This window comes from Crenobacter cavernae (assembly GCF_003355495.1).
Taxonomy (GTDB): Bacteria; Pseudomonadota; Gammaproteobacteria; order Burkholderiales; family Chromobacteriaceae; genus Crenobacter; species Crenobacter cavernae.
Window position 1 is genome coordinate 1,123,659 of sequence record NZ_CP031337.1, and the last position, 112,608, is coordinate 1,236,266.

The 112,608-nt window shown below is 63.7% G+C and carries 106 protein-coding genes, 1 pseudogene and 1 riboswitch (2 of these 108 running past the window's edge); of the genes and pseudogenes, 72 read left to right on the top strand and 35 right to left on the bottom strand.

Translation table 11 applies throughout. The annotated features are described in order from the left end of the window. The 5 genes from DWG20_RS05510 to DWG20_RS05530 form a co-directional block, all read right to left on the bottom strand. On the bottom strand, positions 1-307 hold the 5' end (the start) of the coding sequence (locus tag DWG20_RS05510; protein WP_115432868.1) for a chorismate transformation FkbO/Hyg5 family protein. 695 nt of this gene lie to the left of the window's left edge; the window shows 307 of its 1,002 coding nt (coding positions 1-307); it begins with the start codon at positions 305-307; the stop codon falls past the left edge of the window. Between the two features lie 300 nt (positions 308-607). Then, positions 608-871, bottom strand: coding sequence for a CBU_0592 family membrane protein (locus tag DWG20_RS05515; RefSeq protein WP_115434739.1), 264 nt, complete (start codon positions 869-871; stop codon positions 608-610). A gap of 71 nt (positions 872-942) precedes the next feature. Further along, positions 943-2,682 (bottom strand): choline dehydrogenase, encoded by a 1,740-nt coding sequence (betA, locus tag DWG20_RS05520; RefSeq protein ID WP_115432869.1) that lies wholly within the window; start codon positions 2,680-2,682, stop codon positions 943-945. A gap of 81 nt (positions 2,683-2,763) precedes the next feature. After that, a complete protein-coding gene (locus DWG20_RS05525) occupies positions 2,764-4,233 on the bottom strand; it encodes an aldehyde dehydrogenase family protein (RefSeq protein ID WP_115432870.1) in 1,470 nt (489 codons plus the stop codon). A gap of 31 nt (positions 4,234-4,264) precedes the next feature. Continuing rightward, a complete protein-coding gene (locus DWG20_RS05530; RefSeq protein WP_115432871.1) occupies positions 4,265-5,386 on the bottom strand; it encodes an aromatic ring-hydroxylating oxygenase subunit alpha in 1,122 nt (373 codons plus the stop codon). 249 nt (positions 5,387-5,635) lie between these two features. On the opposite strand from DWG20_RS05530, the gene DWG20_RS05535 reads away from it, so the two are divergent. The 4 genes from DWG20_RS05535 to DWG20_RS05550 all read left to right on the top strand — a co-directional run bounded on the left by DWG20_RS05535 (position 5,636) and on the right by DWG20_RS05550 (position 10,447). After that, entirely contained in the window at positions 5,636-7,042 is a 1,407-nt protein-coding gene (locus DWG20_RS05535) for a helix-turn-helix domain-containing protein (protein WP_181880978.1), read from the top strand. A gap of 213 nt (positions 7,043-7,255) precedes the next feature. Then, on the top strand, positions 7,256-8,284 hold the full coding sequence (locus DWG20_RS05540; RefSeq protein WP_115432872.1) for an adenine-specific methyltransferase EcoRI family protein: 1,029 nt from the start codon (positions 7,256-7,258) through the stop codon (positions 8,282-8,284). Next, complete coding sequence (locus DWG20_RS05545; RefSeq protein ID WP_115432873.1) at positions 8,281-9,363, top strand: GmrSD restriction endonuclease domain-containing protein; 1,083 nt, start codon at positions 8,281-8,283, stop codon at positions 9,361-9,363. Before DWG20_RS05540 ends, DWG20_RS05545 begins: the two co-directional genes overlap by 4 nt. Positions 9,364-9,517: 154 nt before the next feature. Beyond that, positions 9,518-10,447 carry an IS5 family transposase gene (locus DWG20_RS05550; RefSeq protein WP_115432874.1) on the top strand — a complete coding sequence of 310 codons (930 nt, stop codon included), beginning with the start codon at positions 9,518-9,520 and terminating at the stop codon, positions 10,445-10,447. Between the two features lie 146 nt (positions 10,448-10,593). Here the strand turns inward: DWG20_RS05550 and DWG20_RS05555 are convergent, their stop codons facing one another. Then, complete coding sequence (locus DWG20_RS05555; RefSeq protein WP_115432875.1) at positions 10,594-11,982, bottom strand: MFS transporter; 1,389 nt, start codon at positions 11,980-11,982, stop codon at positions 10,594-10,596. A 138-nt stretch (positions 11,983-12,120) separates the two neighbouring features. On the opposite strand from DWG20_RS05555, the gene DWG20_RS05560 reads away from it, so the two are divergent. The 3 genes from DWG20_RS05560 to DWG20_RS05570 all read left to right on the top strand — a co-directional run bounded on the left by DWG20_RS05560 (position 12,121) and on the right by DWG20_RS05570 (position 16,223). Then, the gene (locus DWG20_RS05560; RefSeq protein ID WP_115432876.1) at positions 12,121-13,014 is read left to right on the top strand and encodes a LysR family transcriptional regulator; all 894 of its coding nucleotides are present in this window, start codon (positions 12,121-12,123) and stop codon (positions 13,012-13,014) included. Positions 13,015-13,549: 535 nt separating this feature from the next. Then, a complete protein-coding gene (locus tag DWG20_RS05565; protein ID WP_115432877.1) occupies positions 13,550-15,181 on the top strand; it encodes a trimethylamine N-oxide permease in 1,632 nt (543 codons plus the stop codon). An 88-nt stretch (positions 15,182-15,269) separates the two neighbouring features. Next, positions 15,270-16,223: a PDR/VanB family oxidoreductase gene (locus DWG20_RS05570; protein WP_115432878.1), complete on the top strand. Its 954-nt coding sequence runs from the start codon at positions 15,270-15,272 to the stop codon at positions 16,221-16,223. 185 nt (positions 16,224-16,408) lie between these two features. Here the strand turns inward: DWG20_RS05570 and hemL are convergent, their stop codons facing one another. The 5 genes from hemL to DWG20_RS05595 form a co-directional block, all read right to left on the bottom strand. Next, complete coding sequence (gene hemL, locus DWG20_RS05575; protein ID WP_115432879.1) at positions 16,409-17,686, bottom strand: glutamate-1-semialdehyde 2,1-aminomutase; 1,278 nt, start codon at positions 17,684-17,686, stop codon at positions 16,409-16,411. Positions 17,687-17,724: 38 nt separating this feature from the next. Then, positions 17,725-18,192, bottom strand: a complete 468-nt coding sequence (locus DWG20_RS05580; RefSeq protein WP_115432880.1) for a CYTH domain-containing protein — start codon at positions 18,190-18,192, stop codon at positions 17,725-17,727. A gap of 18 nt (positions 18,193-18,210) precedes the next feature. After that, entirely contained in the window at positions 18,211-18,627 is a 417-nt protein-coding gene (locus DWG20_RS05585; protein WP_115432881.1) for a CopD family protein, read from the bottom strand. Positions 18,628-18,691: 64 nt separating this feature from the next. Then, positions 18,692-19,507: a M48 family metallopeptidase gene (locus tag DWG20_RS05590; protein WP_115434740.1), complete on the bottom strand. Its 816-nt coding sequence runs from the start codon at positions 19,505-19,507 to the stop codon at positions 18,692-18,694. A gap of 76 nt (positions 19,508-19,583) precedes the next feature. Then, positions 19,584-19,748, bottom strand: a complete 165-nt coding sequence (locus tag DWG20_RS05595) for a rubredoxin (RefSeq protein WP_115432882.1) — start codon at positions 19,746-19,748, stop codon at positions 19,584-19,586. Positions 19,749-19,814: 66 nt separating this feature from the next. On the opposite strand from DWG20_RS05595, the gene thiD reads away from it, so the two are divergent. The 3 genes from thiD to DWG20_RS05610 all read left to right on the top strand — a co-directional run bounded on the left by thiD (position 19,815) and on the right by DWG20_RS05610 (position 22,368). Continuing rightward, entirely contained in the window at positions 19,815-20,645 is an 831-nt protein-coding gene (thiD, locus tag DWG20_RS05600) for a bifunctional hydroxymethylpyrimidine kinase/phosphomethylpyrimidine kinase (protein ID WP_115432883.1), read from the top strand. Continuing rightward, positions 20,638-21,255 carry a thiamine phosphate synthase gene (gene thiE, locus DWG20_RS05605; protein WP_115432884.1) on the top strand — a complete coding sequence of 206 codons (618 nt, stop codon included), beginning with the start codon at positions 20,638-20,640 and terminating at the stop codon, positions 21,253-21,255. Before thiD ends, thiE begins: the two co-directional genes overlap by 8 nt. 153 nt (positions 21,256-21,408) lie before the next feature. Then, complete coding sequence (locus DWG20_RS05610; RefSeq protein ID WP_115432885.1) at positions 21,409-22,368, top strand: homocysteine S-methyltransferase family protein; 960 nt, start codon at positions 21,409-21,411, stop codon at positions 22,366-22,368. Here the strand turns inward: DWG20_RS05610 and waaA are convergent. Together waaA and waaC are read right to left on the bottom strand one after the other, a co-directional pair. After that, complete coding sequence (waaA, locus tag DWG20_RS05615) at positions 22,340-23,599, bottom strand: lipid IV(A) 3-deoxy-D-manno-octulosonic acid transferase (RefSeq protein ID WP_115432886.1); 1,260 nt, start codon at positions 23,597-23,599, stop codon at positions 22,340-22,342. The genes DWG20_RS05610 and waaA overlap by 29 nt on opposite strands. Next, positions 23,596-24,555 carry a lipopolysaccharide heptosyltransferase I gene (waaC, locus tag DWG20_RS05620; protein ID WP_115432887.1) on the bottom strand — a complete coding sequence of 320 codons (960 nt, stop codon included), beginning with the start codon at positions 24,553-24,555 and terminating at the stop codon, positions 23,596-23,598. The genes waaA and waaC overlap by 4 nt, the downstream gene beginning before the upstream one ends. A 566-nt stretch (positions 24,556-25,121) precedes the next feature. Between waaC and DWG20_RS05625 the strand changes: the two genes are divergently transcribed. The 3 genes from DWG20_RS05625 to DWG20_RS05635 are packed head-to-tail and all read left to right on the top strand — an operon-like array spanning position 25,122 to position 27,354. Continuing rightward, on the top strand, positions 25,122-25,880 hold the full coding sequence (locus DWG20_RS05625) for a glycosyltransferase family 2 protein (protein ID WP_115432888.1): 759 nt from the start codon (positions 25,122-25,124) through the stop codon (positions 25,878-25,880). Beyond that, positions 25,877-26,848, top strand: a complete 972-nt coding sequence (locus DWG20_RS05630) for an NAD-dependent epimerase/dehydratase family protein (RefSeq protein ID WP_115432889.1) — start codon at positions 25,877-25,879, stop codon at positions 26,846-26,848. The genes DWG20_RS05625 and DWG20_RS05630 overlap by 4 nt, the downstream gene beginning before the upstream one ends. Next, positions 26,845-27,354 carry a GNAT family N-acetyltransferase gene (locus DWG20_RS05635; RefSeq protein ID WP_245944779.1) on the top strand — a complete coding sequence of 170 codons (510 nt, stop codon included), beginning with the start codon at positions 26,845-26,847 and terminating at the stop codon, positions 27,352-27,354. The genes DWG20_RS05630 and DWG20_RS05635 overlap by 4 nt, the downstream gene beginning before the upstream one ends. Before the next feature lie 116 nt (positions 27,355-27,470). On the opposite strand, the gene DWG20_RS05640 is transcribed toward DWG20_RS05635, so the two are convergent. From DWG20_RS05640 to DWG20_RS05655, 4 genes are all read right to left on the bottom strand, one after another. Continuing rightward, positions 27,471-28,790: a hemolysin family protein gene (locus DWG20_RS05640; protein WP_115432891.1), complete on the bottom strand. Its 1,320-nt coding sequence runs from the start codon at positions 28,788-28,790 to the stop codon at positions 27,471-27,473. Positions 28,791-28,941: 151 nt separating this feature from the next. Beyond that, a complete protein-coding gene (gene ung / locus DWG20_RS05645; RefSeq protein WP_115432892.1) occupies positions 28,942-29,649 on the bottom strand; it encodes a uracil-DNA glycosylase in 708 nt (235 codons plus the stop codon). A gap of 58 nt (positions 29,650-29,707) precedes the next feature. Then, the gene (locus tag DWG20_RS05650; protein ID WP_115432893.1) at positions 29,708-30,034 is read right to left on the bottom strand and encodes a rhodanese-like domain-containing protein; all 327 of its coding nucleotides are present in this window, start codon (positions 30,032-30,034) and stop codon (positions 29,708-29,710) included. Positions 30,035-30,048: 14 nt separating this feature from the next. Continuing rightward, positions 30,049-30,708 (bottom strand): protein-L-isoaspartate O-methyltransferase family protein, encoded by a 660-nt coding sequence (locus tag DWG20_RS05655; RefSeq protein WP_115432894.1) that lies wholly within the window; start codon positions 30,706-30,708, stop codon positions 30,049-30,051. Positions 30,709-30,811: 103 nt separating this feature from the next. Continuing rightward, a riboswitch (TPP riboswitch) is annotated at positions 30,812-30,915 on the top strand. 78 nt (positions 30,916-30,993) lie between these two features. Here DWG20_RS05655 and thiC point away from each other — a divergent pair. After that, on the top strand, positions 30,994-32,904 hold the full coding sequence (gene thiC / locus DWG20_RS05660) for a phosphomethylpyrimidine synthase ThiC (RefSeq protein ID WP_115432895.1): 1,911 nt from the start codon (positions 30,994-30,996) through the stop codon (positions 32,902-32,904). A 158-nt stretch (positions 32,905-33,062) separates the two neighbouring features. After that, entirely contained in the window at positions 33,063-33,734 is a 672-nt protein-coding gene (locus tag DWG20_RS05665) for a dioxygenase family protein (RefSeq protein ID WP_115432896.1), read from the top strand. Between the two features lie 74 nt (positions 33,735-33,808). On the opposite strand, the gene DWG20_RS05670 is transcribed toward DWG20_RS05665, so the two are convergent. Continuing rightward, positions 33,809-34,792: an integron integrase gene (locus DWG20_RS05670; protein ID WP_115432897.1), complete on the bottom strand. Its 984-nt coding sequence runs from the start codon at positions 34,790-34,792 to the stop codon at positions 33,809-33,811. Between the two features lie 1,604 nt (positions 34,793-36,396). On the opposite strand from DWG20_RS05670, the gene DWG20_RS15910 reads away from it, so the two are divergent. From DWG20_RS15910 to DWG20_RS05700, 7 genes are all read left to right on the top strand, one after another. Beyond that, positions 36,397-37,005 carry a hypothetical protein gene (locus DWG20_RS15910; protein ID WP_147289919.1) on the top strand — a complete coding sequence of 203 codons (609 nt, stop codon included), beginning with the start codon at positions 36,397-36,399 and terminating at the stop codon, positions 37,003-37,005. 91 nt (positions 37,006-37,096) lie between these two features. Beyond that, complete coding sequence (locus DWG20_RS15915; protein ID WP_147289920.1) at positions 37,097-37,414, top strand: hypothetical protein; 318 nt, start codon at positions 37,097-37,099, stop codon at positions 37,412-37,414. A 500-nt stretch (positions 37,415-37,914) separates the two neighbouring features. Beyond that, on the top strand, positions 37,915-38,292 hold the full coding sequence (locus DWG20_RS05680) for a heavy metal-binding domain-containing protein (protein WP_115432899.1): 378 nt from the start codon (positions 37,915-37,917) through the stop codon (positions 38,290-38,292). An 880-nt stretch (positions 38,293-39,172) separates the two neighbouring features. Continuing rightward, positions 39,173-39,715 carry a hypothetical protein gene (locus tag DWG20_RS05685; protein ID WP_115432900.1) on the top strand — a complete coding sequence of 181 codons (543 nt, stop codon included), beginning with the start codon at positions 39,173-39,175 and terminating at the stop codon, positions 39,713-39,715. Positions 39,716-40,492: 777 nt separating this feature from the next. After that, complete coding sequence (locus DWG20_RS05690; RefSeq protein ID WP_115432901.1) at positions 40,493-40,756, top strand: hypothetical protein; 264 nt, start codon at positions 40,493-40,495, stop codon at positions 40,754-40,756. Positions 40,757-40,842: 86 nt separating this feature from the next. Further along, a complete protein-coding gene (locus tag DWG20_RS05695; protein ID WP_220272020.1) occupies positions 40,843-41,481 on the top strand; it encodes a LysE family translocator in 639 nt (212 codons plus the stop codon). A gap of 150 nt (positions 41,482-41,631) precedes the next feature. Beyond that, the gene (locus DWG20_RS05700) at positions 41,632-41,898 is read left to right on the top strand and encodes a nickel-binding protein (protein WP_115432903.1); all 267 of its coding nucleotides are present in this window, start codon (positions 41,632-41,634) and stop codon (positions 41,896-41,898) included. 812 nt (positions 41,899-42,710) lie between these two features. Here the strand turns inward: DWG20_RS05700 and DWG20_RS05705 are convergent. Continuing rightward, a pseudogene (locus DWG20_RS05705) lies at positions 42,711-43,731 on the bottom strand (IS110 family RNA-guided transposase). Positions 43,732-43,983: 252 nt separating this feature from the next. Here DWG20_RS05705 and DWG20_RS05710 point away from each other — a divergent pair. The 8 genes from DWG20_RS05710 to DWG20_RS05745 all read left to right on the top strand — a co-directional run bounded on the left by DWG20_RS05710 (position 43,984) and on the right by DWG20_RS05745 (position 51,621). Next, complete coding sequence (locus tag DWG20_RS05710; RefSeq protein ID WP_115432905.1) at positions 43,984-44,742, top strand: intradiol ring-cleavage dioxygenase; 759 nt, start codon at positions 43,984-43,986, stop codon at positions 44,740-44,742. A gap of 44 nt (positions 44,743-44,786) precedes the next feature. After that, positions 44,787-45,179, top strand: coding sequence for a VOC family protein (locus DWG20_RS05715; protein ID WP_115432906.1), 393 nt, complete (start codon positions 44,787-44,789; stop codon positions 45,177-45,179). A 69-nt stretch (positions 45,180-45,248) separates the two neighbouring features. Then, entirely contained in the window at positions 45,249-47,297 is a 2,049-nt protein-coding gene (gene fusA / locus DWG20_RS05720) for an elongation factor G (protein WP_115432907.1), read from the top strand. Between the two features lie 229 nt (positions 47,298-47,526). Then, entirely contained in the window at positions 47,527-47,976 is a 450-nt protein-coding gene (locus DWG20_RS05725) for a GNAT family N-acetyltransferase (RefSeq protein WP_115432908.1), read from the top strand. A 113-nt stretch (positions 47,977-48,089) separates the two neighbouring features. Next, positions 48,090-48,620 (top strand): REP-associated tyrosine transposase, encoded by a 531-nt coding sequence (locus DWG20_RS05730; protein ID WP_115432909.1) that lies wholly within the window; start codon positions 48,090-48,092, stop codon positions 48,618-48,620. 167 nt (positions 48,621-48,787) lie between these two features. Beyond that, positions 48,788-50,764: a peptidase U32 family protein gene (locus DWG20_RS05735; protein WP_115432910.1), complete on the top strand. Its 1,977-nt coding sequence runs from the start codon at positions 48,788-48,790 to the stop codon at positions 50,762-50,764. A 97-nt stretch (positions 50,765-50,861) separates the two neighbouring features. After that, positions 50,862-51,248, top strand: coding sequence for a YkgJ family cysteine cluster protein (locus tag DWG20_RS05740; RefSeq protein ID WP_245944780.1), 387 nt, complete (start codon positions 50,862-50,864; stop codon positions 51,246-51,248). A 97-nt stretch (positions 51,249-51,345) separates the two neighbouring features. After that, on the top strand, positions 51,346-51,621 hold the full coding sequence (locus tag DWG20_RS05745) for a VF530 family protein (RefSeq protein WP_115432911.1): 276 nt from the start codon (positions 51,346-51,348) through the stop codon (positions 51,619-51,621). A gap of 23 nt (positions 51,622-51,644) precedes the next feature. Here DWG20_RS05745 and DWG20_RS05750 read toward each other — a convergent pair whose 3' ends face one another. Beyond that, the gene (locus DWG20_RS05750) at positions 51,645-52,517 is read right to left on the bottom strand and encodes a LysR family transcriptional regulator (protein WP_115432912.1); all 873 of its coding nucleotides are present in this window, start codon (positions 52,515-52,517) and stop codon (positions 51,645-51,647) included. A 124-nt stretch (positions 52,518-52,641) separates the two neighbouring features. Between DWG20_RS05750 and DWG20_RS05755 the strand changes: the two genes are divergently transcribed. Together DWG20_RS05755 and DWG20_RS05760 are read left to right on the top strand one after the other, a co-directional pair. Then, positions 52,642-53,106, top strand: a complete 465-nt coding sequence (locus DWG20_RS05755; RefSeq protein ID WP_115432913.1) for a nucleoside deaminase — start codon at positions 52,642-52,644, stop codon at positions 53,104-53,106. Continuing rightward, positions 53,099-54,322: a cyanate transporter gene (locus tag DWG20_RS05760; protein ID WP_115432914.1), complete on the top strand. Its 1,224-nt coding sequence runs from the start codon at positions 53,099-53,101 to the stop codon at positions 54,320-54,322. The genes DWG20_RS05755 and DWG20_RS05760 overlap by 8 nt, the downstream gene beginning before the upstream one ends. Before the next feature lie 74 nt (positions 54,323-54,396). Here the strand turns inward: DWG20_RS05760 and DWG20_RS05765 are convergent, their stop codons facing one another. Continuing rightward, entirely contained in the window at positions 54,397-54,804 is a 408-nt protein-coding gene (locus DWG20_RS05765; protein ID WP_115432915.1) for a 5'/3'-nucleotidase SurE, read from the bottom strand. A gap of 203 nt (positions 54,805-55,007) precedes the next feature. On the opposite strand from DWG20_RS05765, the gene DWG20_RS05770 reads away from it, so the two are divergent. The 3 genes from DWG20_RS05770 (at position 55,008) to DWG20_RS16105 (ending at position 58,479) form a co-directional block, all read left to right on the top strand. Beyond that, a complete protein-coding gene (locus tag DWG20_RS05770) occupies positions 55,008-55,817 on the top strand; it encodes a mechanosensitive ion channel family protein (protein WP_115432916.1) in 810 nt (269 codons plus the stop codon). A 121-nt stretch (positions 55,818-55,938) separates the two neighbouring features. Next, positions 55,939-56,547 (top strand): glutathione transferase GstA, encoded by a 609-nt coding sequence (gstA, locus tag DWG20_RS05775; RefSeq protein ID WP_115432917.1) that lies wholly within the window; start codon positions 55,939-55,941, stop codon positions 56,545-56,547. Positions 56,548-56,739: 192 nt separating this feature from the next. Then, positions 56,740-58,479 carry a methyl-accepting chemotaxis protein gene (locus DWG20_RS16105; RefSeq protein WP_181880979.1) on the top strand — a complete coding sequence of 580 codons (1,740 nt, stop codon included), beginning with the start codon at positions 56,740-56,742 and terminating at the stop codon, positions 58,477-58,479. A 53-nt stretch (positions 58,480-58,532) separates the two neighbouring features. Here DWG20_RS16105 and DWG20_RS05785 read toward each other — a convergent pair whose 3' ends face one another. After that, a complete protein-coding gene (locus tag DWG20_RS05785; protein WP_115432919.1) occupies positions 58,533-59,108 on the bottom strand; it encodes a BPSL1445 family SYLF domain-containing lipoprotein in 576 nt (191 codons plus the stop codon). A gap of 296 nt (positions 59,109-59,404) precedes the next feature. On the opposite strand from DWG20_RS05785, the gene DWG20_RS05790 reads away from it, so the two are divergent. Further along, positions 59,405-61,483 carry a methyl-accepting chemotaxis protein gene (locus DWG20_RS05790; protein ID WP_115432920.1) on the top strand — a complete coding sequence of 693 codons (2,079 nt, stop codon included), beginning with the start codon at positions 59,405-59,407 and terminating at the stop codon, positions 61,481-61,483. Positions 61,484-61,551: 68 nt separating this feature from the next. On the opposite strand, the gene DWG20_RS05795 is transcribed toward DWG20_RS05790, so the two are convergent. Continuing rightward, positions 61,552-62,421 (bottom strand): DMT family transporter, encoded by an 870-nt coding sequence (locus tag DWG20_RS05795; protein WP_115432921.1) that lies wholly within the window; start codon positions 62,419-62,421, stop codon positions 61,552-61,554. Positions 62,422-62,556: 135 nt separating this feature from the next. On the opposite strand from DWG20_RS05795, the gene DWG20_RS05800 reads away from it, so the two are divergent. The 3 genes from DWG20_RS05800 to pyrI all read left to right on the top strand — a co-directional run bounded on the left by DWG20_RS05800 (position 62,557) and on the right by pyrI (position 65,039). Next, positions 62,557-63,495, top strand: a complete 939-nt coding sequence (locus DWG20_RS05800) for a LysR substrate-binding domain-containing protein (protein ID WP_115432922.1) — start codon at positions 62,557-62,559, stop codon at positions 63,493-63,495. Between the two features lie 152 nt (positions 63,496-63,647). Beyond that, the gene (gene pyrB / locus DWG20_RS05805) at positions 63,648-64,568 is read left to right on the top strand and encodes an aspartate carbamoyltransferase (protein WP_115432923.1); all 921 of its coding nucleotides are present in this window, start codon (positions 63,648-63,650) and stop codon (positions 64,566-64,568) included. 12 nt (positions 64,569-64,580) lie between these two features. Next, entirely contained in the window at positions 64,581-65,039 is a 459-nt protein-coding gene (pyrI, locus tag DWG20_RS05810) for an aspartate carbamoyltransferase regulatory subunit (protein WP_115432924.1), read from the top strand. Positions 65,040-65,188: 149 nt separating this feature from the next. On the opposite strand, the gene DWG20_RS05815 is transcribed toward pyrI, so the two are convergent. Next, complete coding sequence (locus tag DWG20_RS05815) at positions 65,189-66,622, bottom strand: sensor histidine kinase (RefSeq protein ID WP_115432925.1); 1,434 nt, start codon at positions 66,620-66,622, stop codon at positions 65,189-65,191. Next, positions 66,619-67,284 (bottom strand): response regulator, encoded by a 666-nt coding sequence (locus tag DWG20_RS05820; RefSeq protein WP_115432926.1) that lies wholly within the window; start codon positions 67,282-67,284, stop codon positions 66,619-66,621. The genes DWG20_RS05815 and DWG20_RS05820 overlap by 4 nt, the downstream gene beginning before the upstream one ends. 212 nt (positions 67,285-67,496) lie before the next feature. On the opposite strand from DWG20_RS05820, the gene DWG20_RS05825 reads away from it, so the two are divergent. The 11 genes from DWG20_RS05825 to rarD all read left to right on the top strand — a co-directional run bounded on the left by DWG20_RS05825 (position 67,497) and on the right by rarD (position 78,431). Continuing rightward, entirely contained in the window at positions 67,497-68,591 is a 1,095-nt protein-coding gene (locus DWG20_RS05825) for an ABC transporter substrate-binding protein (RefSeq protein WP_115432927.1), read from the top strand. A gap of 215 nt (positions 68,592-68,806) precedes the next feature. Further along, positions 68,807-69,907: a porin gene (locus tag DWG20_RS05830; protein WP_115432928.1), complete on the top strand. Its 1,101-nt coding sequence runs from the start codon at positions 68,807-68,809 to the stop codon at positions 69,905-69,907. A gap of 339 nt (positions 69,908-70,246) precedes the next feature. Beyond that, positions 70,247-71,197: a Bug family tripartite tricarboxylate transporter substrate binding protein gene (locus tag DWG20_RS05835; RefSeq protein ID WP_115432929.1), complete on the top strand. Its 951-nt coding sequence runs from the start codon at positions 70,247-70,249 to the stop codon at positions 71,195-71,197. Between the two features lie 2 nt (positions 71,198-71,199). Next, on the top strand, positions 71,200-71,709 hold the full coding sequence (locus tag DWG20_RS05840) for a tripartite tricarboxylate transporter TctB family protein (protein WP_115432930.1): 510 nt from the start codon (positions 71,200-71,202) through the stop codon (positions 71,707-71,709). Then, a complete protein-coding gene (locus DWG20_RS05845; RefSeq protein ID WP_115432931.1) occupies positions 71,710-73,215 on the top strand; it encodes a tripartite tricarboxylate transporter permease in 1,506 nt (501 codons plus the stop codon). A 112-nt stretch (positions 73,216-73,327) separates the two neighbouring features. Beyond that, positions 73,328-74,065, top strand: coding sequence for a TerC family protein (locus tag DWG20_RS05850; RefSeq protein ID WP_115432932.1), 738 nt, complete (start codon positions 73,328-73,330; stop codon positions 74,063-74,065). A gap of 21 nt (positions 74,066-74,086) precedes the next feature. Further along, positions 74,087-74,509, top strand: a complete 423-nt coding sequence (locus DWG20_RS05855) for a universal stress protein (protein ID WP_245944781.1) — start codon at positions 74,087-74,089, stop codon at positions 74,507-74,509. 145 nt (positions 74,510-74,654) lie between these two features. Next, a complete protein-coding gene (locus tag DWG20_RS05860) occupies positions 74,655-76,286 on the top strand; it encodes a methyl-accepting chemotaxis protein (RefSeq protein WP_115432934.1) in 1,632 nt (543 codons plus the stop codon). Between the two features lie 523 nt (positions 76,287-76,809). Further along, positions 76,810-77,055, top strand: a complete 246-nt coding sequence (locus tag DWG20_RS16385; protein WP_245944782.1) for a hypothetical protein — start codon at positions 76,810-76,812, stop codon at positions 77,053-77,055. Continuing rightward, the gene (locus DWG20_RS16390; protein WP_245944809.1) at positions 77,031-77,357 is read left to right on the top strand and encodes a sodium:calcium antiporter; all 327 of its coding nucleotides are present in this window, start codon (positions 77,031-77,033) and stop codon (positions 77,355-77,357) included. Before DWG20_RS16385 ends, DWG20_RS16390 begins: the two co-directional genes overlap by 25 nt. 147 nt (positions 77,358-77,504) lie before the next feature. Continuing rightward, the gene (rarD, locus tag DWG20_RS05875) at positions 77,505-78,431 is read left to right on the top strand and encodes an EamA family transporter RarD (protein ID WP_115432936.1); all 927 of its coding nucleotides are present in this window, start codon (positions 77,505-77,507) and stop codon (positions 78,429-78,431) included. 80 nt (positions 78,432-78,511) lie between these two features. Here rarD and DWG20_RS05880 read toward each other — a convergent pair whose 3' ends face one another. Together DWG20_RS05880 and DWG20_RS05885 are read right to left on the bottom strand one after the other, a co-directional pair. Next, complete coding sequence (locus tag DWG20_RS05880) at positions 78,512-78,913, bottom strand: YkvA family protein (RefSeq protein ID WP_115434742.1); 402 nt, start codon at positions 78,911-78,913, stop codon at positions 78,512-78,514. 25 nt (positions 78,914-78,938) lie between these two features. Next, entirely contained in the window at positions 78,939-79,730 is a 792-nt protein-coding gene (locus tag DWG20_RS05885; protein WP_115432937.1) for an inositol monophosphatase family protein, read from the bottom strand. Positions 79,731-79,854: 124 nt separating this feature from the next. Here DWG20_RS05885 and DWG20_RS05890 point away from each other — a divergent pair, with 124 nt between their 5' ends. Then, complete coding sequence (locus DWG20_RS05890) at positions 79,855-80,580, top strand: 16S rRNA (uracil(1498)-N(3))-methyltransferase (protein WP_115432938.1); 726 nt, start codon at positions 79,855-79,857, stop codon at positions 80,578-80,580. Between the two features lie 77 nt (positions 80,581-80,657). On the opposite strand, the gene DWG20_RS05895 is transcribed toward DWG20_RS05890, so the two are convergent. Both DWG20_RS05895 and DWG20_RS05900 read right to left on the bottom strand, forming a co-directional pair. After that, entirely contained in the window at positions 80,658-81,224 is a 567-nt protein-coding gene (locus DWG20_RS05895; protein ID WP_115432939.1) for a CpXC domain-containing protein, read from the bottom strand. A gap of 111 nt (positions 81,225-81,335) precedes the next feature. Next, on the bottom strand, positions 81,336-81,902 hold the full coding sequence (locus DWG20_RS05900) for an RBBP9/YdeN family alpha/beta hydrolase (protein ID WP_115432940.1): 567 nt from the start codon (positions 81,900-81,902) through the stop codon (positions 81,336-81,338). 207 nt (positions 81,903-82,109) lie between these two features. Here DWG20_RS05900 and DWG20_RS05905 point away from each other — a divergent pair, with 207 nt between their 5' ends. Further along, the gene (locus DWG20_RS05905) at positions 82,110-83,114 is read left to right on the top strand and encodes a sulfate ABC transporter substrate-binding protein (RefSeq protein ID WP_115432941.1); all 1,005 of its coding nucleotides are present in this window, start codon (positions 82,110-82,112) and stop codon (positions 83,112-83,114) included. A gap of 105 nt (positions 83,115-83,219) precedes the next feature. Here DWG20_RS05905 and ggt read toward each other — a convergent pair whose 3' ends face one another. Next, positions 83,220-84,980: a gamma-glutamyltransferase gene (gene ggt / locus DWG20_RS05910; RefSeq protein ID WP_115432942.1), complete on the bottom strand. Its 1,761-nt coding sequence runs from the start codon at positions 84,978-84,980 to the stop codon at positions 83,220-83,222. Positions 84,981-85,191: 211 nt separating this feature from the next. Here ggt and hutC point away from each other — a divergent pair, with 211 nt between their 5' ends. The 6 genes from hutC (at position 85,192) to DWG20_RS05940 (ending at position 93,280) form a co-directional block, all read left to right on the top strand. Continuing rightward, complete coding sequence (gene hutC / locus DWG20_RS05915) at positions 85,192-85,899, top strand: histidine utilization transcriptional repressor HutC (RefSeq protein ID WP_115432943.1); 708 nt, start codon at positions 85,192-85,194, stop codon at positions 85,897-85,899. Positions 85,900-86,282: 383 nt separating this feature from the next. Further along, positions 86,283-87,527: an imidazolonepropionase gene (hutI, locus tag DWG20_RS05920; protein WP_115432944.1), complete on the top strand. Its 1,245-nt coding sequence runs from the start codon at positions 86,283-86,285 to the stop codon at positions 87,525-87,527. 1 nt (position 87,528) lies between these two features. Further along, entirely contained in the window at positions 87,529-88,464 is a 936-nt protein-coding gene (gene hutG / locus DWG20_RS05925) for a formimidoylglutamase (protein ID WP_115432945.1), read from the top strand. A 21-nt stretch (positions 88,465-88,485) separates the two neighbouring features. Beyond that, on the top strand, positions 88,486-90,156 hold the full coding sequence (gene hutU / locus DWG20_RS05930) for a urocanate hydratase (protein WP_115432946.1): 1,671 nt from the start codon (positions 88,486-88,488) through the stop codon (positions 90,154-90,156). A gap of 129 nt (positions 90,157-90,285) precedes the next feature. After that, positions 90,286-91,827: a histidine ammonia-lyase gene (hutH, locus tag DWG20_RS05935; protein ID WP_115432947.1), complete on the top strand. Its 1,542-nt coding sequence runs from the start codon at positions 90,286-90,288 to the stop codon at positions 91,825-91,827. A gap of 136 nt (positions 91,828-91,963) precedes the next feature. Continuing rightward, entirely contained in the window at positions 91,964-93,280 is a 1,317-nt protein-coding gene (locus DWG20_RS05940; RefSeq protein ID WP_115432948.1) for a glycosyltransferase family A protein, read from the top strand. Positions 93,281-93,356: 76 nt separating this feature from the next. Here DWG20_RS05940 and DWG20_RS05945 read toward each other — a convergent pair whose 3' ends face one another. From DWG20_RS05945 to DWG20_RS05965, 5 genes are all read right to left on the bottom strand, one after another. Next, complete coding sequence (locus DWG20_RS05945; protein ID WP_181880980.1) at positions 93,357-94,010, bottom strand: META and DUF4377 domain-containing protein; 654 nt, start codon at positions 94,008-94,010, stop codon at positions 93,357-93,359. Positions 94,011-94,081: 71 nt separating this feature from the next. Beyond that, positions 94,082-94,849 (bottom strand): sulfite exporter TauE/SafE family protein, encoded by a 768-nt coding sequence (locus tag DWG20_RS05950; protein ID WP_115432950.1) that lies wholly within the window; start codon positions 94,847-94,849, stop codon positions 94,082-94,084. 186 nt (positions 94,850-95,035) lie between these two features. Continuing rightward, positions 95,036-96,406, bottom strand: a complete 1,371-nt coding sequence (locus tag DWG20_RS05955; protein WP_115432951.1) for an NAD(P)(+) transhydrogenase (Re/Si-specific) subunit beta — start codon at positions 96,404-96,406, stop codon at positions 95,036-95,038. A 9-nt stretch (positions 96,407-96,415) separates the two neighbouring features. Beyond that, complete coding sequence (locus DWG20_RS05960; RefSeq protein WP_115432952.1) at positions 96,416-96,709, bottom strand: proton-translocating transhydrogenase family protein; 294 nt, start codon at positions 96,707-96,709, stop codon at positions 96,416-96,418. Between the two features lie 16 nt (positions 96,710-96,725). After that, positions 96,726-97,886 carry a Re/Si-specific NAD(P)(+) transhydrogenase subunit alpha gene (locus tag DWG20_RS05965; RefSeq protein ID WP_115432953.1) on the bottom strand — a complete coding sequence of 387 codons (1,161 nt, stop codon included), beginning with the start codon at positions 97,884-97,886 and terminating at the stop codon, positions 96,726-96,728. A 325-nt stretch (positions 97,887-98,211) separates the two neighbouring features. Between DWG20_RS05965 and galE the strand changes: the two genes are divergently transcribed. The 14 genes in view from galE to DWG20_RS06035 are tightly spaced (at most 38 nt apart) and all read left to right on the top strand, a layout consistent with a single transcriptional unit that may run on beyond the window. Continuing rightward, positions 98,212-99,210, top strand: coding sequence for a UDP-glucose 4-epimerase GalE (gene galE, locus DWG20_RS05970; protein ID WP_115432954.1), 999 nt, complete (start codon positions 98,212-98,214; stop codon positions 99,208-99,210). A 33-nt stretch (positions 99,211-99,243) separates the two neighbouring features. Next, positions 99,244-100,548, top strand: coding sequence for a nucleotide sugar dehydrogenase (locus DWG20_RS05975; RefSeq protein ID WP_115432955.1), 1,305 nt, complete (start codon positions 99,244-99,246; stop codon positions 100,546-100,548). A 25-nt stretch (positions 100,549-100,573) separates the two neighbouring features. Next, the gene (gene rfbB / locus DWG20_RS05980) at positions 100,574-101,638 is read left to right on the top strand and encodes a dTDP-glucose 4,6-dehydratase (protein WP_115432956.1); all 1,065 of its coding nucleotides are present in this window, start codon (positions 100,574-100,576) and stop codon (positions 101,636-101,638) included. Next, a complete protein-coding gene (rfbD, locus tag DWG20_RS05985; RefSeq protein ID WP_115432957.1) occupies positions 101,635-102,525 on the top strand; it encodes a dTDP-4-dehydrorhamnose reductase in 891 nt (296 codons plus the stop codon). Before rfbB ends, rfbD begins: the two co-directional genes overlap by 4 nt. Before the next feature lie 20 nt (positions 102,526-102,545). Then, on the top strand, positions 102,546-103,427 hold the full coding sequence (rfbA, locus tag DWG20_RS05990; RefSeq protein ID WP_115432958.1) for a glucose-1-phosphate thymidylyltransferase RfbA: 882 nt from the start codon (positions 102,546-102,548) through the stop codon (positions 103,425-103,427). Further along, positions 103,427-103,975 carry a dTDP-4-dehydrorhamnose 3,5-epimerase gene (gene rfbC, locus DWG20_RS05995; protein ID WP_147289921.1) on the top strand — a complete coding sequence of 183 codons (549 nt, stop codon included), beginning with the start codon at positions 103,427-103,429 and terminating at the stop codon, positions 103,973-103,975. Before rfbA ends, rfbC begins: the two co-directional genes overlap by 1 nt. A 14-nt stretch (positions 103,976-103,989) precedes the next feature. Further along, a complete protein-coding gene (rfbF, locus tag DWG20_RS06000; protein WP_115432960.1) occupies positions 103,990-104,763 on the top strand; it encodes a glucose-1-phosphate cytidylyltransferase in 774 nt (257 codons plus the stop codon). Continuing rightward, positions 104,760-105,845, top strand: a complete 1,086-nt coding sequence (gene rfbG / locus DWG20_RS06005; RefSeq protein WP_181880981.1) for a CDP-glucose 4,6-dehydratase — start codon at positions 104,760-104,762, stop codon at positions 105,843-105,845. The genes rfbF and rfbG overlap by 4 nt, the downstream gene beginning before the upstream one ends. Before the next feature lie 5 nt (positions 105,846-105,850). After that, positions 105,851-107,176, top strand: a complete 1,326-nt coding sequence (gene rfbH / locus DWG20_RS06010; RefSeq protein WP_115432962.1) for a lipopolysaccharide biosynthesis protein RfbH — start codon at positions 105,851-105,853, stop codon at positions 107,174-107,176. A gap of 10 nt (positions 107,177-107,186) precedes the next feature. Then, positions 107,187-108,965 (top strand): bifunctional GNAT family N-acetyltransferase/PLP-dependent aspartate aminotransferase family protein, encoded by a 1,779-nt coding sequence (locus DWG20_RS06015; protein ID WP_115432963.1) that lies wholly within the window; start codon positions 107,187-107,189, stop codon positions 108,963-108,965. Between the two features lie 5 nt (positions 108,966-108,970). Then, positions 108,971-109,783 carry a transketolase gene (locus DWG20_RS06020; RefSeq protein WP_115432964.1) on the top strand — a complete coding sequence of 271 codons (813 nt, stop codon included), beginning with the start codon at positions 108,971-108,973 and terminating at the stop codon, positions 109,781-109,783. Next, positions 109,776-110,651 carry a transketolase family protein gene (locus tag DWG20_RS06025; RefSeq protein ID WP_115432965.1) on the top strand — a complete coding sequence of 292 codons (876 nt, stop codon included), beginning with the start codon at positions 109,776-109,778 and terminating at the stop codon, positions 110,649-110,651. The genes DWG20_RS06020 and DWG20_RS06025 overlap by 8 nt, the downstream gene beginning before the upstream one ends. Next, positions 110,648-112,009, top strand: coding sequence for a lipopolysaccharide biosynthesis protein (locus tag DWG20_RS06030; RefSeq protein WP_147289922.1), 1,362 nt, complete (start codon positions 110,648-110,650; stop codon positions 112,007-112,009). The genes DWG20_RS06025 and DWG20_RS06030 overlap by 4 nt, the downstream gene beginning before the upstream one ends. A gap of 38 nt (positions 112,010-112,047) precedes the next feature. Next, positions 112,048-112,608, top strand: the 5' portion of a protein-coding gene (locus DWG20_RS06035) for a glycosyltransferase family 2 protein (RefSeq protein WP_115432967.1). Its footprint extends 471 nt past the window's final position; 561 of the gene's 1,032 nt are visible here — the first part of the coding sequence; its start codon is at positions 112,048-112,050; its stop codon lies off the right edge, out of view.

The window sequence follows — 112,608 nt, forward strand, 5'->3', positions numbered from 1 at the left end:
CACGGCTGGCCTCGCGCAGCGACGACAAGGCCCCACCGTAGGCGTCTTCTTCGACGCTCAGCGCGGCGAACAGGCAGTCGGGATGGCGCCATACGCGCAGCGCGCCGAATCGGGCGTGCTCCACGGGCTGGCGGCTGGCGAACAGGCTGAACAGCGGGAGATCGGGTCGGGAGGCGCCGAGCCGGGCCATCGCCACTTCGGGCAGGCCGGTCTCGCCGGCCGGGCCATAGCACAGCCCGCCGAGCAGCGCGGCAGGCGAGTCGGGCGGGCAGGCAGTCCAGACGAGTTCGAGGTGTTCGTTCGGCATAGTGGGTTAGCAGTCTGCAAAAGAAAATCCGCCGATCAATGTGCAATTGAATCAGCGGATTATCGAATGGCTTGCGGGGGCAGGGCTTGAACCTAGGGCTTCGAGTGTCTGCGAGACCTTGCGGACCTCCCGGACCCTACCGCCGCGCGTGGGGCGTATTCTCTTGGCGCGACGTCCAGCTGTCAAGTCCCCGGCTGCGCAACCTTAGCGAAATCAGTCGCTTAGCCATTTCCCGGATAGAGGCGTGCGCCGTTCCACGTGAAACGGCATCGCCAGAAACGCCTCGTCAGCCGGGCGTTTTCAGGGGCGGCTCGCGGCCAATGCGCGCGCCTGCTGGCGGCGCCAGAGGCGCACCCCGCCGATCAAGGTGACCAGCAGCCACGTGCACTGCGTGACGAAGGACGCGAGGTTGAAGCTGTGCGACAGCGACACCAGGATGCACGCCGGCCCCAGCACGTTGAGCGCGAAGTAGCGCGGACTCTCGGGGCTCCAGCCCATGAGCTGGACGCCGAAATAGGCGGCGAGGTAGGCGACCACGCCGATCAGACCGATCAGGTCATACATGATGAAAACCACAGCAAGGATGCGATAGACCGGGGGCGCGCGCGGCGTCCCCGGAGACAGGCCGGCCAGGCCTAGCGGGCGATGGTGGACTCCGCCTGGCGCCGGCCCTGGGAGCTTGCCCCGCCCGACACCGGGCTCACGCGCAACGGCGCGCCGCCCGCCTTGTAATAGGGTGCGCTCGAGCGCGCCAGAGGCTCGCGGCCGCGGATCTTGTCGGCGATCTTCTCGGCCATCATGATCGTCGGCGCGTTGAGATTGCCGGTGATGATGCGCGGCATGATCGACGCGTCCACCACGCGCAGCCCGGAAAGTCCGTGCACGCGACCCTCGTTGTCGACCACCGCCTCCGGATCGCTCTCGTCGCCCATCTTGCAGGTGCACGATGGGTGCAGCGCGGTCTCGGCGTGTTCCTTCACGAAGGCGTCGATCTCGGCGTCGGTCTGGATCATCGCGCCCGGCTTGATCTCGCGGCCGCGGAACTGATCGAACGCCTGCTGTGCGACGATCTCGCGCGTGATGCGCACGCCGGCGCGGAATTCGCGCCAGTCTACGTCGTGCGCCATGTAGTTGAACAGGAGGCGCGGATGCTGGCGCGGGTCGCGGCTCGCGAGCTTGACGAAGCCGGTGCTCGGCGAGCGCATCGAGCCGACGTGGCACTGGAAGCCGTGGCTTTTTACCGGGTTGCTGCCGTCGTAGTTCATCGCCAGCGGGATGAAGTGGTACTGCAGGTTCGGCCACGCGAACTCGTCGCTGCTGCGGATGAAGCCGCCGGCCTCGAAGTGGTTCGAGGCGGCGATGCCGGTGCCGTTCAGGTACCACTCGATGCCGATCGCCGGCTTGTTCCACCATTGCAGCGCCGGGTAGAGCGACACCGGCTTGGTGCACTCGTACTGCAGGTACATCTCGAGATGGTCCTGCAGGTTCTCGCCGACGCCCTTGAGGTCCACGACCGGCGCGATGCCCAGCGCGGAGAGCTCGTCGGCGTTGCCGACGCCCGAACGCAGCAGCAATTGCGGCGACGCGATCGCGCCGTTGGAGACGATCACCTCGCGGCTGGCCCGCGCTTCGCGCGGCTCGTCCCCCTGCAGATAACTGATCCCTATAGCGCGCTTGCCCTGGAACAGCACCCGATCGGCGAGCGCGCGGGTGTGCACGGTAAGGTTAGGTCTATCCTTCGCCTGGTCCAGATACGCGAGCGACGTGCTGCAGCGACGCCCCTTGGCGGTCGTGGTGCGGTCCATCGGGCCGAAGCCTTCCTGACGGTAACCGTTGAGATCGTCGGTGGCCGGGTAGCCGGCCTGATCGCCGGCCTCGATGAAGGCGTCGAACAGCGGGCTGATATTTGCCTTGGGAGTAGTGACGTGCAAGGGGCCGTCGCCGCCGTGGTAGTCGTTCGCGCCCTTGTCGTAGGTTTCGGCCTTCCTGAAGTAGGGCAGACAGTCGGCGTAGCTCCAGTCCTCCAGCGACTTGTTCTCGGCCCAGCCGTCGTAGTCCATCGCGTTACCGCGGATGTAGACCATGCCGTTGATCAGCGACGAGCCGCCGAGGCCCTTGCCACGGCCCTGCGTCATCTTGCGGCCGCCCATGTGCGGCTCCGGCTCGGTGACGTAGGCCCAATTGTACGTGGTGCCCTGCAACGGGTAGGCGAGCGCCGCCGGCATCTGCGTGCGCCAGTCTAGCCGCCAGTCCGGTCCGCCGGCTTCCAAGAGCAGCACGCTGACGTCGGCGTCTTCGGTCAGCCGCGCCGCCAGCACGCAGCCGGCCGAGCCGGCGCCGACGATGATGTAGTCGTATTCCTTGATTGCGCTCATCGCAATCTCCTCTTCGGTGAGGGAACGCGCGGTCAGGCCGTGCCTGCCCGCGCGCTCTTACGAGGGAAAGGTTGGCCGAGCCTAGGCGCCGAACCAGCCCATCGGTTTGGGCGCGAGGTTGATGTAGCTGTGCTTGAGCTCGGTGTATTCGTCGAGCCCGATGCGCGCGAGCTCGCGGCCGATGCCGCTCGCCTTGTAACCGCCCCACGGCGCTTCCGGGAAGTACGGGTGGTAGTCGTTGACCCACACCGTACCGAAGCGCAGCGCGCGCGACATCCGGTTCGCCTTGTTAAGGTCCGTCGTCCACACAGCGGCGGCGAGACCGTACGGCGTGTCGTTAGCCAGGCGCAGCACTTCTTCTTCGCTGCTAAAACGCTCGGCGGTGATCACCGGGCCGAAGATCTCTTCCTTCGCGATCTTCATGTCGGCGCTCACGTCGGCGAGCAGCGTCGGCTCGAGCCAGAAGCCCTTCTCGTAGACCGCGCCTTCCGGGCGCTTGCCGCCGTGCACCAGGCGCGCGCCCTCGCTCAAGCCCAGCTCGACCAGGCCGAGGATCTTCGCGTGCTGCTGCGCCGACTGCACCGGGCCCATCTGCGTCTCGCCGTAAAAGCCGTTGCCGATCACGATGCGCGGCAGGCGCTCGGCTAACCTTGCGATAAATTCATCGTAGATGCTGTCTTGCACCATCAGGCGCGAACCGGCCGAGCACACCTGTCCGGCGTGGAAGAACGCCGCGTTCAGCGCGTAGTCGACCGCGGTGTCGAGATCGGCGTCGGCGAAGACGATGTTCGGGTTCTTGCCGCCGAGCTCGAGGCCGATGCGTTTGAAGTTGCCGGTCGCCGCCTTCATGATGCTCTCGCCGGCGAACGCGCCGCCGGTGAACGACACGAGGTCGACGTCGTGGTTTTCGGCCAACTCGGCACCCACTTCGGCGCCGCCGGTCACCAGGTTGAACACGCCTTCCGGCAGATTCAGCTCGGCCAACAGTTCGGTGAAGCGGTGCGTCGTCAGCGGCGTCAGGTTGCTCGGCTTGATGATGACGGTGTTGCCGGCGCCGAGCGCCGGCGCGATCTTCCACGCCGCCTGCAGCAGCGGGTAGTTCCACGGCGTGATCAGCCCGCACACGCCGACCGGCTCGCGCAGCGTGCGGCTGATCACGTGGTGCGGCGCCTCGTTGACCGCGCCCGATTCGGACGCGACGAGGCCGGCGAAGTAGCGGAAGGTCGCCGCGATGTCGCCCATGTCGGTGCGGCTCTCGGTGATCGTCTTGCCGGTGTTCAGCGACTCGAGCCTCGCGAGGTTCTCGGCGTCTTTATCGATGAGTTCGGCGATCTTGTTCAACAGCTTCGCGCGTTCGCGGATATTGCTGTTGCGCCACGGGCCGTGGTCGAAGGCCTTGCGGGCGGCGGCGATCGCGCGGCGCGCGTCTTCGCGGGTGCCCTCGGCTGCCTCGGCGATCACGGTCTCGTCGGCCGGGCTGACGATGGCGCGGGTGCCGTTTGAAAGCGGCATCTGCCACTGGCCGTCGATATAGAGCTGGGTCTGGATCATTTTTAAGTATTCCTGTTTGCTGTGCCGCGGCTTAGGAGAGCGCGTCGAGCACCATTTGCTGGAAGTGTTGCACGCCGTGTTCGCCGATCGCCGAGGTCTTGTCGTCGGTGATCAACAGCGGGCCCTGGCCGTTGCGGTAGCCGCGCGACTTGAGGCCGCGCTGGACCGATTCGACGATGCTGAGGTCCTCGGGCTTGAGTACGTTCTTGTAGTACTCGATCAGCTGTTGCTGTTCGGCGGTCGGCGTCGAATCGCGGAAATAGAATTCGAAGTGCTGGATGGTGGTGTCGGCGTCTATAGGGAACATGTAAAAGACGCCGTAGTTGCCGTCGCCCGGCAGCACGTTGATCGTCACGTTCGGCCACAGCCAGAAAGCGGCGAACTCGGTGTGCGCGGCCTCGTCGCCGTAGTTGAACGCGTCGCTGTCCGAACGCGTCTGGCCGACCTGGCTGGTGTAGATGCCGCGCACCTCGTGCTTGTAGGTTTCCATCCTGATCGACTCGACGAGAGCGGGGTGCGCGGTCTGGCAGTGCAGGCACTCGAGGTAGTTGTCGACGACGACCTTCCAGTTCGCCTTCATTTCATAAGTGAGCTTATGCGCCGGCACCAGCGCATCGACGTCCGGGCAGCGCGAGCGGATCTCTTCGTCAAGCTCCTTGGCCTGCTCGGCCAACGGCACAGCGTCCATGTCGAGGTTGACGAACACCAGGCCGCAGAATTCCTCGACGCGCACCGGCGTGAGCCCCGCGTTTTCTTTGCAGAAGCCCGGCACGCTCTCGCTGTTGCGCACGTGGATCACCTTGCCGTCGAGGCCGAACGCCCACGCGTGGTAGGGACAGGTGATCACATTCTTCGCCTTGCCCGAACCCTCGGCGAACAGTTCGTGCGCGCGGTGCGGGCACACGTTGTAGAAGCCGCGCAAAACGCCGTCGCGGCCGCGCACGACGAACACGTTCTCGCCGGCGACCTTGGCGGTCGCGTACGCGTTCAGCTCGGCGACCTGGCTCTTGTGCATCACGCAGACCCAGCTCTTGCTGAAGAGGGTCTTTTTCTCGAGTTCGAACACGTCGGCCGAGGTGTAGTAGTGCGCGGGCAGCGTGTAGGCGAGCGAGGCGGAGGTATCGCAGACCGGCGCGGTTTGAGCGTTTTGCATGTTGGCTCCTCTGTAGACTCTGGTCTAATTTACTTTTGGTTAATTAAATCACCGTTAGTGATTTGAACGCAGTCTAGTCAGCCCTGCCCCGGCAGATCAATTTCAAAAAAAATATCGATATCCGTCAGACGATGTTCGTTCGCTATCGCTAGCCGCGCGGATCGCCGCCTGACGGCGCGAAGTCGCGCTCCCAAGGCCGCTGGTGTAAGGTGCGGGTCAATCAATTCACTGTCAGTTAAAGGGCGAGCGATGACCGAAGAAACCTTTGCCACGCGTCTGAAGGGCGTGCTCGATTCGAAACGCATCATGCTCAAGCAGGTGGCCGAGGCGCTGTCGGTGTCGCCGTCGGCGGTGCACAAGTGGACGCGCGGCGGCGAGATCGAATACGAGCGGCTGCTGTCGCTCGCGCGCTACATCGGCGTGAACTGGCTGTGGCTGCGCTACGGCGAAGAGGCGATCGCCGACCTCGAGGCGAGCAGCGCGGCCGACCCGCACATCCGCGAGCTGCGCCAGAAGCACCTGACCGAGATCATGGAAAACGAGGCGCGGATGAAGTTCGCGCAGGAGGTGTCGGGCATCGTCACCTGGGAGTGGAGCGTGCTGACCGACGCGCTGAACTACTCGTCGAACGACGAGACGCTGTTCGGCCGCCACATCCGGACCATGGACGACTTCTGGGCGTGCGTGCACAAGGACGACATCGCGCACCTGAAGGAGGTGCTGCAGAAGAGCCTGTCGGCGCAGGAGATGCACGAGTGGGAGTTCCGCATCGTCGTAGCCGGCGACACGCGCTGGATCTCGTCGCGCGCGACGCTGGTGCGCGACGCCGGGCAGCGGCCGGTAAAGATGATAGGCGTCAGCCTCGACATCACCGAGCGGCGGCGCGCCGAGGCGGCGTTGCGCCAGAACGAGGCCTTGCTCGCCAAGGCGCAGCAGATCGCGCATCTGGGCGGCTGGTACTGGAACATCCAGACCGACGACTGCTCGTGGACCGACGAGGCGTACCGCATCTTCGGCTGGGCGCCGCAGGCGTTCAAGGTGACGATAGAGCGCTACCTCGAATCGATCGTCGAGGAGGACCGCGCGCGCATCGACGACGCGATCCGCGCGGCGGTGGACGACAGGCTGCCTTACCGCGTCGAATACGCGATAAGGCTGCCCGACGGCAGCCGGCGCGAGATCCGCGAGGAGGGCGAGGTGACGTTCGACGAGAACGGGCGCGCGCTGACGATGGTCGGCGCGTCGCAGGACATCACCGAGCAGAAGTTGGCCGAGCTCGAATATAGGGAAAGCGAGGAGCGCTTCCGCGCGATCTTCGAGCAGGCGGCGGTCGGCATCGCCCACGTCGGCCTCGACGGCCGCTGGCTGCGCGCCAACAAGAAGCTGTGCGACATCCTCGGCTACGACAACGAGGCGCTGGCCCTCCACACCTTCCAGGAGCTCACGTCGCCCGACGACCTCGACCAGAACCTCGCGCTGCTCGACAAGCTGCTGGCCGGCCGGATCGACACCTACACGCTCGAGAAACGCTTCATCAAGAAGAACGGCGACACGGTGTGGGCGAAGGTGACGACGTCGCTGAGCCGCCACCCGGTCAGCGGCGAGCCGGCGCACCTGATCACCATCGTCGAGGACCTGGGCGACACGCACGGCTGACGCCCGACGGTGGCCGAGCCCCAATAAAAAAACCGCCCCGTGGGCAAGCCGTTAACCCAACGAGTGAAGTTTTTCGGCTAACGCCGTAGCGGCAAGAGCTGGCACAGGAAAGGGAACCCGTAAAACGGTTCCCTTTTTTATTGGTTGGATGGTAACCACTCAAAGACAGTGGCATCATACAAGCTTACTAGAAACACGCCCATCCAGTGCCTTATGACTCAAAAATCGAAGAACAGTAACCTGCATTCGGCAAAAAAATCAAAGCAAGACGAGTTCTACACGCAGCTATCTGACATCGAGAAAGAACTCAAACACTACAAGAAGCACTTCAATGGAAAAGTTGTCTATTGCAACTGTGATGACCCAAGAGTGAGCAACTTCTTTCATTACTTCTCATACAACTTCGAGAAGCTGGGCTTGAAGAAGCTCATCACCACTTGCTACAAAAATCAGAACCTTGATCTATTCAGCCAGAATCGATCTGAGAAGGCTGTTTATCTAGAATATTTTGGTGACAAGAACAACAACAATCTTCCAGACCTTGAAGAGATTGGAATTAAAGAGCTAAAAGGGGATGGGGATTTCCGTAGCGAAGAGAGCATTGAGCTATTGAAGCAAGCGGATATTGTCGTCACAAATCCACCGTTTTCCTTATTTCGTGAATACGTAGCTCAACTAATCGAATACGAAAAATCTTTCGTTATCGTTGGCAACCAGAATGCCATTAGCTACAAGGAAATCTTTAATCTCATCAAAGAAAACAAGCTTTGGCAAGGTTATAAGTGTGGAGATATGGCTTTCAGGGTTCCAGACTACTATGAGGCAAAAGAAACAAGGTATTGGGAAGATGAACAAGGCCAGAAGTGGCGTAGCTTAGGTAATGCTTGTTGGTATACAAATCTTGATATTTCGAAGCGCCACGAAGAAATCATTCTTTACAAGAAATACACCCCAGAAGAGTATCCAACCTACGAAAACCACAATGCTATTGAAGTAGGTCAAACCAAAGAAATCCCTATGGATTACTTCGGAGAGATGGGGGTTCCGGTAACCTTCCTAGACAAGTTCAATCCAGAGCAGTTTGAGATTGTTGGTTCAAGTAGAACTCTTGGAAAACCAATGTCTGAAATTGCAGAAAAAGGAAGCTACGCACAAGGCGGTCCGCGCTTTTATCTTAAAAACGCCGATGGCACCTATCGTCGTCTATATGACCATATTGTTATTAAAAGGCGTCAAAAATGAAGATTGAACTTAAAGAAATCTCTGTTCGTGAATTAACTAACGGATATGAGTACAACGAAGAATCTGGCGTTTTTGGCTATGATGGAAAGTTGGATATCAGACCACCTTACCAGCGAGAGTTCATCTACAAAGATAAGCAACGGGATGCTGTGATCAACACGATCACGAAGGATTTCCCACTAAATGTCATGTATTGGGCTGTTCGTGATGATGGCAACTTTGAAGTCATCGATGGACAGCAACGCACGATTTCAATCTGCCAGTATGTAGATGGAGATTTTGCCTTCAACAATCGTTACTTCCACAACTTGAAGAGCGATGAGCAAGAGCAGCTGTTGAATTACAAACTGATGGTCTATCTTTGCAGTGGCACCGATAGCGAAAAACTGGAATGGTTCAAGACCATCAACATTTCTGGTGAAAAGCTCACTGAACAAGAACTAAGAAATGCTGTGTATTCGGGTTCATGGGTTACTGATGCGAAACGCTATTTCAGCAAAAATGGTTGTGCTGCCTACAACATTGGTGGTGACTATCTAACTGGAACAGCTATCAGGCAGGACCACCTAGAAACGACCATCAAATGGATTAGCGAGGATGATATCGAAGGCTACATGGCTACTAATCAGCATAAGCCTAACGCTACCCCCTTGTGGCTCTATTTCCAAAGTGTAATCGCTTGGGTTCAATCAACCTTCCCTGTCTATCGAAATGAAATGAAGGGAGTTGCTTGGGGTAGTCTTTACAACTCTTTCAAAGATAAAGAGCTTGACTCCAAGAAGCTTGAAGTTGAAGTTTCAAAGCTGATGGAAGATGAAGATGTTACGAATAAAAAAGGTATCTATCCCTATGTTTTAGACCGTAAGGAAAAGCACCTAAATATTCGTGCATTCACCAACAATCAGAAGCGAGAAGCTTACGAGCGGCAAAAAGGAATTTGCCCAGTTTGCAAAGACAAGTTTGACATTGAAAAAATGGAAGGCGATCACATCACTCCTTGGCACGAAGGAGGAAAGACTTCTGCCGAAAATTGCCAAATGCTTTGCAAAGAAGACAACAGAAGAAAGTCTGGAATTTAACTTCGCCCCAAGCTTAAAATGAAAGCTCTATCTGCAATGGATAGGGCTTTTTCTTGGAGGGATGGAAAGTTCATAAATGAACTTTCCCCAAGATAGGGCGTTGTTACAGAAGTCCTGCCGAAGCTGCCAGGTGAGTGCGAGGTAGACTCGCGCCATGAACCCGCACAAACCCCGCTACCGCACCACCAACTGGCCCGAATACAACCGTAGCCTGCAGCGCCGGGGCAATCTGACGGTGTGGCTGTCACCAGAGATGCCTTGGCTGGGTGGACATACTGGGGCCAACGGGCGCCCGCCGGTCTACACCGACGTCGCCATTCAAACGGTGCTGACGCTGAAAGTGTTGTTCAAGCTTGCCTTGCGGCAAGCACGCGGCTTGGTCTGCAGCGTGTTGAGGCTGCTCGGACTCAACTGGCCGGTACCCTGTTTCAGCACGGTCAGTCGGCGGCAAGCCACCCTGACCGTCAACATTCCGGTGCGACGTCAGGCCGAGCCCTTGCACCTGCTGGTCGACAGCACCGGCCTCAAGATTTGCGGCGAAGGCGAATGGAAGGTCAAAAAGCATGGCACCGAGTACCGCCGTTCCTGGCGCAAGGTCCATCTGGCCATTGATGCTGCCACGCTGGATGTCCGGGCGGTGGAAATGACCGACCACCGTCAGGGCGATGCCGCGCAAGCGGAAGAACTGCTGTCGCAACTAGGCCCGGCTGAGCCGTTGGCGAGTGTCAGCGGCGACGGGGCTTACGATACCCGAGGCTTCTATCGGGCGGTTCGCTCGCGGGGTGCAGAGGTCATCGTGTCGCCGAGGCGCAATGGCAAGCCTTGGCAAGACCGCACTGATTTCGCTCAAGCCCGGAATGCCACCTTGGCCGCCGCCAGGCATCTGGGGTGGCGCTTATGGAAGAAGTGGAGCGGCTACCATCGGCGCAGCCTGGTTGAAACGACCATGGGGCGCTTGAAATTGCTGGGGGAGCGACTGGCGGCTCGCCAGCCGGAGCGGCAGGTCGCCGAGGTGCCTGTGCGCTGCGCCATTCTGAATACGTTCAACCGGCTCGGCATGCCGGTGACGGTCACTCACGCCTGAAATCCGACAGGGGTAGGGGTAACTTAGCCCAAGCCCGACTTATGCAACAGCGCCGCATAGTTCTCTCGGAAACTTCACTCTTTTGGTTAACGGCTGGCCCCGTGGGGCAGTTTTTTTTATTGGGACGCCAGCGAGCGAGGGCGGGTTCAGCGCACGATCGCGTGCACGCCGGTGTTGGCGATCCTCAGGCAGCTGACCACGGAAGCCAGCGCCGCGGCGACGGCGGCGACCAGCAAGGTCACGTGGCTGCCGTTGGCGGGAAACCAGTTGAACAAGAGCGCGACCAGCGCCGCGCCGCCGGTCTGGCCGACGAGGCGCGCGGTGCCGAGCATGCCGCTCGCGCCGCCGCTGCGCTGGGGCGGCGCCGACGACAACAGCGCGAAGTTGTTCGGCGACTGGAACAGGCCGAAGCCGGCGCCGCACAGCGCCATCCGCCATGCGATGTCGACGTTGTCGGGCGACGGCGGCAACGTCGCGAGCAGCGCCAGTCCCGCCGACAGCATCGCGAGCCCCAGGCCGCCGAGCAAGCCCGGCGAATACTTCTCGAGCAGCCGGCCGGCGAAGGGCGCGACGCACATGATCGCCAGCGGCCACGGCGTCATCAAGAGGCCGGTCTCGACCTGGCTGCGGCCGAGCATGCCCTGCAAAAAGAACGGCAGCGACACCAGCGCCAGCGCCTGCGCGGTGAACGAGCAGATCGACGTGCAGATCGACAGGCCGAACAGCGGGATGCGCAACAGGTCTATAGGCAGCAGCGGCACCGCCAGCCCGAGCTGGCGGCGCACGAAGATCGTCCCGACCACCAGCAAGGCGACGAGCAGGCCGCCGACGACGAGCGGGCTCTGGCCGTGGCCGAAACCGTCGACCGCGAAGATCAACAGGCCGAAGGTCGCCGCGTTCAGGAGCGCGCTCGGCATGTCGAAGCGCACCCGCGCGCGGTGCGTATTGTCCGGCAGCGCCCTGAGCGCGATGAAGCTCGCGACGAGGCCGATCGGCAGGTTGACCGCGAACAGCCATTGCCACGACGCGAGCGACAGGATCGCCGACGCGATCGTCGGCCCGGCCGCCGACGAGAACGCGACGAGGAAGGAATTGATCGCGAGGCCGCGGCCGAGGAAGGCCTTCGGGTAGATGGTGCGGATCAGCGCGGTGTTGACGCTCATCACGCCGGCGGCGCCCAGGCCCTGCAGCACGCGCGCGCAGGTCAAGGTCGCGAGCGAATCGGACAGCGCGCACAGCCCCGACGTGACGGTGAACACGACGAGGCCGGCCTGGTAGATGCGACGGTAGCCGACGATGTCGCCGAGCGCGGCGAAGGCCAGCAGCGACACGGTGATCGACAGCTGGTAGGCGTTGACCACCCAGATCGACGAAGCCGGACTCGCGTCGAGGTCGCGCGCGATCGCCGGCAGCGCGACGTTGGCGATCGCGCCGTCGAGCACCGCCATCGTCACGCCGAGCGCGATGGTCAGGATCGCCCAGTAGCGCTGCGGCAGCGGGACGCCGTCCCGGTGATCATCTGATTGAGGCTGCATGAAGAGACTTTCTGAAACCCGCCGGGGAGGACCGTCGGCGCCGACGAGGCGGGGAGGATTCGGATGCCCCCAGTCTAGGAGCACGTTTGATTCAGATCGATAATATGATTCGACATCTTCGATAGGGATTTCGACCCAATGGACCTGCGCCAGCTTCGCTATTTCGTCGCGGTCGCCGAGACCTTGCACTTCGGCCGCGCCGCCGAGCGGCTCGGCATCACGCAGCCGCCGTTGAGCCAGCAGATCCGCGCGCTCGAGGCGTCGATCGGCGCGCGCCTCTTCAACCGCACCAACCGCCGCGTCGAGCTGACCGACGCCGGCCGGCTGTTTCTCGGCGACGCGCGCGAGGTGCTCGCCCGGCTCGACGCCGCCGCCGAGCAGGCGGCGCGCACGCACCGCGGCGACGTCGGCGAGCTCAAGATCGGTTTCACCGTGTCGGCGCCGTTCACGCCGGTGTTTTCGCGCACGCTCTACGCTTACCGGCAAAGCCACCCCGGCGTCGCGCTCGCGCTGTCGGAGATGAGGACGTTCGAGCAGATCGACGCGCTGATCGAGCGGCGGCTGCACGTCGGCGTGATCCGGCCGGCCGCGCTGCCCGAGCCGCTCGAGTGCATTGAGCTGATGCGCGAGCCGATGGTGATCGCGCTGCACGCCGACCACCCGCTCGCGCACGGCGACGGCCCGGTGTCGCTGTCGGCCTTCGCCGGCGACGACTTCGTGCTGTTCCCGCGCAGCATCGGCCTCTACGACCAGGTCGTCGCACTGTGCCGCGGCGCGGGCTTCGCGCCGCGCATCGCGCAGGAGGCGCGCGAGGCGTCGACGCAGGTCGCGCTGGTCGCCGCCGGCTTCGGCGTCGCGATCATGCCGGCGCTGCAGCAGCGCATCCAGGTCGAACACGTCGTCTACCGGACGCTCGCCGACGAGAACGCGCGCTCCGCGGTGTGGCTGGTGTACCGCAGCGACGCGCAGACCGCGCCGCTGCGCGCCTTCGTCGAACTGGTGCGCGCCGAGCTTGCGCGCGCCGCGCCCTGATCCCCGTCCTTACCTCCCGCCCTTCTTCCCCTTCGCCGGGCTCGGCCAACGTCGGCCGAGCCCCCGTCCAGCCGGGCCACGCCCTCCCCAAAGCCACGACCCGCCGCGCCCTGTACGCCCGGAAGAAGCCGGGCCAGCGCGCGTGCGGGCCGCTCGTCGCGACTAACGATCACGTCGCTTCGATATAAATCTTTTATTGTTTTTTCCAAACCGCTGTTCCTATACTCGGCCTCATCACCACCGGTGAATTAATTTACCAATAGTTAATTCACGACAAGGACAGGTGATGCGAACGGTGCTTAGGCACCCGACATGACAGCAGCCGCATCTGACGGCCAGCGACGCAACAGCCAGCCAAAGAGCGGCAGCCAAACCGAGTCACAAAGGAGACATGCAATGAAGGAAGCGATCACAATCGAAGCGACTCACCGGCCTGGCATCCGGCAATCGGGCATCCACTAGACCTGACACGGCAGACCGTAGGGCGCGTCAAGCGACCCAAAACGGCGACCAGGCAATGCAAAGGAGAGCAATAGTGAGTTCGCAAGAAGACGTGCTGCCCGTCGGCACGCTAAACCCATCCGCGCAGCAAGCGGCGCAAAGCCACGACCTGCATCGCAACCTCACGTGGAAAGACGCGTTCTGGGTCACCAGCGGCGTTCCGGCCGGCGTGCTGTTCACCATCGGCGGCGTGTCCGCCACCGTCGGCCAGCCGGCGTGGTTCATCTGGATCCTCGCCATCCTGGTCGGCTTCGCGCAGTGCTTCACCTACGCCGAGATCTCCGGGCTCTACCCGCACAAATCGGGCGGCGCTTCCATTTACGGCGCGCTCGGCTGGGTGCGCTACAGCAAGTTCGTCGCGCCCGTTTCTGTGTGGTGTAACTGGATCGCGTGGTCGCCGATGCTGGCGCTGGGCACCAGTCTCGCCGCCGGCTATATGCTGAGTTGCCTGTTCCCGGCCGACTCGGTCATCAACAGCTGGCAGCTGACGCTGCTCGATATGGGCTTCATCAGCAAGGGGCTGACGCTGAGGATCAACTCGACCTTCATCCTCGCGACGATCTTCCTGTTGATCACCTTCAAGCTGCAGCACAGCGGCGCCGCCGCGGCCGCGAAGACGCAGCGCATCCTCGGCATCGCGTCGCTGACGCCGCTGGTCGTCGTCGCGCTGGTGCCCTTGATCACCGGCGACATGCCGTCGACGAACTTCCTGCCCTTGTTGCCGCTGACGCACGACGCCTCCGGCGCGTCGGTGATGGGCAGCTGGAACGCCGCCGGCATCAGCACCGCGATGGGCGCGATGTTCCTCGCGTGCTGGTCGACCTTCGGCTTCGAGACCGCGGTCTGCTATACGCGGGAATTCAAGAATCCGCAGAAGGACACCTTCAAGGCGATCTTCTCGTCCGGCCTGTTGTGCCTGTTCATGTTCATCGCGGTGCCGATCGCGTTCCAGGGCGAACTGGGCCTCACCGGCATGCTCGCGCCGAGCATCGTCGACGGCTCCGGCGTCGGCGCGACGATGGCCAAGTTCGTCGGCGGCGGCGCGGTGGTGTTCAACGTGATCGTCGTGATGCTGGTGCTGTCGATCCTGTTGATCGTGATGACGTCGATGATGGGTTCGTCGCGCACGCTGTACCAGGCGTCGGTCGACGGCTGGCTGCCGAAATACCTGTCGCACGTGAACGAGCACGGCGCGCCGACGCGCGCGATGTGGACCGACCTGATCTTCAACCTGTTCCTGCTGTTGATGTCGAGCTACATGGCGATCCTGTCGATCTCCAACGTCTGCTACATGATCTTCGTCTTCCTCAACCTGCAGTCGGGCTGGATCCACCGCCTCGACCGCGCCGACTGGCCGCGTCCGTACAAGTGCAAGAACTGGCTGTTGGCGCTCGGCGCGCTGTGCGGCTTCTTCGACCTCGCGATGGTCGGCGCCGGCGCCAACTTCCTCGGGGAAAACACGCTGCGCAACGGCCTGATCGCCACCTTCCTGATCGTGCCGGTGTTCGTCTACCGCCACTACGTGCAGGACAAGGGCCGCTTCCCCGAGTCGATGCGCCAGGACATGGAACTGCCGCACGCGCGCGCCGGGATACTGCCTTACCTCGCGCTCGCCGCCGGCGTCGCCGTGGTGTGGATCGCCGCCGAGCTGACCGTCATCGGCTGATCCCCTGATCCAGCAAGCCCAAACGGGGCGGCGCACGCCGCCGCCCCGCCTGCCCGAATCCGTACCGCTCATTCCCGAGGACGCGAAGATGAACGACGCGCTCAAAGTCCGGGTCGCCCGCATCGAACAGCTGGCCGCCGGCATCAAACGTTTCACCCTCGAAGCCCGCGACGGCTCGCCTTTGCCCGCCTTCGACAGCGGCAGCCACGTCGTCGTTCACATGGACGGCGGCAGGATCAGCAACGCCTACTCGCTGACCGGATCACTCGACGGCACCAGCTGCTACCGCATCAGCGTGCGCCTCGAGGAAGCATCGCGTGGCGGTTCGCGCCATATGCACGAGAACGTCGCCGAGGGCGACGAACTCGAGATCGACCCGCCCGGCAACCTGTTCGGCCTGGCCGACGCGGCCGGCAAGCACCTGTTGATCGCCGGCGGCATCGGCATCACACCGTTCATGACGCATATCCAGGCGCTAGCCAAGCAGAACGCCGGCTTCGAGCTGCACTACTGTTTCCGCAACCGCCAGAGCGCCGCCTACCTGGACAGCCTGCCGCTCCTGCTGACCGACGCGCAGCTCAGCCTCTACGAGAGCGACCTCGGCGGGCGGCTCGAGCTCGCCGCCCTGTTGGCCGAGCAGCCGCAAGACACCCACGTCTACGTCTGCGGCCCGGCGTCGCTCAACGACGCGGTGATCGACACGGCGCGTGCGGCCGGCTGGAGCGAAGAACGCATCCACTACGAACAATTCCGCAACGACGTCGACAAGACCGGCGGCGCGTTCGAGGTCGAGCTCGCGAAGAGCGGCGTGACGCTCAGCGTCGGCGCCGACGACACGCTACTGCGCGCGATCGAGAAGGCCGGGATCAAGGTCGACTGCATGTGCCGCGAAGGCATCTGCGGCTCGTGCGAGACCGCGATCCTCGAGGGCGAGGCCGACCATCGCGACGCCTACCTGTCCGACGACGAGAAGGCCGCGCAGAAGACGATGATGCTGTGCGTGTCGCGCGCGCGCGGCCAGCGGCTGGTGCTCGACCTCTAGCCGGTGGGCGGCACCGGTTCCACGTGAAACGCCCCGCGATGCGGGGCGTTTGCTTTTATGCACGACAAGCTCGGCATAAGGCACGCAAAAATCGCTCCTGTCCGCGCTGACGGGCTGAGCACTTTCGGAAAACAAAAAAGGTTGGCCGAGCTCGGCCAACCTTTTGCTTTGAAACGATTGGCTGCTTACACGCGAGCCAGCGCCCGGCGTGCCGCGGCGATGGTCAAGGCGATGTCATCTTCGCTATGTGCAATCGACACGAAACCCGCCTCGTAAGCCGACGGTGCGAGGTACACGCCTTCGGCTAGCATCGCGTGGAAGAAGCGGTTGAAGCGCTCGCGGTCGGACGCGGTGACGGCGGCGTAGCCGGTCGGCACCGTTTCGCTGAAGTAGACGCCGAACATGCCGCCGACCGAGTCGGTGCACATCGGCACGCCGGCCTCTTTCGCAGCGGCGGCCAGGCCCTCGGCCAAGCTTGCGGTGCGCGCGGAAAGCGTCTCGTAGAAGCCCGGCTCCTGCACCAGCTTCAAGGTCGCCAGACCGGCGGCGACCGCCAGCGGGTTGCCCGACAGCGTGCCGGCCTGGTAGACCGGGCCGAGCGGCGCGATCTTGCCCATCACGTCGGCGCGGCCGCCGAAGGCCGCCAGCGGCATGCCGCCGCCGACCACCTTGCCCAGCGTCGTCAGGTCCGGCTTGATGCCGTGCAGGCCCTGAGCGCAGCCCAAACCGACGCGAAAACCGGTCATCACCTCGTCGTAGATCAGCAGCGCGCCGTGCTTTTCAGTGAGCGTTCGCAGCGCGGCGATGAACTCGGCCGACGGCTTGATCAGGTTCATGTTGCCGGCGATCGGCTCGAGGATCACGCAAGCGATGGTGTCGCCGATCTCGGCGAAGGTGCGCTCGAGCTGCTCGACGTTGTTGTACTCGAGCACCAGCGTGTGCTTGGTGAAGTCGGCCGGCACGCCGGCGGAGCTCGGGTTGCCGAAGGTCAACAGGCCCGAGCCGGCCTTCACCAAGAGCGAGTCGGAATGGCCGTGGTAGCAGCCCTCGAACTTGACGATGGCGTCGCGGCCGGTGAAGCCGCGCGCGAGGCGGATCGCGCTCATCGTCGCCTCGGTGCCGGACGACACCAGCCGCACCTGCTCGATGCTCGGCACCAGCTTGCAGATTTCCTCGGCGATGGTGATCTCGCCCTCGGTCGGCGCGCCGAACGACAGGCCGAAGTCGGCGGCCTGTTTGACGGCGTCGATGACTTCCTTACGCGCGTGGCCGAGGATGGCCGGGCCCCAGGAGCCGATGTAGTCGATGTAGCGCTTGTCGTCGGCGTCCCAGAAGTAGGCGCCTTCTGCGCGCGAGACGAAGCGCGGCGTGCCGCCGACCGAGCCGAAGGCGCGCACCGGCGAATTCACGCCGCCGGGGATGTGCGCCTTGGCGCGGTCGAACAGGGTTTCGTTGCGGTTCATGGATTCGGGCCTTGAATGCGGTGAAAGGTTGGCCGAGCCTATTTCGGCCAGCGGCGGTAGGGGTTCTGGCTGAGGTAGGCGTTGGTGTAGCGGCCGTCCAGCGTCACTTCCTCGCCCAGCCAGTCGGGGCGGACGAACTCGGTCGCTTCGTCGGGCAGCTCGATCTCGGCCATCACGAGACCGCCGTTCTCGCCGAAGAACTCGTCGACCTCCCACAGGTGGCCGGCGTGGGTGATCCGGTAGCGGATCTTCTCGACCACCATCGGGCAGGCGGCGTCCATCAGTTGCTCGGCGTCCGCGCGCGGGATCGCGTATTCGAACTCGTGGCGGCTCATCGCGCTGACCTGGCTCTTGATCGTCAGCCATGCATCGTCGCCGACCACGCGCACGCGCACGGTGCGCGCCGGGTCGACCGACAGATAACCCTGACGGTAGCGCAGCCCTTCGGCCAGGTCGCGCCAGCTCTCGTCCTTCACCAGGAAGCGGCGTTCGATTTCCATCGCCATTGCATTACATCCTCAGATTCAAAACGGTTTGGCGACCACCAGATAGATCACCACGAACATCACCAGCACCGGGATCTCGTTGAACACGCGGTACCAGCGGTGGCCGTGACGGTTGCGGCCGGCGTCGAACGCGGCCAGCAGCCGTCCACACCCTGCATGGTAACCGATCAGTACCGCGACGAGCGCGAGCTTGGCGTGCAGCCAGCCTCCCGAAAAGCCCGTGGAGAACATCAGCCACACGCCGAACAGCGCCGCCAGCACCGCCAGCGGCGTCATGAAGCGGAACAGCTTGTGCGCCATCAGCAAGAGGCGCGTGCGCTCGGCGTCGGTCTCGGCCATCGCCAGGTTGACGAAGAGGCGCGGCAGGTAGAACAGGCCGGCGAACCACGACACGACGAAGCCGATGTGCAGCGTTTTCAGCAGGGCATAGGACATGCAGGGTTCCCAATGGCAAGCGGCCACCGAGGTGGCCGCGTAGCGGGTTTCACGTGAAACGGACTCAGCGTCCGGCGCGCGCTCGCTGATAGAGCGGCATCACCGCCGGCAGGTTCTTTTTCAGCGTCTCGATGCGGTTGGAACCGCTCGGGTGGGTGCTGAAGAAGTCGGACCGGTTGCCGGCACCCGACAGCTGGTTCATCTTTTCCCAGACGCTGACCGCGGCCTGCGGGTTGTAGCCGGCGCGCGCCATCAGCTCCATGCCGATCACGTCGGCCTCGGTCTCCATCGAGCGCGAGAACGGCAGCGACACGCCGACCTGGCTGACGAAATCGACGACGCTGGCGGTGCCGCCGCTGATCTTGCCCATCGACAGCGCGAGCGACAGACCCTGCTGCTTCACGAACTCCTGCGACATCTGCTCGCGGCTGTGTTCGCGCAGCGCGTGCGAGATTTCGTGGCCGATCACCGCCGCCAGCTCGTCGTCGGTGAGCTTCAGCTTGTCGATGAGGCCGGTGTAGACGCCGATCTTGCCGCCCGGCATGCAGTAGGCGTTGACGTCGGGGCTGGTGAACACGTTCACCTCCCACGGCCAGGAACGCGCGTCGGGCCGGAAGTGGCCGACCTGGGCGATCAGCCGGTTCGAAATGTCCTTCGCGCGGCGCGTGTAGGCGGCGTTGCTGTTCAGCGCGCCGGCGCTCCTCGCCTTGGAGAGTTCCTGGCCGTAGGCGAGCGCCGCCCCCTGGTTGACCTCGGCGGCCGACACGATCATCAGTTGCGAGCGGTTGCTGCCCGTCGCCCCGCCGGCGGTGCTGCTGGCGCAGCCGGTGGCGAGCGCCGCCACGCCGAGCGCGGCCAGTATCGTAGAACGCAGTGTCATGACGTTTTGCCTCATTTAGAGTTCCGGTCGATCAACTTGTCATTATGAACGCGGGCCCCGCTGCGCACGATCGCGATCAGATCTCGATCATCTCGAAGTCTTCCTTGCGCGCGCCGCAGTCCGGGCAGGTCCAGTTCATCGGCACGTCTTCCCAGCGCGTTCCCGGCGCAATGTCGTCTTCCGGACGACCGGCTTCCTCGTCGTAGATAAAGCCGCAAATCAGGCACATCCAGGTACGCATCCATCCCTCCACGGGTCGGTTAATATAGGGACAATTGTACCCACGAAAAACGAGCGAGGATAAGCCTTGAGCACGCCCCCTGTCACGCCCCCGATTGTGATGACCCTGGCCGGCTCCGACCCGACCGGCGGCGCCGGTCTGCAGGCCGATATCCTGACCCTGGCCAGCCTCGGCTGCCACCCGCTGTCGGTGGTGACCGCCGTCACCGTGCAAGACACCGCCGGCGTCACCGACTTCCTGGTGATGGACGCCGAGTGGCTGGTCGACCAGGCGCGCGCGCTGCTGGAAGACATGAAGGTGTCGGCGTTCAAGCTCGGCATGATAGGCAGCGTCGAGAACGTCGCCGCGATCGCCGAGGTGGTGTCCGACTACCCCGAAGTGCCGCTGATCGTCGACCCGGTGCTCGCCTCCGGCGGCGGCCACGCGTTCGCCGACGAGGACCTGATCGCCGCGATCCGCGACATGATCCTGCCGCAGACGACCATCGTCACGCCGAACAGTATCGAGGCACGGCGCCTCGCCGCCCACGACCCGGACGAGGAAGACGCGCTCGAACTCGCGCTCGCGGCCGAAAGGCTGACGCAGCTCGGTTGCGAATACGTGCTCATCACCGGCACGCACGAGAACACCCGCGTCGTCACCAACACGCTGTACGACGGCCAGGGCCAGGTGCGCGCCGACAGCTGGGAGCGGCTGCCCGGCAGCTACCACGGCTCGGGCTGCACGCTCGCGTCGGCGATCGCCGGCATCCTCGCCTCGGGCAGCAGCATCGCCGACGCGGTGCGCGAGGCGCAGGACTATACGTATCAGACCCTGAAAAACGCGTTCCGCCCGGGCATGGGCCAGTTCATCCCCGACCGGCTGTACTGGGCGCGCAAAGAGAAAAGCGATGACTAAAAATTTCCGCGGCCTGTACGCGATCACCCCGGACACCGCCGACACCGACGGCCTGCTCGCCAAGACGCGCGCCATCCTCGAAGGCGGCGCGGCCATCGTGCAGTACCGCAACAAGAGCAGCGACGCCGCGCTGCGCCGCACGCAGGCAGAAGGCTTATTGGCGCTGTGCCGCGAACAGGGCGCGCTCCTGCTGATCAACGACGACGTCGAGCTGGCGCGCGAGATCGGCGCCGACGGCGTCCACGTCGGAAGGGACGACGCCGGCATCGCCGACGCACGCCGCGTACTCGGCGCCGACGCCATCGTCGGCGTCTCGTGCTACGACCAGATCACGCTGGCCGAAACGGCGGTCGCCGCCGGCGCGAGCTACGTCGCGTTCGGCGCGGTGTTTGCGTCCAGCGTGAAACCCGAGGCGATCCGCGCGCCGCTGACGCTGTTCCATGAAGCGAAGCGCCTCAAGGTGCCGAGCGTCGCGATCGGCGGCATCGGCCCGGCCAACGCGCAGCAGGTCGTCGACGCCGGCGCCGACGCGATCTCGCTGATCTCGGCGCTGTACGACGCGGCCGACCCCAAGGCCGTCGCGCGCGAACTGGCCGCGCTGTACCGCTGAACCGTCTCTTCCGGCGAAAAGGTTGGCCGAGCTCCATGCTCGGCCAACCTTTCTGCGCGCCCGGCGTATAGTGAAATCCGGTGGAGCGTTCCCCTCGCGCAGACGGCCGGAAACGCCCCGCCGGCTTGTTCCTTTCCTGTCGCAGGCCTGGCCATGGCACGCTACCGCTCCCGTCTGCCGCAACTGTCCGGCGAGCCCTTCCTCACCGACGGCGGCATCGAAACCACGCTGATCTTCCATCAGGGCTTCACGCTGCCCGAGTTCGCATCCTTCGTCCTCTTCGCCGACCCCGACGGCCGCGCCGCGCTCGACGCCTATTTCCGCGGCTACGCGGCGCTCGCGCGCGAACACGGCGCGGGCTTCATCCTCGAGAGCGCCACCTGGCGCGCCAACCGCGACTGGGGCGACAAGCTCGGCTACGACGCGGCATCGCTCGCCGACGTCAACCGCCGCGCGATCGGGCAACTATTGGAAATTCGCGACGAATTCGGCGACGGCCCGCCGATGGTGGTCAGCGGCTGCGTCGGCCCGCGCGGCGACGGCTACCGGCTCGGCACGATGATGGGCGCCGACGAGGCGGCCGACTACCACGCCGCGCAGATCGACGTGTTCGCCGGTACCGACGCCGACATGGTGGCCGCAATGACAATGAACTATGCCGCCGAGGCGGTCGGCATCGCGCGCGCCGCGCAAGGCGCCGCCATTCCGGCGGCGATCTCATTCACCGTCGAGACCGACGGCAGCTTGCCGAGCGGCCAGGGGCTCGCCGCCGCGATCGCCGAGGTCGACGCCGCGACCGACGGCTACCCCGCCTACTACATGATCAACTGCGCTCACCCGGCGCACTTCGCCGCTTTGCTCGACGGCGACGCGCCTTCGCTTGCGAGGCTGCGTGGGCTGCGCGCCAACGCGTCGCAGAAGAGCCACGCCGAACTCGACGAGTCCGACACGCTCGACGCCGGCGACCCCGACGATCTCGGCCGGCGCTATCAGGCGCTGCGCCTGCGTCACCCCGGGATCAACATCCTCGGCGGCTGCTGCGGCACCGACCTCAGGCACCTCGAAGCGATCTGCCGCGCCTGCCTCAGCGTTCCGAAAGCCGCTCGGCGATAAACGCCGCCATCCGCTCGCTCGCGCCGCGGTGCAGGGCGGTGAACGCGCGCGCCGCGTCCGCCATGTCTTCCCGCGCCTTCCCGTTTCCGATCAGCTCGTCGAACGCCGCGATCACGCCCGCGGCGTCTTCGCACTGCCTCGCCGCGCCGGCCGCCAGCGCCAGCGCGCTCGCTTCCTTGAAATTGAACATCGACGGGCCGAACAGCACCGGCCGGCCGACGCTCGCCGGTTCGATCAGGTTCTGGCCGCCGAGCGGCTTCAGGCTGCCGCCGACGAAGGCGACGTCGCCCGCCGCGTAGTAGGCGAACAGCTCGCCCATGCTGTCGCCGAGCCAGACGTCGGTGTCTTCATTCAACGCTTCTAGCCCGGCGCTGCGGCGCGCGAGTGCGAGGCCGCGTTGCTCGACCATGTCGGCGACCGCGTCGAAGCGCTCGGGATGGCGCGGCACCAACACCAGCAAGGCGTCACGCGTCTTGCGCGCCGCCCACGCGTCGAGCAAGAGCGCCTCCTCGTCGTCGCGCGTGCTGGCGGCGACCAGCACCGGCCTCTCGCCGATGGCGGCGCGGAAGGTCTCGGCCAACGTCAGCTTGTCGGCCGGCGGCGCGATGTCGTACTTGCTGTTGCCGCACACCAGCACCGGGTCGGCGGACAGCTCGGCCAACCTCGCCGCGTCGTCGCGCGTCTGCGCCAGCGTGCCGGACAGCGTCGCGACCGCCGGGCGGATCAGCGCGCCGATTTTCCGGTAGCCGTTCAGCGATTTTTCCGACAGCCGCGCGTTGGCGAGAAACATCGGCACGCCAGCGTCCTTCGCCGCGAACAGCAGGTTCGGCCAGATCTCGGTCTCCATCAGCACGCCGAACCTCGGTTTGTAGACCCTCAGGAAGCCCGCCACGGCGTCGGGAAGGTCGTAGGGCAGGTAGCGTACCTCGGCACCCGTGTAGAGCGCCTCGGCGGTCGCACGGCCGGTCGGCGTCATTTGCGTGACCAGCAGCGGCGCGTCGGGAAAGCGCGCGCGCAGCGCGGCGACCACCGGCTGCGCGGCGCGCGTCTCGCCTACCGACACCGCGTGGATCCAGATCGCGCCTACAGCCTTCGGCGAAAAGCCGTCGCCGAAGCGCTCGTCCCAGTGTTCCAGGTAGGCCGGCGCCTTGCGGCCGCGGCGTCGAAGATAGCGGCGCACCCAGGGTTGGCCGAGCCGCCACGCGAGGCCGTAGACGCCGCGCCAGCTCATGCCGTGCCTTCCAGCGCGATGAGCGCGTCCCAGACTTCATCGGGAGTCGGTCGTGCGCCCGGGCCGCCGAGGTTCTTCGCGCGCGGGCTCTCGATGACGCCGGTCAGCGACGGATCGGTATCGGTGTAGAGGCCGACCAGCGGCACGTCGAGCGCGTTCGCCAGGTGGGTGAGGCCGGTGTCGACGCCGATCACCGCGCTCGCATGGCCGAGCAAGGCCGCCGCCTCGGTCAGGTTCAGCTTAGGCGCGGCGATCGCGCCCGGAATTTGCGCGGCCAGGCGTTCGGCGCGCGCCTTTTCCGCATCGTTGCCCCAAGGCAGCACCGAGATCCAGCCTTTCTGCTCGGCCAGGCGTTTGGCCAGCGCCACCCAGTTTTCCTCCGCCCATTCCTTGCTGTCGCGGCTGGTCGCGTGCAGCAGCACCGCGTAATCGGTTTTCGGCAGCCAGGCAAGTCGATCGCCTGCCTCGATGCCGAAGGCCGGCGCGCCCTGAGGCGTGTAGCCGAACACGCGCCCCAGCAGTTGCCGGTTGCGCTCGACCGCCGACAGTTGCCGGCTGACCGGGTAGCGCTTGTCGTAGAAACGGCTCGCCAGCGGTTCGCGGATGCTGTCGCGGTCGTAACCGGCCAGCGGCGACTTCGCCCAGCGCGCCGGAATCGCGCTCTTCACCAGCCCCTGCATGTCGACGACCAGGTCGAAGCGCGGATCACTCAGCGCCCGCTTGCACGCGCCGATCTCGCGCCAGGTCGCGGCAGACAGCAGCGACTTGCGCCAGCGCCGCCACGCGATCGGGATCACCGCATCGACGACGGGATGCAGCGCGGCGATGCGCGCGAAGCCTTCCTCGGCCAACCAGCTGACGCGGGCGTCCGGAAAGTGGCGGGCGAAGTCGGTCAGCGCGGGGTAGGTATGGATCAGGTCTCCCATCGAGGAAGTGCGCACGATCAGGATATTCATCGGGGTAGTGAAGGCGGGGGCCGGGGCGGCTGTGGATAAAGGGAACGCACGGCGCGTGGCCGTGCGCTTCGGAGCTGGCGCGATTGTACGAGTCGCCCTGTGGTTAACCAAGTAGAATCGCGCCGCGTCTGCTGTGGATAAGCCGCTGTGGATAAAGAGGCGCCGTTTCATCCACAGCTTGTCAGAACACCGCGAGCAGGTTTAATCCAAGGTTAATCAACAGCCCAAGCGCTTGAGTTTGCATAGCTTTTTTGCACTTATCCACAGAACTTGTGCTGCTATATCAGTTTCTTCAGAATAATAAAAAGAAAATAGAGAAAAACAGGGTGAGCGCAAAAATCGCTGTTCACAGGCCTTCTCGCAAAAGTCGCCCAGACCCTGTGGATAAACCCAGTCCTTTGACGACAGGACAAATTACCCACAAGCGTTCAACCGCCGTGGAACCGGGTTGACACCAGCTTTCAATACGTCACAACAGATTGATTCGTATACATAAAAGACACTTGCCCACAGGCGTTGACCGCCTTCTACTATCTTTATCTTATTAAACAAGAGTAACTAGAATAATGGGCGTATCGATCAGCGCAGTGCTTATCACCAAAAACGCGGCACATAGCTTGAAAGCGTGTCTCGAGAGTTGTCGCTTCGCCGACGAGGTCATACTTGTGGATTCAGGCAGCTCTGACGACACCCTGGCCATAGCCAACGCCTATGGCGCCAAAGTTATCCACCAGGACTGGCTGGGATTCGGTCCGCAGAAGCAGTTCGCCGTCTCTCAAGCGCGCAACGACTGGGTGCTCTGCCTCGACGCCGACGAGTGGCTTTCCGATGCATTAATCAAAGAAATCAAGGATTTGCCTGACAATCCACAGACATCGGCCTACCGTTTTCCCCGTTGCAACAAGTTTATGGGTCGTTTCCTGCGCCACGGCGAGGGCTATCCGGACATGAGCCTGCGTCTCTTCGACCGGCGCCGTGCACGCTGGTCCGACCATCAGGTTCACGAGTACGTGATCGCTGACGGCCCGGTCGGCACGCTCGCGGGCGATCTGATGCACGAGTCGGGCGAAGACGTCAGCGTGTATCTGGCCAAGCAGAACCGTTACACCGACCTGCAGGCCGAAGCGCTGTTCGCGGCGGGCAAGCAGGTCGGCGCGATGAAGCTCATCGCGAGCCCCTTGCTGCGCTTCTTCAAGTTTTACATTGTGCGTCAGGGCTTTAGGGACGGCCTGCCCGGCCTCGTCCACATCGCGATCGGCTGCTTCAACAGCTTCGTCAAATACGCCAAACTGCTGGAAAGACAGCGACTGGAGAAAAAAGCATGAAAGTGATGGTGACCGGCGCCGCCGGATTCATCGGCCGCGCGGTGTGCGAAAAGCTGCTCGAACGCGGGAACGGGTCGGTAATCGGTGTGGATAACCTCAACGACTACTACGCCGTCGAGCTCAAACACGCGCGCCTTGCCACGTTAACGGGCCGTAGCGGCTTTGTTTTCCACAAGCTGGACATCGCCGACAACGACGCGCTCGATGCGCTGTTCGCCGCCGAGAAGCCCGATTACGTCGTGAACCTGGCCGCGCAGGCCGGCGTGCGCTACTCGATCCAGAACCCGCACGCGTACACGCAGAGCAACCTCGTCGGTTTCGCCAACCTGCTCGAAGCCTGTCGCCGCCATGCGGTGAAGCATCTGGTGTTCGCCAGCTCGTCGAGCGTGTACGGCAAGAACGCCAAGGTGCCGTTCTCCGAGGACGACCGCACCGACGCGCCGGTCAGCTACTACGCGGCGACCAAGAAGGCCAACGAGGCGATGGCGGCCAGCTACGCCGAGCTCTACGGCATGACGCTGACCGGCCTGCGCTTCTTCACCGTGTACGGACCCTGGGGTCGGCCCGACATGGCGCCGTGGCTGTTCACCGAGGCGATCAGCGAGGGTCGGCCTATCAAGGTTTTCAACCACGGTTTGTTGCAGCGCGACTTCACCTATATCGACGACATCGTCGAAGGTGTGCTTCGTGTCATGGAATACGTAACAAAAGAACGTAGCAATTTCGAGATTTTCAACATCGGCAACCACCAGCCGGTCGAATTGATGGAATTCATCCGCTGCGTCGAAACGGCGTGCGGCCGCGAGGCGGTGAAGGAATACCTGCCGATGCAGGACGGCGACGTGCCGATCACCTACGCTGACACCGCGCGCTTGCGTGCGGCGGTCGGCTTCTCGCCGGCGACGCCGCTGGCCGACGGCATCGAAGCGTTCGTCAAGTGGTACCGCGGATGGAAGTCGCGCACGTGAGCGTGGCCCTGCGTCGGGCCTGCGGCCAGGCCGACGCCGACGCGGTCGGCGTGTTGCTGCGCGAGCACGGGCCGAATCAGTGGAACTGGCTGCCGGAAGACGGCGTCGCCGCCACGTTGGCCGAGCTCGCGTCGGGCTCGGCCAACGCCGAACTCGCCTTCGACGACAAGCAGCGCCTAGTAGGTGCGCTGGTGTGGCGTTTCGAAGACCGCTATCCGGCGCTGCGCCCGGCAGGGCTTCCGTCCGACCAGGCGGTCTTCGTCGTCGAGGCGGTCGTGCATCGCGACGCGGCCGGCCAGGGCCTGGGCGTGAAGCTGCTTGACGCCGCGATCGACGCCGCTCGCCGGGCCGGCGCGACGTGGCTGGTCGCCGACCGGCACGACGAGAACGCCGCATCGGCCGGCATGATGAGGAAGGCCGGCATGGTCGAAGTCGACAACTACGCCGACCCGGCGCGCCGCCCGGCCGGCAACCGGCGCAGCGCGGTGTGCGCGATCCGCCTGTAGGCCAAGGTTGGCCGAGCGCCTGGGCATCGCATCAGCAAGGGCCAAGAAATGCCGCCATGAAAAAACCCCGCCAGCGCTGGCGGGGTTTTTTGTTTCCGGCGATAAAGCCGCTGCGCTTACAGCGAGCTGCCGGTGTCCGGGCCGTCGCCGTCGGCCAACCTTTTCACCATCATCTTGTCGACGCGCGTCTTGTCCATGTCGAGCACCTCGAAGGCGATCTCTTCCCACTCGAAACGGTCGGCCACCGCCGGCACGCGGCCGAGCTGGAACATCACGAAACCGCCGAGCGTGTGAATGTTGCCGCTGTCCTCGCCCGGCAGGCGGTCCTCGATGTCGAACAGGTCGCGGAACTTGTCGAGCGACATCATGCCGTCGATCAGCCAGCTGCCGTCCTCGCGCTCGACCGCCTCGTTGTCTTCGGTCAGCGCATCGGTCGGCAGGTCGCCGACGATGGTCTCGAGCACGTCGTTCATGGTGACGATGCCCTCGAGCTCGCCGTATTCGTCGACCACCAGCGCGATATGGTTGCGCGTGATCTTGAACTGCTCCATCAGCTGCATCGGCGAGATCGTCGCCGGCACGTAGAGCGCCGGTTTCAACAGGCTGCTCAGCTCGACCGGCCGGCCGCTCAGCGTCTGGTTGAGGATGTCCTTGGCGTGCACCATGCCGAGGATCTGGTCGAGACCGCCCTTGACCACCGGGAAGCGCGTGAACAGGTTGCCCTGCAGCTTGTCGAGGTTGTCCTGCAGCGGGTCTTCGACGTCGAGCGGCACGATGTCCTTGCGCGGCGTCATGATCGAGCCGACCTTGCGCGTGTCGAGGCGGAAGATATTGGCGACCAGCTCCTGCTCGGCGCGCTCGAACACGCCCTCGTCGGCGCCCTGTTCCATCAGCACCTGGATCTCTTCCTCGGTGATCGACGGCTCCTTGCCGCGGCGCGCGCCGATCAGCCGCAGCACGGTGTCGGTCGACACGCTGAGGAGTCTCACCAGCGGCGAAGTCAGCCGCGACAACAGCTGCATCGGGCGCGCCATCGCCGACGCGAGCCGCTCCGGGTTGTGCATCGCGAGCCGCTTGGGCACGAGTTCGCCGAAGATCAGCGAGAAATAGGTGATGGTGACCACCATCACCGCCAGCGACACCGGCTCGGCGTAGGGGGCGGTCAGCGGGAACTGCATCAGCCAGACGGCCAGCTCGCTGGCGATCGCCTCTTGGCCGAACACGCCGGACAGGATGCCGATCGAGGTGATGCCGATCTGGACGGTGGACAGGAAGCGGGTCGGTTCTTCCGACAGTAAGAGCGCGGTTTCGGCGCCGCGGTGGCCGTCTTCGGCCCATTGTTGCAGGCGCACCTTGCGCGCCGAGACGATGGCGAGCTCCGACATGGCGAATACGCCGTTGAGCAGAATCAGGAACAGCAGTATCAGAACGTCCATTGGGGGTGTAGTGATGAAGGGGAAATTCAAGCTTACTGGCAAAGGCCGGATCGCACCACCGCGGGCGGGGTGGGAGGAAAACCGGACGCAAAAAAAGCCGCCTCGATGGCGGCTAGTCAGATACCGAGCTTGGCCGAGCTTTCGCGGCCGTTCAGGCGAAAAGATCGGCCGGCGCTTCGTGCGCCCACTCGATCCCGCCCTTGCCGTGCGCGGCGAGCCATGCGTTGGCCTGCGAGAAATGACGAGCCCCGAAGAAGCCGCGCCGCGCCGACAGCGGCGACGGGTGGGCGCTCGCGAGGATCAGGTGGCGCGCCTCGTCGATGCGCTCGGCCTTGGTCTGCGCCCAGTTGCCCCACAACAGGAACACGCAGCCGGGGTTGGCGTGGTTGACGGTGTCGATCAGCGCGTCGGTCACCGCCTGCCAGCCGAGCTTGCCGTGGCTGCCGGCGGCGTCGGCGCGCACCGTCAGCACGCTGTTGAGCAAGAGCACGCCCTGGCGCGACAAGTAGCTGAGGTCGCCGTGGCCGGGGAAGGCGGCGTCGACGTCGGTCGCGAGTTCCTTGTAGATGTTGCGTAAGCTGGGCGGCACGCGCGTTTCGCGCGTGACCGAGAACGACAGCCCCATCGCCTCGCCTTCGCCGTGGTACGGATCCTGGCCGAGGATGACGACCTTCACGTCCTCGGGCGCGCAGTCCTCGAGCGCGCGGAAGATCGCGCGCCGCGGCGGGTAGATGATCTCGCCGGCGTCGTGGCGGCGCGCGAGTTCGGCGTCGAGCCGCGCCAGCGGCTCGGCCAAGGTCGGCGACGCCAGCACGGCACGCCAGCCGGGGTGGACGCGGTCCAGATCGAAGTAATTCATTGAGATGCGCTCGCAAAAAACGGCCCGTTCGGGCCGTTGGCGTCAAAACCCGACGGGATCAGTAGTGCGCCATCGTCGGGTCGACGTCCGAGGCCCACGCCTCGACGCCGCCCTTGAGGCTGATCACCTCGTCGAAGCCGGCGTTCTTCAGATACAGGCCGACCTGATAGCTGCGCACGCCATGGTGGCAGATGGTGACGATGGGGGCATCGTCCGGCAGCTCGGCCATGCGGCCCGGGATCAGGTTCATCGGGATGTGGACGATGCCCGGCAGGCTCGCGCGGGCCACTTCCCAGCCTTCGCGCACGTCGAGCAGCACCGGCTGCACGCGCGTGTCGTCCGCCAGCCAGGCGGCGAGTTCTTTGGCGCCGATTTCGCGGATCATGATCTTCGCCTAGTTCAGAAGCGGAACGCCGACGGCGCCAGCGCACAGGCCTTGGCCAAGCGCGGCACGACGGTGTCGAACGACACGGTCTCGCCGAACGCGGTTTCGCTGTCTCGGGTGACGACGATCGCGCGCATCACCGGCTCGTCGCCGACGACCACCGCCAAGCGACCGCCGATGGCGAGCTGCTGTTTCAGCGCCTCGGGCACCACCGGCAGCGAACCGCCGACCAGGATCGCGTCGAACGGCGCCTTGCCCGGCACCCCTTCGATGCCGTTGCCGTCCAGCACGGTCGCGTTGTCGACGCCGGCCTTACGCAGGTTGGCCTCGGCGCGCGCCTTCTGCGCCGGGTCGATCTCGACGCTGACGACTTCGCGGCCGAGCGTGGCCAACAGCGCAGTCACGTAGCCCGAGCCGGTGCCGACTTCGAGGATGCGGTCGGTCGGTCTGATGTCGAGGTCCTGCACCAGGCGGGCTTCCACCTTGGGTTCGAGCATCAGCGTGCCGTTCGGCAGCGGCAGCTGCACGTCGACGAAGGCGATGTCGCGCTGTTCCGGCTGCACGAAGTCTTCGCGCTTCACGGCAAACAGCAGGTCAAGAATCTTGATGTCGAGCACGTCCCAAGGGCGGATCTGCTGCTCGACCATATTGAAGCGGGCTTTTTCGAAATCCATCGAATCGGACTCCACGAGGCTTTTAAAGACAATAACTTGCGATTATTGCACATTTGGCTTACCTTCACAGCACTCTGAGGCAAGGTGCGGACCCGCGCCGCCTTAAGAGCGCTAGGGGTCCTGCCGGCAATCGTGCCGCGCGGGTGAGAAACACCCTCCGAACCTGACCCGGATAATACCGGCGTAGGGAAGCGAACCTGCCGCCACCCCGAGCGGCACCCGTCCCGCCAGCGGACGCGGCCGAAGTTCCTCCTTGCGCCCTGTGAAGCCCAAGGAGACACGCCAATGAACGCGCCGACCAATCTGAATACCGAAATGGTGGTGGACAGCGCCGCCATCCAGCCGCTGCCCAATTCCCGCAAGATCTACGTACAAGGCTCGCGCCCCGACCTCCGCGTGCCGATGCGCGAAATCTCGCAGGCCGACACCCCGACCCAGTTCGGCGGCGAGCAGAACCCGCCGATCTACGTCTACGACTGCAGCGGCCCGTATACCGACCCGGCCGCCAAGATCGACGTGCGCGACGGCCTGCCGGCGATCCGCGCCGCGTGGATCGAGGAGCGCAACGACACCGAACTGCTCGACGGCCTTTCCTCCGAGTACGGCCGCGCGCGCGAAGCCGACGAAAAGCTCGACCACCTGCGCTTCAACCTGACGCGCAAGCCGCGCCGCGCCAAGCCGGGCTGTAACGTCTCGCAGATGCACTACGCACGTCAGGGCATCATCACGCCGGAGATGGAATACATCGCCATCCGCGAGAACATGAACCGCGCGGCCTACATCGAGAGCGTGAAGGCGGCCGGCGGCAAGAACGAGCGCCTGCTCGAGCTGATGATCCGCCAGCACCCGGGCGAGAACTACGGCGCCGGCATGGTCGACACCATCACCGCGGAATTCGTGCGCCAGGAAGTCGCCAGCGGCCGCGCCATCATCCCGAACAACATCAACCACCCGGAATCGGAGCCGATGATCATCGGCCGCAACTTCCTGGTGAAGATCAACGGCAACATCGGCAACTCGGCGGTGACCTCGTCGATCAGCGAAGAAGTCGACAAGATGACCTGGGGCATCCGCTGGGGCGCCGACACCATCATGGACCTGTCGACCGGCAAGAACATCCACGAGACGCGTGAATGGATCCTGCGCAACTCGCCGGTGCCGATCGGCACCGTGCCGATCTACCAGGCGCTCGAGAAGGTCAACGGCAAGGCCGAAGACCTGACCTGGGAGATCTTCAAGGACACGCTGATCGAACAGGCCGAACAGGGCGTCGACTACTTCACCATCCACGCCGGCGTCTTGCTGCGCTACGTGCCGATGACCGCCAACCGGATGACCGGCATCGTCAGCCGCGGCGGCTCGATCATGGCCAAGTGGTGCCTGGCGCATCACCAGGAAAACTTCCTCTACACCCACTTCGAAGACATCTGCGAAATCATGAAGGCGTACGACGTGGCGTTCTCGCTCGGCGACGGCCTGCGCCCGGGTTCGGTGTGGGACGCCAACGACGCCGCGCAGCTCGGCGAACTGAAGACGCTGGGCGAGCTGACGCAGATCGCCTGGAAGCACGACGTGCAGGTGATGATCGAAGGCCCGGGCCACGTGCCGATGCAGCTGATCAAGGAGAACATGGACAAGGAACTGGAGTGGTGCCACGAGGCGCCGTTCTACACCCTCGGCCCGCTGACCACCGACATCGCCCCCGGCTACGACCACATCACCAGCGCGATCGGCGCCGCGCAGATCGGCTGGTACGGCACCGCGATGCTGTGCTACGTGACCCCGAAGGAGCACCTCGGCCTGCCGAACAAGGACGACGTGAAGGAAGGCATCATCACCTACAAGCTGGCCGCGCACGCCGCCGACCTCGCCAAGGGCCACCCGGGCGCGCAGATCCGCGACAACGCGCTCAGTAAGGCCCGCTTCGAGTTCCGCTGGGAAGACCAGTTCAACCTCGGCCTCGACCCGGACCGCGCGCGCTCGTTCCACGACGAGACGCTGCCGAAGGACTCGGCCAAGGTGGCGCACTTCTGCTCGATGTGCGGCCCGCACTTCTGCTCGATGAAGATCACCCAGGACGTGCGCGAATTCGCCGCCGCGCAGGGCGTGTCCGAGCAGGACGCGCTCGCGAAGGGCATGGAAGTGAAGTCGATCGAGTTCGTCAAGGGCGGCGCCAAGCTGTACGACAAGATCTGATTCGGTTTTGCTTTGAACCGAGAAACGGCAGCCTGCGGGCTGCCGTTTTTTATGCGTTTATGCCGGGTAACGGAGGCTATAGTGCTTGAAGTACATACTGGCCGGCAGTTTTAGGCAGGCATTGGTGAGGCAGCGACACCAGAGGAGAGGAGGCAAACATGGGCAAGTATCGAACCCCGAAGGCCAGCCTGGACATCTCTCGGCGAATCTTCCTGCACAGGAGTGCAGTGATGCTCGGCGGCGTGCTTCTGGCCGGCCCTGCTCTTGCCGCCAAGCTAGGCTGCCGGCCCACGGCGTCCGACATCCTCGGTCCGTTCTATCGCTTCGGCGCGCCATTTCGCGCCCGGCTGGCAGGCCCCGACGAGCTCGGCGACAGGCTTGTTCTGACCGGCACGGTGTTCGGTTCGGACTGCCGTACCCCGCTGCCGGGGGCATTGATCGAGGTGTGGCAAGCGAATCACGCCGGCCTCTATGACACCAACAAGCCCGGCAACTTCACCGAGGTGACTAGCTTCCACTTGCGGGGGATGCTGTATACCAATGAAAAGGGGCAATACGAGGTCGAGACAATCATGCCGGGCCGATACCCGGTCCCGCCCAATCTCCCGGGGCTCGAGAAATACGCGGGGCTGACGCGGCCCGCGCATATTCACATGCGGGTCATGGAGTCGCTGCACATTCCGCTTACGATGCAGCTCTATTTCAAGGGCGACCCCTTCATCGCCAACGATCCCTGGGCCGGTAAAAAGCCATCGTTGGCTATCGATTTAAAACAGGATGGCAAGCTACGCCGCGGTGTTTTCGACGTCGTGCTCGCCAGGGGCTTATAGACGATTGCGGCGTTAGCCTCGAGCAAGCCTCGGGATGAAAAACGGCAGCCGCGCGGCTGCCTTTTTCATGGCCGTCAGAGCCCGGCCCGGTCCAGCGGGCTCAACACGCCCAGCCCGCCGCGATTGAGCACATGGGTGTAGATCATCGTGGTGCTCACGTCCTTGTGCCCCAGCAGCGCCTGCACCGTACGGATGTCCTGCCCGCCCTCCAACAGGTGCGTCGCGAAGCTGTGGCGCAGCGTGTGGGGCGTCGCCGGCTTGCTCAGGCCGACCGCCCTGACCGCCCGCTTCATCGCGCGCTGCACCTGCTGGTCCTCGATATGATGACGGCGCACCACGCCGCTGCGCGGGTCGCGCGACAGGCCTGGGGCCGGAAACACGTACTGCCACATCCAGCTGCATGCCGCCGCCGGGTATTTGCGCGCCAGCGCATCCGGCAGCCAGACTTCGCCGCCACCCACCGCCAGGTCCGACTCGTGCAGCGCGTGCGCCCTCTCCAGTTGCGCGCGTAGCGGTGTGACCAGGCTGCGCGGCAGCACCGTGACCCTATCCTTCGCCCCCTTGCCGTCGCGCACCAGGATCTCGCCGCGCTCCAGGTCGATATCCTTGACGCGCAGCCGGCACCCCTCCAGCAGCCGCATCCCCGAGCCGTACAGCAGCCGCAACACCAGTCCAGGCACCCCGTCCGCCACCCGCAGCAGCGCCTGCACCTCGGTCATGCTCAGCACCACCGGCAGACGCTTGGGCTTTTTCGCCCGCGTCACGTCGGTGAGCCAAGGCAACTCGACCCCCAGCACCTCGCGATACAGGAACAACAGCGCCGACAGCGCCACGTTCTGCGTCGACGCCGACACCTGACCGTCGACCGCCAGATGGGTCAGGAAGCGCTCGACCTCCGGTCCACCCATGTCAATGGGATGCCGCTTGTCATGAAAATGGATAAAGCGTTTAATCCAGTGAACGTAAGCCTCCTCGGTGCGCAGGCTGTAGTGCTTCACCCGCAGTCGGCCACGCACCCGATCGAGCAGGCGAGGAGGCTGGGCGGAGGGATTTGTCATCGTGGGCTGCCGGGCTGGACATGACAAAATCAATATAGAACAGATAGATAGCACCATCACCCCCGGTTTAGGCCTCACTTTGTTACCGGTTTAGGGATCACATCGTTACGGGCTTAGGCCTCGGTGGTGAAGGTTAATTAATAGTTAGGGTTCAAAAGCATTGGAACGTAAAGGTTGGCCGAGCCTTTTCCATCGTCTTGTATTTGTCGATTCGTGGCTCGGCCAACGTTTGGGTTTCAGCGGTTTGGGGTGTTGTGCTTCGGCCAACCTTTTTGGGTTGCCGCAAGGTTCGGCGGTTTCAGCTAGCGGTTGCGGTGCCCGGCGGCCTGGGCCGTTCAGTGAGTTCGGCCACTTCAGCGGTCGGCGGCAAGGTTTCCGGCCGGGGCTTCGGCCAAAGCGGGCTGGGCCAGTGCCAGGTTTGCACTGGTTTTTCCCTAACAGTTCATTCAACCGGACCGGCTTACCTGCGGCTTCGCCACAGGTAAGCCGTCCGGTTACTTCAGGCGTTAGGGGTCAAAGGCACTAAAGCGTAAAGGTTGGCCGAGCTTTTTCCATCGTCTGGAATTTGCGGGTTTCCGGCCTCGGCCAACGTTTGGGTCGCAGTGGCTTGGGCTTTAGCTCTTCGGCCAACGTTTTTGGGTTTCCGCCAGCTTCGGCGGTTTCAGCGGGCTGTTGCGGTGCTCGGCGGCTCGGGCCGTTCGGCGGGATCGGCCACTTCAGGGGGCGGCGGCAAGGTTTCCGGCCGAGGCGGGTTGGGTCAGCGCGAAGTTTGCACTGGTTTTGCCCTAACAGTTCATTCAACCGGACCGGCTTACCTGCGGCTTCGCCACAGCTAAGCCGTCCGGTTACTTCAGGCGTTAGGGTTCAAAAGCATTGGAACGTAAAGGTTGGCCGAGGCTTTTACATCGTCTGGCGTTTGGCGGTTCGTGGCTCGGCCAACGTTTGGATTTCAGCGGTTTGGGGTGCGGTGCTTCGGCCAACGTTTTTTGGTTTCCGCCAGCTTCGGCGGTTTCAGCGGGCTGTTGCGGTGCCCGGCGGCGCGGGCCGTTCGGCGGGTTCGGCCACTTCAGCGGCCGGCAGTTTGGTTTCCGGCCGGGAGTTCGGCCAAGGCGGGGCGGGCTAGCGTAATTTTACCGGTTTGGCCCTAACAGTTCATTCAACCGGACCGGCTTACCTGCGGCTTCGCCACAGCTAAGCCGTCCGGTTACTTCAGGCGTTAGGGTTCAAAAGCATTGGGACGTAAAGGTTGGCCGAGCCTTTTACATCGTCTGGCGTTTGGCGGTTTGTGGCACGGCCAACGTTTGGGTTTCGGCGGTTCGGGCTTTGGCTCTTCGGCCAACCTTTTTGGGTTTTCGCCAGGTTCGGCGGCTTCAGCGTACTGTTGCGGTGCTCAGTGGATCGGGCCGTTTGGCGGGTTCGGCCACTTCAGCGGTCGGCTGTTTGGTTTCCGGCCGGGAGTTCGGCCAAAGCGGGTTGGGCCAGCGCAAGGTTTACCGGTTTGGCCCTAACAGTTTACTCAACCCGGACCGGCTTACCTGCGGCTTCGCCACAGGTAAGCCGTCCGGTTAGTTCAGGCGTTATATGCAAGATAATAGGAGAGTGTGGTGAAAAAAGTTTTGTCTGTAGTGTTATTTACAGCCGCTCTGACAGGTTGTGCAACTTCCCCTCCTGCAAGCCCAATAACTTCATTAAAAATAAATCTACCAGACACCAATAAATGGTCTCAAATCACCAGTAAATCGACAACTAATCAATATATTCGCGAATGGGTTCCGGAAGGACTCAATGGCGATGATACTAAATGGATAATTGTAGAGCAAAAATTTGCTCTCGGTTCTTCTGTTTCAGCAGAGAAATACATTAAAGGCTCATTTGCGTTGGCCAAGAGTGCATGTTCTGATGTTGCTTATAATGGGCCAGAGAAAATTGATGTGAAGGGGCATGAGACTTATGTAGGTAGGTTTATGTGCGCACAACAAAACGGAAAGAGTTATGGGGCATTTACAGATCAGCGTGTTGTGACACAGGAAAACGAAGTGTACGTTATTACGAGTGAGCTACGCATCCCAAGCGCCCCAAAGGCTGGCATTTTATCTTTTAAAAAAGATCAACTTAATGAAATGCTTGCATTTATGAGGAGGCAGGGAGTGTCCGCGAAGTTCGTGCGGAATTCTGTGGAGATTTGCACTGCTGGCTCTACTGATTGTAAGTAACCGCATATAACAACTCACTCAACCGGACCAGCCTACCAGCGGCTTCGCCACCGGCAGGCCGTCCGGTTAGTTAAGACGTTAGGCGCCACAAATGATGCCCTGCCGATTCATCAACAAGAGCGGCACCGTCGGTCAGGTGGATCTCGACGCTGTCGTGGACGTAGCGCGTGGTCCGAGCGGCCGAAAGCCAGCTTGGGAGGCGCTCGTCATCTATGACCCGAAGACCGACCTACTTATCGAGCTTCGTGACAGCCCAGTAGATTGCGCGCACGGCACGCCTGACGAAGCTGAGGAAGTTGAGCGTGAGTACGTTCAAAAGCATTTTGGGCTGTCTGAGGCCGATCTGAATGAGCTCAGGCAGCACCCGAAGCGTTGGAGGCTCGATGTCAATCGAAAAAGTGGTGCCTAACAAACGGTTCAAGCCGATGCTCACGCCTCCGCTGCGCTCCGGCGTGAGCGCGGCTTAACCTGGGCGTTAGGGGTCAAAGGCACTAAAGCGTAAAGGTTGGCCGAGCTTTTTCCATCGTCTGGAATTTGCGGGTTTCCGGCCTCGGCCAACGTTTGGGTTTCGGCGGCTCGGGTTTTCGCTCTTCGGCCAACCTTTTTGGTTTCAGCCGTTCGGGTTTGGGCGCTTCGGCCAACCTGTTTGGGTTTCCGCCGGGTTCGGCGGTTTCAGCTGGCTGTTGCAGTGCCCGGCGGCTCGGGCCGTTCGGCGGGTTCGGCCACTTCAGCGGCCGGCGGTTCGGTTTCCGGCCGGGACTTCGGCCAAGGCGGGCTGGGCCAGTGCCAGGTTTGCACTGGTTTTTCCCTAACAGTTCATTCAACCGGACCGGCTTACCTGCGGCTTCGCCACAGCTAAGCCGTCCGGTTACTTCAGGCGTTAGACGTACTCACAAAAGGGATAAATGTATGAATTTTAAAAAAGTTAGCTTGGTGGCTGTAATTGCGGCTGCAGCTTTTTCGTCTGGTTGTGCATCTTATCGTACAAGCTCAAATGTTGATTCTAAATCTATTGTTGCTAATAAATCGGATGAAAAAGTCATCATTTCAGAAGGTCAGCTGCCTGATAAAAAATACAAGGAAATTGGACCAATTGAAGTTAGTATTAAAAAATTGACTGTTTTTCATAAAGACCCAACAAAAGAGCAAGCCAATGAAGCTCTATCCGAAAAAGCAAAAGAAGTCGGTGCAAATGCTGTAATTAATGTTACCTACAAAAGTGGCATTGGCTTCACAACGTGGGGATATATGGATGCCAAGGGTACTGGGGTAAAATTTACTAATTAAAGTGAAAGTCTAACATTTCACTCAACCGGACCGGCTTACCTGCGGCTTCGCCACAGGTAAGCCGTCCGGTTAGTTCAGGCGTTAGGGTTCAAAAGCATTGGAACGTAAAGGTTGGCCGAGCCTTTTACATCGTCTGGTGTTTGGCGGGCCGCTGGCTCGGCCAACGTTTGGGTTTCAGCGGTTCGGGTTTTTGCTCTTCGGCCAACGTTTTTAGGCTTCCGCAACGTGGGGCGTTTTAGCCTTTCTGTTGCGGTGTTTCGCGGCTCGGGCCGTTCGGCGGGTTCGGCCACTTCAGTGGTTTTAGGCTTTGTTGTGGGCTGGAGCGTCGGTGAAGGCGGGCAACTGCTCGGGTTTCACCGGTTTAGCCCTAACAACGCATTCAAGTCGCCGCTTCGCGGCTGGGACGGGCAAAAGCGTACCGCTTTCGCCCGCCCCTTAATTAAGGCGTTAGGGTTCAAAAGCACTGGAACGTAAAGGTTGGCCGAGCCTTTTCCATCGTCTGGGATTGGGCGGTTTCCGGCCTCGGCCAACGTTTGGGTTTCGGCGGCTCGGGTTTTCGCTCTTCGGCCAACCTTTTTGGTTTCAGCCGTTCGGGTTTGGGCGCTTCGGCCAACCTGTTTGGGTTTCCGCCGGGTTCGGCGGTTTCAGCGGGCTGTTGCAGTGCCCGGCGGCGCAGGCCGTTCGGCGGGTTCGGCCACTTCAGGGGGCGGCGGCAAGGTTTCCGGCCGAGGCTCCGGCCAAGGCGGGTTGGGTCAGCGCCAGGTTTGCACTGGTTTTGCCCTAACAGTTCATTCAACCGGACCGGCTTACCTGCGGCTTCGCCGCCGGCAAGCCGTCCGGTTACATCAGGCATTAGGCATTACATCCACGGAATACGCAGATGCCAGATCTCAATAAAAAACAGTCTCATGGCCGAATTGGGGAGGCCGCCGTTACTGCCAAGTGTTGGATGAATGGTGTTCCGGCACACAATACAAATGGTCTGAGAGCAAACTTCGCTGGCAGTGACATTATCATCGATACCGAAGATCCACGTAAAAAACTTCTGATTCAAGTTAAGACTGGATATTCCCCGGCAAAGGGCCAAATCTACTTAACACAAGCCTCCGGTGATAAGGACCTCACGGAAGATAAGTTTAAGGCTGACTTTGTTGTATTCGTAAACATCGACAAAAAAATAGGCGAGTCACACAACCATCGTGGCACACTCGATTTCGAACATTTTTCATACTATGTAGTGCCCGAGAATGAGGCAAACCGAGTCTTCCGAGATGCAGTAAAACGGGACTATGACCGCCCTCTGGTCAAACGAGAGGGACGGCGCAGCCTTTCAAATATGGCTGTAAATGTTGCGCCAGAGATACTCAGTAAATATCGAGACGCATGGCATCTACTACGGGGCGAACCGCTCGAGAACGCCTAAAAACATTAAGCGGAAAATTGGCTTATTGAGCCTAACATTTCCATCAACAGGGACTGGTCAACCAGTGGCTCTGCCACTGGCTGTCCAGCCCGTTATGTCAGGCGTTAGGGTTCAAAAGCATTGGAACGTAAAGGTTGGCCGAGCCTTTTCCATCGTCTTGTATTTGTCGATTCGTGGCTCGGCCAACGTTTTGGTTTCAGCGGTTCGGGTTTTTGCTCTTCGGCCAACCTTTTTGGGTTTCCGCCAGGTTCGGCGGTTTCCCCTGGCTGTTGCGGTGCCCGGCGGCTCGGGCCATTCGGTAAGTTCGGCCACTTCAGCGGCTGGCTGTTTGGTTTCAGGCTAGGGCTTCGGTCAAAGCGGGGCGGGTCAGCGCGAAGTTTGCACTGGTTTTGCCCTAACAGTTCATTCAACCGGACCGGCTTACCTGCGGCTTCGCCACAGCTAAGCCGTCCGGTTACTTCAGGCGTTAGGTGTGTCATGGATATTGTGGAAGTCCGTAAACAGTTGGCTCAACAGGAGGCTATCGTTAGCGGTGTGCTGAACCGTTACGTGGACAAACACGGGTGCCCGTGTGATTGGCTGCAATTCGAGTACTGGGTGAGCAAACCTCAAGGCCCTGGGTGGCAAGACAACATCCAGAACGATCTTGTTAAGAGTGCGATTAAGCTGCCTTGCTTTTATCGGCCACCATCCAGACCTCCTGAATATGGCCCAGATTCAAGCATGACTTGCTCTAAATGCGCTAGAGAGTGGCGCTATTCTTCCGAGGAGTGGCGGATGCTTGCCTACCACGAGTACCTTGTTCCCGCTAAGCCTTCAGTTACTGCTACCATGTTTGGCGAGGCCATCGACGCAAACTTCTTCGCAACAGTTGGCTTTGAACCAAAAAATGTCCGGTCTTTGAGCTTGGCTGAGTGGGCGGAATTTATGCTTGGGGAGCCTTATGTGCCAACATCAAATGTCTCAAGCGTGTCTATGAAAGGCCACGAATCGCAATCGTTAATCAAGCGAGTAATTGCGTGGTTCAAGGTGCGCACCTAACATTGCGTTGAAGGCGCGCCCTTCGGGCGCTGGGACCTGCTGAAGCAGGCCCCTTAACTCAGGCATTAGGCCTCCAAGGAGAATTCGTGGTCTCTTCTAGCGGAATGCTTGTGTTCGCTGGTGCTGCTTTGATTATGGCGCTCACACCCGGTCCCAACATGGTCTATCTGATCTCCCGCTCGCTTTGTCAGGGCAAACGCGCGGGCGTCACTTCATGGCTCGGTGTCGTACTGGGCTTCACCGTTCACATGTGCTCAGCCACCATCGGCCTCACCGCCCTGTTTATGGCCGTACCTCTCGCGTATGAGCTTCTCAAGTTTGCTGGTGCCCTCTACCTTCTCTGGTTGGCTTGGCAGGCGCTCAGGCCTGGTGCGCGCTCTCCATTCGAGCCATGCCCGATGCCTGACGAATCGCCCCGAAAGCTTTTCGTCATGGGGCTCCTCACAAGCATCCTCAATCCCAAGGTTGCTATCTTCTACCTGTCGGTTCTTCCACAGTTCATCTCGCCCGAGACTGGTTCGGTCTTGGTGCAAAGCCTCACGTTCGGCACTACACAGGTTCTCATCGGCTCGACCGTCAACCTGTTGGTTACTTTGTCGGCCGCTCGCATTGCACTATGGTTCTCTCAGAATCCAATGTGGCTTTCAGTTCAACGCTACTTCATGGGCTTCGTCCTTGGAGCGCTCGCAGTGCGTCTGCTCTTGGAGCCGCGCCGTGGGGTCTAACTCTTCCATCGAGCGGGCTCACAGCCTAACAATTCATTCAAGTCGCCGCTTCGCGGCTGGGACGGGCAAAAGCGTACCGCTTTCGCCCGCCCCTTAATTTAGGCGTTAGGCCGAGTTTCTGTCACATCGAGGTCGAAAGGAGAACCAACCATGCCGAAGTTCATGAGCAGTCACACGATGCCTGCCGGAGCGCTCCAGCGCGAGCAGGTCGACCAACTGGCCCAGGCCGCACAGAATGACCCGACGGTGCAGCCATACCGGAGCTTCCTCAACCTGTCCGAAGGCAAAATCTTCTGCATCATGGAAGCCCCCGACAAGCAGGCTTTGGCCGCCTGGTTCCAGAAGATGAAGATGCCTTGTGACTACATCACGCCCGTGGAACTGGAAGGCGAGCGCGGTGTGGTCAAGGAGGCATAAGCACAGGAATCACTCATGGGCAGGAGTTTGGCCTAACAAAGCGTTGCAGCAGACGGGGCCGGCATGCTGGCTTTCCGAGGTATGAAGGTCTCGCCGGCCGGCCCCCCTGCTGAACTTTACCGTTAGGGTTCAAAAGCATCGGAACGTAAAGGTTGACCGAGCCTTTTCCATCGTCTGGTGTTTGACGGCCGCTGGCTCGGCCAACGTTTGGGTTTCGGCGGCTTGGGCTTTGGTTCTTCGGCCAACCTTTTGGAGTTTCCGCCAGCTTCGGCGGTTTCAGCGGGCTGTTGCAGTGCCCGGCGGCGCGGGCCGTTCGGCGGGTTCGGCCACTTCAGCGGTCGGCTATTTGGTTTCAGGCCGGGACTTCGGTCAAGGCGGGGCGGGTCAGCGCAAGGTTTGCCGGTTTGGCCCTAACATTTCGTTCAAGACGCCCCTTCGGGGCTGGGACGGGCAAAAGCGTACCGCTTTCGCCCGCCCCTTAACTCAGACTACAAGGGCTTCCCCATCGTTTTCAATAACGATGTGGACGGTTTGCTTCCATTGCAGCAAGACCACAGCGCGAGGCGAGAAGGTGAAGGACTGCCAGACTACAACCGGTCATGTTGGGCGACTCGCCCGGACCCTGATGAAAGACGCGCGTGGGGGCCTCATTCGTTAGCCGGAATTGAACGCCATCCCCTTGAGTTAACCAGGCACTCCCCGCGCGGGTCCAACCCGCTTCACATCAACGCTGCGACGTCCTGCACAGAACACGATTCACGGCATGGTGTTGCCCTTTTGCTGCAGACGGGTTTCCAGGCTGGCGGCGAGACTCAGGCTGGTGCCAGCCGGAAGTCATCACCAAACTTCAAGACCGCCCAGACCCGCCGGGCATTCTTGGCGGCAATCGCCACCACCGCTTTCCAGTAGCCACGTCGTTCCTGCAGACTTCTGGCCCAATGGCTGGAGCGGTCCTGCTTGTCCCCCAAACCCGCCAGCACCGCTCGGGCGCCCATCACCAGCAGGCCTCGCAGATAGGCATCGCCGGCCTTGGTGATGCGTCCGAGCCGGACCTTGCCACCGCTGCTGTACTGACCGGGTGTCAGCCCCAGCCAGGCGGCAAGCTGGCGGCCATTGTCGAACTCATGCCCGACGCCCAGCGTGGCCAGCAGCGCACTGGCGGTGGTGGGGCCGATGCCCGGCAGCTGCATCAGGCGTTTGCTGCGTTCATCTTGTCGGGCCGCGTCCGCAATCGCGCGGTCGTACTCGGCGATGCGCTCGTCCAGCCGGTCGGCGTGCGCCAGCAGGTCGCCGATGCAGCGGTTGGCCCAGCCGGGCAGGTCTTCGAGGTGGGCGCCGATGTGGTGGCGCAGGCGTTCGACCTTCTGCGGCAGCACGATGCCGAACTCGGCGATCAGGCCGCGGATGCGGTTGTAGAGGGCGGTGCGCTCGGTCACAAACCCCTGGCGGGTGCGGTGCAGGCAGAGCATGGCTTGCTGATGCGCATCCTTGACCGGCACGAAGCGCATGGCGGGGCGGCTGACCGCTTCGCAGATCGCGGCGGCGTCGGCCGCATCGTTCTTGCCGCGTTTGCCGGACATACGGTAGGGGGCGACGAACTTGGGCGCCATCAGCCTGACGGTGTGGCCGTACGCCCGAAACAGCCGGGCCCAGTGATGGGCGCCGGAGCAGGCTTCCATGCCGATCAGGCAGGGCGGGAGCTGGGCGATGATCGGTAGCAGTTGATCACGGGTGATTTTCGGTCTGACCAAGGTGGCGTGGCCGGCGGCATCGACGCCATGCAAAGCGAATACATTCTGGGCGAGATCGATCCCCTAAAGTGATAATGGACATGGACTTCCCCTCCTGTGGTGTTGATGCAGCGTGGAAACTCCAGCATGGCAGCTGATGCTGCCAGCGGCTTCCGCCGCAGCCTTGGGACGGGGAAGTCCCTTTCATTCGTTAGGCAGCGTCTTGTTTTAAGGCTCGGCCAACGTCACGGCTCCCGGTTCGTGGCCGGCCTGCAAGCTTGGCCGAGGGCTTTGCGCCCGTTCGCCCTACAATGCCTTATCAGGGCGTGAAGGCGACGGTTCGAGGAGGTCCACCATGAAGCGATTGCCGGTAGGACGGACACGGCCAGGAAGCGGCCTGAGCCGTCGCCAGATGCTCAACCTTACCGGGTCGGCGTTGGTCCTGACGCTGACGGGTTGCCGCCCCGAGCGGGCCGGCGCCGACAAAACGGCAGCCGCGCCGGCGCTGCCTTCCTGCGTGGCGAGGCCGCAGCAGACCGAGGGACCTTATTTCGCGGACGAGCGGCTCGAGCGTTCCGACCTCCGCTCCGACCCGGCGGACGGCTCGGTGCGCGAGGGGGTGCTCCTGAACCTGGCGTTCCGCGTCTCGACGGTGGGAGATACGGCCTGCATCCCGCTGGCCGGCGCGATGGTCGATGTCTGGCAATGCGACGCGCTGGGGGTGTATTCGGATGTGAAGGACTTCGGCGGGCAGTTCGATACGAGGGGGAAAAAATTCCTGCGCGGCTACCAGTTGACCGACGACGACGGCGTCGCCCGCTTCATCACCGTCTACCCGGGCTGGTATCCGGGCAGGACCGTGCACATCCACTTCAAGATTCGCAGCGCGCAGGCGGCCCGGCCGGCTTACGAGTTCACCTCGCAGCTTTATTTCGACGACGCCGTCACCGACCGGGTGCACGCGTCGGCGCCTTATGCCGGCAAGGGGCGCCGTACGGTCAGGAACGACGGGGACGGCATTTTCCGCGGCGGCGGCGAGCGGTTGATGCTCGAACTCGTCAAGGACGGCCAGGGCTACGCGGGCGTTTTCGACATCGGGCTGCGGATCGCCTGAGCCGATGCGGCGCTGCCCGCGCGGCCTGAAAACAGGAGAAAACCATGCGCTTCGGCTACACCATCGTCTACGTCCCGGACGTGGCGGCTTCGCTCGCGTTCTTCGAGTCGGCCTTCGGCTTCCCGCGGCGCTTCCTTCACGAATCGGGCGTGTACGGCGAACTGGAAACCGGGGAGACGACGCTCGCCTTCGCCGCGCACGAGCTCGGCCGCGCCAATCTGCCGGCCGGCCACGTCGCCGCCAGCGAGTCGGCGCTGCCGCTGGGGATGGAGGTCGCGTTTGTCACGCCCACCGTCGAAGCGGCCCACAGGCGCGCCCTCGACGCCGGCGCCACCGAGCTTGCCGCACCCGTCGCCAAGCCTTGGGGCCAGGTGGTCTCGTACCTGCGTTGCCCGGACGGCACGCTGGTCGAATTGTGCACCCCGGTGAAAGCCTAGGCGGGACCCGAACCTTGCCGGCCGGCTTCTGCCTATACTCCGAGCAAGATCCTCGCTCAGGAGAATGTCATGCCCAACTATCCGGTCGAAGCCATCCGCACGGTCGCCCTGGTCGGGCACGGCGACGGCGGCAAGACGACGTTGGCCGAGGCGCTGCTGTTCAAGAGCGGCGCGATCGGCGCGCAGGGGTCGCTGGAACGCGGCGACACGGTGTGCGACTTCGATCCCTTGGAGCGCGAATACCGCCACTCCCTCTCCTCGGCGCTGGCCCATTTCCAACATGGCGGCGCCGAGATCCGTTTGATCGACACCCCGGGCTTTCACGACTTCGTCGGCCAGGCGCTGGCGGCGCTGTCGGCGGTGGAGACGGCGCTGGTGGTGGTCAACGCGCAGAACGGCATCGAGCTGTCCACAAGGCGGATGATGGACTGGGCGGCCGAGCGCAATCTGTGCCGCATGATCGTCGTCAACAAGATCGACGCCGAGCGCGTCGACCTGCCGGGTCTGGTCGCGCAGCTGCGCGAGGCGTTCGGCAAGGAGGTGCTGCCGATCAACCTGCCGGCTGACGGCGCGCGCCGCGTGGTCGACTGCTTTTTCAACCCGGCCGGCGAGGCCGATTTTTCTTCGGTCGCCGACGCGCACCAGGCCTTGATCGACCAGGTGGTCGAGGTCGACGAGGCGCTGATGGCGCGCTACCTGGAGCAGGGCGAGGTCACGCCCGAGGAGTTGCACGCGCCCTTGGAGCGCGCCCTGAGGGAGGGGCATTTGATCCCGCTGTGCTTCGTGTCGGCGCGTACCGGCGCCGGCGTGCCCGAGCTGCTCGACGTGCTCGCCAGGCTCGCGCCGAACCCGGCCGAGGGCAACCCGCCGCTGTTTTACAAGAAGGGCGACGGCGACGCGGCGCTTGCGTTCCGGTCGGTGCCCGACCCGGCGCGCCACGTGCTCGCGCATGTGTTCAAGGTGGTGATCGACCCCTTCGTCGGCAAGCTCGGCATCTTCCGCGTGCACCAGGGCACGGTCACGCGCGATTCTTTGCTCTTCGTCGGCGACGGCAAGAAGCCGTTCAAGGTCGGCCACCTGCTCAAGCTGCAGGGCAAGCGCTACGACGAGGTCGACGCGCTGATCCCCGGCGACTTCGGCGCGGTCGCCAAGGTCGACGAGATCGAGTTCGACGCGGTGCTGCACGACTCGCACGACGAAGACCACATCTTCCTCAAGCCGCTCGCCTTCCCGACGCCGATGCAGGGGCTCGCGATCGAGGCGAAGCGCCACGGCGACGAGCAGCGCATCGCCGAGGTGCTGCACCGGCTGCCGGCCGAGGACCCGTGCGTGCGCGTCGAGCAGCACGCGGTCACGCACGAGACGGTGCTGCGCGGCATGGGCGAATTGCACCTGCGCTACCTGTTGGACCGCATGGCGGGGAGTTACAAGCTCGAGGTCTCGACGCGCCCGCCGCGCGTGCCCTACCGCGAAACGATCACCCAACCCGCCGCCGGCCACAACCGCCACAAGAAGCAGACCGGCGGCGCCGGCCAGTTCGGCGAGGTGTTCCTGCGCATCGAGCCGCAGCAACGCGGCGCCGGCTTCGCCTTCGTCGACGAGGTGAAGGGCGGCGTGATCCCCGGCCAGTTCATCGCGTCGGTCGAGAAGGGCGTGCGCTCGGTGCTGGCGGCCGGGCCGGTGGCCGGCTGCCCGGTCGAGGACATCAAGGTGACGGTCTACGACGGCAAGAGCCACTCGGTCGACTCGAAGGACGTCGCCTTCCAGGCGGCCGGCCGCAAGGCAATGCTCGAGGCGATGCGCGCGGCGAACCCGATCGTGCTCGAACCGGTCGTCGCGATCGAGATCACCGCGCCCGAGATGAAATTGGGCGACCTGACCGCCGACCTGACCGGCCGGCGCGGCCAGGTGACCGGCACTGAGACCTTGTCGCAGTCCATGGTGCTGATCCGCGGCCAGGTGCCGCTGGCCGAGCTCGAGGGCTACGCCGGCCGGCTCAAGTCGATCACCGCCGGCCAGGGCGCGTACGCGCTGGTGTTGAGCCACTACGACGCGGTGCCGCAGGACGTGCAGCAGCGGCTGTCGGCGGGGTACAAGGTCGAGCAGGAGGAGGATTGAGGTTGGCCGAGGCTCGGCCAAGCTTGTCGTGATAAACGGCCGCGTTCGCGCGGCCTTTTGCTTGGCTTATCCGCTGGCGGCGCGAGGCTCGGCCAACGTTCAGACATGAAGCGACCTGTCGCGGGCGCGGCGCAGGTTTTTCGAACCGCGTCGGGCCGCGCCAACACGCATTGTGCGCCGTCCCGCCTTTGCGCCAGACTGCCGGTTTCCCCGTCGCCAGCGCCACATCATGCCCATCCGTCACCCGCTCCTCGCCGACCTGCCGGCGGTGTTCGCCGTCGAGCAGGCGGTGTTCGGCAGCCACGTCTACCCCGACTTCTTCTTCCGCCAGGCGTTCGACCTGTGGCGCGGGCTGTTCCTCGTCGCCGACGGCGGCGACGGCGAACTCGACGGCTACATCGTCGGCGCGACGAGCGAGGAGGCCGGCGTGCTGTGGATCGTGTCGCTGGCGGTGCGCGAACGCTGCCGCGGCCAGGGCGTCGGCCGCGCCTTGAGCGCGGCGCTGATCGCCGCGATGCGCGCGCGCGGCGCGACGGCGGTGCAACTGACCGTCGACCCGGGCAACGCCGGCGCGGTCGCGCTGTACAAGACGCTCGGTTTCGAGGCGGTCGGCGAGGAGGCCGACTATTTCGGCGAAGGCGAGCCGCGGCTCGTGATGCGGCTGGCGCTAGGCGGCTGAGGGCGTATCGGCCGTTCTTGGTTATCGCTTAATGACGCATGATTTTTCTCTTGAGTAGGGCGCAATGAGCAAAGCGAATTGCACCGCCTAATAAGCCCATACAGAGAACCCTCATGCCGGATTACCGCCGCCTCTGGCATCCCGGTGGGACCTATTTCTTCACCGTCAATTTGCTGTGCCGCCACGACAACGACCTGCTCGTCCGCCATATCGACGTGTTGCGGCAGGCGGTGCGCGACGTCCGCCAACGCCATCCCTTTCATATCCATGGTTGGGTGGTGCTGCCGGACCACTTGCATTGCGTGATCGAACTGCCTGCCGGCGACAGCGATTTCGCCACCCGCTGGTTTCTCATCAAGGCCGGCTTTTCCCGGATGATGCCCCGGGGAGAAGGGCGGTCGGCGTCACGCCGGCGGCGCGGCGAGCGCGGTATCTGGCAACGCCGCTACTGGGAACACCTGATCCGCGACGAGGCGGATTACCGCGCCCACCTCGATTACGCCCATATCAACCCGGTGAAACATGGCCTGGTGTCGCGCGTGGCCGATTGGCCGTACTCGACGTTTCACCACTGGGTGGAGCGGGGCGTGTATCCAGTGGATTGGGGCGGTGGCTTGGAAGGGCGGGTGGATGGCGAGGATTGATCGGATGGTGCAATGCGGCTGCGCCTTATTGCCACCCTACTTGCTTCCTTCGGTGCAATGCGCTGCGCTTATTGCACCCTACTCTCTGCACCCTACGTATCCAACTAAGCCACTGATCCCGCTATACTTCCGCGCTTTGTTCCATCCCGCACGCCTGAGGACTTCGCATGAGCCTGCCCGCTCACCAGCTTGAATTGTTGTCGCCCGCCAAGACCGTCGAGATCGGCCGCGAGGCGATTCTGCACGGGGCGGACGCGGTCTATATCGGCGGGCCGAGCTTCGGCGCGCGGCACAACGCGTGCAACGAGGTCAGCGAGATCGCCAAACTGGTGAAGTTCGCGCACCGCTACCACGCGCGCATCTTCACCACGCTGAACACCATCCTGCACGACGCCGAGCTCGAGCCGGCGCGCAAGCTGATCTGGCAACTGTACGACGCCGGCGTCGACGCGCTGATCATTCAGGATATGGGCATTCTCGAGATGGACCTGCCGCCTATCCAGCTGCACGCGTCGACGCAGTGCGACATCCGCACCGCCGAGAAAGGGCGATTCCTGTCCGATGCCGGTTTCTCGCAGATCGTGCTCGCGCGCGAGCTGACCATCCCGCAGATCAGGAAGGTCCACGACGCGGTCGGCACCGATGCCACGATCGAATACTTCATCCACGGCGCGCTGTGCGTCGCCTTCTCCGGCCAGTGCTACATCAGCCACGCCGACAACGGCCGCAGCGCCAACCGCGGCGACTGCTCGCAGGCCTGTCGCCTGCCGTACACGCTTACCGACGCCTCGGGCGGCGTGGTGGCGTTCGACAAGCATCTGCTGTCGATGAAGGACAACAACCAGACGGCGAACATGGAAGCGCTGATCGACGCCGGCGTGCGCTCGTTCAAGATCGAGGGGCGCTACAAGGACGTCAGCTACGTCAAGAACATCACCGCGCACTACCGGCTGCTGCTCGACGAGATCCTCGAAACGCGCCCGGAGCTGGCGCGCGCTTCCAGCGGCACGAGCGAGATCTACTTCAGCCCGAACCCGGACAAGACCTTCAACCGCGGCAGCACCGACTACTTCGCGACCGGCCGCAAGGAGGACATCGGCGCGTTCGATTCGCCGAAGTTCGTCGGCGTGCCGATCGGCCACGTCACGCGCGTCGGGCAAGACTGGCTCGAACTGGAAACGCCGGAGACGCTCGCCAACGGCGACGGCCTCAACACCATGCGCAAGCGCGAAGTGGTCGGCGTGCAGGCCAATACGGTGGAGAAGGTTGGCCGAGGCGAGGACGGCGACGTCTGGCGCGTGTGGCCTAACGACGCGCGCGAGGCGCTGTCCGGGCTCAAGGTCGGCGCGACGATCAACCGCAACCGTGACCACGCGTGGGAGCTCGGTTTGCTCAAGAAGTCGGCCGAGCGCCGCGTCGGCGTGTGGCTGAGCCTCGCCGATCACGCCGATGGCCTGATACTTACGATCACCGACGAAGACGGCTGTACCGCGACGGCCTCGGCCAACCTTGTTCTCGAGCCGGCGCGCGACGCGGCGAAAGCACAGGCGGGTCTCGCCGACAGCCTCGCCAAGCTCGGCAACACGATGTTCTTCGCGCACGACGTGAGCCTGAATCTGCAGCAAGCGTGGTTCGTGCCGGCGTCCGCGATCAACGCGCTGCGCCGCGACGCGGTCGAGCAACTCGAAGCCGTGCGTATCAAAGCGTGGCCGCGCCAGCCGCGCAAGGCCCCGGTAGAGCCGCCGGTCGCCTACCCGGAGACGACGCTCTCCTACCTCGCAAACGTCTATAACAGCCTGGCTTGGCAGTTCTACAAGAAGCACGGTGTAGAGGTGATCGACGCCGCCTACGAGGCGCACCAGGAGGAGGGCGAGGTCAGCCTGATGATCACCAAGCACTGCCTGCGCTTCTCGTACAACTTGTGTCCTAAGCAGGCCAAGGGCGTGAAGGGCGTGATGGGCCAGGTGCGCGCCGAGCCGATGACGCTGAAGACCGGCAACGAGACCTACACGCTGAAGTTCGACTGCAAGCCGTGCGAGATGCACGTGATGGGCACGATGAAGAAGCACATCCTCGCGTCGCCGCCGCCGTCGGCGCTGCCTGCGAGCGCGCCTATCACCTTCTTCAAGCAGCGGCCGCAGTAAGCCACCGCCTCCGAGCTCGGCCAAGCTTGCCCCGAGCTGGGTCGAGTTCACGGGCGGGGCCGCTCGATTGATTCCCCCTAATTCGCAGGAAACCGCCGTGTACGCCGATATCAATAATCTGGACACCTGGAGCCGCTACAAGTCCGGCATGTGCCGCGACTGCGTGAGCGCCTGCTGTACCATGCCGGTGGAAGTGAAACTGAGCGATCTGATCCGTCTCGGTATTGCCGACGAGTTCGAACTGGGTGAGCCGATCAAGTCGGTTGCCAAGCGCTTGATGAAGGACGGTATCGTCCAGCATTTCAACTTCAAGAGCGGGCGCTTCACCCTGGCGCAGCGCATCAATGGCGACTGCCTGTATCTGGATGCCAAGAGCCGCTTGTGCACGGTCTATGAGCAGCGTCCGGATACCTGTCGCAATCATCCGCAGATCGGCCCCAAGCCCGGTTACTGCGCCTTTACGCCGACCCCGCAGCGCCGCTGACTGTGGCGGCCGACCCCCGACACCGTCAGGCTCGGCCGGCCTATAAGCGGACGCCGGCCGCGGTAAACTGTCGGCCCTTACGAATGCCATTCCCGCCATGAGCCAAGTCAACAACCCCCTGCACGGCGTGACGCTGGAGAAGATGCTCACCGAGCTGGTGGCCGCCTACGGCTGGCCGACGCTCGGTCAACGCATCGCGATCCGCTGCTTCACGCACGACCCGAGCATCAAGTCGAGCCTGACCTTCCTGCGCCGCACGCCGTGGGCGCGCCAGCAGGTCGAGGACCTGTATATCCGCTTCAAGCAGGACGACGCGAAGGCCCGACCGCCGACCAAGCTGTTTGCCAAGCCGAAGCCGCCGGAGCGCGGCTGAGCGCTCGGCCAAGCTTGAACGCGTCAGCCCGCGTGGCCGGTCGCCTCGGCGCACAGCGTCTTAAGCCTTTCGGCCAGCTCGATCACGCGGCGCGGCACGTCGGCGCGCAGGTGCAGCGCAAGCTCCAGCGCCGGCAGGTCGGCGAAGCCCTCGTCGGCCCCCAGCCGCCTATGTCCCGGCAGCGCGAGCCTCGACGGCAGCACGCTGACGCCGAGCCCGTCGGCGACCGCCGAACGGATGCTGGCGAGGCTCGCGCTGCTGTAGCCGATGCGCCAGCGCCGGCCGACGCTCTCGAGCGAGTGGATCATTTCGTCGCGGTACAGCCCGCCCGGCGGAAACGCCACCAGCGGTAGCGGGTCGCGCTCGTGCGTCGGTTCGGCGAGGCTGTCCAGCCACGCCAGCGGCTCGGGCCAGACGGCGTGGCCCGGCGCGTGCCCCGGGCGCTGCTTGACCAGTACCAGGTCGTAGTCGCCCGAGCAGAATTGCCGCCACAGCGTGTTGCTGAGGCCGCTGGTGACCTCGAGCCGGATCGCCGGGTGCGCGCGCGCGAACGCGGCCAGCGCCGGCGTCAGCGCATCGGACGCGAAGTCTTCCGGCACGCCGATGCGCACCTCGCCTTCGGCGTGGCCCTCGCGCAACTGTTCGACCGCCTCGTCCATCAGGCCCAAGAGACGGCGCGCGTAGCCGAGCAGGCGCTCGCCGTCGTCGGTGGCGACCACGTAGCGGCCGCCGCGGTCGACCAGCTGGCAGCCGAGCTGTTCCTCGAGCCGCCTGAGCTGCTGGCTTACGGTCGACTGGCTCAGGTGCACGCGCTCGCCGGCGCGCGTGAAGCTGCCGCTCTCCACCACCGCGACGAAGCTCTTCAGCAGCAAGGGATCGATCAGCGTCGTCGTCATTGGTTTTTCCACTGGTGATTAGTTGGACATTTCATTTCTGAATGATAGCGCGCGCTCTTAGACTTCCGGCAGGGCCGCGATGCGGCCGTCTTCATTGAACCCAGATTGCGCGCGAGGAGCGACGATGACGATGCACGAAGCCTATTTGCAGGAAGCGCTGCGGCTGGCCGAAGCCAACGTCGACGCCGGCGGCCAGCCGTTCGGCGCGGTGCTGGTGAAGGACGGGCTGTTGATCGCCACCGGCGTCAACGGCATCGACGCCAGCCACGACCCGACCAGCCATTCCGAGATCGAGGCGATCCGCGCCGCCAGCCGCCGTCTCGGCACGCCCGACCTGTCCGGCTCGCAGATGTACGCCAGCGGTTTTCCGTGCGCGATGTGCCTGGCGGCGATGTACCAGGCCGGCGTCGAGGCGGTCTACTACGCCTACGGCGAGGAGGACGGCGCCGCCTACGGCCTGCCGACCGCGCCGCTCTACCAGGTGCTCGGCCAACCCTTCGCCAAGCAGCCGATGCCGCTGGTGCCGGTGGCCTTGCCGTTGCCCGAGCCGCACCTGTACCGCCGCTGGCAGGAGACGTGTCATGGCTGAGACCGGAGCGGGCTGCGTCGCCGTCGAAGCCCCGCGCACGGGCGAGGTGTCGCTCGCCGCGCTGGCCCTGCTGGTGCTGGTGGGGCTGAATCTGCGGCCCTTCCTGACCTCGGTCGGCCCGGTGCTCGAGATGGTGCGCGCCGACACCGGCCTCGGCTATCAAACCGCCGCGGTACTGACGACGCTGCCCTTCGTGCTGATGGGCGTGCTCGCCTTCGCCGGGATCGGGATCGCGCGGCGCTTCGGCGAGACGCGTGCACTCATGGCGGCGCTGGCGCTGCTGGCTCTCGGCTGCGCGTCGCGCGCGTGGGTCGGCGACGCGGCCGGGCTGATCGCCGGAGCGGGCGTCGCCGGCACCGGGGTCGCGGCGATCCAGGCCTTGATGCCGGGCGTCGCCAAGCGCTGGTTTCCCGAGCGCGTGACGCTGGCGATGGGGCTCTATTCGGCGGCGCTGGTCGGCGGCGGCGCGCTCGGTGCGCTGGCGAGCCCCTGGCTGGCCTCGCACGGCGGCTGGCGGCTCGGGCTGGCGGTGTGGTCGCCGATGGCGCTCTTCGCGCTCGTCCTGTGGCTGATACGCGCGCCAGTCGCCTTGCCGGTCGCCGTCGGCGGCCCCGTCCCGGTGTCGGTGATGCGCTTTTTCCGCAATCGGCGCGCGTGGCAGCTGGCGGCCTACTTCGGCCTGGCCAACAGCGGCTACTCGAGCCTGGTCGCGTGGCTGCCGTCGTTCTACCGGCAAGAGGGGCTGAGCCTGCAGGCGTCGGGCAACCTGCTCGCGTGGATGGCGCTGTTCCAGGCGACGGCGGCGTTCGCGTTGCCGATGCTCGCCCGCAGGAGCGCCGACCGCCGCGGCGCGTTGTGGCTGGCGATGGCGCTGCAGGGTGCGGGTTTCGCCGGCCTGGCTTTCGCGCCTTACGCCGCGCCGTGGCTGTGGGTGGCGCTGGCGGGTTTCGGCCTCGGTGGTTTCTTCTCGCTGAGCCTGATCGTCAGCCTCGACCACCTGCCCGGTGCGCAAGGCGCAGGCGCCTTGGCGGCGTTCGTGCAGGGCGCGGGCTTTCTGATCGCGGCGAGCGGCCCGTGGCTGATCGGCTGGCTGTGCGACACCGGCGGCAGCTTCACCACCGGCTGGTCTATCCACCTCGGCGTGGTGGCGGCGATGGCCGCGCTGACCTACGTGTTTTCGCCGGCGAGCTACCGGCGCAGCATGGAAGGCGTGTGAGGCGGGGCCGGGCAGGCTCGGTCAAACAAAAACGGCAGCCGTGAGGCTGCCGTTTTGCGTTGGCGCGGTGAAGATCAGAACGCGTACACGTCGACGATGCGGCTGCCGTTGCCGGCGACCAGGCGCAGCTTCGCCGGCACGGCGTTGCCGGCCGGCACGAGCGCCAGGCCGTCGTAGCTGCCGTCGTCGGCGCCGACGCCGGTGGCGCCGTCGGTCAGCGTGCCCTTGGCGACCGCGCGCTCGGCGCTGTTCACCGCCGGGACGGCTTTCAGGAAGTCCATCGAACCGCCCTTGCCGGACTGGTTGTCGACCGGGCTGGACACGATCACGTTGTGGCCGGCGGTCTTAAGCCTCGATTGCAGCGCGCGGAGGTTGGCGGCGGTGAAGCCGTCGTCGTTGCACAGCAGGATGTTCAAGGCGTGCGCGGGCTGGCCGAGCGCGGCCAACAGCGGCAGGCAGAGGAGGGCGTGCCTGGCGTTCATGTTTTTCTATCGCAGGTTGGATGGCCGCACGAGGATATTGTCTTTGTATGAAGCTATTTGAACGGTCGCGCGACAGATCGATGAAGTAAAAATGACATAAGCACCATTTACATCACAAAACAACGCAAACAGGGTGGCGCTTTGCCGGGCGTCCGGCTATCGTCAAGAAGTATGCTTTTTGGATATGTGAAAGGGATTTCGCCATGAACGGTATCAACTGGAGCCACTGGACCGACGTCGCGATCCAGGTCGGCCTCAACCTCGTCGCCGCGATCGTGCTGTGGCTGGTCGGCCGCTGGCTGATCGGGCTCGCGACGCGGCTGCTCGATGTGCAGCTGGAAAAACGCGGGCTCGACCCGACGCTGCGCCGCTACGCGCATTCCTTCCTGTCGGTCACGCTGACCATCGTGCTGATCGTCGCCATCCTCGGCTTCTTCGGCGTCGAGACGACGACCTTCGCCGCGCTGATCGCCGCCGCCGGCGTCGCCGTCGGCCTGGCGTGGAGCGGCTTGCTCGCCAACTTCGCCGCCGGGCTGTTCCTGATCACGCTGCGCCCGTTCAAGGTCGGCGATGTCATCAGCGCCGCCGGCGTGACCGGCCAGGTGGTCGAGATCGGCCTGTTCGCGACGGTGATCAACACGCCGGACAACGTGCGCACCATCGTCGGCAACAACAAGCTGTTCTCCGACAACATCCAGAACTTCTCGGCCAACCCGGTGCGCCGCGTCGACCTGAAGGCGCAGCTGGCGAACAGCGCCGACCACGCCGGCGCGATAGGGCTGCTGGCCGATAGGCTGAAGGCAGTGCCCAACGTGCTCGCCAGCCCGGCGCCCGATGTCGCGCTGCTCGAATTCACGCCGCTCGGCCCGGTGCTGGCGGTACGCCCGTACTGCCACCCCGACCACTACTGGCAGGTCTACTTCGACACCAACAGGCTGATCCGCGAGGAACTCGGCCGCGCCGGCTTCCCGGCGCCCGAGCAGGCGATGGTGGTGCGCCAGCAAGCCGTCTGAGGCGAGGCTCGGCCAAGCTTTGAAGGTTGGCCGAGCCTTTTGCGACCGGCTCGGGATACGGGCCGGGCCCCGCTGCGGCTGCGCCGTCTACACTGAAACGTCGTCAGCAAGGAGAAACGCTATGAAACTGTATTACGCACCGGGTGCCTGCTCGCTTTCGCCGCACATCGCGCTCATCGAATCCGGTCTGCCTTTCGACACCGAGCGCGTCGATCTGCGTGCGCAGCCGCACACCACCGAAAGCGGTAACGACTACGCGACGATCAACCCCAAGGGCTACGTGCCGGCGCTCGCGCTCGACAACGGCGAGGTGCTGACCGAGGCTGCGGTGGTCGTGCAGTACGTCGCCGACCGCGCGCCGGAAAAACACCTGGCACCGCCGGCCGGCACCATTGAGCGCTACCGGCTGCAGGAATGGCTGAACTTCATCTCGGCCGAGATCCACAAGGGTTTCGGCCCGTTCTGGAGCCCGGCCACGCCGCAGGAACAGAAGGACGCGGCGTGGGCGCGGCTGTCGCAGCGTTTTGCCTGGGTCGAACAGCAACTGGCCGGCAAGGACTACCTGATGGGCCCGTTCAGCGTCGCCGACGGCTACCTGTTCACCATCCTCAACTGGACCGGCTACCACAAGCTGTCGCTCGACCCCTGGCCGGGCCTCAAGGCCTATATGGCGCGCGTCGCCGCGCGGCCGGCGGTCGTGCAGGCGCTGAAGGACGAAGGTCTCGCCTGAACCGCCGTTCTGGTCATCGTGACGCCCCGCTTTGCGGGGCGTTTTCATTGCCGCGCGCCGGCGGCCCGTCATCCGGCTTGTCAAGATACAAATATGAAAAACGTTTATTATTATTAGTGTGTTATGTAAATGGAATTTTTGAGCTATAACGGCAGACATGATCGTCACGTGGCCAAGGGCCGGGGGGGAAAGATGACTTTGCGCGGAATATTTACCGTCTTGACGGCGGGCGGCGTGGCGCTGATGACGGCGCTCGGCCTGACGGCGCTGCAACTGAATGAGGCCGCCACCGAGCTCGAGCTGGCCGAGCAAAGCCGTTACCACAGTTATCTGCTCGCCGACGAATTGCGCCAGAGCTCGGACGAGCTGACCCGCATGGCGCGCACCTACGCGGTGACCGGCGACGCGCGCTACGAGCAGCAGTATCTGGACGTACTGGCGATCCGCGACGGCAAGAAGCCGCGTCCCGAGGGCTACGAGCGGATCTACTGGGACTTCATCGCGGCCGGCGAGGCCAAGCCGCGCCCTGACGGCGAAACGGTGTCCTTGCAGACCCTGCTCGAACGCGCCGGCGTCACCGAGGCGGAGTTCGCCAAGCTGCGCGACGCGCAGGCCCGGTCGGACGCGCTGGTGAAAACCGAAACCGTCGCGCTGAACGCGGTCAAGGGCCGCTTCGACGACGGAAAAGGCGGTTTCACCCGCACCGGCGAGCCGGACCTGGCGTTGGCGCAGCGCATCCTGCACGACGCCGGCTATCACCGCACCAAGGCGGAGATCCTGCGCCCGCTCGACGCCTTCTTCGCGCTGCTCTCCGAGCGCACCGCCGCACAGGTCGCCGCGGCGCAGGCGCACCAGGCATTCTGGATGCAAGTGGTGGTCGGCCTGATCGTGCTGACCGCGCTGACCCTGGCGCTCAGCCTCATGTTCGCCTACCGGAAGCTGATGACCATCCTCGGCGACGAGCCGCAGGCCGTGTCCGAGCAGCTGCGCGAAATTGCCGCCGGTCGCCTCGACGGCGAGATCCGGACGAAGCGCCCCAACAGCGTGCTCGGCGTGCTGGCGCACATGCAGGCCGAACTGGCCGGCATGATCGGCGGCATCCGCCGCGGCAGCGATCAACTAAGGGAAACCGGCGGCAACCTGAAGACGCTGTCCTCGCTGGTGGCCGAAGGCTGCGCGCAGCAGGCGCAATCGACCACCGAAATCGCCGCCGCGGTCGAAGAGCTGGCGGTGGGGGTGGCGGAAATGGCCGGTTCGGCGGAAAACGTCGAACGCTTGACCGGCCAGGCGCAGGCCGACGTCAGCGACGGTGCGGCGCAGGTTTCCGGCGTGGCGCAGAAGATCCACCAGGTGCGCGAGGTGGTGCTGGAGTCGGCGGAAAACGTGCGCGCGCTGGGGCGCGAGTCGGAGAAGATCTCGGCCATCGTCGATACGATCCGCGACGTGGCCGATCAGACCAGCCTGTTGGCGCTGAACGCGGCGATCGAAGCGGCGCGCGCCGGCGAGCAGGGCCGCGGTTTCGCGGTCGTCGCCGACGAGGTGCGCAGGTTGGCCGAGCGCACCGAGGTGTCGACCCGCGAGATCACCGAGATGGTGCAGGCGATCCAGAGCGGCGTGCAGCTGTCGGCGGCCAAGATGGAGCAGGCGGTGGTCGAGGTGGAGGCCGGCAACGTGCTGTCCGGCCAGGTGGAAGAGCGGCTGCAGGGCATCCAGCGGCAAAGCGCCGACGTCCTGACGCTGGTGCAGGGCATCACCCTCGCGCTGGTCGAACAGAAGGCGGCCGGCAGCGAGATCGCCCGCAACGTCGAGCATATCGTCGGCCTGTCCGAGCGCAGCGACCAGGGGGTACGCAGCATCGACGACAACGTCGACACCCTCAATGCCGTCGCCCACGGCCTGCACGAGGCGGTGGCCCGCTTCAAGCTGGCCTGAGCCCGCCCGGTAAAACGCCCCGCGTCGCGGGGCGTTTTGCGTTTCGGGACAAGCTAGATATCGAGCCGCGAGATCTTGGTTCCCTGCAGGGAAACGTTGAACATCAGCCCGGTATTGGTCAGGACGAATCCCGCCACGTCGGCCTGGGCCGTCTTGGTATCGATCGAACCGTCAGCACCGACCTTGATCAGCGCGACGTTGGCGTCGACGCCTGCCGTCCAGCCGCTGCTGTTGCGGAATTTATCGAGTGCCTCCTGCGTCATAAAGACCAGGATGACCGCCTTGGATTGGGCTCCGGCCTGAAGTCCGATCGAGCCGGAGGCGGTTTGGTAGTATCCCGTCGACTTGGCGCCTTCGCGCAGCGCACCTTCGCCGTATTCTCCGCCGATCACCAGGCCGGCGGCGAGGACGGACGGGAAGACCAGCACGCCCTTGGCCTTCGCGACCAGTTCGCGCGAGCCTTTCGCTTCGCGGTAGAGTTTGGTCAGCGTCTCGTCGACGCCCGCATCAATCGTCTGGCGCTTGCTCATGCTCGTGCTGCTTGTCGTCTGCTGGCTGGCGGTGGTCGTACACCCCGCCACGAATAAAGCGCCGATCAGCGCGGCGACTATTGTTGTTCTCTTCATCATCAACCTTTCCCGAAAAGTGCAATCCAGGTCAATTCACAACGAATCTCTGAAAAAAGCGCAGAAATTCGTCAATCGTCATGCCGTGTGTAGCCCAAACAGTATTGACCGACGGCTCAGTGCTTTTCAAGAATCGGCGTCTTGCGCGCAAATCCCGCCGCCGGCGCATCGATATTGCCGCCGCCCGCCCCGTCGGCGGTGCCGGCCATCCGGTGATGTCCCTCGCTTGCCGCCGCCCTTGAGTGGTGCCAGAGTGTGCCGCTGCGTCACACATAAAAACAGCAAGCGAAGGGGAAGTTATGGTTGGGACTCAGAAGTGGGGAAGGTTGAGCACGCGCATCACCGTCGTGGCGGCGGGCGCGGTGTTCGTCGGTTTCGCGGCGATGATCGGGCTGATCGTGAAGATGAGCTACGAGCGCGCGCACGAGGCCGGCTACAAACAGGCGAAAAACTTGGCCGAAGGTTACGGCCATCAGGTCGCCGGCGACATCAACCGCGCGATGGAACTGCCCAAGCACCTGGCGCAGGTGCTGCAAGGGCTGCGGGGCGCCGGCAGCGCCGACCGCAAGCTGGCCGATGCGCTGACGCTAAAATTGCTCGACAACTCGCCGCAGGTGGTCGGCTTGTGGACGTTGTGGGAGCCTGACGCGTTCGACGGCCGCGACGACGCTTACCGCCTCGACTGGCCCAAGCAGGACCCGACCGGCCGTTACAACATCTACGCGACCAAGAACCAAGCCGGCCGCGCGACCGCCGACGTGATGATGTCGAAAGATCGCGTCGCCCAATTCGAGGCTTACCGCGCGAACCCAGAGGCCTACCAGCCCGACTACGAGAAGCCGGGCTGGGGCGACTTCTACTACACGCCCAAGGCGCGCAACCGCGACACGATCACCGAGCCGTTCCCGTACGAGGTGCAGGGCAAGATGCTGCTCGAGAGCTCGCTCGCGGTCGCGATCCGCGACGCGTCCGGCCGTTTCGCCGGCCTCGCCGCGGCCGACCTGTCGCTCGAGGACCTGCAGAAACGCCTAGGCGTGATCCGCCCGTACGACACCGGCTTCGTCCAGCTGGTGTCGGCCGGCGGCCTCTACGTGGTCAACCCCGATGCGTCGACGCTCGGCAAGCCGGTCGCCAAGGACGGCGCGCTGGCCGGTCATCTCGACAAACTGAAGGCCGGCAAGCCCTTCGTGTTCCAGGACGGCGGCTTCACCCACTTCTTCACGCCGATCGCGATCGGCGACACCGGCCAGTTCTGGTCCTTAGGTGTCAGCGTTCCCGACGCGGCGATCACCGCCGCCGCGGTAGAAGTGCGCAATAGCGCGATCGCCATCGGCATCGTCGCGCTGGCGCTGATCCTCGCCGCGCTGTTCGCCGTCGTACGCGTGCTGACGCGGCCGCTGAACCATCTGGCCGACACGATGGAAGGCCTCGCGTCGGGCCAGGGCGACCTGACCGCGCGCATCGAGGTCGCCAACCGCGACGAGATCGGCCGCACCGCCGACGCGTTCAACCGCTTCATCGCCAGTCTGCACGCGATGTTCGCAGACGTGCGCGAACAGAGCGCCGCCGTTTCGCGCGCCGCCGCGCAGCTCGCCGCTTCGGCCGACGAGGTGCGCGTCGCGTCGGCGCAGCAGTCCGACGCCGCCAGCGCGACCGCCGCCGGCGTCGAACAGGTGACGGTCAGCGTGCAACATATCGCCGACACCGCCGGCCAGGCCGAACAAATGGCGCGCGACACCGGCAAGCTGTCCGACGACAGCGTGCGCGTCGTCGAGCGCGTGACCGCCGATATCGGCCGCATCAACGACACGATGCACGGCCTGGCCGGGCGGATGAACGGGCTCGGCCAACGTTCGGAACAGGTGACCGGCATCGTGCAGGTGATCAAGGACATCGCCGAACAGACCAATCTGTTGGCGCTGAACGCGTCGATCGAGGCGGCGCGCGCCGGCGAGCAGGGCCGCGGTTTCGCGGTCGTCGCCGACGAGGTCAGGAACCTGGCGGCGCGCACCGCCGAGGCGACGGTGAAGATCTCGGGCATCGTCACCGCGATCGGTCAGGACACGAACGAGGCGGTGCTCGAGGTGCAGCGCACCAGCCGCCTGATGAGCGACAGCGTCGAGGTCGCGCGCGAGGCGAACGGCACGATGCAGCATGTGCGCGAACGCACCGGCGACCTGGTCACGCGCATGGTCGACATCGCCGCATCGACGCGCGAGCAGTCGTCAGCCAGCGTCGAGATCGCGCAGAACGTCGAACGCATCAGCGGCATGGCGCAGGCGAACGGCGAGACGGTAGCCGAGGTCGCCGCCGCGGTCGCCGAGCTGACCCAGCTCTCGGCCAAGCTCGAAAGGCTGGTCGGCAACTTCAGGCTGTGATGCGCGGCGCCGCGTAGCATGAAAAACGGACGGGTTTCCCCGTCCGTTTTTTTTGTCGAGCGACCGGCTCAGGCGGCCTGCGGAGTTTTCCCCGGCAGCGTGATCGCCAGCGCCGCCGCGACGATGGAGAGCGAGCCGAGCCACTGCAGAGCCGACCACGCCTCGCCGAGGAACACGCAGCCGAGCGCGATCGTGATCAGCGGCTCTACCGTAGACAGCACCGCCGAGCGCGTTGCGCCGAGGCGCCGCATGCCGGCGAACAGCGCGACCAGCGCCAAGGCCGACGAGAAGAAGCCGATGCCGACCACCGCCAGCCAGCCCTGTTCGCTCTGCGGCAGCGCGAAGCCGCCGCCTGACGCGAGCATCAGGCCGTTCGACGTCGCCGCCGACGCGAGCACGACGAAGGCGGCGGCGAACGGGTCGCAGCTCCCGCCGAGCCGGTTGCCGGCCACGAGATACACCGCGTAGAGGAGGCCGGCCAGCACGCCGAGCGCCAGCCCCAAAGGTTGGCCGAGCCCGCCGCCGCCGAGCGCCAGCGCGAGGCCTATAGCCGCCAGGCCCATCGCCAGCCGCTCGCGCCGGCCGAAGCGCTCGTTGCCGGTGGCTGCGGCGATGCCGGCGACGAACAGCGGATACGTGTAGAGCATCAGCGCGACGCCGCCGCTGCTCGCGTACTGCAGCGCGGCGAAGTAGCACCACGCGGCGACGCAGTAGAGCCCGCCGCCCATGAGCGCGTACGCGGCGAGCACGCGGCCGCGCGGCAGCGCGATGCCGCGCGCCAGTACCCAGATTCCCAACAGCCCCGCGCCGATCAGAAAGCGCAGGAAGGTCAGCGTGCCGGGGTTCACGCCGTCGGCGTAGGCGTAGTGCGCGAACAGCGCCATGCTGCCGAAACCGGCGGCCGAACCGGCCACCAGCAGACTTCCCATGAAGGACATGATGGACTCCGAGGCGAGATTGAGCTGCGTCTGCGCGTGTCGCGCAGCGCCGCGAGATGAACCAAGCCTAGAGCCGGTGACGCGGTGCGCACAAACTGGTAATTTTGCTGCATTGACTCAAAAGGATTGAGCCTCATGCGCCTGCCTCCCTTATCCAGCCTGCGCGCGTTCGAAGCCGCGGTCCGCACCGGCGGCTTTGCCCGCGCGGCCGATGAACTCGCGCTGACGCCGAACGCCGTCGCGCACCAGGTGAAACAGCTCGAGGCCTGGCTCGACGTGCGCCTGTTCGAGCGCCACGCGCGCGGCGTGCAGCCTACCGCCGCCGGCCGCGACTACGCGCTCGCTATCGGCGAACTGTTCGGCCAGCTCGAGACCGCCACCCGCGCGCTCAAGAGCCGCCACGACGACCGAGTCGTCACCGTCACGGCTATTCCCTCGTTCGTCAGCCGCTGGCTGATGCCGCGGCTGACGACGTTGGCCGAGCGCCACCCCGAGGTAGAGGTGCGCGTGCTGGCCGGCGTGCAGCCGGTCGACCTCGCGCGCGGCGAGGCCGACGTCGCGATCCGCCTCGGCCCCGGCGTCTACCCGGGGCTGTCGGCCGAGGTGCTGATCGACGAGGACTTCGTCGCGGTCGCCAGCCGTGCCTTCCTCGCCGGCCGGCCCCCGCTGCGCCACCCGGCGGAGCTCGTAGAGCGGCGCGTGCCCTTGCTGCACGACGAGATCGTCCCCGAGATCCCGGCGCAGATCGACTGGCCGCGCTGGCTGCGCGCGGTCGGCGTGACGCCGCCCAGAAGGCTCGCCGGCCACCTGTTCTCGCATACTTATCTGACGCTCGAGGCGGCGATGGCCGGCCAGGGCGTCGCGATCGCCAGCCATGCGACGCTCGGCGACGCGGTGCGCGCCGGGCTCTTGACGGCGCTGTTCGACGGCCTGTCGGTGCGCGGACCCTACCGCTACCACCTGTTGACGCGCCCCGGCGCCGAGCAACGTCCGGCGGTCGCGGCGGTGTGCGCGTGGCTGCGCGAGGAGGCGGGGCGCGAGCCGGGCGTGCTGCGCTTGCCGACCGGGCGATGACGACAGCTTGCGCCGCGACAAACCGTTTGGAACAGGGGGGGCTTGGGTTTACAATGGCCCCCGATTCGTCCGGCAACGCCCACGCACGGTTTACCCCCGCGCGTGGGCGCTTTCGCACCCGGCGCCGCTTTCTGTTTGAGGACGTCTAAGACATGGCCAACCCGCTGTTTCGCAAGCACATCCTGTCCATCCCGGACTTCACCCGCGCCGAGCTCGAACTGATCGTCGACACCGCCGCGCGCCTGAAGGCGCAACCGCGCGACGACCTGCTCAAGGGCAGGCTGATCGCCAGCTGCTTCTTCGAGCCGTCGACGCGCACCCGGCTGTCGTTCGAGACCGCGATCCAGCGTCTGGGCGGCCGCGTGATCGGCTTCGACAACGCGAGCAACACGTCGACCAAGAAGGGCGAGACGCTGTCCGACTCGATCCGCATCATCTCGTCGTACGCCGACGCGATCGTGATGCGTCACCACAAGGAAGGCGCGGCGCGGCTGGCGAGCGAATTCTCCGAGGTGCCGGTGATCAACGGCGGAGACGGCGCCAACCAGCACCCGTCTCAGACGCTGCTCGACCTGTTCACCATCCGCGAGACGCAGGGCACGCTCGAAGGGCTGACGCTCGCCTTCGTCGGCGACCTCAAGTACGGCCGCACCGTGCATTCGCTCGCGCAGGCGCTGTCGCTGTTCGGCTGCCGCTTCTACTTCGTCGGCCCCGAGGCGCTGGCGATGCCCGACTACATCTGCGAGACGCTCGATTCGCGCGGCATCAGCTACACGCTGGCCGAGACGATCGAGGAGGTGCTGCCCGAGATCGACATCCTCTATATGACGCGCGTGCAGAAGGAGCGCTTCGACGAGGCCGACTACCAGAAGATCCAGGGCCGCTTCGTGCTGCGCGAGGACATGCTCCGCGGCGCGCGCGACAACATGAAGATCCTGCACCCGCTGCCGCGCGTCGACGAGATCGAGACGGCGGTCGACGCGAGCGGCCATGCCTACTACTTCGAACAGGCCAAGAACGGCGTGTTCGCGCGCCAGGCGCTGTTGTCGCTGGTGCTGAACGAAACCGTCTGACAGGAGAGCGACATGACCCTCACCCGCACCGTCGAAGGCCTGAAAAACGGCACCGTGATCGACCACATCCCGGCCGGGCAGGGCCTCAGGATCCTGCGCCTGTTCAAGTTGGCCGAGCTCGGCGAACGCGTGAACGTCGGCTTCAACCTGACGTCGCGCCACATGGGCGTCAAGGACCTGATCAAGGTCGAGAACGTCGAACTGACCGAGGCGCAGGCGAACGAGCTCGCGCTGTTCGCGCCGCGCGCCACGGTCAACGTGATCCGCGATTCGGAAGTGGCGAAGAAGCACAAGCTGGCGATGCCGGCGACGATCGAGGGCATCTTCGCGTGCCCGAACTCGAACTGCATCTCGCATGTCGAGCCGGTCGATAGTTTCTTTTACGTCACTCCTCAAGGAAATGACGTCAAACTGAAGTGCAAGTATTGCGAAAAGGGCTTCAGTAAGGATATTGTTACGGCCGTGGAATGAGATTCCATTTTCGCGCGTGGCTGAGCCGGCGCGAAGACCGGATTCAAGACGCCACGCACAGGTTTACGGAGAAACTGTAAAGAAGCGCTGCACAGACAGCACAAGATAAGGGCACCACGGGCAACCGTGGTGCCCTTTCCTTAAGCAGCTCAAGCCCCTGCGATCGATCGTTTGTCTTCCGCCGCCGGAAACACCACGCTCACCGTCAGCCCGCCGCCCGGCGTGTCGTCCAGCTCGACGTCGGCGTTATGCAAGCGGGCTATCTCGCGCACGATGGGCAGGCCCAGCCCGGTGCCGTCGGCCTGGGTGCCGGCCACCCGGTAAAAGCGCAGGAACACCTTGCCGCGCTCGGCGGCCGGGATGCCGGGGCCGTTGTCTATCACCACCAGCCGCGGCGCCGGGCCGGCTTCCACCCGTACCGTCACGTGGCGCAACTTGTCGTTTGCGCCGGCAGCGGCATAGCGGATCGCGTTGTCGATCAGGTTGCCGATCATCTCCAGCAGCAGGCCGGGCTGACCTTCCACGGTCACTTCGCCCTCTTGCTCGAAGCCGAGGTCGATGCCGTTTCGGCGTGCCACCGGCGCCCATTCGAGCGCGGCGTCGCGCGCCAGCGCCACCAGGTCCACCGGCTTGAGTTCCGCCACAAGGCCGCTGTCCGGCTCCAGCCGCGAGTGCGACAGCAATTGCTGCACGCCGTGCGAGGTCTGGTGCAGCGTGCCGAGGATCTGGCGCACACCGTCGTGTACCGCTCCGATTTCCGGCTCGCGCAGCGCCAGCTCCGCCTGCGCCTGCATCACCGCCAGCGGCGTCTTGAGCTGGTGCGCGGCGTCGGCAAAGAAGCGGCGGCGCGCCGCCAGCATGCGCTGGATGCGCGCGATGTACAGGTTGAGCGCGTCCACCAGGGGTTTGAGCTCGGATTGCAGCTCGCCGGCTTCCAACGGCGTCAGGTCGTCCTCCTCGCGCGCCGCTACCCGTTCCGACAGCCGCCGCAATGGGCGCAGCCCCCGGCCCAGCGCTACCCGCACGATGATCAGCACCAGCAGCACCAGCAACGCCTCTTGCCTCAGCGCGCCCAGCAGGATGCCCTTGGCCAGTTCGCGCCGCGATTCCGGCGTTTCCGCCACCTGCACCCACACGATAGAGTCGCGCATGGTGTAGAGGTCGCGCACCGCCAGGCGCAGTATGACCATGCGCAGCGTTTCGCCTCGGTATTCGATGTCGGTGTACACCGGCTTGAAGTCGTGCTTGGAGGTAAAGCGCGGCAGCGGCAGGTCGGGGTAGCCGGTGAGCGGGCGGCCGTTTTCCTCGCTGACGCGGTAGAACACCCGCCCTTCGGCATTAGTCTCGAACATTTCCAGCGCGAAGTAGGGGATGTCCACATCGGTCTTGCCTTCGTGCGCCGACACCCCCTCGGCGATCGCGCGCGCCGACGTGAACAGCATCCGGTCGAACGCGGTGTTGGCGGCGTCCCGTGCGCGCTTGTAGGTGAGCCAGGCGTCCAGCGCCAGCAGCCCCAAGAGCGGTAGCAGCAGCCATAGCGCTAAATGCAGGCGCAGGCTGCGGGTCCGTTTGCGCTCGCTCACTTGGCTTCCAGTAGATAACCCAGGCCGCGCAGCGTGACGATGACCACGCCGGAATCGGCCAGTTTCTTGCGCAGCCGGTGCACGTAGATTTCGATCGCGTCGGCGCTGCTCACTTCGTCGAGGCCGAAGATCTTTTCGAGCAGCGCTTCCTTGCTCACCGCCTTGCCGCTCATCAGCATCAGCACCTCCAGCACCGCGTGTTCGCGCGGGGTCAGGCTCAACGCCTCGCCGCGCAGCGTGAACACGCGGCCCACGCTGTCGTAGCCGAGCGGCCCGCACTCCAGTTGCGCGCTGTCGCGGCCGTGGCTGCGCCGGATCAAGGCGCGCACGCGCGCTTCGAGTTCGGCCAGGTCGAACGGCTTGGCCAGGTAGTCGTCGGCGCCCAGGTTCAACCCTTTCACCCGGTCTTCCACCGAGCCGTGCGCGGTCAGGATCAGCACCGGCACCTGCTGGCGGCGCGCGCGCAGCCGCTTCAGCACTTCCCAGCCGTCCAGTTTCGGCAGCGCCAGGTCCAGGATCACCAAGGCGTAGTCCTGGGTGCGCAGCACGTGGTCGGCATCCATGCCGTTGTGCATGCTGTCCACGCTGAAACCGGCTTGGGATAAGGCTTTGGCCAGCGATTCGGCCAGCGGGAGGTTGTCTTCGACCAACAGGATGCGCATCGGCTATCTTCGAAACTGGGTTGAAAGATTCACTCTAATACCATGCCTCTGGCAGCGGGAGCCATTGGGAATGAACGCCCTGTATGCCAAAGCGGAATCATTTGCATGCCTGAAAGCAATTTGAAAGCTTGTTGCTCCTAACATAGCCGTCACAACGGGCCAATATAGGTTCGTGCCGATAACAACAGCCCAAGCTGCAAGGGGAGAGAGAAATGAAACAGTGCAAGATGCTTGCCCTGACTGCCGCTCTGTGCGGCTCCGCCGGCACCGTCCTCGCCGCAGTGCCGGCCGGCTACCCGGCCAGCTACCAGTCGATCATCGACGGCGCCAAGAAGGAAGGTAAGTTCATCGTCTACTCGACCACCGACACCGCGCTGGTCAAGCCGCTGATCAAGGACTTCGAAGCGCTCTATCCTGGCGTGAAAGTCGAATACAACGACATGAACAGCACCGAGCTGTACAAGCGCTTCATCGGCGAGAACGCCGCCGGCAGCACCAGCGCCGACGTGCTGTGGAGCTCGGCGATGGACCTGCAGGTGAAGTTCGTCAACGACGGCTTCGCCGCCTCCTACGTGTCGCCGGAAACCAAGAACATTCCGGGCTGGGCCCAGTATCAGAAACAGGCTTACGGCACCACCTACGAGCCGCTGGCCATCGTCTACAACAAGCGCCTGCTTTCCCCGCAGGAAGTGCCGCAGACCCGCGCCGAGCTGGTGAAGCTGCTGCGGAGCAAGCCGGGCAAGTTCGCCGGCAAGGTCACCACCTACGACATCGAAAAATCGGGCGTGGGCTTCAACTACCTGACCCAGGACTTCCGCGTCAGCGGCCCGGCGATCTGGACGCTGGTCAAGGCTATGGGCGCCAGCGGCGTCAAGCTGCAAAGCTCCACCGGCGCGATGATGGAGCGCATCTCGTCGGGCGAGAGCCTGATCGGCTACAACATCCTCGGCTCGTACGCGTTCGCCAAGGCCAAGCAAGACCCGTCCATCGGCTACGTCTATCCGAAGGACTACACGCAGGTGGTGAGTCGTCTGGCGCTGATCTCGAAGAAAGCCAAGAACCCGAACGGCGCGCGGCTGTGGGTGGACTACCTGCTGTCCAAACGCGGCCAGACCATCCTGGCCAACCAGTCCGACCTGTTCTCGATCCGCGCCGACGTGGTGGGCGAAACCTCGATGGCCGGCCTGACCAAGCAGTTGGGCGCCGCCGCCAGGCCGATCCAGGTTGGCTCCGGCCTGTTGGTGTACCTGGACCAAGCCAAGCGCCTCGACTTCATGCGCAGCTGGCAGCAGGCGGTGAAGAAGTAAGCCCTTTCCTCTGAGTTAATTCTCCTCTCGCCCATCCGTATCTTCCCCGCTTCGGGGGGAGAGGGGCGCGTGCACGCTGAAACTTCACGGGAGTCCGCTTAAGCCTCACGCCAGAGATCCCCAATCCCATCCAAATACAAGAATAAGCGCGGGCCTGTCCTGGGCCTGCGCCATAGCGGAGCTTTGCCCGCACAGACCAAGGAGAAAGAGAAAACATGCGGAACTACAAGAAACTGACCCTCGCCGTAGCGCTGGCTCTGCCGGCCATCGCCCAGGCCGATGTCACGATCTACGGCTTTCTGAGCGCCGGTGTGGAGTCGGCCAAGGCGACCGGCAGCGGCGGCGCCGAATACAAAACCACCACCCGTGTGGTGGACAACAGTTCCCGTATCGGCTTCAAGGGGAATGAAGATCTAGGCAACGGTTTGAAAACCGTGTGGCAGATCGAGAGCAGCCTGCGCAACTTCGAGCAGGGCGGCACCAACGATTCCGGCGCCAGCGCCACGCTGGCTACCCGCAACACCTTCATCGGCCTGCAGAGCAGTAGCTGGGGCTCGCTGCTGCTCGGCAACAACGACAGCGCCTACAAGAATCTGACCGATGTGGGCTTGAACGTATTCTCCGGCTTGTCGGCCGATAACCACGGCAGCACGCAAATCTTCAGCCGGCTGGAAGCGCGCATGAAGAACAGCGTTCACTACACCTCGCCGGTGCTAGCCGGCTTGCAGGCCGGCGCCAGCTACCAATGGGACGAAACCGCCGACGCGGGCAAGAACCGTTGGGACGTGGCCGCGCTGTACAGCAACGCCGGCCTGAAAGCCACCGTCGGCTACGACTATACCGGCAGCCCGATCTCCACGGCCGCCGGCAAAGCGCGCGCCACCAAGGGCTATAAAGTGGCCGCCGGCTATATCATTCCCGCCACCGACACGCTGATCGGAGCCGGTTTCGAACGCGTCACCAACGAGATCAATGGGATGAGCGACACCAATCAGAACGACTGGCTGGTGGCGGTGGCGCAACCTGTCACCGGCGCGTTGACGCTGAAGGGCTCCTACGGCCAATTGGGCAAGCTGAGCGGCGTGGCCAATCCGGATGACTACAAGGCCAAGCAGTGGGTGCTGGGCGCCAGCTATGCGTTCACCAAGCGTACCCAGGCGTATGTGTACGGCACCAAAATCACCAACAACAAGGCGCAGAACGTGAATTTTGGCCTCAACCCGATCTACAGCAGCGGGATCGGCACTGCCAGCGCCAAGCTGGACCTGGGCAATAGCCCGCAGGCTTTCGGCATCGGCCTGAAAACCGTGTTTTAAGCTGACACTCCCAGTCAGTCATGCTTTGGGGCGCCTTCTGGCGCCTTTTTTTTTGGGGCTCGGTCACCTTGACCGTCATGCTGACTAATTCGGGGCAGGTCACTGGGCAGCTGAATCGCCGGAGCCTGCTGTTATGCGCCTGAAAGCTAGTTGAAAGCTTGTCTTCTTATACTCCGCCGAACCAGCTCCCACCGGAGGGCCTGCGCTGCTGGCCGACCGTTTCATCCGGTCGACAGCGCGTCGGCGCCTTCCATCGCGGGGCTGAGGGCAGGGGAGGCCAAGGTTGGCCGAAGCCTTTGCCCTTGTTGTCATAACTACATGTACCTAGGAGAAACCGTCATGAAACTATCTCGTCTGCTCATCAGCTGCCTGATTGCCCTGTCCCCGCTGGCTGCCCAGGCCGAAGGCCAGTTCAAGATCATGGCTCCGGCCAATCCGGGCGGTGGCTTCGACACCGTGGCGCGCACGCTGGGCGAGGCATTGCAGGCCAGCGGCCAGACCAAGAGTGTGGTGGTAGAGAACAAGGCTGGCGCGGGCGGCGCCATCGGCATGGCGCAGTTCGTCAACAACGAAAAGGGCAACCCCAACGCGCTGCTGGTGGCCGGTGCCGTGACCGTCGGCGCGCTGGAAACCAACAAGTCCCCGGTCAACTTCGGCATGGTCACGCCGGTGGCGCGCCTGATGGGCGAGTTCAATGTGCTCGTGGTGCCTGCCTCTTCTCCCTATAAGAGCCTGAAAGACCTGATGGCCGCCTACAAGGCCAACCCGGGCGCGATCAGCATCGGCGGCGGCTCGTCGGGCAGCATCGATCACATCATGGCCGCGCAGATGTCCGAGAAGGTCGGCGTCGACCCGGACAAGCTCAACTACATCCCGTTTGCCGGCGGCGGCGAGGGCAAGGCCGCCATCCTCGGCAACCAGATCGCCGCCTACATCAGCGGCTACGGCGAACTGGCCGACCTGATCAAGGCCGGCAAGGTGCGTGCGCTGGCGCTGTCGGCCGACAAGAAGCAGCCCGACATCCCGGTGCCGACGCTGAAGGAGCAGGGCGTGGACGTGGTGGTATACAACTGGCGCGGCGTGTTCGGCGCGCCGGGCATCACCCCGGCGCAGCGCGGCCAGCTGATCAAGATGGTGGACGCCGCCGTCAAGTCGCCGTCCTGGAAGGCCAAGGCCGAGAAGCTGGAGTGGATGGCCATGCTGCAGACCGGCGACAGCTTCAAGACCTTCCTCGACGCCGAGCGCAAGCGCACCGGCGCCACCGTCAAGAAACTGAAGCTGGGTCACTGAGCATGATCCGGCGCGTCTCGGGCGAGCAGTGGCTCGCCATCGGCCTCATCGTGATCGGCCTGGTTATGGCCTGGCAGATCGGCGATATCTCCGTCGATGCCGGCTATGCCGGCGTCGGGCCGCGCTTCTTCCCGTCGCTGGTGGTAACCGGTCTGGTCGTCGCCGGGGGCGCGCTGCTGCTGCAGCGTCGCCACCGTCACGGCCCGGACACCATCATCGAGGAAGGCGCCAACGACAGCGACGAACTGGCGGCAGAGGATGCGGCCAGCCACGACGCAGACTGGCGCATGTTCGCCATCGTCAGCGGCAGCCTGCTGTGCCACATGGCATTGATCGGGATCATCGGCTTCACGCTGGCCGGCACGCTGCTGTGCTTCGGCATCTGCCGCGGCCTGGAAACCCGCCGTCCCTGGCTCGACCTGGTGCTGTCCTTCCTGCTGGCCCTCGGCCTGTTCCATCTGTTCCAGACGCTCGGCCTCAACCTGCCGGCGCTGATCACGGGGGTGCTGTAAATGGAATCGTTGAACGCCCTGTTCTCAATGGGTTTTGCCACCGCGCTGACCCCGGCCAACCTGCTGTGGGCGCTGCTGGGCTGCACGCTGGGCACCGCCATCGGCGTGCTGCCGGGGGTCGGCCCGGCGGTCACCGTGGCGCTGCTGTTGCCGGTGACGCAAAGCGTCGACCCCACCGGCGCGCTGATCATGCTGGCCGGCGTGTACTACGGCGCGATGTTCGGCGGCTCGACCACCTCGATCCTGCTCAACACGCCGGGCGAGGCGGGCAGCATCGTGTCGGCGCTGGAAGGCAACAAGATGGCCAAGATCGGCCGCGCCGGCCCGGCGCTGTCTACCGCGGCGATCGGCTCGTTCTTTGCCGGTTCCATCGCCACGGTGCTGTTGACGCTGCTGGCGCCGGTGATCGCCGGTTTTGCGCTACAGCTGGGCCCGGTGGAAACCTGCGCGCTGATGATGCTGACCTTCGCGGCGGTCTCGGCGGTGCTCGGCAACTCGCCGCTCAGGGGCTTCATCAGCCTGCTGCTGGGGCTGGCGATGGGGCTGATCGGCATCGAGGCGCAATCCGGCCAGCCGCGCTTCACCTTCGGCCTGTTGCCGCTGATCGACGGCATCGACATCGTGGTGGTCGCGATGGGCCTGTTCGCCGTCGGCGAGACGCTGTATAGCGCCACCTACGAGAACAAGGTCAAGGTCGGCCTGGAAAGCATGAAGGGCAAGTTCTGGATGTCGAAGGACGACTGGAAGCGCTCGTGGAAACCATGGCTGCGCGGCACCGCGATCGGCTTCCCGTTCGGCACGCTGCCGGCCGGCGGCACCGAGATGCCGACCTTCCTCTCTTATTCCGCCGAGAAGAAGCTGGCCGACGCCGAAACCAAGAAACAGTTCGGCAAGGGCGCGATCGAAGGCGTGGCCGGGCCGGAAGCGGCCAACAACGCCGCCGTCACCGGTACGCTGGTGCCGCTGTTGACGCTCGGTATCCCGACCTCGGCCACCGCGGCGATCATGCTGTCGGCGTTCCAGCAGTACAATATCGTGCCCGGCCCGCTGCTGTTCGATACCAACCCGGAACTGGTGTGGGGGCTGATCGCCAGCCTGTATATCGGCAACGTGATGCTGCTGGTGTTGAACCTGCCGCTGGTCGGCCTGTGGGTGCAGTTCCTCAAGGTGCCGCGTCCGCTGCTGTACGGCGGCATCGTGGTGCTGGCGACGATGGGCGCCTACGCGCTGCGACAGAGCTGGTTCGACCTGATGCTGCTATATATCATCGGCGTGCTGGGCTTTCTGATGCGTCGCTTCGACTTCCCGGTCGTGCCGCTGGTGGTCGGGCTGATCGTCGGCCCGATGGCGGAGAAGTTCTTCCGCCGCGCGATGTCGATCAGCCAGGGCGATCTGTCGGTGTTCGTCACCCATCCGATCTCGCTGACCATCCTGCTCGTCACCGTCGCCATCCTGGTGGTGCCGCCGCTGCTCAAGCGGCGTCAGGCGCTGCTGCAGGCGGCATGAACGCCCGGGCTCAATTCGGCCAACACTCGCCGCTCTGGGGCGCCGGAACATCGGCAAACCAGAGGACGTCGGCGCAGAGCCGGTTTCATTCATTGTTCAAGGTAATAAAGCGATGCTCGAATTTATGTACGACCCAGCCTTCTGGCTGGCGGTGGCGCAGATCATCGCCATCGACATCCTGCTCGGTGGCGACAACGCCGTGGTGATCGCGCTGGCCTGCCGCAAGCTGCCGGAAGCGCAGCGCCGCAAGGGCATTTTCTGGGGCGTGGCCGGCGCGATCGGCCTGCGCGTGGTGCTGATCTTCTTCGCGCTGCAGCTGTTGGCGCTGCCGTTGCTGAAGGTGATCGGCGCGCTGCTCTTGCTGTGGATCGGCATCAAGCTGCTGCAGCCCGAGGACGACGACGGCCACGGCCACATCGAGGGCAGCACCCACCTGTGGGGCGCGATCAAGACCATCATCGTCGCCGACGCGGTGATGAGCCTGGACAATGTCATCGCGGTGGCCGGCGCCGCCAAGGGCGATCTGGGCTTGGTGGTGTTCGGCATCGTCATCAGCATCCCGATCATCGTCTGGGGCAGCCAGTTCGTGCTCAAGCTGATGGACCGCTTCCCGGCGGTGATCACGCTGGGGGCCGCGCTCTTGGGCTGGATCGCCGGCGACATGGTGGTCGGCGATGTGGTGGTCAAGCCGTATCTCGCCGACGCGCCGGGCTGGCTGCACTACGTCTCGGCCGCGGCCGGTGCGCTGTTCGTCGTGCTGGCGGGCAAGCTGCTGGCGCGGCGCGCCCGGCCGGCGCCGCTGCACGAGGTGGAGCTGGCGGACGACACGCGCCGCGGCGGCAAGAACTAACAAAGGGGAGAAGTCATGACCATGCGAGTACTGATCGCGGTGGACGGCTCGGCTCATGCGCTGCGCGCCGTCGAGCACGTGCTGCAACTGCGTGCCAAGCTGGGCGATCTCGACGTCCACCTGCTCAACGTGCAGATTCCGGTCGAATCCGGCCATGTGCGGCTGTTCGTCGGTCACGACCAGCTGGAGGACTACTACCGCGAGGAGGGGCTGGCCGCCCTGCGCGACGCGCAGGCGGCGCTGCAGCAGCTCGGCCAACCGTGCACCACGCACATCGCGGTCGGCCATATCGCCGAGACCATCGCCCGCTACGCCGGCGAGATGGGTTTCGACCAGATCGTCGTCGGGTCGCACGGCCGCTCCGGAGTCGGCCACCTGCTGCTGGGGTCGGTGGCGGCCGACGTGATCAAACGGTCCGCCGTGCCGGTAACGGTGGTCAGGTAAGCGGTCGTCTACAAGCAGACGTTTCCACCCCGCTTTGGCGGCCCAGCTCCCGGCGGTTTGGCCGCCAGGGCACGGGCCGCCTTTTTTTCGCCCGCTTGAGCCGGCCGGGTTAGCACCGGCACCCGTTTCGAAATGGAGCCTAGGATTGAAGATTACCCATCGGCTGATCATGTTGATCGGCGTGGCCATCGTCGGCAGTGCCATCGTCGGCGGATTGGCGCTTATCCAGCTGAACCGAATCCACGGTGACCTCAAAACCTTCAACGACCGCACCATCCCCAGCCTTCGCAAGCTCGACAACGTGATCATCGAACTGCAGGCGATACGCACCAGTATCCTCAACCATGTCCTCACTACCGATGCGACCGTCATCCAGCAACTGGACGGGGTGCTCAAGCAACAACGCCGGGTTCTGGACAAGGCGCTCGGTGACTACGAGCGGCAGGTTTCCGCTGCGCAGGACCGTGCACTGTTCAAGCACTCTGCCACGACGCTGCACAGCTATCTGGACCATGCCGATAAGGCGGTGGCGCTGTCGGCGCTGTACCGCAAGGACGAGGCCTACGCCGAGCTTAGCCGGCTCAAGCTGCTCGGCGACCAAGCCGTGGCCGCGCTCAACCGGCAGCTCGACTACAACGTGCGGCAGGCCAAGCAGCGCGCGGATGAGGCCGACAGCACGGTGCGGCAGGCCAGCCTCATCGTCGGTAGCGCGGTGCTGGCCATCCTGCTATTGACCGGCGTGCTGGGCCGGCTGATCTACCGCCAGATCCGCGACGGGCTGGCCAACGCTCGGGACGCCATCGGTGCCATCGAAGCCTCTCTCGACTTCACGCGCCGCGCCGAGGTCAAGGGCGACGACGAGATCGGCCAGACGCTCGCCGCCTTCAACCAGCTGATCGCGCGGCTGCAGGACAGCCTTGGCACGCTGCACCGGGGGGTGGAGGAGGTGGGCCAGGTGTCGGCCGAGCTGCTCGGCGCCTCGCAGCAGGTGGCGCAAAGCTCCGGTGTGCAGAGCGAATCGTCGGCGCAGATGGCCGCCTCGGTCGAGCAGATGACGGTCAGCATCGACCACGTCGCCGAACGCGCCGGGGAGGCCAGCCAGCTTTCCAGCGAAGCCGGCGACAAGGCCCAGAGCAGCAGACAGGTGATCGGCCGGACCGTCGGCGATATCCACTCGATCGCCGCCTCGGTGGACAGCGCCGCCCACGACATCCGCCAGCTCGACGCGAAGAGCCAGGAGATCGCCTCGGTCATCGGCGTGATCCGCGACGTCGCCGACCAGACCAACCTGTTGGCGCTGAACGCCGCCATCGAGGCGGCGCGCGCCGGCGAATCGGGGCGCGGCTTCGCGGTGGTGGCCGACGAGGTGCGCAAGTTGGCCGAGCGCACCGCCGCCTCGACCCAGGAGATCGGCGCCATCATCGGCGCTATCCAGAGCGTGTCTGGAAGCGCGGTGAGCCGCATGCAGGAGGCGGTGAGCCGGGTCGAAGAGGGCGTGGCCGGGGCTGGGTCGGCGCAGCAGGCTATGGGCAGCCTGTCAGATTCGGCCAACCACAGCGTGCGGCTGGTCGGCGAAATCACCGTGGCGATCCGCGAGCAGAGCGACGCGACCGCCACCATCTCGCGGCAGGTGGAGAAGGTGGCGCGCATGGCCGAGGAGAACAGCAGCGCCGCGACCCGGGCCGCCGCGCTGGCCGAGCAGCTGGAGGAGGTCTCGCGCCGCATGCAGCAGGTGGTCGGCGCCTACCGGCTACGATCGGGCAGCGCTCAGCCTTGAAAACCGACAAAGGCAGGCTGGTTGGCGGCATCGGCCGAGCGCTCACTCGTTGGAGGACTTTCATGATGGCATCCAGCCCTTCAAGCTCACCGGCGGCTCAGGCTCCGTTACCCGCCTGGTCGCCGCTCAAACGACCGGTGTTTCGTCTGCTATGGGGCACCTGGCTGACGGCCAACGTCTGCATGTGGATGAACGACGTCCCGCTGACTGAACGGAAACCCAAGCCTGGCAGGGCTTTTCGCCTAATCAGGGATTAGTGCCAACATGCTTTAGTGACAGAGCCATTTTTTAATGGCATGGCCGGACGCTTCCCATTCAAAGAATATGAATATCAGGATTGGCTATCGTTCTGATTAGGCAGAACCGGCAAAAGCTATGTTGAGGAGTGCGAAGCCGGGCATCGGTATCTACACTTCCCCGCGCGAAATGATGTACTGATCGGTCGCCCGATTTCGACAGCTGGCAGGCGGCATGGCGAGAGGCTGCGCGCCGCCCGATAGTGAACGATAAGGAAACCGCACCGATGCTCTCCGAACTGGGCGGACTCCTGCTGATGCTGCTGGTGATCCTGGTCGCCGCCGAGGTGTTCACCAACGCGCTCGAGCACCTCGGCGCGCCGCTGATGCTGTCGACGCTGTCGGTGTGCCTGATGGCGCTGTTCGCGCTGAAGAAGCGCGGCGTCAAGTCGTCTACGGCGCGCACGGCTTCATCGGACACGTCGAGGCGACGTCTGAGCTGCTCGGCATCTCTGCGCTGTTGTTGTCGCTGATGATCGTGCCGATCGCGACCGAGCTGCCGGAGAAGATCAACTCCATCCTGTGGATCCGCAAACACAAGGACACGCTCGCCTTCGGCAACATCACCGGCGCGATGGTGTTCCAGGGCACGCTGTTGCCGGCGATCGGCATCGCGCTGACGCCTTGGGCGCCGCAGAAGGAAGTGCTCGCCGGCATCGCCATCACGCTGATCGCCACCGCGTGGCTGCGCTTCTGGGCCGGCCACATCAAGGTCTGGCATTTGTTCGTCAGCGGCGCGCTGTATCTGAGCTATCTGGTCATCGGCCTGTCCTGAACCAGCATTCGGCCGTCCCCCGCGCCTGCCCGCCCCGACCGGGTGCCGGCAGGCGTTTGTCATCGGGCGACGCGGGAAAGCCCTGAGGCGACGAGGCTGTCGGCCTGCCAGTATAGTCACGGTGTAAATCATCTGGCCGTGCCCTCCATGTCTTCCGCTCATCCGCATCACCAAGAAACAGTGCGCGGCGTCGGCTTCGCGCTCGGCGCCTACCTGTGCTGGGGGCTGTTTCCGCTGTACTGGAAGCCGCTTTCGAGCATCGCGCCGCTCGAGATCCTGTTCCACCGCATCGTCTGGTCGGCGCTGCTCTTGACCGGCCTCTTGGTCTACCTGCGCACGCACCGCGTGGTGCTGCGCGCCTTCACCCAGCCGCGCGTGCTGCTGCTCTTCACCGCGTCGTCGCTATGCCTGTCGGCCAACTGGCTGACCTATATCTGGGCGGTCAACCACGACCATGTGGTCGAGGCGAGCCTCGGCTACTACATCAACCCGCTGATGAACGTCGTCCTCGGCGCGCTGTTCCTCAACGAGCGGCTGACGAGGGTGCAGAAGGCGGCGATCGCGCTGGCCGCCGCCGGCGTCGCGTGGCTGTCGTTCGGCGTCGGGCAGGTGCCGTGGATCGCGCTCTTGCTCGCGGTCAGCTTCGCGCTGTACGGCTTGTTGAGAAAGACGGCCAAGCTCGCGTCGCTCGAGGGCCTGGCGCTGGAGACCTTCCTGTTGATGCCATGGGCGCTGATCGGCCTTGGCTGGCTCGCAAAGCGCGGCGAAGCGGGGATCTTGCACAGCGATCCTCTCGTGACCGTGCTGCTGGTCGGCGCCGGTTTCGTCACCACCGTGCCGCTCTTGTTCTTCGCCGGCGCCGCGCGGCGGCTGAAGCTCGCGACGCTCGGCGTGATCCAGTACCTGTCGCCGACCTTGCAGTTCCTACTCGGCGTGTGGCTGTACCACGAACCGCTCGGCGCCGAGCGGCTGGCTGGTTTCGCGATGATCTGGTGCGCGCTGGCCTTGTACAGCGTCGCCGGCTGGCGCGACTACAAGCGCGGGCAGGCGAGGCTGACGGGCAAGGCGGCTTGACCCGCTGAATAAAAAAGCTCGGCCAACCTTCAAGGTTGGCCGAGCTTTTCCATCCTGTATCTACATATCGGCTGGGCTGCTTATCGGAGGCCGCGCGTAGGCAAGAACGCCTGATAGGCCCACACGGCGCACAGTGCCGCCAACGCGACCCAGATGAGAATAATGACTGTTGCCGCAGCACGGCTTACGGGTTTGCCATTGAACATGGCTTCCCGCGCTTGTTCCCGGCACTCGGCCCAAACCAGGGGTGGAACCATCCGGATGGCCACGGCAATGCCGATCGGGATCAGGACAAGGTCGTCGAGATAGCCCAGAACCGGCACGAAATCCGGGATGAGATCGATGGGGCTGAACGCATAGGCCACAATGGCGGCGACCAGCAGTTTCGCGTACCACGAAGTTTCCGGATGACGCGCAGCAAGATATAAGGCAAAGGTTTCCGCCTTCAGGCTACGCGCACATTGTTTGAGGTCTTCGAGCATTCGCAATGGCAACGAGTGCATGCCCCTATTGGTTGTTGCGCACCCAGCGCCGCCACTGCTCGAACAGGTCCTTGTCCTGCGCCGCGAGCACCGAGCGCTGCCAGATCGGCCCCGCCCAGAAGTCGTCCTCGTTCAGGCAGGCGAGGCCGCCGCCGGCTTCCTCGAGGATGACCGCGCCGGCGGCGTAGTCCCACAGCTTCTGCCCGCCGTGCACGTACAGGTCGTAGCGGCCGGCGGCGAGGTAGCACCAGTCCAGCGTCGACGCGCCCATATTGCGCTGGCTCGAGAACGGCGCGACCGACAGCAGCCGGCTCGCGAGCTTGCCCGAGCGCAGGTATTTGAGGTCGACCGCGGCGATCGCGTCGCCCATCGGGTTGGGCGCCTTCTTCAGCGGCAGCGCGATGCCGTTCAGGTGCGCGCCGTGGCCGCGCTCGGCGTAGAACATCTCGTCGGTGGCCGGGTTGTAGACGACGCCGACCACGCCGCGGCCTTCGACGATCAGCGCGACCGAGATCGCGAAGTAGGGCAGGCCGTTGACGAAGTTGGTCGTGCCGTCGATCGGGTCGACCACCCACAAGCCGTCGCGGTTCGCGTCCCACAGCGCCTGCTGTTCTTCAGGCGTCATCTCCTCGCCGAGCACCGGGTGCGGCAGCACCGTCGGCAGCAGCCGGGTCAACGCCGCCTGGCTGGCGAGGTCGGCCTCGGTGAACAGGCTGCCGTCGTCCTTGCGGTTCTTGCCGACGCGCAAGAAGCGCGGCATCACTTCGGTCTGGGCGACTTCGCGCACCACGCGGATCACCTGGTCGACCACCTGCATCCCCAATCTCCTTGTCTGTCGTTGCGGCCGAGCGGGCGGGTGGCCCGCAGCGTGCAGAGCGGTTGTTACACGAAGGGTAAACACCGCAAAATAACGTCATTGCCCCCGAGATTCAATACTGACGATGCCACGCTTTTTTGTCGACGCCGCGCTCGTGCCCGGCGCGCCTTTCGAATTGCCCGAACCGGTACTGCGCCACGTGCAGGTATTGCGACTGAAGGAGGGCGACGCGCTGACGCTGTTCGACGGCCGCGGCGGCGAGGTCGCCGCGACGCTGTCGTCGCTGGAAAAACGCCGCGCGACGGTGACGCTCGGCCAACATCGGGCGCTCGAGCGCGAATCCAGGCTGACGATCGGTCTGGTGCAGGCGGTGTCGAGCGGCGAGAAGATGGATTTCACGCTGCAGAAGGGCGTCGAGCTCGGCGTGTCGTTCTTCCAGCCGGTGCTGTCCGAGCGTTCGGTGGTGCGGCTGTCGGGCGATCGCGCCGACAAGCGCGTCGCGCGCTGGCAGGACATCGTCGTCTCGGCGTGCGAGCAGTCGGGCCGCAACCGCATCCCCGAGGTGAGGCCGCTGATCACTTACGACGAATGGCTCAAGCAGGCGCCGCCCGACGCGGCTCGTCTGATGCTGTCGCCGTTGGGCACGCAGAAGCTGTCGACCTTGGCCGAGGCGCCTAGCCGCGCGTGGCTGTTGGCCGGGCCGGAAGGCGGGCTGACGGCGAAGGAGGAAGCCGCCGCGATGGCGGCCGGCTGGCAGCCGCTGAAGCTCGGCGAGCGCATCCTGCGCACCGAGACCGCCGCGCTCGCCGCAGTGGCGGCGCTGCAGACCTTGTGGGGCGACTTCGCCTGAGCGGGCTTCCGCCTCGCCCGATAAAAAACGCCGCCGCTTGCGTGTTTCTGCAAGCGGCGGCGTTCTTCTTGTGGATATCAGGCCGGCTCGGCCGACAGCGCGTAGACGAAGTGGCTGCGCACCAGGATCTCGTTGTCGGCGCACTGCAGCGGCAGGCCCGGCTGCGCGACGCGCTCGAAGGAATAGCGCTGGCCTTGCCATTCGCACGCCTCGGGGATGGCCTCGCCCTGGAAGCGGCCGACGATGGCGTCGGCGAAGCTCAGCTCGGCGTCGGCGATCGAGGCGACCACCGGCGCGGCGGGCTCTTCGCCGGTCTGCCATTCGGGCTCGGGCGGGACGAGGGTCACGCCGCGGCGCGCGTTGCTCTTCATCCACAGCTTGTACAGCCACATCGGCAGCCGCACGCGGTGCACGCGCTTGTCGGCGGTGATCGCGCACGCGACGCCGAAACGGTGGCCGCAGTGCGGGCAGGCGGCGTGCGCGGCGAGGAACAGCTTCTGGTCGAGCATCAGCATCTTCCCTTCCATGTCGCGCGCCTCGACCGTCTGGCTGCAGCGCGGGCAGGGTTTGGCGAAGCGGCGGATCTGCGTGCCGTTGGCGAAGCGCTGCGGCAGCAGGCGGGAGAGGCGGTCGTTTCGGGTCATGCGGGCGCGGCTCTAGAGGTGACGAGCCGCCATTATAGCGTCCGCCGTCGCGGCGGCGGTGCCGCGATGGTTAAGGGCGGTACGGGGGGCGCCCCGTTTTGCGTCCGGCGTTCAGGCGGCGATGCGGCGGTGGCGGCCGGCGAGCCAGTCGTCGACCCGCGCCAGCCCGTCCGGCCACGGCCCGTAGCCGGAGTCCGGGTTGATATGGCCGGCGCCTTGCAGCCAGACGAGCTCGCTGCCCCATAGCTCGGCCAAGCTTTGCGCGCAGTCGGCGCGGCAGTAGGGGTCGTCGTCGCTGGCGATCAAGAGCGATGGGAAGGGCAGCGCTTCGCGCGGGATCGGGCCGAAGCCGGCGATCTCGGGCGGCACCGCCGCGCGTTCGACGTCGGCCGGCGCGACGATGATGGCGGCGGCGACGCGGTGCGGGTGACGGCGCGCGTAGTGGGCGAGCGCGATGCAGCCGAGGCTGTGCGCGATCACCAGCGCCGGCTCGCCGGCCGCATCGAGCGCGGTGTCGAGGCCGCACAGCCAGTCGTCGAGCTGCGGCGCGTGCCAGTCGCGGTTCTCGACGCGCGTGGCGGACAGCGCGGCCTGCCAATGGCTCTGCCAGTGCTCCGGACCGGAGTTTTTCCAGCCGGGCTGGACGACGACCGGGAAGGGGGGACGGCGCAAGCTCATGGCGCGCTCCTGGTGCGATGACGACCCCGCAAGCTTAGCGATGTCTGATAGGTTCTAAAAGAATAAAAATAGATTTTTTAAGATCTATAAGGCCTATTGGCGAGTGTGGCTTTTGTTATTAGAGAATTATTTTTTATTCTTTTGAGCGCTATTCGGCGTGCGTTTAGACTGGCTCCCATTCAAACCCGAACGCTCTGGAGCCCCGTCATGAACGCACCGCTGAAACGTCTCTCGTGGGTGGCGATCGCCGCCCTGTTCGCCACCGGCGTAGAAGCCGCCACGCTGACCAACGTGTCATACGACCCGACGCGTGAACTGTATCAGGACGTGAACAAGGCCTTCGCCGCCGACTGGAAAAAGCAGACCGGCGAAGAGGTGAGCTTCAAGCAGTCGCACGGCGGCTCGGGCAAGCAGGCGCGTTCGATCATCGACGGGCTGGAGGCCGACGTCGCGACGCTGGCGCTCGGCTACGACATCGACGCGCTGGCCGACCACGGCCTGTTGCCGAAGAAATGGGAAGCGCGCCTGCCGAACAACAGCGCGCCGTACACGTCGACCATCGTGTTCCTGGTGCGCAAGGGCAACCCGAAGGCTATCCGCGACTGGGGCGACCTGGTGAAGCCGGGCGTTCAGGTGATCACGCCGAATCCAAAGACCTCGGGCGGCGCGCGCTGGAACTACCTGGCGGCGTGGGGCTACGCGCTGAAGAAGAACAACGGCGATGAGGCTAGGGCACGCGCCTTCGTGGCGCAGCTGTTCAAGCACGTGCCGGTGCTCGATACCGGCGCGCGCGGCGCGACGCTGACCTTCACCAAGCGCGGCATCGGTGACGTGCTCCTGTCGTGGGAAAACGAGGCGGTGCTGGCGGTCAAGGAGCTGGGCCCGGACCAGTTCGATATCGTCGCGCCGTCGGTCTCGATCCTGGCCGAGCCGTCGGTCGCGGTGATCGACAAGAACGTCGACAAGCACGGCACCCGCAAGGTGGCCGAAGCCTACCTGAAGTACCTGTACACGCCGAAGGCGCAGGAGATCGCCGCGCAGAACTACTACCGTCCGCGTGACCCTAAGGTCGCCGCCAAGTACGCGAAGCAGTTCCCGAAGGTGAACCTGTTCACCATCAAGCAGGTGTTCGGCAACTGGCGCGTCGCCCAGACCAAGCACTTCATCGACGGCGGCGTGTTCGACCAGATCCAGGCGGCGAACGGCAAGTAAGCGCCGGTTCCCAAGCTGGATCACAACGTTGGCCGAGCTCCCTTGCGGGGGCTCGGCCAACGTTTTTGTTGCAGGCGAATCCGGCAGTCCAGGCCGAGTCGCCGCTCAGAAACCGGCGGTGGCACCGTCCGGGTTGCGCGGATCGGAATAGCCGTACAGGCCGTCGTCACGCACCTGGATGGTCTGGGTACGGCCCATGGTCGGCTTCTCCGCCACCTGGTAGCCCTGCTTCTTCAGGATCTGCAGCGTATCCGGGCTCAGGCCCTTTTCCACGCGCAGCTCGTCCGGCAGCCACTGGTGATGCACGCGCGGCGTGGACGCCGCTTCGGCCGCGTTCATGCCGAAGTCGACGGCGTTGACGATGGTCTGCAGCGTGGTGGTGATGATGCGCGCGCCGCCCGGGCTGCCCGTCACCAGCCACGGCTTGCCGTTCTTCAGCACCAGCGTCGGCGACATCGACGACAGCGGCCGCTTGCCCGGCTGGATGGCGTTGGCCTCGCCGCCGATCAGGCCGTAAGCATTGGGCACGCCCGGCTTGGCGGAGAAGTCGTCCATCTCGTCGTTGAGCAGGATGCCGGTGCCACGGGCCACGATGCCGCTGCCGAAGTTGAGGTTGAGCGTGTAGGTGACGGCCACCGCGTTGCCCTTGCCGTCGACGATGGAATAGTGCGTGGTCTGGTCGCTTTCGTACGGCTGCGGCTTGCCCGGCTTGATCGCCGCCGCCGGCAGCACCTTGACCGGGTCGATCTTCTGCGCCAGCTCGTCGGCGTATTTCTTCGAGGTCAGCCCCCTGACCGGCACCTTGACGAAGCCCGGATCGCCCAGATACTCGGCGCGGTCGGCGTAGGCCAGCTTCATAGCCTCGGCCAGGTAGTGGATGGTTTGCGCGCTGTTCAAACCGTATTGGGACAGCGGGTAGCGCTCCAGCATGTTGAGGATCTGGATGATGTGGACGCCGCCCGAGCTCGGCGGCGGCATCGACACGACCTTGTAGCCGCGATACTCGCCGCTCACCGGCGCGCGCTCGGCGATCTTATAGTTCTTCAGGTCGTCCTTGCCGATCAGGCCGCCGTGCCGCGCCATCTCGGCGACGATCTTGTCGCCGATCTCGCCCTGGTAGAACACCTTGGCGCCGTGCCGGGCGATCAGCCGCAGCGACCTGGCCAGGTCCTTCTGCACCAGCCGTTCACCCGCTTTCAGCGGGCGGCCATCCTTGAAGAACACCGCGCGGGTGCTGTCCCACCTGCCGAGGTTGTCCTTCTCCACGTCCATCATCTGCGCCAGAGTCGGGCTGACGACGACGCCCTGTTCGGCCAGCTTGATCGCCGGCGCGATCACGTCGGCCAGCTTCATCGTGCCCCAGCGCTTGAGCGCATGCTCCATGCCGGCCACCGTGCCCGGCACGCCGACGGCGAGATGGGTATAGAGCGAACGGCCTTCGGCCACATTGCCCTTGTCGTCCAGATACATGTCGCGCGAGGCCTTGGCCGGGGCGATCTCCCGGAAGTCCAGCGCGACGTCCTGGCCGGTCTTGGCGTCGTGCAGCATCATGAAGCCGCCGCCGCCGAGGTTGCCGGCGTTGGGCAGCACCACCGCCAGCGCAAAGCCGACCGCCACCGCGGCATCCACGGCGTTGCCGCCGCGCTTGAGCATCTCCACGCCGATGCGGGTGGCCAGCTCCTGCTCGGCCGCCACCATGCCGTTCTTGGCATAGACCGGGTGGAAAATATCCTGATCGTAGTCGTATTTGACGACCGGGGCGGCGACCGGTGCCTCGGCCAGCGAGAGCGTCGGGTTCAGCGCCAGGGCGAAGCTCAGGGTCAACGCGTTCAGCGAGAAAGGGCGGCGGGAAACGATGGGTGGCATGCAGGGCTCCTTGTTCTAACGACGTAGCCGAAGCGTCAGACCGTCCGATGCGGCCTGACGGCGAGTCTGAAGACTCGCTAATGAATTATTTTTAAGCCAAAAAAGCGTTTATTACATAATCATTCGACGTATTCTGCGATCAGGCTCTAAGCTGCCGTCGCCGACGCGAATCGGCTACCATCGGGGCATCGTCCCTCCCGCCCCGCCGACCGTGACCGCTACCCCGCGCTACCAGCAGATCAAGGACTCCATCGTCGACGGCATCCGCGACGGCCGCTTCCCGCCGGGCAGCCGCATCCCGTCCGAGCTCGACCTCGCCGCGTCCTTCGGCGTGTCGCGCATGACGGTGAACAAGGCGATCCGCGACCTGGCCGAGGCCGGCCTCGTCAACCGCATCGCCGGCAGCGGCACCTTCGTCGCCGAGGCCAAGGCGGTGTCGCCCTTGCTCGACATCAACAACATCGCCGAGGAAATCCGCGCGCGCGGCCACACGCACAGCGCCGAGGTGCTGGCCATCGGTCGCGTGCCGGCCAGCGACGCGGTCGCGGTGCCGCTCGGCGTACGGCTCGGCGACGCGGTCGGCCACACGCTGATCGTGCACTTCGAGAACGGCGTGCCGATCCAGCTCGAGGACCGCTACGTGAACCTCGCGTGGGCGCCCGACTACCTGGCGCAGGACTTCACCCGCATCACCCCCAACCAGTACCTGATGGAAGCGTGCCCGCTGACCGACATCGAGCACACCGTCGAGGCGGTGCTGGCCGGACCGGCCGAGCAGGCCGCGCTCGACATCGCCGCCGCCGAGCCTTGCATCCTGGTGCACCGGCGCACCTGGTCGGGGCCGCATCTGGTCAGCTTCGCGCGGCTGTGGCACCCGGGCAGCCGCTACAAGCTGCGCTCGCAGACCCACGTGCGCTGAGGCCTCGGCCAACCTTTTCTCTTACGGCTACCGCCTCCCGCATCGGCCCCGCGCGTCCGGCATCGACGCGCGGGGCGCGTCCACCTTTCCTTCCCGACCCCGCCGTCCACCGGCCTGACCTCGCCTTCGCGCGCCTTGCCGGCCCGAACTGCCGCCTCGGCTGTCGCCGCCACGGCCGGGTTGTCGCTTGCGCGCAACAAATGTATATACAATTTATGAGGCACTGAACCCCACGCCGGGCCGGCCTCAGGCAGGCTTATACACAATATGGATAGCCGATAATCGCCTTGCTGCAAGGGTAATCCCCTTGCGCCGCGACACCGTCACGCCTTGACGCACGTCCGTGTTCTGCTTGAATGTATATACATATTGAGGAGGCAGCCATGACCCCGACCCCCGACACCGACCGCAGCCTGTGGCGCAACGCGCGCCTCGCCACCCTCGACCCCGATATCGACGCGCCCTACGGCGCGCTCGAGCGCCACGCGCTGGTCGTCGAGGACGGCCGCATCGTCGCCGTGCTGCCCGAGGCCGGTGTCGATGTCGCCGGGTTCGACGGCAAGGTGGTCGACCTTAACGGCCGCTGGGTGACGCCCGGCTTCGTCGACTGCCACACCCACCTGGTATACGGCGGCAGCCGCGCCGAAGAGTGGGAAATGCGCCAGCGGGGCGCGACTTATCAACAGATCGCCGCGGCCGGCGGCGGCATCGCGTCGACGGTGCGCGCGACGCGCGCACTGACCGAACAGCAACTGGTCGACGCGGCGCTGCCGCGGCTGAAGGCGCTGGTGCGCGAGGGCGTGACCTGTATCGAGGTGAAGTCGGGCTACGGCCTGTCGCTCGACGACGAACTGAAGCAGCTACGCGCCGCGCACCGGCTGGCGCACGCGTTGCCTATAGAGGTCGCGCCGACCTTGCTCGCCGCGCACGCGGTGCCGCCCGAATACGCCGGCCGCGCCGACGACTACATCGATTACGTGATCGACACCATCCTGCCGGCGGCGGCCGGGCAAGGGTTGGCCGAGGCGGCAGACGTGTTCTGCGAGAGCGTCGGTTTTTCTATTGAGCAGACGCGCCGCGTGTTCGAGGCGGCGCGCGCGCACGGCCTCAGGGTGAAGGGCCATGTCGAGCAGCTGTCGAACCAGCACGGCGCGGCGCTGGTCGCCGAGTTCGGCGGCCTGTCGGCCGACCATGTCGAATACCTGGACGACGCCGGCGTCGCGGCGCTGGCCGAGGCCGGCACCGTCGCGGTGCTGCTGCCCGGCGCCTTCTACTTCCTCGGCGAGACGCGCAAGCCGCCTATAGACGCGTTGCGCCAGGCCGGGGTGCCGATGGCGGTCGCGACCGATCTCAACCCCGGCACCAGCCCGTTCGCCAGCATCAGATTGGCGATGAACCAGGCGTGCGTGCTGTTCAACCTGACCCCCGAGGAGGCGCTCGCCGGCGTCACCCGCCACGCGGCGCGCGCGCTCGGTCGCGGCGACACGCACGGCCGGCTGTGTGCAGGTTATGTCGCCGATTTCCTCGTCTGGGACGTCGACCATCCGGCCGAGCTCGCCTACGCGCTCGGCACCAACCCGCTGGCGCTGCGCGTATTCCGCGGCGTGGCGCAACACATCGAGCATTGAGATGAACGAAATCGACATGAGCGTCTGGACCGGACGCACCGACGCCGCCGAGGGCGAACACGCGACCCGCTGGCACCAGCGAGTACAGCCGGCCTCGGCCGACCTTAAGCCCGGCATCGCGCTGGTCGGCTTCGCCTGCGACGAGGGCGTGCGCCGCAACCAGGGCCGCGTCGGCGCGGTGGAGGCACCGGCGGTGTTGCGAAAGGCGCTCGCCAACCTCGCCTGGCACCAGAGCACGCCGGTCTACGACGCCGGCGACGTCGCCTGTGATGACGGCGAGCTCGACGCCGCGCAGAAGAAGCTCGGCCAAGGTGTCGCCGACTTGATCGCCGCCGGCCACGTCCCCTTGGTGCTCGGCGGCGGCCACGAGACGGCGTTCGGCACTTTCCAAGGCTTGGCCGAGGCGTATCCCGACAAGACGATCGGCATCGTGAATCTGGACGCGCACTTCGACCTGCGCGACGCCGCCGAGGCGAGCTCCGGCACGCCGTTCAAGCAGATCGCCGACCTGTGCCAAGCCCGTGGCCGTGCCTTCCGCTACCTGTGCTGGGGCGTCGCCGCGCCGTCGAACACCCAGGCGCTGTTCGCGCGCGCCGAGGCACTGAAGGTTCAGTGGCGGGCCGACACCGCGATGACCGAGGCGCAACTGCCTGAAAGGTTGGCCGAGCTCGAGTCCTTCGTCGCGTCGGTCGACCTCGTCTATCTGACCATCGACCTCGACGTGCTGCCGGCGGCGCAGATGCCGGCGGTCAGCGCGCCGGCGGCGTTCGGCGTGCCGCTGTCGGTGGTCGAGGCCATCGCGGCGCGCTTGGCGGCAAGTGGCAGGCTCGCCGCCGCCGACCTCGTCGAGTTCAACCCCCGTTTCGACCAGGACAGCCACGGCGCCAAGGGCGCCGCGCGTCTGGCCTGGAGCATCGCTAAAAACTGGCAACGATAAGTTTGCAGAAGGAGACCCCCCATGTCCGACCCGCGTTTCGACCCGACCCGCGTGATCCGCGCGCCGCGCGGCACCGACCTCGCCTGCAAGAGCTGGCTGACCGAAGCCGCCTACCGCATGCTGCAGAACAACCTCGACCCCGAGGTCGCCGAGCACCCGCAGTCGCTCGTCGTCTACGGCGGCATCGGCCGCGCCGCGCGCAACTGGGAATGCTTCGACAAGATCCTCGAGGTGCTCAAGCGCCTCGAGGACGACGAGACGCTCTTGGTGCAGTCCGGCAAGCCGGTCGGCGTGTTCAAGACCCACGCCGACGCGCCGCGCGTGCTGATCGCCAACTCGAACCTGGTGCCGCACTGGGCCAACTGGGAGCACTTCAACGAGCTCGATAAGAAGGGCCTGATGATGTACGGCCAGATGACGGCCGGTTCGTGGATCTACATCGGTAGCCAGGGCATCGTGCAGGGCACCTACGAGACCTTCTTCGCCGTCGCCAGCCAGCATTTCGGCGGCCAGCCGCGCGGCCGCTGGATCCTTACCGGCGGCCTCGGCGGCATGGGCGGCGCGCAGCCCTTGGCCGCGACCATGGCCGGCTTTTCCATGATCGCCGTCGAATGCGACGAGACGCGCATCGACTTCAGGCTCAAGACCCGCTACGTCGACCGCAAGGCGACCACGCTCGACGAGGCGCTCGCCATCGTCGAGGACGCCAAACAGTCGGGCAAGGCGGTGTCGGTAGGCCTGCTCGGCAACGCCGCCGACGTCTTCGCCGAACTGGTCGCGCGCGGCATCACGCCGGACGTGGTCACCGACCAGACCAGCGCGCACGACCCGGTCAACGGCTACCTGCCGCAGGGCTGGACCATGGACCAGTGGCGCGCCGCCCGTCAGGACGACCCGCAGGCTATCGTGCTGCCGGCCAAGCAGTCGATGGCCCGCCAGGTCGAGGCGATGCTTGCGCTGCAGGACCGCGGCGCGGCGACGCTCGACTACGGCAACAACATCCGCCAGATGGCGCTGGAAATGGGCGTAAAGAACGCGTTCGACTTCCCGGGCTTCGTGCCGGCCTACGTGCGCCCGCTGTTCTGCGAGGGCATCGGCCCGTTCCGCTGGGTGGCGCTGTCCGGCGACCCGGAGGACATCTACAAGACCGACCAGAAGGTCAAGGAGCTGATCCCTCATGACGCGCACCTGCACAACTGGCTCGACATGGCGCGCGAGCGCATCGCCTTCCAGGGCCTGCCGGCGCGCATCTGCTGGGTCGGCCTGAAGGACCGCGCGCGCCTCGGCGCCGCCTTCAACGAGATGGTGAAGAACGGCGAGCTGAAGGCGCCGATCGTCATCGGCCGCGACCACCTCGACTCCGGCTCGGTCGCCAGCCCCAACCGCGAGACCGAGGCGATGCTCGACGGCTCGGACGCGGTGTCCGACTGGCCGCTGCTGAACGCCTTGCTCAACACCGCCGGCGGCGCGACCTGGGTCAGCCTGCACCACGGCGGCGGCGTCGGCATGGGCTTTTCCCAGCACTCGGGCGTGGTCATCGTCTGCGACGGCAGCATTGATGCGGCGAAGCGCGTCGGCCGCGTGCTGCGCAACGACCCGGGCACCGGCGTGATGCGCCACGCCGACGCCGGCTACGAGATCGCCAAGACCTGCGCGAAGGAACAGGGCCTCGACCTGCCGATGCTGAAGTAAGCGTACGGCTCGGCCAACGTTGGCCGAGCCCGGCCCTACAATGACGGTGTGGCGCGACATCCGCCCACCGTCCGAAACAACACCGGCCGCGCCCACGAGGCGAGGCCCGCAAAGAAAAGAGACCACCGCATGAACACCGTGCTCATCCTCACCCCCGGCCAGCTGAGCCTCGCCGACCTGCGCCTGATCAGCCGCGAACCCGCGCTGACGATCGCGCTGAACCCCGACTGCCACGCCGGCATCGACGCCGCCGCCGCGACCGTCGCGCGCGTGATCGAAGAAGACCGCGTCGTCTACGGCATCAACACCGGCTTCGGCCTGTTGGCCAACACGCGCATCGCACCGGCCGAGCTGGAGCTCTTGCAAAAGAGCATCGTGCTGTCGCACGCCGCCGGCATCGGCCAGCCGATGGCGCCGGCCACCGTGCGGCTGATGCTGGCGCTGAAGATCAACTCGCTCGCGCGCGGCCACTCCGGCGTGCGCCGCAGCCTGATCGACGCGCTGATCACGCTGTTCAACCGCGACATCCTGCCGGTGGTGCCCGAGAAGGGCTCGGTCGGCGCGTCGGGCGACCTCGCGCCGCTCGCGCACATGAGCGCGGTGCTGATCGGCGAGGGCGAGGCCTTCGTCGACGGCAAGCGCGTGCACGGCCGTGAGGCGATGGCCGCCGCCGGTCTCGAGCCGATCACGCTGGCGCCGAAGGAGGGCCTGGCGCTGTTGAACGGCACGCAGGCCAGCACCGCCTTGGCGCTCGAAGGCCTGTTCGCCGCCGAAGACCTGTACGCCGCGGCGAGCGTCGCCGGCTCGCTGTCGGTAGAGGCGGCGCTCGGCAGCCGCCGCCCGTTCGATGCGCGCATCCACGCGGTGCGCGGCCATAAGGGCCAGATCGACGCGGCGCGCGTCTACCGCCACCTGCTCGATACCACGAGCGAGATCGCCGGCTCGCACCAGGCCTGCGGCAAGGTGCAGGACCCGTATTCGCTGCGCTGCCAGCCGCAGGTGATGGGCGCGTGCCTGACGCAGATCCGCCAGGCGGCCGAGGTGCTCGAGGTCGAAGCCAACGCGGTGTCGGACAACCCGCTGGTGTTCTCGGAAGACGACGACATCCTCTCCGGCGGCAACTTCCACGCCGAGCCGGTCGCCTTCGCCGCCGACGGGCTGGCGCTGGCGATCGCCGAGATCGGCGCGCTGGCCGAACGCCGCCTCGCGCTGTTGATCGACAGCGAGATGAGCAAGCTGCCGCCGTTCCTCGTCAACAACGGCGGCGTGAACTCGGGCTTCATGATCGCGCAGGTGACCGCGGCGGCCTTGGCGTCCGAGAACAAGACCTTCGCGCACCCGGCATCGGTGGACAGCCTGCCGACCTCGGCCAACCAGGAGGACCACGTGTCGATGGCGACCTTCGCCGCAAGGCGTCTGCGCGACATGGCCGGCAACACCGGCGGCATCCTCGCGGTGGAACTGTTGGCCGCGTGCCAGGGCGTCGACTTCCGCGCGCCGCTGAAGGCGTCGGACAAGCTGGAAGAAGCGAAGGCGCGGCTGCGCGAGAAGGTGCCGTTCTACGACAAGGACCGCTACTTCGCGCCGGACATCGAGGCAGCGCTGGGTCTCGTGCAGCAGGCGGCGTTCAACGACCTCTTGCCGGACGAGGTGCTGCCGTCGCTGGTGTGATTCGTTTGACTCAAGAGGCCCGGCCGGCCCCGTGTGGGTCGGCCGGGCCTTTTCATGGCTAAACGGCGTGTCGACCACACCGCCGGCAGTCTCTAGAATGGGCGGGTTTGAGCTTCTTTAACTACCGGATATTCCTATGACCGCCTCAGTACCCCGCGTCGTACACCTTCTGTCTGCCGAACCGGCAGGCCGCCACGCCCTCGGCGACGCCGTCTGCCGCGAACGGGGCATCGAACAGCGGGTGCTGCGTTGCGAGCCGGTGCGCGGCCGGGTGTTCGATCTGTTGGCGGCGAGCTGGAGCGACGCGCCGTTCAGCGTCGTTCACGTGCACGACGACAGGCTGCACTTTCTCGCCGCGCTGTGGCGGCTCGTCAACCGCAAGCCGTTCAGCATCGTGCGCAGCTGGTACGCACCGACCGCGGTCGGCAGCGGCTGGTTAAAGAACTGGCAGTTCCGCAACAAGACCGACGTCAACCTCGTCGCCGACGAGCCGCTGCGTAAACACTTCGCCGACGGCGACCGCGCGGTCTGGCTGCCCAACATCTACCGGCTCGACTACCTTGGCCAACCCTTGGAAGAATCGCTCGCCGACTGCTACCGGATGCTGAGCGGCCACATCCCGGGCCGCGCCAGTCACGAGCATATCCGGCTGACCTATATCACCCACTTCTACTGCAACCAGAAGTCGATCGACAGCGTCACCGACCTACTCGAGCTCTACGCCGGCTACAGCGAGGAAGTCCGCCAGCGCGTGCAGTTCGTGATCGTAGACGACGGCTCGCCTATCGAGTACGAGATTCCCGACGTCCCGCTGAACCTCACGTGGATCAAGATCGACGAGGACATCCGCTGGAACCAGGGTGGCGCGCGCAACGTCGGCGTCGTCTACGCGAAGTCGGACAACGTTCTCGTCACCGACCTCGACCACCGTTTCCCCGAGGAGAGCCTCAAGGCGCTGTGCGAGCGGCCACCCTGCGGCAAGCGGCTTTACAAGGTGTGGCGCAAGGACGGCCAGGGTAACTGGGAGAAGGCGCACCCGAACATCTTCTTCCTGTCGCGCGGCCGCTTCTTCGAGCGCCATGGCTACGACGAGGAGTTCACCGGCCGTTACGGCGCCGAGGACGTGCGCTTCGTCAAATACCACAAGGCGACCGGCACCTGGCAGCGCTATCTGCCCAAGACCATCTGGTGCCAGGACCGCGTCGAGATCGACCGTTCGAAGAGCTACCACAGCCTGACGCGCGACCTGAGCGGCAATACCCCGGTCGACGCGCGCAAGACGCTCGAACTCAAGTACCACGGCCACGGCGCCGGCCACAGCCGCAGCTTCCTGAACTTCACCTGGACCATCGCGTGCGACCGCCGGCTCGATGCGCCGGCGGAACCGTTGCCGGTCGACATCGCGTGGAAATGGGGCACGGTGTTGCGTCAGATCCTGCCGCGCGGCTACTGAGCAGGCCTCGGCCGGCCGAGCTTTGATCAAGAAAAAAACCCGCCGTTCGGCGGGTTTTTTGTCGGCTGAAACCGGATCAGTTCAGCTTCTCGGTCTTTTCCTGCATCACGATGCGTTCGAGCACCACGCGACGGTTCGGCGCGTCGGCCGGCGGGTTGGCTATAGGGATCACGCGCACCTTCAGCGTGTACTGGACGCCCGGCTGCGGCGTGAAGCCCTCGATGCCGCCGTAGAAATGCTGCCAGTCGCCGCTGTCCGACTCGCGCACCTGCAGGCACTGCATCTTGGCGACGCCCGAGCACGGCGCGGTGAACGGCGCGACGGTAATGTATTTGCTGGTCTCCTCGACCTGGCCTGTCGGCTGCACGGCCTTCACGCGTTTGAACTCGTAGCGGGTGCTGCCGGCGACGAGCGCGAGCTTCGTCGCGCGGCCGTCGGGGACCAGCCGCGGCCGGGCTTCGAGCAGCTTGAAGAAATCGGTCTCGACCCGCATCGCGGCCGGCGCGCATAGCATGCGCGTCGCGGCGACCAGCGACTTGCCGTCCTTGTGCGTCCACATATAGCGGTTGCAGCCGCCGAAGCCGGTCGCCTTGCCGGCGTCGAAACGCAGCGTCGGCGGGTTCTCGGCGCGCGGGCTTTCCAGCTGCCACTCGGTGCCGATCAGGTTCGGGAAGGCGAAGGCCGGCGCGGCGGCGCAGGCGGCGACAAGGGCGATCAGACGGTGTTTCATTGGCATCCTTTCTGCAGGGTTGATCCTAGTACGTCAGCATGGACGCCCCCCGAGTTCCCGGCAAGTCCGGATCAGGCCAGCAACAGGTCGGCGCCGAACTTGCCGATCAGCACGACCGACAGGATCAGGAACAGCACGCGGATCAGCTTCACGCCGCCGTGGATCGCGAGGCGAGCGCCGACCAGGCCGCCGGCCATATTGCACGCGGCCATCGGCAGCGCCGCCCACCACAGGATGTGGCCGGCAGGGATGAAGAAGGCGAGCGACGCGAGGTTGGTCGCGAGGTTGACGATCTTGGCCGAGGCTGCCGCGTGCAGGAAGTCGAAGGCGAAGCAGCGGATGAACAGGAAGGCGAGGAAGCTGCCGGTGCCCGGGCCGAACAGGCCGTCGTAGAAGCCGATCGCCGCGCCGAGGCCGGCCGCCATCCAGCGCTCGCGGCGGGTGACGGCTTTCGGCTTGTGCAGATGGCCGAAGTCCTTCTTCATGAAGGTGTAGCCGGCCATCGCGATCAGGAGCGCGAGGATGGCCGGTTTGAGGGCCTCTTTCGGGATCAGGCTGACCGCGGTCGCGCCGACGAAGGCGAAGGCGAACGCACAGGCGGCCGCCGGCAGCACCAGCGCCCACGGCAGGCGCACGCGGCGCACGAACTGGCGGCTGGCGATCGCGGTGCCGCAGATCGACGAGAACTTGTTGGTGCCGAACACGGTAGCCGGCACGGTCGTCTGCGGCAGCACGTTGAACAGGCCGGGGATCTGGATCAGGCCGCCGCCGCCGACGGCGGCGTCGATCAGACCGGAGACGAAGGCGATGACGCCGAGCAGGGCGAGGGTCTCGGTCACGGGAGGGACTTTCACGAGGGAAAGTGACCCAGTTTACTATTTTTGCCGGCGGTTCGAAGTCGGGGACTTTCCTAATGCGGACGGCATTCTTGTCTTGAAGGCTCGGCGGGGGTTGGCCGGCGTCCGGAATGAAAAACGCCGCCCCGGAGGGCGGCGTGCTTGGGAGACCGGGAAGCTTGGCCGAGCTCAGTGCTCGACCGCCTTCACCAGGCCTTCGACGACCTTCTTCGCGTCGCCGAACACCATCATGGTCTTGTCCATGTAGAACAGCTCGTTGTCGAGACCGGCGTAGCCGGCGTTCATCGAACGCTTGACGACGATGGTGGTGCGCGCCTTGTACGCCTCGAGGATAGGCATGCCGTAGATCGGGCTCTGCTTGTCCTTCTGCGCGGCCGGGTTGACCACGTCGTTGGCGCCGATCACCAGCACGACGTCGGTGTTCGAGAAGTCGGAGTTGATCTCTTCCATCTCGAGCACCTGGTCGTACGGCACCTCGGCCTCGGCCAGCAGCACGTTCATGTGGCCCGGCATGCGGCCGGCGACCGGGTGGATCGCGTAGCGCACGTTGACGCCCTTCTCGGTCAGGATCTCGGCGAATTCCTGCAGCGCGTGCTGCGCGCGCGACACCGCCAGACCGTAGCCCGGCACGATGATCACCGAGTCGGCGTTGCCCATCAGGAAGGCCGCGTCTTCGGCCGAGCCCGACTTGTAGCTCTTCGGGCCCGACGCCGCGGCGCCGCCGGTGGCCGCCTCGGCGCCGAAGCCGCCGAGCAGCACGCTGACGATAGAGCGGTTCATCGCCTTGCACATGATGTACGACAGGATCGCGCCCGACGCGCCGACGCAGGCGCCGGCGATGATCAGCACCGGGTTGTTCAGCGTGAAGCCGATGCCGGCGGCCGCCCAGCCCGAGTACGAGTTCAGCATCGACACCACCACCGGCATGTCGGCGCCGCCGATCGGGATGATCAGCGTGACGCCGAGCACCAGCGCGACCGCGCACATCGCCAGGAAGGCGGCGTGGCTGTCGGTGGCGAAGTAGACGACGCCGAAGCCGACCATGGCGATCGCCAGCAGCAGGTTCAACAGGTGCTGGCCGCCGAAGCTGACGGCCTTGGCGCCGAACTTGCCCGACAGCTTGCCGAAGGCGACGACCGACGCGGTGAAGGTGATCGCGCCGATGAAGGCGCCGATGAACAGCTCGACCTTCTGCACCGGGGTATGCTCGACGCCGGTGTGGAACACCGCGGCGACGGCGATCAGCACCGCGGACAGACCGACCAGCGAGTGCATCGCGGCGACCAGTTCCGGCATGCCGGTCATCTCGACCGTCTTGGCGCGCCAGGTGCCGATCGCGCCGCCGGCGGCGATCGCGCCGACGATCATCGCGTACACCGGCTTGTCCATCACCGCGAAGGTGGTGACGATGGCGATCAGCATGCCGATCATGCCGTAGGTGTTGCCCTTGCGCGCCGATACCGGCGACGACAGGCCCTTGAGCGACAGCACGAACAGCACCGCCGCGACAAGGTAGAGGATTGCGGAAACGTTCTGCATCGCGGCTCCTTATTTCTTCTTCTTGAACATCTCGAGCATGCGCTGGGTCACCAGGAAGCCGCCGAAGATGTTGATGCTGGCAAGGAAAATGCCGATGGTGCCGAGCACGGAGGTCACCGACAGCGTCTGCCCCTGGATGTCGACCACCTGCAGCATCGCGCCGACCACGATGATGCCCGAGATGGCGTTGGTCACCGCCATCAGCGGGGTGTGCAGCGCCGGGGTCACGTTCCATACCACGTGGTAGCCGACGAACACCGCCAGGACGAAAATGGTGAAGCTGACGATAAACGGATCAGTCATGGGAGGTCTCCTCGATTCAGGCCTGGGTCGACGCCGCGCTTTGCGGGGCCGGCTCTTTGGAAGGTTGGCCGAAGCGCACTTCGCCGGCGTGGGTCACCAGCGTGGCTTCGAGCAGATCGTCTTCCAGGTTGATCGAGAAGCCTTCCTTGGAGAGCATCAGCGACAGGAAGGTCAAGAGGTTCTTCGCATACAGCGCCGAAGCGTCGCCCGCCATCAGGCCCGGCAGGTTGTACGTGCCGACGACGGTCACGCGGCCGTCGGTGACGTGGACCTCGCCCGGACGCGTCGCTTCACAGTTGCCGCCGGCCTCGGCGGCCATGTCGACGATCACCGTGCCCGGCTTCATGCCGGCGACGACGTCGGCGCTCAGGAGGATGGGCGCCTTCTTGCCCGGGATCAGCGCGGTGGTGATCACGATATCGGCGGCCTTCGCGTGCTTGGCGACCAGTTCGCCCTGGCGACGCTTGTAGTCGTCGGACATTTCCTTCGCGTACACGCCGTCGCTGGCCGCTTTTTCCTCGTCGGTCATCGGCACTTCGACGAACTTGGCGCCGAGTGATTCGACCTGCTCCTTGGTCGACGGACGGACGTCGAACGCCTCGACCACGGCGCCGAGGCGCTTGGCGGTCGCGATCGCCTGCAGGCCGGCGACGCCGACGCCGAGGATCAGCACGCGCGCCGGCTTCACGGTGCCGGCGGCGGTCATCAGCATCGGCATGAAGCGCGGGTAGTACTGGTTGGCCAAGAGCACCGACTTGTAGCCGGCGATGTTGTTCTGGCTCGACAGCACGTCCATAGACTGCGCGCGCGTGGTGCGCGGCAACAGTTCCATCGCGAACGCCGAAACCTTCTTGGCGGCCAGCGCCGGGAACGAGGCGTTCTGGTACGGCGCGAGTTGAGCGATCAGCGCCGTGCCGTCCTTGATCTCGGCGATCTCTTCGTCCAAAGGAGGACGGACCTTGAGCACGATGTCGGCGTTGGCGTAGGTGGCGGCGCGCGTCTCGGCGACGCTGGCCCCCGCTTCGGCAAAGGCCGAGTCCGGCACCGCCGAGGCAAGCCCCGCACCCTTCTGCACGATGACCGAGTGTCCCATGGCGACGAGCTTCTTCACGGTTTCAGGCGTTGCCGCGACCCGCGTCTCGTTCGCCACGCACTCTGCCGGAATGGCAATGAGCATGGTTTGTTTTCCCTAAGTTGTTGATTTATGTGATATATGGACACGCCCGTCGGGCTGGGAGGACGGGAGTTGAATCGATATTTAAAGCAGAAATTGTTTATAGGCGCAATTAATTTTCGGAATTGCGACATGGGTGCGCCTTCCCGCTTGGCCACATTGCCGGGCTTCCCGAAATGTTTTGATCGTTCGACATGTTTTTGCCAGCGTCATGATTGTACCGGGTGTTTTGTTAAGTACAGTGGATTGCCGGCTCAATGGTCTCGCCGCCTGATGGAAGCCATGCGAAAATCATGACCGTTATGCAACTCGCAACGGTACAGAACCCATGATCCTGGTGACAGGCGGAGCCGGCTACATCGGCTCGCACACCTGCGTCGAACTGCTCGACGCGGGTTACGAGTTGGTGGTGCTCGATAACCTCTCCAACAGCAAGCGCGATGCGTTGCGCCGCGTCGAGGAGATAGCGGGCAAGGCGATGGCCTTCGTCGAGGGCGACATCCGCGACGCGGAACGGCTCGACCGGCTGTTCACCGACTTCTCGATCGACGCGGTGATCCACTTTGCCGGGCTCAAGGCGGTCGGCGAATCGGTCGAACAGCCGATGCGCTACTACGACAACAATGTCAGCGGCAGTCTGCGCCTGTTCGAGGCGATGCAAAGGCATGGGGTGAAGACCCTGGTATTCAGTTCGTCGGCGACGGTCTACGGCGATCCGCACGCGGTACCGATCAAGGAAGACTTTCCGCTCAAGGCGACCAACCCCTACGGCCGCAGCAAGTTGATGGTCGAGGACATGCTGCGCGACCTCTATCGTTCCGATCCCGACTGGCGTATCGCGATCCTGCGCTACTTCAATCCGGTCGGCGCGCACGACAGCGGGCTGATCGGTGAGGACCCGAACGGCATCCCGAACAACCTGATGCCCTACATCAGCCAGGTGGCTGCCGGTAAACTACCGTCCTTGCGCGTGTTCGGCGACGATTACCCGACCCCGGACGGCACCGGCGTGCGCGACTACATCCACGTGGTCGACCTCGCTCGAGGCCATTTGAAGGCGCTGGAAGCGCTGAGGCCATCGTCGAATCTGTTGACTGTGAACCTCGGCACCGGCCAAGGCTACTCGGTGCTGGAGATGGTCCGGGCCTTTGCAGGCGCGAGCGGCCGTCCGATCCCTTACGAGGTCGCCGCTCGTCGCCCCGGCGACATCGCCGAATGCCTCGCCGACCCGACGTTGGCCGAGCGCTTGATCGGCTGGAAAGCAGACAAAGGGCTTGACGAGATGTGTGCGAGTGCGTGGAATTGGCAGCAGTCTCAGCTTGGCTAATTCATTGAATATAAATAATTAATGGCGTATGGAATGAAAAACGCACTCATCAAGAAAATCCACGACAAAACCGCCGTGATCGGCATCGTCGGCCTCGGCTACGTCGGCCTGCCGCTGATGCTGCGCTTCGCCGAAGTCGGCTACAAGGTGCTCGGCTTCGATATCGACGCTAGCAAGGTCGACGCGCTGAACGCGGGCCGCTCGTATATCGAGCACATCAGCGCCGACAGCATCGCCGAGGCGCGCAGCTGCGGTTTCGAGGCGACCACCGATTTTTCCCGTGCGCCGGAAGCCGACGCGCTGATCCTGTGCGTGCCGACGCCGCTCAACAAGTACCGCGAGCCGGACCTGTCGTTCGTGCTCGACACGATGGATTCCTTGGTGCCTTACCTGCGCGAGGGTCATCTGGTGTCGCTCGAGTCGACCACCTACCCTGGCACCACCGACGAGGAACTGCTGCCGCGCATCGAGTCGCGCGGCTTCAAGGTCGGCGAGAACGCCTTCCTGGTGTTCTCACCGGAGCGCGAAGACCCGGGCAACCCTGACTTCACCACACGCACCATCCCGAAGGTCTGTGGCGGCTACAGCCCGGCCTGCCAGGAAATCGGCGTGGCGCTTTACAGCGCGGTGATCGACCAGGTGGTGCCGGTGTCGTCGACCCGCGCCGCCGAGATGACCAAGCTGCTCGAGAACATCCACCGCGCGGTGAACATCGGCCTAGTCAATGAGATGAAGATCGTCGCCGACAAAATGGGCATCGACATCCACGAGGTGATCCGCGCCGCCGCGACCAAGCCGTTCGGCTTCGTGCCCTATTACCCGGGACCGGGCCTCGGCGGCCACTGCATCCCGATCGACCCGTTCTATTTGACGTGGAAGGCGCGCGAGTACGGCGTCAATACCCGATTCATCGAGCTCGCCGGTGAGGTGAATGCGTCGATGCCGGACTACGTGGTGAGCAAGGTCGCTGCCGCGCTTAATGAGCGCAAGAAGGCGATCAACGGCAGCAAGATCCTGGTGCTGGGTATCGCCTACAAGAAGAACGTCGACGACATGCGCGAGAGCCCGTCGGTGATGCTGATGGAGAAGCTGCGCGACCTCGGTGCGGAAATCGCTTACAGCGACCCGCACGTGCCGGTGTTTCCGAAGATGCGCGAGCACCAGTTCGATTTGTCTAGCGTGCCGCTGAGTGCTGCAACGTTGGCCGACTACGATTGCGTGCTGCTGGCGACTGACCACGACAAGTTCGACTACGAGCTGATCAGGGAGAATGCCCAGCTCATCGTCGACAGCCGCGGCAAGTATCTTGAGCCGGCGCAGAATATCGTCAAGGCCTGATCTATCTCAAGGATAAGAAAAAAATATGTTGTTAGTTACCGGTGGTGCCGGCTTCATCGGCGGCAATTTTGTGCTCGACTGGCTGGCCGGCAGCGACGAGCCGGTCGTCAACCTCGACAAGCTAACCTACGCGGGCAACCTTGACACACTCAAATCGCTGGCGAACGACCCGCGCCATGTCTTCGTGCGTGGCGATATCGGTGATCGCGAGCGGGTGTCGCGCCTGTTGGCCGAGCACCGGCCGCGCGCGGTGATCAATTTCGCCGCCGAATCGCACGTCGACCGCTCGATCCACGGCCCGGCCGACTTCATCCAGACCAATATGGTCGGCACCTTCAACCTGCTCGAGGCGGTGCGCGGCTACTGGCAAACGTTGGCCGAGCCCCAAAAAAGCGCGTTCCGCTTCCTTCACGTCTCGACCGACGAGGTGTACGGCACGCTGTCGCCCGAAGACCCCCCGTTCGCCGAAACCAACGCTTACGAGCCAAACAGCCCGTACTCGGCGTCCAAGGCGGCATCCGACCATCTGGTGCGAGCCTGGCACCATACCTATGGTCTGCCGGTGCTGACCACCAACTGCAGCAACAACTATGGGCCATATCACTTTCCCGAAAAGCTGATCCCGCTGGTGATCCTGAACGCCTTGGCCGGCAAGCCGCTGCCGATCTACGGCGACGGACAGCAGGTGCGCGACTGGCTGTACGTGAAGGACCACTGCGCGGCGATCCGCCGCGTGCTGGAAGCCGGCCGGCTGGGCGAAACCTACAACGTCGGCGGCTGGAATGAAAAAACCAACCTCGACGTGGTGCACACCATCTGCGCCATCCTCGACGAACTCAAGCCGCGCGCCGACGGCGAGCGCTACGCCAGCCAGATCAACTTCGTGCAAGACCGCCCCGGCCACGACCGCCGCTACGCGATCGACGCTCGCAAGCTGGAGTGTGAGCTCGGTTGGAAACCGGCCGAGACCTTCGAGACCGGCATCCGAAAGACGGTGCAGTGGTATCTGGACAGCCAGGCTTGGGTGGGGAACGTCACCAGTGGTGCCTATCGCGATTGGCTGTCGCAGCAGTATGGGGCCAAGGCATGACCCGCATCCTGATCACCGGCGCCAACGGCCAGGTCGGCTTCGAGTTGAAGCGCGCGTTGGCGCCCTTGGGCGACGTGGTGGCCCTGACCCGGCAAGAATTGGACCTCGCGCGGGTCGACGCCATCCACGCGGAGCTAGACCGCTACCAGCCGACGATCATCGTGAACCCCGCAGCCTATACCGCCGTCGACTGCGCCGAGAGTGAGCTCGAGCAGGCCTTCGCCGTCAACGCGCAGGCGCCGGCGGCGCTGGCCGACTGGGCCGAGCGGCACGAAGCGCTGCTGGTGCACTATTCCACCGACTACGTGTTTGACGGCACCCAAAATGGTGCATATGGGGAAGACGACGCGGCCAACCCGCAGTCGGTCTACGGCCGCAGCAAGTGGGAAGGCGAGCAGGCGATCCGCGCCGCGACCGCCCACCACCTGATCCTACGCACCAGCTGGGTATTCGGCGCGCACGGAAACAACTTCCTCAAGACTATCCTGCGGTTGGCCAAAGAGCGCTCCACCTTGTCGGTGGTCGCCGACCAGGTCGGCGCACCCACCCCGGCGGCGCTGATCGCCGACGTCACCGCCCAGTTGCTGAGTCACTATCGCCGGCCGACACACCGCTTCGAATACGGCACCTATCACCTGTCGGCGGGCGGCGAGGCCAACTGGTACGACTACGCGCGTTACGTCATTGCGTTGGCCGAGCGTGCGGGCATCCCGCTCGCGCTCAAGCCTGACGCGCTCGAGCCGATTCCGACCATCGGCTACCCCCTTCCGGCGCCGCGCCCGGCCAACTCGCGGCTCGACTGCGACAAGCTCAAGCGCACCTTCGGACTGAACCTGCCTGACTGGCGGCAAGGCGTCGACCAGGTCTTCGCGCAACTGAACCCCTGAAACGTCTCGAGAACAACAATATGAAACGCAAAGGCATCATCCTCGCCGGCGGTTCCGGCACGCGCCTCTACCCGGCCACGCTCGCAGTCAGTAAGCAGCTCTTGCCGATCTACGACAAGCCGATGATCTATTATCCGCTCAGCACCCTGATGCTGGCCGGTATCCGCGACATCCTGATCATCTCCACCCCACAGGACACGCCGCGCTTCGAGCAACTGCTCGGCGACGGCAGCCAGTGGGGCCTCAACCTCCAGTACACCGTGCAGCCGAGCCCGGACGGCCTGGCTCAGGCTTTCATCCTCGGCGAATCGTTCATCGCCGGAGACCATTCGGCACTGGTGCTCGGTGACAACATCTTCCACGGCCACGACTTCGCCAAACTGCTGACCGAGGCCGCTGGCAAGGACAGCGGCGCCACCGTGTTCGCCTACCACGTCCATGACCCCGAACGTTATGGCGTGGTCGAATTCGACGCATCGGGTCGTGCCATCAGCATTGAAGAGAAACCGGCGCAGCCGAAGTCGAACTACGCGGTTACCGGTCTGTACTTCTACGACCAGCAGGTGGTCGACATTGCCAAGTCAATTCAGCCCTCGGCACGCGGCGAACTGGAGATCACCGACGTCAACGCGGCCTATCTGAAGGATGGCCTGCTGGATGTGCAGACGATGGGGCGCGGCTACGCCTGGCTCGACACCGGCACCCACGAATCGATGCTGGAAGCCAGCCAGTTCATCGCCACCATCGAAGCACGCCAGGGGCTGAAGGTAGCCTGCCCGGAAGAAATCGCCTATCGCCTCGGCCATATCGATGCCACACAACTGGAAAGGCTGGCCGCCCCGCTGAAAAAGAATGGTTACGGCCAATACCTGCTGAATGTGCTCAAGGAAAAGGTGTTCTGATGAAGGTGATCGATACCGCCATCCCCGACGTCAAGATCATCGAACCGACCGTGTTCGGCGACGAGCGCGGCTTCTTCTTCGAGAGCTTCAACCGGAAAAAATTCGCGGAGGCCATCGGCCGCCAAGTCCACTTCGTACAAGACAACCATTCGCGCTCGGTCAAGGGGGTGCTGCGTGGCCTGCACTACCAGTTGCCCCCGCATGCCCAAGGCAAACTGGTACGCTGTGTGCTAGGTGAAGTGTTTGATGTAGCGGTCGACATCCGCCAATCGTCACCGACGTTTGGCCAGTGGGTCGGAATGAACCTGTCGGCCGAAAACAAACGCCAGTTGTGGATTCCAGAGGGCTTCGCACATGGTTTTTTGACACTGAGTGAACACGCCGAATTCTTATACAAGACGACCGACTATTATGCACCCCACAGTGAGTGCAGCATTATTTGGAATGCCCCAGAGTTGAACATTGAATGGCCTATTGCGGGGCAACCTTCGCTATCTGCCAAGGACTTGCAGGCCAATCTTTTTCCGACAGCCCCCTTTTTTGATTGAATAACGAGAGCAAAATGAAAGCAGTCATTCTGGCCGGTGGCCTCGGTACCCGCATCAGCGAAGAAACTACTCATCGCCCCAAGCCAATGGTGGAAATCGGTGGCAAACCGATTCTTTGGCACATCATGAAGATCTACTCCCATTATGGGATTAATGAGTTTGTGATCTGTTGTGGCTATAAGGGCTATGTGATCAAGGAGTATTTCGCCAACTACTTCCTGCATATGTCCGACGTCACCTTCGACATGTCGCATAACAAGATGGAAGTTCACCAGCGCTATGCCGAACCATGGCGTGTCACCTTGGTGGATACCGGCGAAGACACCATGACTGGCGGCCGCCTCAAGCGAGTGCGCAGTTACGTGGAAAATGACGAAGCCTTCTGCTTCACCTATGGCGATGGAGTCAGCGATGTCGACATCACCAAGCTAATCGAATTCCATAAAACCCAAGGTGTAAATGCTACTCTGACAGCCACTTACCCTCCTGGCAGATTCGGTGCACTGGACATGCAGGATGGCAAGGTCACCACATTCAAAGAAAAACCCAAGGGCGACGGTGGCATGATCAACGGGGGATTCTTTGTACTATCGCCCAAGGTGATCGATCTAATCGATAACGATGCCACCATCTGGGAACGCGAACCGTTAGAGAGACTGGCTCAGCACAATCAATTAGCCGCCTTCCCGCATGAAGGCTTCTGGCAGCCGATGGACACGCTGCGAGACAAGATTTATCTGGAAGAACTCTGGCACAGTGGCAAGGCCCCGTGGAAGGTATGGGAATGAACCCGGCATTCTGGCAAGGAAAGCGGGTTTTCCTCACCGGGCATACCGGCTTCAAAGGCAGTTGGCTCTCGCTATGGCTCCAGCACATGGGCGCAGAGGTCACCGGCTACGCATTGGCCCCAAACACTACGCCCAACCTGTTTGAAGAAGCCCGTGTGGCCGACGGCATGCACTCCATCATTGGCGACGTGCGCGATCTCGCTGCGCTCACTCAAGCCATGCAGAATAGCCGGCCGGACATCGTCATCCACATGGCCGCCCAGCCACTGGTGCGCTACTCCTACGCCAACCCGGTGGAAACTTACTCCACCAACGTGATGGGCGTGGTTCACCTGCTGGAGGCCGTTCGTGCCACGCCCTCGGCTCGCGCCGTAGTCAACGTCACCAGCGACAAGTGCTACGAAAACCGCGAATGGGTGTGGGGCTATCGCGAAGACGAAGCGATGGGCGGCTATGATCCGTACAGCAACAGCAAAGGTTGTTCTGAACTCGTCACCAGCGCCTACCGCAACTCGTTTTTCAACCCGACAGATTACCCCCGTCACAGAGTGGCTTTGGCCAGCGCTCGTGCCGGCAACGTCATCGGCGGTGGCGACTGGGCCGGCGACCGGCTGATTCCCGACATCATGCGAGCCATTGAAGCCGGCGAAGCGGTGACCATCCGCAGCCCGCAAGCCATCCGCCCATGGCAGCACGTATTGGAACCTCTGTCGGGCTATCTCGCGCTGGCGGAAAAGCTTTACACCGACGGCCCCGTCTACGCCGAAGGATGGAATTTCGGCCCGCACGAGAGCGATGCCAAGCCTGTGGCATGGATTGTCGACACCCTTACCCGCGAGTGGGGCGATGGCGCACGCTATGTCATCGACACGACGGCAGCCAACCTGCACGAAGCGCATTACCTCAAGCTTGACTGTGCCAAAGCCCACACCCGCCTTGGCTGGCAGCCGCGCTGGTCGCTCTCCACTACCTTGCAACACATCTGCAACTGGCACCGAGCCCACCATGCAGGACAAGACATGCAGCGCGTTACGCTGCAACAGATCGACGCCTACTTAGGCACTAACCAAACTAGCGAATGACTGCAATGAGCCAACAAGATAAAGCCCAACAACTCCGTCAACAGATTGCCCAACTCGTCGACGAATACGCCGCCATCGCCATGGCGCCGCGTAGCTTCGAGCCAGGTAAAACCGTCATCCCGCCGTCTGGTAAGGTCATCGACGGCGCCGAACTGAAAAATATGGTCGAAGCGTCGCTGGATGGCTGGTTGACCACCGGTCGCTTCAACGACATGTTTGAAAAGCGTCTGGCCGACTTCCTGGGCGTCAAGCACCTGCTGACCACCAACTCTGGCTCTTCGGCCAACCTGTTGGCGTTTTCGGCACTGACCTCGCCCAAGCTGGGTGCACGGGCCATCAAGAAAGGTGATGAGGTCATCGGTGTGGCGGCGGGCTTCCCCACCACGGTCAACCCCATCATCCAGTTTGGCGCGGTACCAGTGTTTGTGGATGTGGACATCCCCACCTACAACATCAAGGCCGAGCTGATCGAAGCCGCCATTACCCCGAAAACCAAGGCCATCATGTTGGCCCACACCCTGGGTAACCCGTACAACCTGAAGACCATCAAGGCGCTGTGCGAAAAACACAATCTGTGGCTGATTGAAGACTGCTGCGATGCGCTGGGCAGCACCTACGACGGCAAACTGGCCGGTACCTTTGGCGACATCGGCACCCTCAGTTTCTACCCCGCTCACCATATCACCATGGGTGAAGGCGGTGCGGTGTTTACCAACAACTCCGAGCTGAAAAAAATCATCGAGTCCTACCGCGACTGGGGCCGTGACTGCTATTGCGCACCAGGCTGTGACAATACCTGCGGCAAGCGCTTCGGCTGGCAGCTTGGCAGCCTACCGGCCGGTTACGATCACAAGTACACCTATAGCCATCTGGGTTACAACCTCAAGATCACCGACATGCAGGCCGCCTGCGCGCTGGCACAGCTCGACAAGCTGGAAGGCTTCATCCAGGCCCGCAAAGACAACTTTGCTTACCTGACCGAACGCCTGCAAAGCTGCACAGAGTTCCTGATCCTGCCAGAAGCCACCGAAAACAGCGATCCGTCCTGGTTCGGCTACCCGATTACCATCCGTCCCGACAGCGGCATCAGCCGAGTTGATCTGCTCAAGTACCTGGATGAACACCGCGTCGGCACCCGGCTGCTGTTTGCCGGCAACCTGACACGTCAGCCGTATATGGATGGTCAGGTATATCGTGTCAGCGGCGATCTGACCAATACCGACCTGATCATGAACAACACCTTCTGGATTGGAGTTCATCCTGGCCTGACAAAAGAAATGCTCGATTTTGCTATTGAGAAAATCGAAACCATTGTGGGTGTAAACTTCTAAGGAGAATTTCATGAGTAAAAATACAGTTTCCACCTATAAGACAGCTGTCACAGAGTCCTTTAACTTTCTAAAGAACGCCAAAAACATCCAAGAGGCCTATCTGCGTGCCATTCCCCTGTCGGATAAGGGGTTCCTGCTCCCGGTGTGTGCGGCACATAAAAACGATCTGGCGTTGATCAGAAAGCTCACTGCCTGGCGCAACGAGAATGTGCACGTTTATCCGACACAATTTGTTGCGACCGAAGAAAGTACCCGCGCATGGTTGGATAGCCGTCTTCTGGCCGTAGAAGACCGCATGTTATTTTTGGTCACCGATGCTCAAGGGAAAACACTCGGACATATAGGCTTTAATGGTTGTCATAACGAAGAAATGCTCTTCGAGATTGACAATGTCGTCCGTGGTGTAGGAGCAGAAGCAAAAGGTATTTTTTCAACAGCAATCAACGCATTGATCGAATGGGCTCGGAAAACCATCAATGTTGAAGGCTTTTATCTCAGAGTCATGGCCGACAATGAGCACGCCATTGATTTCTATAAAAATAATAGCTTCGCAGAAGAACAACGCATCCCCCTCGTGAAAGAGCAGAATGGAGAGTTCGTTTCATACAGGGAGGCAAAACAGGGCGAAACCAGCCAGCAAGAATTTGTTCGCATGGCCTTCAAGCCATCCTCCCAGCACATTGGCGAGAAGCTAATCCTGACTGCTGGACCGTCTATTTCCGCCAAAGAAGTGGTGTACTCTTTTGATGCGGCACTAAATGGGTGGAATAGTAATTGGTCAAAGTATCTCACAACCTTTGAGAAAAAATTCGCCGAATACGTCGGGGTGAAATATGCCTTGGCTACGTCTAGCTGCACCGGGGCACTGCAGATCGCACTGATGGCTCTGGATATCGGCCCTGGCGATGAAGTCATCGTACCAGACCAAACGTGGGTGGCTACTGCCAATGCCGTTCGCTATGTAGGAGCCATTCCAGTATTTGCAGACATCGAACTCGACACTTGGAATATAGATGCAAATTCCGTTGAGAGCCTGATCACTTCGAAGACAAAAGCTATTATGGCTGTCCATATGTATGGACACCCCGCACGAATGAGCAATATCTTGGCCATTGCCAAGAAATACAACCTTAAAGTCGTAGAAGATGCGGCGCCTGCTATTGGGGCAGAATGGCAAGGGCAGCGTTGTGGTAGTTTCGGCGACTTTGCTGCTTTCAGCTTCCAAGGTGCGAAACTGATGGTCACCGGCGAAGGTGGCATGCTTGTCACCAATGACGATGCACTCTATCAGAAGGCATTGAAGATCTGGGATCAAGGACGTAACCCTTCGCGAACATTCTGGATTGATGCTGATGGCGTCAAGTTCAAGATGTCCAATATCCAAGCTGCTCTTGGGCTGGGACAACTCGAACGTGTCGACGAACTGATCGAGATGAAACGCCGTATTTTCTCTTGGTATCAGGAAGGCCTAGAGTCAGTGCCTGGCATTACTCTTAACAAAGAAGTTGAAGGTGCAAGAAGCATTTATTGGATGAGCAGCTTGCTGGTAGAAAAGACCTTACCTATTAGCCGCGATCAATTGATGCAACAGTTGAAGTCCAGAAATGTGGATAGCCGACCAGTATTCCCGGCAATCAGCCAGTACCCGATTTGGCCGCGTACTCAGGCAGCACAGCCAAATGCATTGCATGTTGGTTCACAAGCGATGAACTTGCCTAGCGGGGTGTGCTTGACAAAAGATGAAGTCATGTACGCTTGCCGACAAATAAAAGAAATTCTTAAGGGATAAACATTATGGCCGATGCCCTTGCTTTTGCAAGGGCAGTGCGCCGCACTGCCCTGCAGATGGTCCACAATGCCAAAGCGTCTCATATTGGAAGCGCATTATCGATAGCAGACATTCTGGCCGTACTTTATCACCAGCATCTCAACTGCAATCCAGATATTCCGAATGCAAAAAATAGAGATCGTTTCATCTTAAGCAAAGGCCACGCCTGTGTTGCTGTCTATGCCGCATTAGCGGAAAAAGGGTTTATTTCCAAGGCGGCGGTAGAGAGCTACGGCCAGGATTTTTCTGACTTGATGAACCATATTAGCCACAAAGTTACCGGCGTTGAATTTTCGACTGGTTCCCTTGGGCACGGGCTTCCTTTTGGCGTAGGCAAAGCACTAGCGGCAAAAAAGCTGCAAGAAGAATGGCGAACCTTTGTACTGCTCGGTGATGGTGAAATGGATGAGGGCAGCAACTGGGAAGCCTTGATGTTTGCCGCGCACCACAAGTTGGACAATCTTGTGGCAATTATTGACTACAACAATTTGCAGAGCCTCACCACGGTTGATAACACACTTTGCTTAGAGCCGCTGGCGGATAAATTGAGAGCATTTGGATGCTCTGTCGTCGAACTTGATGGGCATGATCACGATGCGCTTAATCTGGCCTTTTCAAAATTGCCTGCAGAAACTGGAAAGCCAACCGCCATTATCGCACGCACGATAAAAGGGAAAGGCGTTAGCTTCATGGAAAATAGCGTGGACTGGCATTATAAAAGCCCAAATAAAGAACAATTAGAGCAAGCTCTGCGTGAATTGGAGATGGCTCATGCGTAATGCTTTCATTGATGAGCTAGTTACTCTGGCTGAGCAACATGCCAACATTGCACTCGTTGTTGGCGACTTGGGCTACTCAGTTGTAGAACCGTTTGCCGATCGATTCCCAGATCGTTTCATCAATGCGGGAATTGCAGAGCAGAATATGATGGGGCTGGCTGCGGGGATGGCATCTGAAGGCTATCATGTTTTTACTTACAGCATAGCCAACTTCCCGACCTTCCGCTGCGCAGAGCAGATCAGAAACGACGTCGATTACCATAACTTACCAGTGACTATCGTTACCGTTGGAGGGGGCTTGGCTTATGGCAATCTGGGCTATTCACACCATGCGGTGCAGGATTACGGGCTCATGCGCCTGATGCCCAACATGACCATTGCTGCACCTGGTGACCCCATGGAAGTCAGGGCGTGCATGCGTTACCTTATGAAAAATCCGGGGCCATCATACTTACGCTTGGCAAAAGCCGGGGAACCATGCCTGCATGCGACTGTGCCTCAAGTTGAACCGGGAAAATGGCTTGAAGTAATCCCCGGCCCCGCCGAGAAAACACTGTTAACCACAGGTGCATCTTTAGCGCTTGCACAGTCATGGTTGCAGCAAGGAGCCTATCAAGGCCACGCCCTCCACTCTATGCCTCTTTGGGGAATGAAGAGTAAAGCCAGGCAAACTGAACAATTAGCCTCGTGGAATAAAGTGGTCACAGTAGAAGACCACATTGTTGACGGCGGATTTGGCAGTTGGCTGACAGAGGCTTCCACTTTAGGACAGAGCCAGACTTGCATCGAAATACGGGCATTGTCTGACTCCATCTTTGGCCAAGTAGGGAGCCAAGCGACATTGAATAAGATAGGCGGATTGGGGTGATCAAGCGCTTTTTCCATCGAGTTGGTGTCGATCGGGCAGTATTTCTCACGCTCTTTGCAAGAGGGTGGGTGGTGCTGTCCGGCTTGATAAGCATTTATTTTATTAGCCGTTTCCTCAGCCCTGCCGAGCAGGGCTATTACTACACCTTTAACAGTCTGATTGCGCTACAGATCTTCGTTGAGCTGGGGCTTAACTACGCCATAATTCAGTTTGCCAGTCATGAAATGGCACACTTAACCTGGCAAGATAATGGCACGGTCAACGGTAGCCCACTCGCAAAGCGGCGGCTACAGTCTCTGCTACAGTTTTCATTAGTTTGGTTCGGCATCGCAACTATATTAATGGTGCTTGTGCTATTACCTGCCGGCATTATTTTTTTCACTAATGCTACTGGTGGGGAGGGAGCACTTGGCAATGTCTCCTTCGCTTGGCTGTTGCTTGTTATTTTTGCTGCTCTCAACTTGCTACTCACCACCGTGGTTGCCCTGCTGGAAGGCTGCGGCCATGTCGCACAGGTTGCAGGCTTGAGACTACGGCAAGCCGGAGTTACCGGGATATCGGCTTGGCTCGTGCTAAGCATGCATGGTGGACTCTTCGCATTGGCCGCTAGTAGTGCGGCCAGCGCCATAGTGGTCTTTATCTGGCTGTGGCAGCGCTATAGCACTTTCCTCAGAGATCTCCTTCATCACCCCACTGACCTTCCTCCGATGAATTGGCGCAAGGAAATCTGGCCATTTCACTGGCGCATTGCCGTGAGCTGGATGAGCGGTTACTTCATCACGCAACTGTTTAACCCTCTTATTTTTCATTTTAGTGGACCAGTGGCAGCGGGCCAGATGGGGATGAGCTTGCAGATTGTCAACGCCATGAATGCCACCGCTTTAGCTTGGGTGACAACCAAGGCCCCTCATTATGGACAGTTAGCCGCAAAGAGACAGGAAACTGATCTAGACCATGCATTCAAACGAGATCTATTTCAATCCTCATTTTTCCTTGCGCTCTGTTTTATAAGCCTCCTAACGCTATACCCGTTGCTGAAAGAATACTTTCCCAACGCCATCAATAGGCTAGTGCCCATCAACCTAATTCTACTCCTGGCGATCAGTGGGATGCTTGCACACATCACCTCCGCAGAAGCAATATACCTGCGATCCCACAAAGAGGAGCCATTTTTTATTCTATCGGTTCTCCACGGAATCACCATCCTCCTGAGCTCTCTAGTATTGATACCATCAATAGGTTTATCTGGGGCTGTGTATTCACAAGCCATCGCCATAGTCGGCGTAAGCTTTTTCGGCGGAAATTATATTTACCTTAAAAAGCGGAACTTATTCTTTGCAGCAGCAGGCTGCCACTGAAGCAGGCCAAAGAAAATCACATCCCAATTTAAGACGACATGAAATCCAGCGAACCAAGTAACAACATGGAAGAAAACAAAGAGCTTGCATTTTGCATGCCGACATACAACCGCGCAGATGTCTTAATAGAATCCATCCCTGCCCTTATAGAAATTGCAAAAGAGTGGCAAATCCCCATCTACATCTGCGACAACAAATCGACGGACAATACTGCAGAAGTCATCCAGCAGCTCATGCTCAAATACAGCTCGCTGTATTATTTCTCCAATGAAGAAAACATAGGCCCAGAAAACAATACTGTTAGAGTACTCGGTTTACCAGATACAAAATACAGATGGCTACTCGGAGATCATTACAAAATAAAAGACAGGTCTACATTTCGATCAGTATACGACAAGCTCACATCCGAGGAGTGCTACGACTTTATCGTGGTAAATGCAGAGAATCGGATACAAAGCATCCCATCACAAACTTATACCAACAAAGAATCTGTAATTATCGATCTTGGCTGGCATATGACGATGCTCTCCACCCTCATTTACCACAAAGAATCACTCAAAAAAATGGACTTTGATCGATTCGAGGGAACCCGTTTTTCG

Excerpts from the sequence above, each read along its gene's own strand:
- DWG20_RS05515 (WP_115434739.1), bottom strand. The coding sequence starts at position 871 with ATGTATGACCTGATCGGTCTGATCGGCGTGGTCGCCTACCTCGCCGCC.
- betA (WP_115432869.1), bottom strand. The coding sequence starts at position 2,682 with ATGAGCGCAATCAAGGAATACGACTACATCATCGTCGGCGCCGGCTCG.
- DWG20_RS05525 (WP_115432870.1), bottom strand. The coding sequence starts at position 4,233 with ATGATCCAGACCCAGCTCTATATCGACGGCCAGTGGCAGATGCCGCTT.
- DWG20_RS05530 (WP_115432871.1), bottom strand. The coding sequence starts at position 5,386 with ATGCAAAACGCTCAAACCGCGCCGGTCTGCGATACCTCCGCCTCGCTC.
- DWG20_RS05535 (WP_181880978.1), top strand. The coding sequence starts at position 5,636 with ATGACCGAAGAAACCTTTGCCACGCGTCTGAAGGGCGTGCTCGATTCG.
- DWG20_RS05540 (WP_115432872.1), top strand. The coding sequence starts at position 7,256 with ATGACTCAAAAATCGAAGAACAGTAACCTGCATTCGGCAAAAAAATCA.
- DWG20_RS05545 (WP_115432873.1), top strand. The coding sequence starts at position 8,281 with ATGAAGATTGAACTTAAAGAAATCTCTGTTCGTGAATTAACTAACGGA.
- DWG20_RS05550 (WP_115432874.1), top strand. The coding sequence starts at position 9,518 with ATGAACCCGCACAAACCCCGCTACCGCACCACCAACTGGCCCGAATAC.
- DWG20_RS05555 (WP_115432875.1), bottom strand. The coding sequence starts at position 11,982 with ATGCAGCCTCAATCAGATGATCACCGGGACGGCGTCCCGCTGCCGCAG.
- DWG20_RS05560 (WP_115432876.1), top strand. The coding sequence starts at position 12,121 with ATGGACCTGCGCCAGCTTCGCTATTTCGTCGCGGTCGCCGAGACCTTG.
- DWG20_RS05570 (WP_115432878.1), top strand. The coding sequence starts at position 15,270 with ATGAACGACGCGCTCAAAGTCCGGGTCGCCCGCATCGAACAGCTGGCC.
- hemL (WP_115432879.1), bottom strand. The coding sequence starts at position 17,686 with ATGAACCGCAACGAAACCCTGTTCGACCGCGCCAAGGCGCACATCCCC.
- DWG20_RS05580 (WP_115432880.1), bottom strand. The coding sequence starts at position 18,192 with ATGGCGATGGAAATCGAACGCCGCTTCCTGGTGAAGGACGAGAGCTGG.
- DWG20_RS05585 (WP_115432881.1), bottom strand. The coding sequence starts at position 18,627 with ATGTCCTATGCCCTGCTGAAAACGCTGCACATCGGCTTCGTCGTGTCG.
- DWG20_RS05590 (WP_115434740.1), bottom strand. The coding sequence starts at position 19,507 with ATGACACTGCGTTCTACGATACTGGCCGCGCTCGGCGTGGCGGCGCTC.
- DWG20_RS05595 (WP_115432882.1), bottom strand. The coding sequence starts at position 19,748 with ATGCGTACCTGGATGTGCCTGATTTGCGGCTTTATCTACGACGAGGAA.
- thiE (WP_115432884.1), top strand. The coding sequence starts at position 20,638 with ATGACTAAAAATTTCCGCGGCCTGTACGCGATCACCCCGGACACCGCC.
- DWG20_RS05610 (WP_115432885.1), top strand. The coding sequence starts at position 21,409 with ATGGCACGCTACCGCTCCCGTCTGCCGCAACTGTCCGGCGAGCCCTTC.
- waaA (WP_115432886.1), bottom strand. The coding sequence starts at position 23,599 with ATGAGCTGGCGCGGCGTCTACGGCCTCGCGTGGCGGCTCGGCCAACCC.
- waaC (WP_115432887.1), bottom strand. The coding sequence starts at position 24,555 with ATGAATATCCTGATCGTGCGCACTTCCTCGATGGGAGACCTGATCCAT.
- DWG20_RS05625 (WP_115432888.1), top strand. The coding sequence starts at position 25,122 with ATGGGCGTATCGATCAGCGCAGTGCTTATCACCAAAAACGCGGCACAT.
- DWG20_RS05630 (WP_115432889.1), top strand. The coding sequence starts at position 25,877 with ATGAAAGTGATGGTGACCGGCGCCGCCGGATTCATCGGCCGCGCGGTG.
- DWG20_RS05640 (WP_115432891.1), bottom strand. The coding sequence starts at position 28,790 with ATGGACGTTCTGATACTGCTGTTCCTGATTCTGCTCAACGGCGTATTC.
- ung (WP_115432892.1), bottom strand. The coding sequence starts at position 29,649 with ATGAATTACTTCGATCTGGACCGCGTCCACCCCGGCTGGCGTGCCGTG.
- DWG20_RS05650 (WP_115432893.1), bottom strand. The coding sequence starts at position 30,034 with ATGATCCGCGAAATCGGCGCCAAAGAACTCGCCGCCTGGCTGGCGGAC.
- DWG20_RS05655 (WP_115432894.1), bottom strand. The coding sequence starts at position 30,708 with ATGGATTTCGAAAAAGCCCGCTTCAATATGGTCGAGCAGCAGATCCGC.
- thiC (WP_115432895.1), top strand. The coding sequence starts at position 30,994 with ATGAACGCGCCGACCAATCTGAATACCGAAATGGTGGTGGACAGCGCC.
- DWG20_RS05665 (WP_115432896.1), top strand. The coding sequence starts at position 33,063 with ATGGGCAAGTATCGAACCCCGAAGGCCAGCCTGGACATCTCTCGGCGA.
- DWG20_RS05670 (WP_115432897.1), bottom strand. The coding sequence starts at position 34,792 with ATGACAAATCCCTCCGCCCAGCCTCCTCGCCTGCTCGATCGGGTGCGT.
- DWG20_RS15915 (WP_147289920.1), top strand. The coding sequence starts at position 37,097 with ATGATGCCCTGCCGATTCATCAACAAGAGCGGCACCGTCGGTCAGGTG.
- DWG20_RS05680 (WP_115432899.1), top strand. The coding sequence starts at position 37,915 with ATGAATTTTAAAAAAGTTAGCTTGGTGGCTGTAATTGCGGCTGCAGCT.
- DWG20_RS05685 (WP_115432900.1), top strand. The coding sequence starts at position 39,173 with ATGCCAGATCTCAATAAAAAACAGTCTCATGGCCGAATTGGGGAGGCC.
- DWG20_RS05690 (WP_115432901.1), top strand. The coding sequence starts at position 40,493 with ATGCTTGCCTACCACGAGTACCTTGTTCCCGCTAAGCCTTCAGTTACT.
- DWG20_RS05700 (WP_115432903.1), top strand. The coding sequence starts at position 41,632 with ATGCCGAAGTTCATGAGCAGTCACACGATGCCTGCCGGAGCGCTCCAG.
- DWG20_RS05710 (WP_115432905.1), top strand. The coding sequence starts at position 43,984 with ATGAAGCGATTGCCGGTAGGACGGACACGGCCAGGAAGCGGCCTGAGC.
- DWG20_RS05715 (WP_115432906.1), top strand. The coding sequence starts at position 44,787 with ATGCGCTTCGGCTACACCATCGTCTACGTCCCGGACGTGGCGGCTTCG.
- fusA (WP_115432907.1), top strand. The coding sequence starts at position 45,249 with ATGCCCAACTATCCGGTCGAAGCCATCCGCACGGTCGCCCTGGTCGGG.
- DWG20_RS05725 (WP_115432908.1), top strand. The coding sequence starts at position 47,527 with ATGCCCATCCGTCACCCGCTCCTCGCCGACCTGCCGGCGGTGTTCGCC.
- DWG20_RS05730 (WP_115432909.1), top strand. The coding sequence starts at position 48,090 with ATGCCGGATTACCGCCGCCTCTGGCATCCCGGTGGGACCTATTTCTTC.
- DWG20_RS05735 (WP_115432910.1), top strand. The coding sequence starts at position 48,788 with ATGAGCCTGCCCGCTCACCAGCTTGAATTGTTGTCGCCCGCCAAGACC.
- DWG20_RS05745 (WP_115432911.1), top strand. The coding sequence starts at position 51,346 with ATGAGCCAAGTCAACAACCCCCTGCACGGCGTGACGCTGGAGAAGATG.
- DWG20_RS05750 (WP_115432912.1), bottom strand. The coding sequence starts at position 52,517 with ATGACGACGACGCTGATCGATCCCTTGCTGCTGAAGAGCTTCGTCGCG.
- DWG20_RS05755 (WP_115432913.1), top strand. The coding sequence starts at position 52,642 with ATGACGATGCACGAAGCCTATTTGCAGGAAGCGCTGCGGCTGGCCGAA.
- DWG20_RS05760 (WP_115432914.1), top strand. The coding sequence starts at position 53,099 with ATGGCTGAGACCGGAGCGGGCTGCGTCGCCGTCGAAGCCCCGCGCACG.
- DWG20_RS05765 (WP_115432915.1), bottom strand. The coding sequence starts at position 54,804 with ATGAACGCCAGGCACGCCCTCCTCTGCCTGCCGCTGTTGGCCGCGCTC.
- DWG20_RS05770 (WP_115432916.1), top strand. The coding sequence starts at position 55,008 with ATGAACGGTATCAACTGGAGCCACTGGACCGACGTCGCGATCCAGGTC.
- gstA (WP_115432917.1), top strand. The coding sequence starts at position 55,939 with ATGAAACTGTATTACGCACCGGGTGCCTGCTCGCTTTCGCCGCACATC.
- DWG20_RS16105 (WP_181880979.1), top strand. The coding sequence starts at position 56,740 with ATGACTTTGCGCGGAATATTTACCGTCTTGACGGCGGGCGGCGTGGCG.
- DWG20_RS05785 (WP_115432919.1), bottom strand. The coding sequence starts at position 59,108 with ATGATGAAGAGAACAACAATAGTCGCCGCGCTGATCGGCGCTTTATTC.
- DWG20_RS05790 (WP_115432920.1), top strand. The coding sequence starts at position 59,405 with ATGGTTGGGACTCAGAAGTGGGGAAGGTTGAGCACGCGCATCACCGTC.
- DWG20_RS05795 (WP_115432921.1), bottom strand. The coding sequence starts at position 62,421 with ATGTCCTTCATGGGAAGTCTGCTGGTGGCCGGTTCGGCCGCCGGTTTC.
- DWG20_RS05800 (WP_115432922.1), top strand. The coding sequence starts at position 62,557 with ATGCGCCTGCCTCCCTTATCCAGCCTGCGCGCGTTCGAAGCCGCGGTC.
- pyrB (WP_115432923.1), top strand. The coding sequence starts at position 63,648 with ATGGCCAACCCGCTGTTTCGCAAGCACATCCTGTCCATCCCGGACTTC.
- pyrI (WP_115432924.1), top strand. The coding sequence starts at position 64,581 with ATGACCCTCACCCGCACCGTCGAAGGCCTGAAAAACGGCACCGTGATC.
- DWG20_RS05820 (WP_115432926.1), bottom strand. The coding sequence starts at position 67,284 with ATGCGCATCCTGTTGGTCGAAGACAACCTCCCGCTGGCCGAATCGCTG.
- DWG20_RS05825 (WP_115432927.1), top strand. The coding sequence starts at position 67,497 with ATGAAACAGTGCAAGATGCTTGCCCTGACTGCCGCTCTGTGCGGCTCC.
- DWG20_RS05830 (WP_115432928.1), top strand. The coding sequence starts at position 68,807 with ATGCGGAACTACAAGAAACTGACCCTCGCCGTAGCGCTGGCTCTGCCG.
- DWG20_RS05835 (WP_115432929.1), top strand. The coding sequence starts at position 70,247 with ATGAAACTATCTCGTCTGCTCATCAGCTGCCTGATTGCCCTGTCCCCG.
- DWG20_RS05840 (WP_115432930.1), top strand. The coding sequence starts at position 71,200 with ATGATCCGGCGCGTCTCGGGCGAGCAGTGGCTCGCCATCGGCCTCATC.
- DWG20_RS05845 (WP_115432931.1), top strand. The coding sequence starts at position 71,710 with ATGGAATCGTTGAACGCCCTGTTCTCAATGGGTTTTGCCACCGCGCTG.
- DWG20_RS05850 (WP_115432932.1), top strand. The coding sequence starts at position 73,328 with ATGCTCGAATTTATGTACGACCCAGCCTTCTGGCTGGCGGTGGCGCAG.
- DWG20_RS05855 (WP_245944781.1), top strand. The coding sequence starts at position 74,087 with ATGCGAGTACTGATCGCGGTGGACGGCTCGGCTCATGCGCTGCGCGCC.
- DWG20_RS16385 (WP_245944782.1), top strand. The coding sequence starts at position 76,810 with ATGCTCTCCGAACTGGGCGGACTCCTGCTGATGCTGCTGGTGATCCTG.
- rarD (WP_115432936.1), top strand. The coding sequence starts at position 77,505 with ATGTCTTCCGCTCATCCGCATCACCAAGAAACAGTGCGCGGCGTCGGC.
- DWG20_RS05880 (WP_115434742.1), bottom strand. The coding sequence starts at position 78,913 with ATGCTCGAAGACCTCAAACAATGTGCGCGTAGCCTGAAGGCGGAAACC.
- DWG20_RS05885 (WP_115432937.1), bottom strand. The coding sequence starts at position 79,730 with ATGCAGGTGGTCGACCAGGTGATCCGCGTGGTGCGCGAAGTCGCCCAG.
- DWG20_RS05890 (WP_115432938.1), top strand. The coding sequence starts at position 79,855 with ATGCCACGCTTTTTTGTCGACGCCGCGCTCGTGCCCGGCGCGCCTTTC.
- DWG20_RS05895 (WP_115432939.1), bottom strand. The coding sequence starts at position 81,224 with ATGACCCGAAACGACCGCCTCTCCCGCCTGCTGCCGCAGCGCTTCGCC.
- DWG20_RS05900 (WP_115432940.1), bottom strand. The coding sequence starts at position 81,902 with ATGAGCTTGCGCCGTCCCCCCTTCCCGGTCGTCGTCCAGCCCGGCTGG.
- DWG20_RS05905 (WP_115432941.1), top strand. The coding sequence starts at position 82,110 with ATGAACGCACCGCTGAAACGTCTCTCGTGGGTGGCGATCGCCGCCCTG.
- ggt (WP_115432942.1), bottom strand. The coding sequence starts at position 84,980 with ATGCCACCCATCGTTTCCCGCCGCCCTTTCTCGCTGAACGCGTTGACC.
- hutI (WP_115432944.1), top strand. The coding sequence starts at position 86,283 with ATGACCCCGACCCCCGACACCGACCGCAGCCTGTGGCGCAACGCGCGC.
- hutG (WP_115432945.1), top strand. The coding sequence starts at position 87,529 with ATGAACGAAATCGACATGAGCGTCTGGACCGGACGCACCGACGCCGCC.
- hutU (WP_115432946.1), top strand. The coding sequence starts at position 88,486 with ATGTCCGACCCGCGTTTCGACCCGACCCGCGTGATCCGCGCGCCGCGC.
- hutH (WP_115432947.1), top strand. The coding sequence starts at position 90,286 with ATGAACACCGTGCTCATCCTCACCCCCGGCCAGCTGAGCCTCGCCGAC.
- DWG20_RS05940 (WP_115432948.1), top strand. The coding sequence starts at position 91,964 with ATGACCGCCTCAGTACCCCGCGTCGTACACCTTCTGTCTGCCGAACCG.
- DWG20_RS05945 (WP_181880980.1), bottom strand. The coding sequence starts at position 94,010 with ATGAAACACCGTCTGATCGCCCTTGTCGCCGCCTGCGCCGCCGCGCCG.
- DWG20_RS05955 (WP_115432951.1), bottom strand. The coding sequence starts at position 96,406 with ATGCAGAACGTTTCCGCAATCCTCTACCTTGTCGCGGCGGTGCTGTTC.
- DWG20_RS05960 (WP_115432952.1), bottom strand. The coding sequence starts at position 96,709 with ATGACTGATCCGTTTATCGTCAGCTTCACCATTTTCGTCCTGGCGGTG.
- DWG20_RS05965 (WP_115432953.1), bottom strand. The coding sequence starts at position 97,886 with ATGCTCATTGCCATTCCGGCAGAGTGCGTGGCGAACGAGACGCGGGTC.
- galE (WP_115432954.1), top strand. The coding sequence starts at position 98,212 with ATGATCCTGGTGACAGGCGGAGCCGGCTACATCGGCTCGCACACCTGC.
- DWG20_RS05975 (WP_115432955.1), top strand. The coding sequence starts at position 99,244 with ATGAAAAACGCACTCATCAAGAAAATCCACGACAAAACCGCCGTGATC.
- rfbB (WP_115432956.1), top strand. The coding sequence starts at position 100,574 with ATGTTGTTAGTTACCGGTGGTGCCGGCTTCATCGGCGGCAATTTTGTG.
- rfbD (WP_115432957.1), top strand. The coding sequence starts at position 101,635 with ATGACCCGCATCCTGATCACCGGCGCCAACGGCCAGGTCGGCTTCGAG.
- rfbA (WP_115432958.1), top strand. The coding sequence starts at position 102,546 with ATGAAACGCAAAGGCATCATCCTCGCCGGCGGTTCCGGCACGCGCCTC.
- rfbC (WP_147289921.1), top strand. The coding sequence starts at position 103,427 with ATGAAGGTGATCGATACCGCCATCCCCGACGTCAAGATCATCGAACCG.
- rfbF (WP_115432960.1), top strand. The coding sequence starts at position 103,990 with ATGAAAGCAGTCATTCTGGCCGGTGGCCTCGGTACCCGCATCAGCGAA.
- rfbG (WP_181880981.1), top strand. The coding sequence starts at position 104,760 with ATGAACCCGGCATTCTGGCAAGGAAAGCGGGTTTTCCTCACCGGGCAT.
- rfbH (WP_115432962.1), top strand. The coding sequence starts at position 105,851 with ATGAGCCAACAAGATAAAGCCCAACAACTCCGTCAACAGATTGCCCAA.
- DWG20_RS06015 (WP_115432963.1), top strand. The coding sequence starts at position 107,187 with ATGAGTAAAAATACAGTTTCCACCTATAAGACAGCTGTCACAGAGTCC.
- DWG20_RS06020 (WP_115432964.1), top strand. The coding sequence starts at position 108,971 with ATGGCCGATGCCCTTGCTTTTGCAAGGGCAGTGCGCCGCACTGCCCTG.
- DWG20_RS06025 (WP_115432965.1), top strand. The coding sequence starts at position 109,776 with ATGCGTAATGCTTTCATTGATGAGCTAGTTACTCTGGCTGAGCAACAT.